Origin of the sequence: Aeromonas sp. FDAARGOS 1417 (assembly GCF_019046985.1) — a bacterium.
GTDB lineage: Bacteria > Pseudomonadota > Gammaproteobacteria > Enterobacterales > Aeromonadaceae > Aeromonas > Aeromonas veronii.
On the sequence record NZ_CP077221.1, the window covers coordinates 3,644,204 to 3,755,254 of the forward strand.

At 58.8% G+C, this 111,051-nt stretch carries 115 protein-coding genes (2 of these 115 only partly in view); 77 read left to right on the top strand and 38 right to left on the bottom strand.

Features of this window, described 5'->3' with window-relative positions; translation table 11 throughout:
- The 3 genes from I6L47_RS16815 to I6L47_RS16825 form a co-directional block, all read right to left on the bottom strand.
- On the bottom strand, positions 1-821 hold the 5' portion of the coding sequence (locus tag I6L47_RS16815; protein ID WP_216947926.1) for a LysR family transcriptional regulator. 112 nt of this gene lie to the left of the window's left edge; 821 of the gene's 933 nt are visible here — the first part of the coding sequence; the start codon lies at positions 819-821; its stop codon lies off the left edge, out of view.
- A 162-nt stretch (positions 822-983) separates the two neighbouring features.
- Positions 984-2,180 (bottom strand): amino acid aminotransferase, encoded by a 1,197-nt coding sequence (locus I6L47_RS16820; protein ID WP_216947927.1) that lies wholly within the window; start codon positions 2,178-2,180, stop codon positions 984-986.
- Positions 2,181-2,307: 127 nt separating this feature from the next.
- Positions 2,308-2,583, bottom strand: coding sequence for a metal/formaldehyde-sensitive transcriptional repressor (locus I6L47_RS16825; RefSeq protein ID WP_216947928.1), 276 nt, complete (start codon positions 2,581-2,583; stop codon positions 2,308-2,310).
- A gap of 71 nt (positions 2,584-2,654) precedes the next feature.
- Between I6L47_RS16825 and dmeF the strand changes: the two genes are divergently transcribed.
- Positions 2,655-3,620 carry a CDF family Co(II)/Ni(II) efflux transporter DmeF gene (gene dmeF, locus I6L47_RS16830; protein ID WP_216947929.1) on the top strand — a complete coding sequence of 322 codons (966 nt, stop codon included), beginning with the start codon at positions 2,655-2,657 and terminating at the stop codon, positions 3,618-3,620.
- Between the two features lie 47 nt (positions 3,621-3,667).
- Here dmeF and I6L47_RS16835 read toward each other — a convergent pair whose 3' ends face one another.
- A complete protein-coding gene (locus tag I6L47_RS16835) occupies positions 3,668-4,081 on the bottom strand; it encodes a hypothetical protein (RefSeq protein WP_069528976.1) in 414 nt (137 codons plus the stop codon).
- A 262-nt stretch (positions 4,082-4,343) separates the two neighbouring features.
- Between I6L47_RS16835 and pulA the strand changes: the two genes are divergently transcribed.
- Complete coding sequence (pulA, locus tag I6L47_RS16840) at positions 4,344-8,408, top strand: pullulanase-type alpha-1,6-glucosidase (RefSeq protein ID WP_216947930.1); 4,065 nt, start codon at positions 4,344-4,346, stop codon at positions 8,406-8,408.
- Between the two features lie 195 nt (positions 8,409-8,603).
- On the opposite strand, the gene I6L47_RS16845 is transcribed toward pulA, so the two are convergent.
- Positions 8,604-11,069 carry a zinc/cadmium/mercury/lead-transporting ATPase gene (locus tag I6L47_RS16845; RefSeq protein WP_216947931.1) on the bottom strand — a complete coding sequence of 822 codons (2,466 nt, stop codon included), beginning with the start codon at positions 11,067-11,069 and terminating at the stop codon, positions 8,604-8,606.
- Positions 11,070-11,253: 184 nt separating this feature from the next.
- Here I6L47_RS16845 and tpx point away from each other — a divergent pair, with 184 nt between their 5' ends.
- Positions 11,254-11,754 carry a thiol peroxidase gene (gene tpx / locus I6L47_RS16850; RefSeq protein WP_021230929.1) on the top strand — a complete coding sequence of 167 codons (501 nt, stop codon included), beginning with the start codon at positions 11,254-11,256 and terminating at the stop codon, positions 11,752-11,754.
- A 58-nt stretch (positions 11,755-11,812) separates the two neighbouring features.
- On the opposite strand, the gene I6L47_RS16855 is transcribed toward tpx, so the two are convergent.
- The gene (locus tag I6L47_RS16855; RefSeq protein WP_216947932.1) at positions 11,813-12,640 is read right to left on the bottom strand and encodes a transporter substrate-binding domain-containing protein; all 828 of its coding nucleotides are present in this window, start codon (positions 12,638-12,640) and stop codon (positions 11,813-11,815) included.
- 143 nt (positions 12,641-12,783) lie between these two features.
- Here I6L47_RS16855 and I6L47_RS16860 point away from each other — a divergent pair, with 143 nt between their 5' ends.
- Positions 12,784-14,004, top strand: a complete 1,221-nt coding sequence (locus tag I6L47_RS16860; RefSeq protein ID WP_216947933.1) for a DEAD/DEAH box helicase — start codon at positions 12,784-12,786, stop codon at positions 14,002-14,004.
- Positions 14,005-14,018: 14 nt separating this feature from the next.
- On the opposite strand, the gene I6L47_RS16865 is transcribed toward I6L47_RS16860, so the two are convergent.
- The 3 genes from I6L47_RS16865 to I6L47_RS16875 form a co-directional block, all read right to left on the bottom strand.
- A complete protein-coding gene (locus I6L47_RS16865) occupies positions 14,019-14,792 on the bottom strand; it encodes a hypothetical protein (RefSeq protein WP_216947934.1) in 774 nt (257 codons plus the stop codon).
- A complete protein-coding gene (locus tag I6L47_RS16870) occupies positions 14,789-16,105 on the bottom strand; it encodes a sphingomyelin phosphodiesterase (protein ID WP_216947935.1) in 1,317 nt (438 codons plus the stop codon). Before I6L47_RS16870 ends, I6L47_RS16865 begins: the two co-directional genes overlap by 4 nt.
- 198 nt (positions 16,106-16,303) lie before the next feature.
- A complete protein-coding gene (locus I6L47_RS16875) occupies positions 16,304-17,134 on the bottom strand; it encodes a CPBP family intramembrane glutamic endopeptidase (protein WP_216947936.1) in 831 nt (276 codons plus the stop codon).
- Positions 17,135-17,254: 120 nt separating this feature from the next.
- Between I6L47_RS16875 and I6L47_RS16880 the strand changes: the two genes are divergently transcribed.
- Positions 17,255-17,992 (top strand): ABC transporter substrate-binding protein, encoded by a 738-nt coding sequence (locus tag I6L47_RS16880; protein WP_113740083.1) that lies wholly within the window; start codon positions 17,255-17,257, stop codon positions 17,990-17,992.
- Positions 17,993-18,059: 67 nt separating this feature from the next.
- Here I6L47_RS16880 and I6L47_RS16885 read toward each other — a convergent pair whose 3' ends face one another.
- Both I6L47_RS16885 and I6L47_RS16890 read right to left on the bottom strand, forming a co-directional pair.
- Complete coding sequence (locus tag I6L47_RS16885; protein WP_005348860.1) at positions 18,060-18,356, bottom strand: hypothetical protein; 297 nt, start codon at positions 18,354-18,356, stop codon at positions 18,060-18,062.
- 66 nt (positions 18,357-18,422) lie between these two features.
- Positions 18,423-18,797 (bottom strand): YacL family protein, encoded by a 375-nt coding sequence (locus I6L47_RS16890; RefSeq protein WP_031227767.1) that lies wholly within the window; start codon positions 18,795-18,797, stop codon positions 18,423-18,425.
- A gap of 209 nt (positions 18,798-19,006) precedes the next feature.
- Here I6L47_RS16890 and I6L47_RS16895 point away from each other — a divergent pair, with 209 nt between their 5' ends.
- The 7 genes from I6L47_RS16895 (at position 19,007) to I6L47_RS16925 (ending at position 26,434) form a co-directional block, all read left to right on the top strand.
- On the top strand, positions 19,007-20,122 hold the full coding sequence (locus tag I6L47_RS16895; protein WP_216947937.1) for a sugar diacid recognition domain-containing protein: 1,116 nt from the start codon (positions 19,007-19,009) through the stop codon (positions 20,120-20,122).
- 118 nt (positions 20,123-20,240) lie between these two features.
- Positions 20,241-21,503 carry a GntP family permease gene (locus I6L47_RS16900; protein ID WP_005340326.1) on the top strand — a complete coding sequence of 421 codons (1,263 nt, stop codon included), beginning with the start codon at positions 20,241-20,243 and terminating at the stop codon, positions 21,501-21,503.
- A gap of 9 nt (positions 21,504-21,512) precedes the next feature.
- Positions 21,513-22,646 (top strand): glycerate kinase, encoded by a 1,134-nt coding sequence (locus tag I6L47_RS16905; RefSeq protein WP_216947938.1) that lies wholly within the window; start codon positions 21,513-21,515, stop codon positions 22,644-22,646.
- Between the two features lie 232 nt (positions 22,647-22,878).
- Entirely contained in the window at positions 22,879-23,442 is a 564-nt protein-coding gene (locus I6L47_RS16910; RefSeq protein ID WP_042084306.1) for an NnrU family protein, read from the top strand.
- A 58-nt stretch (positions 23,443-23,500) separates the two neighbouring features.
- A complete protein-coding gene (locus I6L47_RS16915) occupies positions 23,501-24,037 on the top strand; it encodes a glutathione peroxidase (RefSeq protein WP_005348870.1) in 537 nt (178 codons plus the stop codon).
- Positions 24,038-24,119: 82 nt separating this feature from the next.
- Positions 24,120-25,055 carry a LysR family transcriptional regulator gene (locus tag I6L47_RS16920; RefSeq protein ID WP_005340335.1) on the top strand — a complete coding sequence of 312 codons (936 nt, stop codon included), beginning with the start codon at positions 24,120-24,122 and terminating at the stop codon, positions 25,053-25,055.
- Positions 25,056-25,237: 182 nt separating this feature from the next.
- Positions 25,238-26,434 (top strand): NupC/NupG family nucleoside CNT transporter, encoded by a 1,197-nt coding sequence (locus I6L47_RS16925; protein WP_005348874.1) that lies wholly within the window; start codon positions 25,238-25,240, stop codon positions 26,432-26,434.
- A gap of 101 nt (positions 26,435-26,535) precedes the next feature.
- Here I6L47_RS16925 and I6L47_RS16930 read toward each other — a convergent pair whose 3' ends face one another.
- The 5 genes from I6L47_RS16930 to I6L47_RS16950 all read right to left on the bottom strand — a co-directional run bounded on the left by I6L47_RS16930 (position 26,536) and on the right by I6L47_RS16950 (position 29,531).
- Entirely contained in the window at positions 26,536-26,955 is a 420-nt protein-coding gene (locus I6L47_RS16930; protein ID WP_005340339.1) for a DUF4426 domain-containing protein, read from the bottom strand.
- Between the two features lie 43 nt (positions 26,956-26,998).
- Positions 26,999-27,301 carry a DUF167 family protein YggU gene (gene yggU / locus I6L47_RS16935; protein WP_216947939.1) on the bottom strand — a complete coding sequence of 101 codons (303 nt, stop codon included), beginning with the start codon at positions 27,299-27,301 and terminating at the stop codon, positions 26,999-27,001.
- On the bottom strand, positions 27,301-27,852 hold the full coding sequence (locus tag I6L47_RS16940; RefSeq protein WP_216947940.1) for a YggT family protein: 552 nt from the start codon (positions 27,850-27,852) through the stop codon (positions 27,301-27,303). Before I6L47_RS16940 ends, yggU begins: the two co-directional genes overlap by 1 nt.
- A gap of 11 nt (positions 27,853-27,863) precedes the next feature.
- Positions 27,864-28,688 (bottom strand): pyrroline-5-carboxylate reductase, encoded by an 825-nt coding sequence (gene proC, locus I6L47_RS16945; protein ID WP_216947941.1) that lies wholly within the window; start codon positions 28,686-28,688, stop codon positions 27,864-27,866.
- A 141-nt stretch (positions 28,689-28,829) separates the two neighbouring features.
- Positions 28,830-29,531: a YggS family pyridoxal phosphate-dependent enzyme gene (locus I6L47_RS16950; RefSeq protein ID WP_013724131.1), complete on the bottom strand. Its 702-nt coding sequence runs from the start codon at positions 29,529-29,531 to the stop codon at positions 28,830-28,832.
- A gap of 39 nt (positions 29,532-29,570) precedes the next feature.
- On the opposite strand from I6L47_RS16950, the gene tapT reads away from it, so the two are divergent.
- The 4 genes from tapT to I6L47_RS16970 all read left to right on the top strand — a co-directional run bounded on the left by tapT (position 29,571) and on the right by I6L47_RS16970 (position 33,184).
- On the top strand, positions 29,571-30,605 hold the full coding sequence (gene tapT, locus I6L47_RS16955) for a type IVa pilus ATPase TapT (protein WP_005340354.1): 1,035 nt from the start codon (positions 29,571-29,573) through the stop codon (positions 30,603-30,605).
- Between the two features lie 28 nt (positions 30,606-30,633).
- On the top strand, positions 30,634-31,743 hold the full coding sequence (gene tapU / locus I6L47_RS16960) for a type IVa pilus ATPase TapU (RefSeq protein WP_005340356.1): 1,110 nt from the start codon (positions 30,634-30,636) through the stop codon (positions 31,741-31,743).
- A 47-nt stretch (positions 31,744-31,790) separates the two neighbouring features.
- On the top strand, positions 31,791-32,564 hold the full coding sequence (gene yaaA, locus I6L47_RS16965; protein ID WP_216947942.1) for a peroxide stress protein YaaA: 774 nt from the start codon (positions 31,791-31,793) through the stop codon (positions 32,562-32,564).
- Positions 32,565-32,758: 194 nt separating this feature from the next.
- Entirely contained in the window at positions 32,759-33,184 is a 426-nt protein-coding gene (locus I6L47_RS16970) for a hypothetical protein (protein WP_005340360.1), read from the top strand.
- 354 nt (positions 33,185-33,538) lie between these two features.
- Here the strand turns inward: I6L47_RS16970 and I6L47_RS16975 are convergent, their stop codons facing one another.
- Both I6L47_RS16975 and arfB read right to left on the bottom strand, forming a co-directional pair.
- On the bottom strand, positions 33,539-34,030 hold the full coding sequence (locus tag I6L47_RS16975; RefSeq protein ID WP_216947943.1) for a methylated-DNA--[protein]-cysteine S-methyltransferase: 492 nt from the start codon (positions 34,028-34,030) through the stop codon (positions 33,539-33,541).
- Between the two features lie 30 nt (positions 34,031-34,060).
- Positions 34,061-34,477, bottom strand: a complete 417-nt coding sequence (gene arfB / locus I6L47_RS16980) for an alternative ribosome rescue aminoacyl-tRNA hydrolase ArfB (protein ID WP_111901080.1) — start codon at positions 34,475-34,477, stop codon at positions 34,061-34,063.
- A 201-nt stretch (positions 34,478-34,678) separates the two neighbouring features.
- On the opposite strand from arfB, the gene glnK reads away from it, so the two are divergent.
- The 5 genes from glnK to I6L47_RS17005 all read left to right on the top strand — a co-directional run bounded on the left by glnK (position 34,679) and on the right by I6L47_RS17005 (position 40,073).
- The gene (gene glnK, locus I6L47_RS16985; RefSeq protein WP_005341406.1) at positions 34,679-35,017 is read left to right on the top strand and encodes a P-II family nitrogen regulator; all 339 of its coding nucleotides are present in this window, start codon (positions 34,679-34,681) and stop codon (positions 35,015-35,017) included.
- Between the two features lie 257 nt (positions 35,018-35,274).
- On the top strand, positions 35,275-36,282 hold the full coding sequence (locus I6L47_RS16990; RefSeq protein WP_005357960.1) for a Fe(3+) ABC transporter substrate-binding protein: 1,008 nt from the start codon (positions 35,275-35,277) through the stop codon (positions 36,280-36,282).
- Positions 36,283-36,321: 39 nt separating this feature from the next.
- The gene (locus I6L47_RS16995) at positions 36,322-37,947 is read left to right on the top strand and encodes an iron ABC transporter permease (RefSeq protein WP_216947944.1); all 1,626 of its coding nucleotides are present in this window, start codon (positions 36,322-36,324) and stop codon (positions 37,945-37,947) included.
- Between the two features lie 82 nt (positions 37,948-38,029).
- Positions 38,030-39,064 (top strand): ABC transporter ATP-binding protein, encoded by a 1,035-nt coding sequence (locus I6L47_RS17000; RefSeq protein ID WP_216947945.1) that lies wholly within the window; start codon positions 38,030-38,032, stop codon positions 39,062-39,064.
- A 103-nt stretch (positions 39,065-39,167) separates the two neighbouring features.
- The gene (locus I6L47_RS17005; RefSeq protein WP_136502300.1) at positions 39,168-40,073 is read left to right on the top strand and encodes a Dyp-type peroxidase; all 906 of its coding nucleotides are present in this window, start codon (positions 39,168-39,170) and stop codon (positions 40,071-40,073) included.
- Between the two features lie 90 nt (positions 40,074-40,163).
- Here I6L47_RS17005 and argR read toward each other — a convergent pair whose 3' ends face one another.
- Entirely contained in the window at positions 40,164-40,634 is a 471-nt protein-coding gene (argR, locus tag I6L47_RS17010) for a transcriptional regulator ArgR (RefSeq protein WP_005340378.1), read from the bottom strand.
- Between the two features lie 201 nt (positions 40,635-40,835).
- On the opposite strand from argR, the gene I6L47_RS17015 reads away from it, so the two are divergent.
- The 6 genes from I6L47_RS17015 to I6L47_RS17040 all read left to right on the top strand — a co-directional run bounded on the left by I6L47_RS17015 (position 40,836) and on the right by I6L47_RS17040 (position 45,795).
- Positions 40,836-41,576, top strand: coding sequence for an ATP-binding cassette domain-containing protein (locus tag I6L47_RS17015; protein ID WP_005348895.1), 741 nt, complete (start codon positions 40,836-40,838; stop codon positions 41,574-41,576).
- A gap of 24 nt (positions 41,577-41,600) precedes the next feature.
- Entirely contained in the window at positions 41,601-42,338 is a 738-nt protein-coding gene (locus tag I6L47_RS17020; protein WP_019445594.1) for a transporter substrate-binding domain-containing protein, read from the top strand.
- 3 nt (positions 42,339-42,341) lie between these two features.
- Entirely contained in the window at positions 42,342-42,992 is a 651-nt protein-coding gene (gene artQ, locus I6L47_RS17025) for an arginine ABC transporter permease ArtQ (protein ID WP_043826111.1), read from the top strand.
- Between the two features lie 3 nt (positions 42,993-42,995).
- Positions 42,996-43,658: an arginine ABC transporter permease ArtM gene (gene artM, locus I6L47_RS17030; protein ID WP_216947946.1), complete on the top strand. Its 663-nt coding sequence runs from the start codon at positions 42,996-42,998 to the stop codon at positions 43,656-43,658.
- A gap of 221 nt (positions 43,659-43,879) precedes the next feature.
- A complete protein-coding gene (gene mdh / locus I6L47_RS17035; RefSeq protein ID WP_069554449.1) occupies positions 43,880-44,815 on the top strand; it encodes a malate dehydrogenase in 936 nt (311 codons plus the stop codon).
- Between the two features lie 395 nt (positions 44,816-45,210).
- Positions 45,211-45,795 (top strand): tetratricopeptide repeat protein, encoded by a 585-nt coding sequence (locus I6L47_RS17040; RefSeq protein WP_139733097.1) that lies wholly within the window; start codon positions 45,211-45,213, stop codon positions 45,793-45,795.
- 99 nt (positions 45,796-45,894) lie between these two features.
- On the opposite strand, the gene hmpA is transcribed toward I6L47_RS17040, so the two are convergent.
- Entirely contained in the window at positions 45,895-47,088 is a 1,194-nt protein-coding gene (gene hmpA / locus I6L47_RS17045; RefSeq protein WP_216947947.1) for an NO-inducible flavohemoprotein, read from the bottom strand.
- 111 nt (positions 47,089-47,199) lie between these two features.
- Here hmpA and I6L47_RS17050 point away from each other — a divergent pair, with 111 nt between their 5' ends.
- A complete protein-coding gene (locus I6L47_RS17050) occupies positions 47,200-47,670 on the top strand; it encodes an Rrf2 family transcriptional regulator (RefSeq protein ID WP_005340388.1) in 471 nt (156 codons plus the stop codon).
- 40 nt (positions 47,671-47,710) lie between these two features.
- Here the strand turns inward: I6L47_RS17050 and I6L47_RS17055 are convergent, their stop codons facing one another.
- Complete coding sequence (locus tag I6L47_RS17055; protein WP_058058355.1) at positions 47,711-48,991, bottom strand: HlyC/CorC family transporter; 1,281 nt, start codon at positions 48,989-48,991, stop codon at positions 47,711-47,713.
- Between the two features lie 42 nt (positions 48,992-49,033).
- Positions 49,034-49,822 (bottom strand): inner membrane protein YpjD, encoded by a 789-nt coding sequence (ccsA, locus tag I6L47_RS17060; RefSeq protein ID WP_216947948.1) that lies wholly within the window; start codon positions 49,820-49,822, stop codon positions 49,034-49,036.
- Between the two features lie 202 nt (positions 49,823-50,024).
- On the opposite strand from ccsA, the gene ffh reads away from it, so the two are divergent.
- From ffh to rplS, 5 genes are all read left to right on the top strand, one after another.
- The gene (gene ffh / locus I6L47_RS17065; RefSeq protein ID WP_005357987.1) at positions 50,025-51,401 is read left to right on the top strand and encodes a signal recognition particle protein; all 1,377 of its coding nucleotides are present in this window, start codon (positions 50,025-50,027) and stop codon (positions 51,399-51,401) included.
- A gap of 177 nt (positions 51,402-51,578) precedes the next feature.
- Entirely contained in the window at positions 51,579-51,827 is a 249-nt protein-coding gene (rpsP, locus tag I6L47_RS17070; protein ID WP_005340392.1) for a 30S ribosomal protein S16, read from the top strand.
- Between the two features lie 24 nt (positions 51,828-51,851).
- Positions 51,852-52,373 carry a ribosome maturation factor RimM gene (gene rimM, locus I6L47_RS17075; protein ID WP_005340394.1) on the top strand — a complete coding sequence of 174 codons (522 nt, stop codon included), beginning with the start codon at positions 51,852-51,854 and terminating at the stop codon, positions 52,371-52,373.
- Positions 52,374-52,407: 34 nt separating this feature from the next.
- Positions 52,408-53,157 carry a tRNA (guanosine(37)-N1)-methyltransferase TrmD gene (gene trmD, locus I6L47_RS17080; protein WP_005340400.1) on the top strand — a complete coding sequence of 250 codons (750 nt, stop codon included), beginning with the start codon at positions 52,408-52,410 and terminating at the stop codon, positions 53,155-53,157.
- A gap of 32 nt (positions 53,158-53,189) precedes the next feature.
- Positions 53,190-53,537: a 50S ribosomal protein L19 gene (gene rplS, locus I6L47_RS17085; protein WP_005313505.1), complete on the top strand. Its 348-nt coding sequence runs from the start codon at positions 53,190-53,192 to the stop codon at positions 53,535-53,537.
- A 98-nt stretch (positions 53,538-53,635) separates the two neighbouring features.
- Here the strand turns inward: rplS and I6L47_RS17090 are convergent, their stop codons facing one another.
- Positions 53,636-53,959 (bottom strand): isoamylase early set domain-containing protein, encoded by a 324-nt coding sequence (locus I6L47_RS17090; RefSeq protein ID WP_005348910.1) that lies wholly within the window; start codon positions 53,957-53,959, stop codon positions 53,636-53,638.
- 80 nt (positions 53,960-54,039) lie between these two features.
- Positions 54,040-54,714: a DNA mismatch repair endonuclease MutH gene (mutH, locus tag I6L47_RS17095; protein WP_042084339.1), complete on the bottom strand. Its 675-nt coding sequence runs from the start codon at positions 54,712-54,714 to the stop codon at positions 54,040-54,042.
- A gap of 733 nt (positions 54,715-55,447) precedes the next feature.
- Here mutH and rppH point away from each other — a divergent pair.
- The 8 genes from rppH to I6L47_RS17135 all read left to right on the top strand — a co-directional run bounded on the left by rppH (position 55,448) and on the right by I6L47_RS17135 (position 63,046).
- Complete coding sequence (gene rppH, locus I6L47_RS17100; RefSeq protein WP_005340421.1) at positions 55,448-55,975, top strand: RNA pyrophosphohydrolase; 528 nt, start codon at positions 55,448-55,450, stop codon at positions 55,973-55,975.
- A gap of 14 nt (positions 55,976-55,989) precedes the next feature.
- Positions 55,990-58,269, top strand: a complete 2,280-nt coding sequence (gene ptsP, locus I6L47_RS17105; RefSeq protein WP_201906436.1) for a phosphoenolpyruvate--protein phosphotransferase — start codon at positions 55,990-55,992, stop codon at positions 58,267-58,269.
- Between the two features lie 67 nt (positions 58,270-58,336).
- Positions 58,337-59,161: a prolipoprotein diacylglyceryl transferase gene (lgt, locus tag I6L47_RS17110; protein ID WP_157161487.1), complete on the top strand. Its 825-nt coding sequence runs from the start codon at positions 58,337-58,339 to the stop codon at positions 59,159-59,161.
- Positions 59,161-59,955 carry a thymidylate synthase gene (gene thyA / locus I6L47_RS17115; RefSeq protein ID WP_019445582.1) on the top strand — a complete coding sequence of 265 codons (795 nt, stop codon included), beginning with the start codon at positions 59,161-59,163 and terminating at the stop codon, positions 59,953-59,955. Before lgt ends, thyA begins: the two co-directional genes overlap by 1 nt.
- A 223-nt stretch (positions 59,956-60,178) precedes the next feature.
- Positions 60,179-61,369 (top strand): Na+/H+ antiporter NhaA, encoded by a 1,191-nt coding sequence (nhaA, locus tag I6L47_RS17120; RefSeq protein ID WP_005348917.1) that lies wholly within the window; start codon positions 60,179-60,181, stop codon positions 61,367-61,369.
- On the top strand, positions 61,366-61,773 hold the full coding sequence (locus I6L47_RS17125; RefSeq protein WP_005348920.1) for a hypothetical protein: 408 nt from the start codon (positions 61,366-61,368) through the stop codon (positions 61,771-61,773). Before nhaA ends, I6L47_RS17125 begins: the two co-directional genes overlap by 4 nt.
- On the top strand, positions 61,760-62,692 hold the full coding sequence (gene nhaR, locus I6L47_RS17130) for a transcriptional activator NhaR (protein ID WP_005340434.1): 933 nt from the start codon (positions 61,760-61,762) through the stop codon (positions 62,690-62,692). Before I6L47_RS17125 ends, nhaR begins: the two co-directional genes overlap by 14 nt.
- Positions 62,693-62,743: 51 nt before the next feature.
- A complete protein-coding gene (locus I6L47_RS17135) occupies positions 62,744-63,046 on the top strand; it encodes a metalloregulator ArsR/SmtB family transcription factor (RefSeq protein WP_013724128.1) in 303 nt (100 codons plus the stop codon).
- A 49-nt stretch (positions 63,047-63,095) separates the two neighbouring features.
- Here I6L47_RS17135 and rpsT read toward each other — a convergent pair whose 3' ends face one another.
- Positions 63,096-63,359 (bottom strand): 30S ribosomal protein S20, encoded by a 264-nt coding sequence (rpsT, locus tag I6L47_RS17140; protein ID WP_005308808.1) that lies wholly within the window; start codon positions 63,357-63,359, stop codon positions 63,096-63,098.
- Between the two features lie 191 nt (positions 63,360-63,550).
- Between rpsT and murJ the strand changes: the two genes are divergently transcribed.
- From murJ to tapY2, 12 genes are all read left to right on the top strand, one after another.
- On the top strand, positions 63,551-65,113 hold the full coding sequence (murJ, locus tag I6L47_RS17145; protein WP_216947949.1) for a murein biosynthesis integral membrane protein MurJ: 1,563 nt from the start codon (positions 63,551-63,553) through the stop codon (positions 65,111-65,113).
- Positions 65,114-65,267: 154 nt separating this feature from the next.
- Positions 65,268-66,242, top strand: a complete 975-nt coding sequence (ribF, locus tag I6L47_RS17150; protein WP_216949377.1) for a bifunctional riboflavin kinase/FAD synthetase — start codon at positions 65,268-65,270, stop codon at positions 66,240-66,242.
- Positions 66,242-69,103: an isoleucine--tRNA ligase gene (gene ileS / locus I6L47_RS17155; RefSeq protein WP_216947950.1), complete on the top strand. Its 2,862-nt coding sequence runs from the start codon at positions 66,242-66,244 to the stop codon at positions 69,101-69,103. Before ribF ends, ileS begins: the two co-directional genes overlap by 1 nt.
- Positions 69,103-69,600 carry a signal peptidase II gene (lspA, locus tag I6L47_RS17160; protein ID WP_005340447.1) on the top strand — a complete coding sequence of 166 codons (498 nt, stop codon included), beginning with the start codon at positions 69,103-69,105 and terminating at the stop codon, positions 69,598-69,600. Before ileS ends, lspA begins: the two co-directional genes overlap by 1 nt.
- Positions 69,597-70,049, top strand: a complete 453-nt coding sequence (gene fkpB / locus I6L47_RS17165; protein ID WP_005341354.1) for an FKBP-type peptidyl-prolyl cis-trans isomerase — start codon at positions 69,597-69,599, stop codon at positions 70,047-70,049. The genes lspA and fkpB overlap by 4 nt, the downstream gene beginning before the upstream one ends.
- A complete protein-coding gene (ispH, locus tag I6L47_RS17170; RefSeq protein ID WP_216947951.1) occupies positions 70,049-70,984 on the top strand; it encodes a 4-hydroxy-3-methylbut-2-enyl diphosphate reductase in 936 nt (311 codons plus the stop codon). Before fkpB ends, ispH begins: the two co-directional genes overlap by 1 nt.
- A 110-nt stretch (positions 70,985-71,094) precedes the next feature.
- Entirely contained in the window at positions 71,095-71,499 is a 405-nt protein-coding gene (locus tag I6L47_RS17175) for a type IV pilin protein (RefSeq protein WP_005358030.1), read from the top strand.
- A gap of 3 nt (positions 71,500-71,502) precedes the next feature.
- Positions 71,503-72,069 carry a type IV pilus modification protein PilV gene (pilV, locus tag I6L47_RS17180; RefSeq protein ID WP_083250020.1) on the top strand — a complete coding sequence of 189 codons (567 nt, stop codon included), beginning with the start codon at positions 71,503-71,505 and terminating at the stop codon, positions 72,067-72,069.
- On the top strand, positions 72,066-73,049 hold the full coding sequence (gene tppC, locus I6L47_RS17185; protein ID WP_216947952.1) for a type IVa pilus pseudopilin TppC: 984 nt from the start codon (positions 72,066-72,068) through the stop codon (positions 73,047-73,049). Before pilV ends, tppC begins: the two co-directional genes overlap by 4 nt.
- The gene (tppD, locus tag I6L47_RS17190) at positions 73,049-73,486 is read left to right on the top strand and encodes a type IVa pilus pseudopilin TppD (protein WP_041202403.1); all 438 of its coding nucleotides are present in this window, start codon (positions 73,049-73,051) and stop codon (positions 73,484-73,486) included. Before tppC ends, tppD begins: the two co-directional genes overlap by 1 nt.
- Before the next feature lie 11 nt (positions 73,487-73,497).
- Positions 73,498-77,109 (top strand): pilus assembly protein, encoded by a 3,612-nt coding sequence (locus I6L47_RS17195; RefSeq protein WP_216947953.1) that lies wholly within the window; start codon positions 73,498-73,500, stop codon positions 77,107-77,109.
- On the top strand, positions 77,106-77,381 hold the full coding sequence (gene tapY2 / locus I6L47_RS17200; protein ID WP_064337341.1) for a type IVa secretion system protein TapY2: 276 nt from the start codon (positions 77,106-77,108) through the stop codon (positions 77,379-77,381). The genes I6L47_RS17195 and tapY2 overlap by 4 nt, the downstream gene beginning before the upstream one ends.
- Positions 77,382-77,384: 3 nt before the next feature.
- On the opposite strand, the gene I6L47_RS17205 is transcribed toward tapY2, so the two are convergent.
- Entirely contained in the window at positions 77,385-78,017 is a 633-nt protein-coding gene (locus tag I6L47_RS17205; protein ID WP_302056603.1) for a GspH/FimT family pseudopilin, read from the bottom strand.
- Positions 78,018-78,028: 11 nt separating this feature from the next.
- Between I6L47_RS17205 and I6L47_RS17210 the strand changes: the two genes are divergently transcribed.
- From I6L47_RS17210 to luxS, 4 genes are read left to right on the top strand one after another with little or no spacing between them, the layout of a single operon-like run.
- Positions 78,029-79,651: an NAD+ synthase gene (locus I6L47_RS17210; protein WP_216947954.1), complete on the top strand. Its 1,623-nt coding sequence runs from the start codon at positions 78,029-78,031 to the stop codon at positions 79,649-79,651.
- Between the two features lie 9 nt (positions 79,652-79,660).
- Positions 79,661-79,999 carry a nitrogen regulatory protein P-II gene (gene glnB / locus I6L47_RS17215; RefSeq protein ID WP_005308848.1) on the top strand — a complete coding sequence of 113 codons (339 nt, stop codon included), beginning with the start codon at positions 79,661-79,663 and terminating at the stop codon, positions 79,997-79,999.
- 59 nt (positions 80,000-80,058) lie between these two features.
- Positions 80,059-80,652: a hypothetical protein gene (locus I6L47_RS17220; RefSeq protein WP_272950157.1), complete on the top strand. Its 594-nt coding sequence runs from the start codon at positions 80,059-80,061 to the stop codon at positions 80,650-80,652.
- A gap of 18 nt (positions 80,653-80,670) precedes the next feature.
- The gene (gene luxS / locus I6L47_RS17225; protein ID WP_005340462.1) at positions 80,671-81,180 is read left to right on the top strand and encodes an S-ribosylhomocysteine lyase; all 510 of its coding nucleotides are present in this window, start codon (positions 80,671-80,673) and stop codon (positions 81,178-81,180) included.
- Between the two features lie 325 nt (positions 81,181-81,505).
- Here the strand turns inward: luxS and I6L47_RS17230 are convergent, their stop codons facing one another.
- A complete protein-coding gene (locus I6L47_RS17230; RefSeq protein ID WP_272905355.1) occupies positions 81,506-82,123 on the bottom strand; it encodes a type II secretion system protein in 618 nt (205 codons plus the stop codon).
- 41 nt (positions 82,124-82,164) lie between these two features.
- Between I6L47_RS17230 and I6L47_RS17235 the strand changes: the two genes are divergently transcribed.
- The 7 genes from I6L47_RS17235 to deoD all read left to right on the top strand — a co-directional run bounded on the left by I6L47_RS17235 (position 82,165) and on the right by deoD (position 89,386).
- Positions 82,165-82,938: a TatD family hydrolase gene (locus I6L47_RS17235; RefSeq protein ID WP_216949380.1), complete on the top strand. Its 774-nt coding sequence runs from the start codon at positions 82,165-82,167 to the stop codon at positions 82,936-82,938.
- A 222-nt stretch (positions 82,939-83,160) separates the two neighbouring features.
- Positions 83,161-84,435, top strand: a complete 1,275-nt coding sequence (locus tag I6L47_RS17240) for a NupC/NupG family nucleoside CNT transporter (RefSeq protein WP_005340466.1) — start codon at positions 83,161-83,163, stop codon at positions 84,433-84,435.
- Between the two features lie 125 nt (positions 84,436-84,560).
- The gene (locus I6L47_RS17245) at positions 84,561-84,731 is read left to right on the top strand and encodes a XapX domain-containing protein (protein ID WP_005340467.1); all 171 of its coding nucleotides are present in this window, start codon (positions 84,561-84,563) and stop codon (positions 84,729-84,731) included.
- Between the two features lie 424 nt (positions 84,732-85,155).
- Positions 85,156-85,929, top strand: coding sequence for a deoxyribose-phosphate aldolase (deoC, locus tag I6L47_RS17250; protein ID WP_179901746.1), 774 nt, complete (start codon positions 85,156-85,158; stop codon positions 85,927-85,929).
- Positions 85,930-86,038: 109 nt separating this feature from the next.
- The gene (gene deoA, locus I6L47_RS17255; RefSeq protein ID WP_216947955.1) at positions 86,039-87,370 is read left to right on the top strand and encodes a thymidine phosphorylase; all 1,332 of its coding nucleotides are present in this window, start codon (positions 86,039-86,041) and stop codon (positions 87,368-87,370) included.
- Between the two features lie 14 nt (positions 87,371-87,384).
- Positions 87,385-88,593: a phosphopentomutase gene (locus I6L47_RS17260; RefSeq protein WP_064337332.1), complete on the top strand. Its 1,209-nt coding sequence runs from the start codon at positions 87,385-87,387 to the stop codon at positions 88,591-88,593.
- Between the two features lie 76 nt (positions 88,594-88,669).
- Entirely contained in the window at positions 88,670-89,386 is a 717-nt protein-coding gene (gene deoD, locus I6L47_RS17265) for a purine-nucleoside phosphorylase (protein WP_005340471.1), read from the top strand.
- A 67-nt stretch (positions 89,387-89,453) separates the two neighbouring features.
- On the opposite strand, the gene I6L47_RS17270 is transcribed toward deoD, so the two are convergent.
- Entirely contained in the window at positions 89,454-90,074 is a 621-nt protein-coding gene (locus I6L47_RS17270) for an AhpA/YtjB family protein (protein WP_005340472.1), read from the bottom strand.
- A 119-nt stretch (positions 90,075-90,193) separates the two neighbouring features.
- Between I6L47_RS17270 and serB the strand changes: the two genes are divergently transcribed.
- Together serB and I6L47_RS17280 are read left to right on the top strand one after the other, a co-directional pair.
- Positions 90,194-91,204 carry a phosphoserine phosphatase SerB gene (gene serB / locus I6L47_RS17275; RefSeq protein ID WP_216947956.1) on the top strand — a complete coding sequence of 337 codons (1,011 nt, stop codon included), beginning with the start codon at positions 90,194-90,196 and terminating at the stop codon, positions 91,202-91,204.
- 28 nt (positions 91,205-91,232) lie between these two features.
- Positions 91,233-92,138 (top strand): alpha/beta fold hydrolase, encoded by a 906-nt coding sequence (locus I6L47_RS17280; protein WP_149153618.1) that lies wholly within the window; start codon positions 91,233-91,235, stop codon positions 92,136-92,138.
- A gap of 54 nt (positions 92,139-92,192) precedes the next feature.
- Here the strand turns inward: I6L47_RS17280 and I6L47_RS17285 are convergent, their stop codons facing one another.
- Positions 92,193-94,571: a PilZ domain-containing protein gene (locus I6L47_RS17285; RefSeq protein WP_216947957.1), complete on the bottom strand. Its 2,379-nt coding sequence runs from the start codon at positions 94,569-94,571 to the stop codon at positions 92,193-92,195.
- A 100-nt stretch (positions 94,572-94,671) separates the two neighbouring features.
- Between I6L47_RS17285 and radA the strand changes: the two genes are divergently transcribed.
- Positions 94,672-96,039, top strand: a complete 1,368-nt coding sequence (gene radA, locus I6L47_RS17290) for a DNA repair protein RadA (protein ID WP_005340481.1) — start codon at positions 94,672-94,674, stop codon at positions 96,037-96,039.
- 81 nt (positions 96,040-96,120) lie between these two features.
- Here radA and I6L47_RS17295 read toward each other — a convergent pair whose 3' ends face one another.
- Positions 96,121-96,501, bottom strand: a complete 381-nt coding sequence (locus tag I6L47_RS17295; protein ID WP_005340482.1) for a PilZ domain-containing protein — start codon at positions 96,499-96,501, stop codon at positions 96,121-96,123.
- Positions 96,502-96,601: 100 nt separating this feature from the next.
- On the bottom strand, positions 96,602-97,084 hold the full coding sequence (locus I6L47_RS17300; protein WP_005348975.1) for an Rsd/AlgQ family anti-sigma factor: 483 nt from the start codon (positions 97,082-97,084) through the stop codon (positions 96,602-96,604).
- A 337-nt stretch (positions 97,085-97,421) separates the two neighbouring features.
- On the opposite strand from I6L47_RS17300, the gene hupA reads away from it, so the two are divergent.
- Positions 97,422-97,694, top strand: a complete 273-nt coding sequence (gene hupA / locus I6L47_RS17305) for a nucleoid-associated protein HU-alpha (RefSeq protein ID WP_005340484.1) — start codon at positions 97,422-97,424, stop codon at positions 97,692-97,694.
- A 133-nt stretch (positions 97,695-97,827) separates the two neighbouring features.
- Here hupA and I6L47_RS17310 read toward each other — a convergent pair whose 3' ends face one another.
- From I6L47_RS17310 to I6L47_RS17320, 3 genes are all read right to left on the bottom strand, one after another.
- Complete coding sequence (locus I6L47_RS17310; protein ID WP_005358045.1) at positions 97,828-98,271, bottom strand: PACE efflux transporter; 444 nt, start codon at positions 98,269-98,271, stop codon at positions 97,828-97,830.
- Positions 98,272-98,434: 163 nt separating this feature from the next.
- Entirely contained in the window at positions 98,435-99,292 is an 858-nt protein-coding gene (locus tag I6L47_RS17315) for a hypothetical protein (RefSeq protein WP_216947958.1), read from the bottom strand.
- 111 nt (positions 99,293-99,403) lie between these two features.
- Positions 99,404-100,627, bottom strand: coding sequence for an Nramp family divalent metal transporter (locus tag I6L47_RS17320; protein ID WP_216947959.1), 1,224 nt, complete (start codon positions 100,625-100,627; stop codon positions 99,404-99,406).
- Positions 100,628-100,864: 237 nt separating this feature from the next.
- On the opposite strand from I6L47_RS17320, the gene rpsF reads away from it, so the two are divergent.
- The 4 genes from rpsF to I6L47_RS17340 all read left to right on the top strand — a co-directional run bounded on the left by rpsF (position 100,865) and on the right by I6L47_RS17340 (position 102,853).
- On the top strand, positions 100,865-101,251 hold the full coding sequence (gene rpsF / locus I6L47_RS17325) for a 30S ribosomal protein S6 (RefSeq protein ID WP_005308887.1): 387 nt from the start codon (positions 100,865-100,867) through the stop codon (positions 101,249-101,251).
- 30 nt (positions 101,252-101,281) lie between these two features.
- The gene (rpsR, locus tag I6L47_RS17330; RefSeq protein ID WP_005308890.1) at positions 101,282-101,512 is read left to right on the top strand and encodes a 30S ribosomal protein S18; all 231 of its coding nucleotides are present in this window, start codon (positions 101,282-101,284) and stop codon (positions 101,510-101,512) included.
- A 52-nt stretch (positions 101,513-101,564) separates the two neighbouring features.
- Positions 101,565-102,011, top strand: a complete 447-nt coding sequence (gene rplI, locus I6L47_RS17335; protein WP_005340490.1) for a 50S ribosomal protein L9 — start codon at positions 101,565-101,567, stop codon at positions 102,009-102,011.
- A 101-nt stretch (positions 102,012-102,112) separates the two neighbouring features.
- Complete coding sequence (locus I6L47_RS17340) at positions 102,113-102,853, top strand: ferredoxin--NADP reductase (protein WP_216947960.1); 741 nt, start codon at positions 102,113-102,115, stop codon at positions 102,851-102,853.
- 48 nt (positions 102,854-102,901) lie between these two features.
- On the opposite strand, the gene I6L47_RS17345 is transcribed toward I6L47_RS17340, so the two are convergent.
- On the bottom strand, positions 102,902-103,252 hold the full coding sequence (locus I6L47_RS17345; protein WP_162507950.1) for a hypothetical protein: 351 nt from the start codon (positions 103,250-103,252) through the stop codon (positions 102,902-102,904).
- A 19-nt stretch (positions 103,253-103,271) separates the two neighbouring features.
- Positions 103,272-103,568, bottom strand: a complete 297-nt coding sequence (locus I6L47_RS17350) for a hypothetical protein (protein WP_047437180.1) — start codon at positions 103,566-103,568, stop codon at positions 103,272-103,274.
- A gap of 255 nt (positions 103,569-103,823) precedes the next feature.
- Here I6L47_RS17350 and I6L47_RS17355 point away from each other — a divergent pair, with 255 nt between their 5' ends.
- Positions 103,824-104,822 carry a Preprotein translocase subunit SecY gene (locus I6L47_RS17355; protein ID WP_216947961.1) on the top strand — a complete coding sequence of 333 codons (999 nt, stop codon included), beginning with the start codon at positions 103,824-103,826 and terminating at the stop codon, positions 104,820-104,822.
- Between the two features lie 7 nt (positions 104,823-104,829).
- Here I6L47_RS17355 and fos read toward each other — a convergent pair whose 3' ends face one another.
- Together fos and I6L47_RS17365 are read right to left on the bottom strand one after the other, a co-directional pair.
- Entirely contained in the window at positions 104,830-105,231 is a 402-nt protein-coding gene (gene fos / locus I6L47_RS17360) for a fosfomycin resistance glutathione transferase (RefSeq protein WP_216947962.1), read from the bottom strand.
- A 36-nt stretch (positions 105,232-105,267) separates the two neighbouring features.
- On the bottom strand, positions 105,268-105,435 hold the full coding sequence (locus tag I6L47_RS17365; RefSeq protein WP_162516863.1) for a hypothetical protein: 168 nt from the start codon (positions 105,433-105,435) through the stop codon (positions 105,268-105,270).
- A 56-nt stretch (positions 105,436-105,491) separates the two neighbouring features.
- On the opposite strand from I6L47_RS17365, the gene I6L47_RS17370 reads away from it, so the two are divergent.
- The 4 genes from I6L47_RS17370 to gshA form a co-directional block, all read left to right on the top strand.
- Positions 105,492-106,469 carry an NADP-dependent oxidoreductase gene (locus I6L47_RS17370; RefSeq protein WP_254204761.1) on the top strand — a complete coding sequence of 326 codons (978 nt, stop codon included), beginning with the start codon at positions 105,492-105,494 and terminating at the stop codon, positions 106,467-106,469.
- A complete protein-coding gene (locus tag I6L47_RS17375) occupies positions 106,466-106,903 on the top strand; it encodes a YqaA family protein (protein ID WP_005348990.1) in 438 nt (145 codons plus the stop codon). Before I6L47_RS17370 ends, I6L47_RS17375 begins: the two co-directional genes overlap by 4 nt.
- 27 nt (positions 106,904-106,930) lie before the next feature.
- Entirely contained in the window at positions 106,931-109,744 is a 2,814-nt protein-coding gene (locus I6L47_RS17380; RefSeq protein WP_216947964.1) for a pitrilysin family protein, read from the top strand.
- 61 nt (positions 109,745-109,805) lie between these two features.
- A protein-coding gene (gene gshA, locus I6L47_RS17385; protein ID WP_216947965.1) for a glutamate--cysteine ligase crosses the window boundary here: on the top strand, positions 109,806-111,051 show its 5' portion. 353 nt of this gene lie beyond the right edge of the window; only the first 1,246 of its 1,599 coding nucleotides appear in the window; the start codon lies at positions 109,806-109,808; its stop codon lies off the right edge, out of view.

A 111,051-nucleotide genomic window follows, 5' to 3' on the forward strand; every position in this document is an offset into this window, starting at 1 on the left:
TAATCGAACGGTGCCGGACGCATCACCAGATCCGGCTGACTGGCCATGCAGGCCGCCCAGCCACCGATGGCGGTGAGGATCAGGTCGGTCTGGGGCAGCAGGGCCGCCGCGCTGGCAAAATCGGGCAGGGTGGCGCCAATCTGGCGACGCACCTGCTGCTGGGCCAGGCTCTGCTCAAAGAAGGGGTTGGCCAGCTCCTGATCCCGGATGGCGATATGGCGCCAGCTCAGATAAGCATCGAGATCCCAGGGCTTGGCTAGTGCGGGGTGGTCTTTGCGCAGCAGGCAGACCAGTTTTTCTTCCCGCAGGGTCTCCCACACCAGCCCGGGCTGGCGCGGCAATGGCTGGCTCTGGTCATGGGGCAGGATCACGAAGTCGAGTTTGCCCGCTGCCAGCGCCTCCAGCCCCTGCTCATCCTTGTTCCAGATCTCCGGCACCATGCCCGGCACCTCTTTCATCAGCTGACCCAGAATGGGGCCCACCGGCCAGGTCATCACGCTCTCGCGCAATCCCAGCCGCAAGCTGCCCTGCCACTGTTGGGGGTTGAAGGCGTTCTGGCGAGTGAGGCCGTTCAGTTCCCCCAGTAGTCGATGCAGGGTGGGAGCCAGTCGCTCGGCCATGGGGGTGAGCAACAGCTGGTTTCCCTGACGGTAGAGCAGTTGATCCCCCAGCAGATCCCGCAGTTGGTTGAGGGTCTTGCTGACGGTGGAAGGGGTGGTGCAGAGCCGCTCGGCGGTGCGGGTGACGTTCTGGTTGTCGAGCAACAGGTGCAGGGTGACCAGATGGCGACCTCCCAGCCTAGAGAGAGCGATCAGATCCATAGTGGCTCCTGAAATTGATGAAGATAAACAGGCTTGGAATCAGAAAGATTCAACGTGACCTGCTGGCATTCTCTCACAGCAGGGGGAGGGTGAGCAGACTCCTCAAGAGGTGACTGCGAACGCAACAGACAAAAAGCCCCGCCAAAGCGGGGCTTGCGCGGATTAGCCCTTGAGCACCGCAGCCATGGCGTCAGCCACATAGTCGACGTTGCGGCTGTTGAGGCCCGCCACGCACATGCGGCCGGAGCGCACCAGATAGACGGCGAACTCTTCGCGCAGGCGATCTACCTGCTCCGGGGTGAAGCCGGTGTAGCTGAACATGCCGCGCTGGTTGATGAAGTAGCTGAAATCACGGCCCGCCACCTTGGCGCTCAGCACCTCGAACAGCTTCTGGCGCATCGCCTTGATGCGGGTGCGCATCTCGGTCACTTCATCGACCCACATGGCGTGCAGCTCGGGCTGGCTCATCACCGCCGCGGTGATCTGGCCACCGTGGGTGGGAGGGCTGGAGTAGTTGCGACGCACGGTGGCCTTCATCTGGCCCAGCACTCGGCTCGCCTCTTCGGCATCTTTGCAGATGACCGACAGGCCACCACAGCGCTCGCCGTAGAAGGAGAGGTTCTTGGAGAAGGAGTTGCTGACGAAGAAGCTGACACCGGCGGCCACCATGGTGCGGATGGCGTAGGCGTCCTCTTCCAGTCCATCACCGAAGCCCTGATAGGCGATGTCCATAAAGGGGATCAGGTTCTTCTCGACCACCAGCGCAATCACCCGATCCCACTGGGCGCGGGAGAGATCCACCCCGGTCGGGTTGTGGCAGCAGGGGTGCAGCAGCACGATGCTCTTGGCCGGCAGGGTGCTCAGGCAGTCGATCATCGCATCGAACTGCACGCCGCCAGTGGCCGCATCGTAGTAGGGGTAGTCGTGCACCTTGATGCCGGCGCCCTCGAACATCGCCTTGTGGTTATCCCAGGTCGGGTTGCTGACCCACACCTCGGAGGTCGGGAAGTAGCGCTTGAGCAGATCGGCGCCGATCTTGAGCGCCCCTGAGCCGCCGATGGTCTGGATGGTGGCGATACGTCCCGCCTTGACCGCTTCATGGTCGGCACCGAACAGCAGGTGCTGCACCGCAGTGCGGTAGTTGGCGGCGCCTTCCATCGGCTGGTAGGGGCGTGGGGCCGGGGCGGCGGCGCGCTGGGCTTCGGCCTGCTGCACCGACGGCAGCAGCGGAATGCGGCCCTGCTCATCGTAATAGAGGCCAATCCCCAGGTTCACCTTCTGCTCGCGGGTGTCTTTGTGGAAGGTCTCGACTAGCGTCAGGATGGGGTCGCCAGCATAGGCATCGACGTGTTCAAACATGGGGGATCCTTGAAATTGACTGTCCAGTAAAACCGGCGGTCAGCCGGGCTGGACATCATGGCGCAAAGCTGGCGGTGGCTCAAGCCCGATGCTGGTCGAGCCTGAAGGGATGGCGCCGCGATCCTGCTTACTTCAAATAGGATCGCAGGACGCTGACCACCTGATCCAGATCCTCCAGCCGCTCGGCCGGGGTGGCATCGGGGGCGCCGAGATGCTCGCGCATATGCCCCTCCAGCACCTCCAGCATCAGGCCGTTGACGGCGCCGCGGATGGCGGCGATCTGCTGCAAAATGGCGGTGCAGTCGCTCTCCTGCTCCAGCGCGTTCTCCAGCGCACCGGCCTGTCCCTTGATGCGGCGCACCCGTGCCAGCAGCTTCTTTTTGTCGTGAATGGTGTGGGACATGACGGATCCTCTCGATCAATAAAACTATACTAGGGTATAGTATATTGCATCATCGCTCTCAGGAGAAATCCATGTCATCCCTCGCTCAATCACACTGCCATCAACCCGTCATCCACGAGGGCAATCCGCTGGCCGAACAGAAGACCCGCTGGGCCGTATTGCTGACCGTCATCATGATGGTGGCGGAGATTGGCGGCGGCTGGTTCTACAACTCCATGGCGCTGCTGGCCGATGGCTGGCACATGAGCTCCCACGCGCTGGCGCTCGGTCTCTCGGTGCTGGCATACCGCGCCGCCCGCCACTTCGCCCGCGACCACAGATTCAGCTTCGGCACCTGGAAGATCGAGGTGCTGGGTGGCTTCACCAGCGCCCTGTTGCTGGTGGGAGTGGCCGGGTTGATGTTGTTCGAGTCGGTGTTCCGGCTGCTCGATCCCAGCCCGATCCACTATCAACAGGCGATCGCTATCGCGCTGGTGGGGCTGCTGGTGAACCTCGCCTGTGCCTGGCTGCTCAAGGATGATCACAGCCACCATCACCATGGGCATGTCCACCATCATGAGCATCACGACCACGCTCATCATCATGACCATGACGATCACCACGGCCATCAGGATCTCAACCTGCGCGCCGCCTATATCCACGTGCTGGCGGATGCGGCCACTTCCGTGCTGGCGATTCTGGCGCTGACTGGGGGTATGTTGTGGGGGGCCGACTGGCTGGATCCGCTGATGGGCATAGTGGGTGCAGGGCTGGTTGCTGTATGGGCTTGGGGCCTGTTGCGCGACTCCGGTCGGGTGCTGCTGGATGCCGAGATGGATACCCCGCTGGTGGCGGAGATCCGCGAGGTCATCGCCGAGCTGCCGGGCACTGATATCCGCGATTTGCACGTCTGGCGGGTGGGGCAGCAGCAGTATGCCTGCGTGCTCTCTTTGCTGATGGTCAATCCGCTACCGGCGCAGCAGATCCGTGAGCGGCTGGCGATCCATGAAGAGCTGGTGCATGTGACCATCGAGATCGCCAGCGAACAGGATAAATAACGGGGGCCCTTGGCCCCCTTGGTTTCAGTGCCGTTGGTTCCCTGATGTCAGTGCGGCTGCCCGGTGATCTCCTCCTGGGGCTTGTGTTGCCACACAGCGCCGAGCAGCAGCTTGAGCAGCAGTCCGGGCGGGTTGTCCAGCAGCTTGCCGGACTCCAGCAGCAGCTGACCATCGGCGCGAAACCCGAGGCTGGCATCTATGGTGCCATCCTCCGAGACCACCTGGATCAGGCCATTGAGGGCGGAGCGCTCACCGGGCTGACAGCGCAGCCGCAGTTCGCGGGGTTCCCCCAGCAGGGTGAAGGCGCGGCTCAGCGGGGGCGAGTCTTCATAATCTGGCCAGTTGAAGAAGTGATACTGCTCGGCCAGGGTGCCAGCCTGCTGGCAAAACTGGTCGAACAGCTGCCCGATCGCCTGATACTCCTGATCGAGTCGTCTTGCCTGCTCTTCAATCCGTTTCATTGTTTACTCCTTGTCTATCCACTTGATCAGACATTGCTTTTCTGACCCCGTGACTGCCGTTTTCCAGATATGAGGCCAAATGGCTGCGAGGTCTGTGAGCCGGATCGAAGTTTCAGTCTGAAAACGTTATCTTGTTGAAACTGGATGGTTTTTTTGCCCTTCCGCTCACATTTGAATCGATTGCCGCTGATTAATATGGCACCGCCTGGCAATGACCGGGTGCTCGACTATCGAGACTAACTACAGCGGGAATTATAAAAATATGGATATGAAAAAGACCAAAGTGGCGCTGGTAACAGCCTCACTGCTCGCGCTTTTGTCTGGCTGTAATGACAACAGCTCTGATGCCTCCGGTGTGAACCCCGTCCCCCCTACACCGCCTACACCTGAAGTCACCGATGGGCCTGTCGCCCGTCTGCCCAAGATGGATCCCCCGAAAGAGTTGCTGGTTGCCGGGGAGAATCAGGTGGTCATTGCGCTGGTGGATACCCAGTCGGCAGCCAAAGGGGCCAAGGCACCGTTTGACAGCCACAGCCTGCACCTTTGGAATAACGACGCCTGCCAGGCAACGGCTGATAGTGGCCTGAATACCGGGTGGGATGACAAGAGCAAGACTCCTGCCACTGCCGACAGCTTTGGTCCGGCCTGGGTTGTTCCGCTCAAAAATGTGGAAGGGTGCATCAACTTTATCGCTCGCAACGGCGATCTGGCCAACCTGACCGGCAGCGATATGAAGGTGAGCTTCAGTGAGCACCCGGATCGCACCGTGGCCATCGTCGCGGGCAAGAAAGATCTGTTTGGCAGCCGTGCCGACGCCTTTACCGCCGCCTTTGGCGTAGCGGGTGCCAGCGCTCATCTTATCGATGGCAATACCCTGATTTGGCAAGGGGGCAAAGACAAGCCCCACGTTCGCCTCTATTACAGCGACTCGGGCACCATCAAGGCCAATGCCGATGGGGTGTTCAATTTCCCCTATATCAGCTTGACCGCGACCGGCCTGACTGCCGAGCAGCAGGCCAAATATCCGCATCTCAAGGATGCCGCCGCCTTTGCCCTGCCGGCCGGTAAAGATCTCAAGCCCCTGCTCAAGGGTGAGCTGGTGGCTATCGGCACCGATGCTGACGGTATCCTGCAGGGGGCGACCCTGGTGCAGAGCGCCGGCGCCCTCGATGCGCTTTATGCTCCCGAGGCGACCAAGCTGAGCTATGGTGCCGTGGTGGAGGGTAACCGGGTGATCTTCCGCCTCTGGGCGCCGACCGCCAAGTCGGTCAAGCTGGCCCTCTACAACGCCAGCCACCAGAAGAGTGGTGAAGTGGCCATGACCTTCGACAGCGCCAGCGGCAGCTGGAGTTACGAAGGGGGCAGCGAGCTGATCGGCCAGTTCTACCGCTACGACATGGAGGTTTACCATCCGCTGAGCCGCAAGGTTGAGCACTACGAGGTGACCGATCCCTACTCCTTGAGTCTGGCGATGAACTCCGAGTTCAGTCAGGTAGTGGATCTCGACGATCCGGCCCTGAAACCGGAAGGATGGGACAGCCTCAAGGCGCCACACAGCCAGCAGAACCCCGCCGACATCACCATCTATGAGGCCCATATTCGCGACCTGACCGGTAACGATGCCTCCACCGATGAAGAGAAGCGCGGCAAGTTTGTCGGTCTGACCCAGCCCGACTCTGTACCGGTCAACCATCTGAAAGCGCTGGCCAAAAGCGGCGTCAGCCACCTGCACCTGCTGCCGGTGTTCGATATCGCCACCGTCAACGAGGATCCGGCCAAGGTAGCCAATCTCGGCGATGACTTCAGCAAGCTCTGTCAGGTCAATCCGGATGTGAAAACATCCAAATTTGGCGGCTATTGCGGTGGCGGTCAGACCGTGGGAGATGTGCTGGCCGACCTGCAAGGGGGCGACAGCAAGGATAATCCGCAGGTGCAGGAGCTTTCCGGTTACCTGCGCGGCGTCGACTCCTTCAACTGGGGTTATGATCCCTACCACTACACCACGCCGGAAGGCTCCTACGCCACCAATGCCGAGGGCACCAAACGTATTCTGGAGTTCCGCGAGATGGTCAAGGCCATCAAGCAGAACATCGGCATGAACGTGGTGATGGACGTGGTCTACAACCACACCAACGAATCCGGGCTCGGCCCCAAGTCGGTGCTCGACAAGATAGTGCCCTGGTACTATCAGCGCCTCAATCCGGAGACCGGCTCGGTGGAGAACTCCACTTGCTGCTCCAACACGGCGCCGGAACACGCCATGTTCGCCAAGCTGATGGATGACTCTCTGGTCACCTGGGCGCGCGACTACAAGATCGACGCCTTCCGCTTCGACCTGATGGGCCACCATCCGAAAGATCAGATGGTGCAGGCGCTGGCCGCGGTGAAGAAGGTCAATCCCGAGATGTACTTCTACGGCGAGGGGTGGAACTTCGGCGAAGTGCAGGATGACAAGCGCTTCGTGCAGGCGACCCAGAAGCATCTGGGCGGTACCGGTATCGGCTCCTTCTCGGACCGCTTGCGCGATGCGGTGCGCGGCGGCAGTCCGTTCGACGGCGGCGATACCATTCGCAAGACCCAGGGCTTTGGCAACGGTGCTTTCGTCGATCCTAACGAAATGAGCAAGGTGGATCTGGCTACTGCCTTGCACCAGTCCGATCTGGTGCGGCTCGGCATGGCGGGCAACCTCAAGGAGTTCGTGCTGACCGACAAGGATGGCATGCCGAAGAAGGGGGCCGAGATCGACTACAACGGTCAGAGCGCCGGTTATGCCCAGGATCCGGTGGAAGTGCAGAACTATGTCGACAAGCACGACAACCAGACCCTGTTCGACAACCTGATCTACAAGGCGCCTGCCGGAGCCGATCTGGTGAGGATGCAGGGGGTCTCGCTGGCGACTGCCATGCTGGGTCAGGGCATTCCCTTCACCCACGCCGGTGTCGAGCTGCTGCGTTCCAAATCCATGGAGCGGGACAGCTATGACTCGGGCGACTGGTACAACAAGGTCGACTACACCCTGGGCGACAACAACTTCGACAAGGGGTTGCCGCGCAAGGACAAGGATGGCGACAACTATCCGCTGATCGAGCAGGTGCTCGGCAAGCATGCCAAGCCGGGCTCGGCCGAGATGGCGCAGATGGTGAGCTTCTATCAGGAGCTGGCGGAGCTGCGCAACTCCTCCCGTCTGCTGCGTCTGGGCAGCGGTGCCGAGGTGATCAAGCGGGTTGATTTTCGCAATACCGGCCCGGATCAGGTGCCCGGCCTTATCGTCATGACGGTGGATGATGGCGTCAGTGCCGGGGCGGATCTGGATCCGGCCATTGACGGCCTGGTGGTGATGATCAACGCCAGCAACCAGAGCCAGAGCATCGGCGACTTCCGTGACGGCAACGATCAGCCGATCGATCTGAGCGGTATGGTGCTAAGCAGCAAGCATCGCGCAGTCGACAGCATCGCCAGCGGCGCCGCCTATGATAATGGCCAGCTGATGCTGGGGGCCTGGTCTGCCGCCGTGTTCGTCAAGCCGCAGAATGGCGCCCAGGGCGCGGGCCTGCCGGTCAGCAAGAAGACCGACCTGAGCACCCTGCCACCGTTTGGCAACACCGATGTTTATCTGAAGGGGTTCCTCAATGAGTGGGGCAACACCAACCAGATGACCTTCAGCGGCAACTTTATGTACGAGTTCACTACCGAGGTGAGCACCGACAAGCTGGGTACCACCAACGTCAAGATCGCTGACGCCAGCTGGGGGCCGGTCAACTACGGCAGTTGCAACGCCGGTGACAAGCTGGTGGTCGGCACTCCGCTGACCCTTTGCAAGGGGGGAGAAACCGGCAATATCGGTGTCGATCTGGCCAAGGCAGGCAGCTACAAGTTTGTCTTCACCGCCATGAACAAGGACAAACCGACCCTGAGCGTCAGCTTCACCGAGCCGGTGCAGAGCTGCAAGGTGCTGGAGACTGTGGCGGGCAATCCGCTCGGCTACAACCTGTTCGTCAAGGGTGAGCTCTCCGGCTGGGGAGCCCAACCTCAGTACCAGCTGAGCTACAAGGGGATGGACGGCGATCTCGCCATCTATCAGGCGGCGTTCAACTATGCCGGCAGCACCGAGTTCAAGGTCGCCAACGAGGACTGGAGCAAGGAGTACCTGCTCAACGGTGGCGGTGCGGTGAACGCTGAAACCGGCTATTCGTTCGCCTTCTCCAAGGGGGGCAGTGCCAATAACAGCATCACCTTACCGCAGGGGCTGTGGAGTGTGCTGGTGAAGGTTGACCCGGCTGGCGTCAAGGCGGGCACAGCCGTCATTCAGGAGTGCAGCGTCAAGTAAGCAAGCCATTGAGTCCGGGGGATGGCTCGGCGCCCCCGGGTTGAATTCCACCTCGCCAAGGGTGGGATAACTCCGAGAGAGTAAGCAAAGCGCGACTGCCGACCGGCAGGCGCGCTTTTTCTTTTACGGGGTGCCGTGAGAGGAATGAGAGGAAAAAGAAAAGCCGTCCCGGTTGGGGGACGGCTTTTGGCTGGCTTAACGCTTGCGCAGCAGCCGCAGGGCGTTGGCGGTCACCAGCGCGGTGGCGCCGGTATCGGCCAGCACCGCAATCCACAGTCCTGTGATGCCGAGCAGGCTGGTGACCAGGAAGATGGCCTTCAGTCCCAGTGCCAGCGCGATATTCTGGTGAATATTGGCCAGTGCCGACCGTGACAACCGGATCATCGCGGCAATACCGCCGAGCTGGTTGTGGGTCAGCGCCGCATCGGCGGTCTCCAGCGCCACATCGGTGCCGCCCCCCATGGCGATGCCGATACTAGCCCGCTTCATGGCGGGGGCATCGTTGATGCCATCGCCGATCATCGCGACTTTCTGCGAGCTGGCGAGCTTGGCAATTTCATCGACCTTGCCCTCCGGCAACAGGCCGGCACGCCAGCCCATGCCCAGCTCGGTGGCGATCGCCTCGGCGGCACGGGGGTTATCCCCGGTCAGCATGATGCTGTTGAGCCCGAGCCGGTTGAGCTCTTGCAGTGCGGCTGCCGCCTCCGGCCGGATCTGATCCCGCAGCGCCAGCAGGGCGACCGGCAGCGCCTTGTCGCCGCTGCTCTGGCAGAGCACCACGACGGTCTTGCCCTGCTGCTCCAGCGAAGCAATCCGGGTTTGCTGTTCCATATTCAGGGCCGCCACCCGGCTCGGTGCCAGCAGTTGCCACAGTTCACCGTTGATGCGTCCCTCAACGCCCATGCCCGGCAGGGCGCGCAGGTCGCGGGCCTCCGCCAGTGTCAGCCCCTGTTCGGTCGCGTTGGCGACCACGGCGCGGGCCAGCGGGTGGTGGGAGCCCTGCTCGATGGCAGCCGCCAGTGCCAGCAACTCGGTCTCCGGTTGGCCATTGAGGCTCCCCAGCTCGGTCAGCTGCGGCTTGCCCAGCGTCAGGGTGCCGGTCTTGTCAAAGGCGACTGTATCGATATGGGCCAGTCGCTCCAGTGCGGCACCCCCCTTGATCAGCGCCCCCTGACGGGTTGCGGCGGCCAGCGCCGAGGTGACCGCTGCCGGGGTGGAGATGACCAGCGCACAGGGGCAGCCGATGAGCAGCAGCGCCAGCCCGCGATAGATCCACTCGTCCCAGCTCTGGCCGAAGGCGAGCGGTGGAATAATGACGACCAGCAGGGCGACCAGCATCATGGCCGGGGTATACCAGCGGCTGAAGCGGTCGATAAAGCGTTCGATGGGCGCGCGCTGGCTTTCGGCCTCCTCGATGAGGTGCAGAATGCGGTCGATGGCGTTGTTGCCGGGTTCGGACACCACCTCAAGGCGCAGCACCCGATCGGCAGCCAGACTGCCGGCCGGCACCTTGTCCCCCTGGCGACGCTCCACCGGAATGGATTCACCGGTCAGGGCGCTCTCGTCAAACGCACCGAGTTCATCGAGCAGGCGGGCGTCGGCAGGCAAGCGGGCACCCGGAGCGATTTCGATAATGTCGCCGGGACGTAGCTCATCGGCGCCGACCTCTTCGCGCACCTCGCCCTCGGCAGTGGTACGGATGCGCAGCGCCTTGTCAGGCACCAGCGCCATCAGCGCGGTCACTCCGGCCCGGGCGCGTCCGGCGGCGTAGGCCTCCAGATGCTCACCCAGCATAAAGAGCAGCAGCACCATGGCCGCTTCGGCGGTTTCACCGAGGAACAGGGCCCCCACGGCGGCGACCGTCATCAGGGTCTCGATGGCGAAGGGGGAGCCGCTTTTGGTCAGCGCCCACGCCTTGCGGGAGATGGGCCACAGGCCCCACAGGGTCGCCAGAGTAAAGAGCGGCTGACCGAGCTCTTTCGGCAGCAGGGCTGCGACCAGCATCAGGCCGGCCAGTGACAGGGGCTGCCAATATTTGCCCAAAAAGTTACCGAATAGATTGCCTTGCAGGGGCTGTTGTGAAGCTTGCTTGCGGCCAGCTGCCTGCTTGTCAGCACTTTCCCCCTTGAGCTGGAAACCGGCGGCCAGCACGGCGGCGGTGACGGGATCGGGGGAGAGGCCTGGGGCCAGATCCACCACCAGCTTCTCGGTGGCAAACAACACGCGCGCCTGTTGCACGCCGCTCACCCGGCTGACGGCGGTCTCGATCTTGCGGGCGCAGCTGGGGCAATCCATCCCCAACACCTGCCAGCTGTGGCGACTGTTGCCTTGCGCAGGCGCAACCAGCGGGTCGGCAGGTGGCATATCGTGCTCATGCTCATGCTCATGCTCATGCTTATGCTTATGATCGTGAGCTGGCGATAAGGGGGCGCTGCAGCACGCTTGATCGTGACAGCTTCCTCGGGGAGGCTCTTCATCCCCGGGGGATTCATTGCCGTCACGGGATGCGTGCTCATGAGGCGTCGGGGTTGAACAGCAACTGACGGGCGTGGTGTTGTCGCAGCAGTGGCTATCGTGGTGATGCTCACTCTGGCCGGGGGCCGCCTTGCTGACGGCCTTGATGGAGGCGGCGTGCTGATGATTGCAGCAGGATTTGCTCATGATGAGTCCCTCTTGATGGATCCCGCCCCTGCGAGATCCCTGATTACCGAGAAGGAGTCTAAACCTTGGTGTTAAGTCCAAGGTCAACCCCTTTATATCCCTTGTCTTCGCGGGTGTTTGTCTGGTCCCGCCGCCCCTATACTGATCACTCGGATTTTTACTACACCAATAAAGGACATAACACATGAGCAACTCAGTCACTCTGCAAGGCAACCCGGTTTCCGTCGCTGGTCACTTCCCGGTCGCCGGTGAGCAAGCCAAGCCCTTCTCCCTGGTGGCCAAGGATCTCTCCGACGTGACCCTGGCAAGCTTTGCCGGTCAGCGCAAAATCCTGAACATCTTCCCGAGCGTCGATACCCCGACCTGCGCGACCTCTGTGCGCAAGTTCAACGAGCAGGCCAGCGCGCTGGATAACACAGTTGTACTGTGCATCTCCGCCGATCTGCCGTTCGCCCAGTCCCGCTTCTGCGGCGCCGAAGGTCTGGACAAGGTAGTAACCCTCTCTACCCTGCGCGGTGCGGCCTTCATGGAAGATTACGGCGTGGCCTTCTCTTCCGGTCCGCTGGTCGGTCTGACCGCTCGCGCCATCGTGGTGCTGGATGGTGACAACAAGGTGCTGCACAGCGAGCTGGTCGCCGAAGTGGCCGACGAGCCGAACTACGCTGCGGCGCTGGCCGTGCTGTAAGGCCGCAAGCCATAAAAAATCCCGCTTCGGCGGGATTTTTTATGCGGGAATTGTCCGTTCAGGGCGTAGCTGGCGGGGTGGTTGCCGGTTCAGCCTTGGCGGGTGGAGAGGGTTGCCACTCCACATAGGGGCGGTGGATCTTCTCGTAGATCTCGGCCAGTTTGCCGGTGGCAGCCAGCTGATCGATGGCTTGCCGGAGAAATTCGTCCATCTCATCACCAGCTGTCCCTTTCTGGATGATGAAGACATCCTCGAAATCACCGAAAAATTCTCGCCTGATATTGGTCAGCCCCACCTGCTTGAGCATCAGGTCGGCCTCCTCTTGTGCCCAGACAAAGGCGTCGATACGGCCGCGTGAGAGCTTGCGCAGTGACTGCTCGATACTCATCGAACGCTGCACCGGGAAGGGCATATAGTCGGGAACGGCTTCAATCAGCAGATCCCGTTTGGTGGGCACTATGCCGTAGGCCATATCCGTGGTGACCGGATAGGCGGTATTGCTGTAAATCACATGGGCAACTTTGCCAAAACTGCGGGTGCTGAAGCGATAAGCCAGCATATCGATATCCTTGAGGTTGCGGATGGCGGGCAGCCCCAGATCAGCCTTGCCGGAGATCACCCCAGCCATGGCACGGGCGATGGGGTAGATGGTGATCTTGATGGTTACATCGGGGTAGAGGTCATCGATGGCGTGCACCAGGTCGACAAAGGGGCCTGTCTTGTCGGCATTGATCAGCCCCGGCAGCTCGCCAAGGTGGGCATTGAGGATGCGCACCGGCTTCGGCGGCTCGGGGGCGGCGTCGTTCTCCGGAGTTTGCGACAGGCCGAGAGTCGCGCTGCCGAGCAGGGTGACCACGAGCAGCAGAAGGGGGATGTGTCTGGTCATGGCGTGTCTCTCTTGGTGATGGGTCAGCTAAAGTGTAGTCAGCCCGTCGCCAGCCCCCTCGGCCAGGCCATCATGGATAGGGTTTTACTTCTCGGCCCCCGCTCACTAGACTTCGCCTCCCACTTCTTTATTGACGTAGCGCCATGACCTTTAGCGAACTTGCCCTTCATCCCGACTTGCTTGCCTCTTTGCCCGTCACCTTGCAGACGCCGACCCGCATCCAGCAGCTGGCCATTCCGGCGGCGCTGGCGGGGCAGGATCTGCTGGCGCTGGCCCAGACCGGCAGCGGCAAGACCCTGGCGTTTGGCTTGCCGCTGCTGCAACGGCTGGATCCTGCCTCCAGTCAGGTGCAGGGTCTGGTGCTTGTGCCGACCCGCGAGCTGGCGATTCAGGTCACTGCCGCGCTAAAAGAGGGTGCCGAGGCGCTGGGGCTGCGCATCGTGACGTTGTGTGGGGGCGTTGCGCAGGAGTGGCAACAGGCCGAACTGGCGCTGGGGCCACAGCTGCTGGTCGCCACGCCGGGGCGGTTGAGGGATCTGCTGACCCAACAGGTGCTGGGGCTGGATGGTTTGCAACTCTTGGTGCTGGATGAGGCGGATCGCCTGCTGGAGATGGGCTTTGCTCCCGACATCAAGGCGCTGCTCGGCTTTATTCCGGCGGATCGCCAGACCCTGCTCTTCTCCGCCACCTTGCCTGCCGAGCTGGAGACGCTGGCCAACGGCCTGCTGCGCGATCCTAACCGTATCGAGGCAAACCCCCTCAACAGCGTGGTGAACGAGATCGAAGAGCGGCTCTATCTGGTCAACAAGAGCAGCAAGGTCCCGGCGCTCATCAGCCTGCTCAAGGAGCAGGCGTGGCCGCAGGTGCTGGTCTTTATCAGTGCGCGGGATGATGCCGACGGGGTTGCCAGAAAGCTGGCCAAGGCGGGCATTGCGGTGGCCGCCCTTCATGGCGAGAAGGAGCAGGCGGTGCGCGAGCAGGCGCTCGGCGATTTCAAAGAGGGCAAAATTCGGGTGCTGGTGGCCACCGACCTGATGGCGCGCGGCATCCATGTGGAGGCGCTGCCGGTAGTGATCAATCTGGACTTGCCCGCCAGCGCCCCTGTTTACGTACATCGCATCGGTCGTACCGCCCGGGCTGGCCGAGAGGGGCTGGCCATCTCGCTGGTTTGTCATGGCGAGAGTGACATGCTGCAAGCTATCCGCACCCTGACCGGCCGCGAACTGCCGTTGGGCGATCTGGCTGGATTCCCGGTTACCGACCAGCCTGCCAGCGGGGAGGGCAAGCGCCCCCCTCGTGACAAGCAGGCCAATCGCCGTACTCAGGCCAAGCGCAGCGTCAAGCAGTTCAAGGGCAAGCGCTGACCTCTGGGTTTGCCTTACTCCCGCGCGAAGAAGTCACGACGCCACTGGCTCAATACCTCCTCCTTGTGCTGTTGCCACAGCGCAGGATCCATCTGCTGTTGGCTGATTGCCAGTTGCTGCTCCAGCTCGGCCAGCTCTCGCTGGTAGCGGCTGCGTTGATCGAGCTGCTGCTGGCGCGCCTCGGCAAACGCCAGCGTGGCTTCGACTTTCTCTGCGGGTAGGAAGTGATGGGCCAGGGTGGCCAGCTCCTCATCTCCCCACAGCTGACGGGCTTGCTGCAGGCGGGCATCCGGGTTGAACAGCTCGCCTGCCAGATCCGGATGATCCGCTGCCCACTGATCCTGCAAGCGGGTGAGGGCGGTCATTCGCTCGGCCAGCGGCAACTGCTCGTTCTCTTGTGCCAACTGATCCAGCGCCAGGGCATAGCGCCCCTGTAACCGGGTCAGGCTCTCCCCCTCACTCAGCCACCCGGCCTCTGTTGCTTCCAGATTGCTCACACGCTGCGCCAGCGGCAACTCGCTGTCGCTGATCTCGCTGGCAAGCTGGTTGATCAGTTCATCCGGCATCGCCTGCCAGCTGCTGGACACTTCTTTGCTTTTGTCATCCATCCCCTCAGCGTTTGGCATGCGGGGAGGCGGGCTCCCCGGTTCTGTTGGTAACTGCATATCGGCCGGAGAGGGCGTCGCCGACTGTTCTGGTGATATCGGGGACGGCTCTTCCTGCCAGCCCAGATTCACCAGCAAAAGGGTCAGGATAGCCAGCGCCAGTATCCCGTAACGGCGAGTCATCGGCTGATCTCTCCCTTGACCGGGAAGTGGTCTGAGAGGTTGCTGGCGGGCCAGAGGCTGCCATCGCTGCTGCGCGGGATCCAGACCGTGTTGAGGTTGTGGCTGGCGTTGCCGTACTCCCGACTCACTACCAGATAGTCCAGATACTCGACGTTGGCGCCACCGGAGAGTGGGCCACCGGCATAGGGGTTGATCCTGGGATCGAAGGTGGCTTCGGTATAGCCGCCATAGGCGGGTTCATGGGCGTTCAGATTGGCCAGCATATTGGCGTAGTCATCGGCAAACTTGCGTTTGTTGACGTTGAAGTCACCGCCGTAGATGACGGTGTCGCTGGCGGGGATCTTGAGGCTGGCTGCCAGAGAGCGGATCTGACCGAACTGGATCTGCCGCAGCTTGCGCGCTTCGTCGGTGTCAAAGCTGGCGGTGTGGGTGGCGAACAGGTGCCACGCCTTGCCCCCCTTGATCACCTCGGCGTACATCACCCCCTTGTCGGCGAAGCAGTCGGTGCCGGTGCATTGGGGATAGACCAGCTGGGCCTCCCGCACTATGGGATAGCGGCTGACGATCACCACGCCGCCGTCATGAATGTTGACCCCGGGCTTGTCGAGTACTTTGGTCTGGTAGGGGTACTCTTTCGCCAGCGCCTGTAAAAAGCCCTCGCGGCGGCCATCGAATACCTCTTGCAGCAGCAGGGCGTCATAACCCTTGAGATAATCAGGCAGCAAGGTCAACCGCTCGCCGATGCTGGAGGCGATCACAGGCAGCGCCCAGACGTTGTAGCTGGCCACCTTGAGCCTGTGTTCTGCCGGTTCCGGTTGCTCCTGTTTTTGGGGGGGCGTGATCATATAGTGCAGATCGTCGTAGCGGCCGGTGAACTTGGCGGCAAAGGCCAGCTCTTGTGGCCCTGCAACGCGATGGATCGCCCGATCGTTTTGCCAGCCAGATGCGCCGGTTGGCGTTTCGCCACCGTGCTGCAAGGTGGTGTTCCACCAGGTTCCCTCCATCAGCTGGTTGAGCCGATAGACGTCGCCACCCGCTGTGGTCACGCGGGTTTCGAACAGATAGCTCTTGCCCGCCTTGACCCCCTCATAGCGATTGAAGCTGAGTACCATGGCGCTCTCCCACGGGCCCAGCTCGGTACGGTGCTGGCTCCACTGACTGCCGGGTTGCAACTGGCCGCTGCCGCTTTGGCGGATGTCGATCTGAAGCGGTTCAGGACTGTTGTTGGTGAGATAGACATCGGTATCGGCCAGTGCCAGTTGCGGGAACTGGCTGACCAGCAGCAGGGCGGCATAACTGAGGGTTTTCTGCATCACAGGATCCTTTTGGTTGCAGGGCAATGGAAAGTGACTGTTATGGCGAATGCAGAGGTCAGTTTGTTTACATTTTGGTTACAAGTAAATTAATTGGTTTTGTTTGGAGCTTTGTGGAGGTGTAAAGCGAGCGAGGCAGCACGCTTAAAGAGAGAGGGAAGAGCGAGGGAAGGCGCCCGTGTCAGGCGCCTTCAGGAGTTAGCGGTGGGCCAGCGGGTAGGTGAAGAGCGCCAGATGGGCGAAGTTGAAGGCGAAGTGGATCAGGATGGCCACGGAGAGTCGCCCGCTGAGCTGGAATGCCAGGCCGTAGCAGCAGCCTGCCAGGGTCGCAAACAGCGCCAGCAGTGGGCCACCGGGCAGGTGGATGGCTCCGAACAGTAGCGCGGCCACGACGATGCCAATCCAGGGGCGGTAACGTTCGGTCAGCCCCTGCTGGATCGCGCCGCGAAACAGCGCCTCTTCCGCCACGCAGGTGAACAGCAGATTGTTGAGTGCAAACAGCCACCACCAGTGGGGCAGACCCACTTCCGGTTTCAGTGCCCCCAACTGCCAGGCGATGACCAGCAGGGAACCCAGCGGCAGCAGCAACAGGGCCAAAGAGCGCCAGCGGATTGCGCCCCCCTTGCCCAGCAGCATCGGGCAGGCCAGCAGCAAGCCAAAGAGCAGCAGCGGCTTGTCGAGGTTCAGATACATGTTGAACGGCACGCTGGCGGGGCCTGCCAGCGCCTGATCCAGCACCTTGAGATTGTTGAAGCCGGGGATCAGGTGCAGGGTCAGTGCAATCGCCCAGAGGAACAGCACCACTCTGGCCGCCATCGCCCGGCGGGCGGGGAGGGTTGGCGTACGCCACGCCAGCAGTAATCCTGCGACCGAGACCAGCAGGGCGGGTAGCGTCATTCGCTCAAGCCACAGTGCCAGCAGCAGGGAGAGTCCCAGCAGAGCAAAGGCGGGAAGACGCTGGCGGAAGAGGGCAAGCAGCACGGCCAGCGCCAGCGCGCCCCAGATAAATGAGTCGGGGAGGGGTAACATTGGATCTCCTTGATCGAGGCAGGCGGCAACCTTAACAAGTGGGCGTCAGCAGGACAACCGCGCAGGAGGTGGTCGGATCCCTTCTCTATACTCATCAACAGGGTAAAGGGAGAGCAGCTGATGAAGCACTGTCTGTGGTTGTTGTGTTGTTGGTGTGTCTGGTTGCAGGCCGCACCCTTGCTGCTGGTGACCGGTGAGTTCACCCCCTATACCGGCAAGGCACTGCCTGAAGGCGGCGAGAGCACCCGGCTGGTGACGACCCTGCTGCAAGAGGCCGGGTATCGGGAGATCCAGGTCGACTACCTGCCCTGGCCCCGCGGCTATCAGTTGACCCGTAATGGGTTGGTTGCGGCCACCTTCCCCTACGCCTGGACTGCCGAGCGGGCCAAGCTCTTCCACTACAGCGCTCCCATTCATATTGATCGCCTCTCCTGGTTTACCTATCGGGGGAGCGAGGCCATTCAGGCTGGCCGCTGGCAAGGGTTGCGTGTCTGTATTCCGCTGGGGTGGAGTACCAGCCATGCTGACGGGGTGATCAAGCGTTTCGGGCTGGATCTGCAGCGCCCCAAGACCCTGGCACAGTGTCTGCAACTGCTGGATCGCAAACGGATCGATCTGCTGCCGATGAACGAGACGGTGACCCGGGATGCCAGCCGTCAGCTGTTTGGCGACCCCTGCCATTTGCAGGCATTGCCCCACTTTCGTCAGAGCGACACCTTTTACCTGATCATTTCACGGCAGTACCCGGAGGCCGCCAGCCTGCTTGAGCGTTTCAATCATGCCCTAGCTGCCGCCCGTGCCGATGGTCGCTATGACCAACTGGTCTCCCGAGCCGGAAAGGGGATCGATTGCCGTTGAGAGTACCTGGGCGGAAAACAAAAAGCCGGAGCAGTGGCTCCGGCTTTCTTTATGCCTTCAGGGGCGATTAGCGGCCTGATTCGGCGATCACGCGAGCGATAATATCGGCGCGCTTGCCGGCTTCCAGTTCGCCCAGGGCGATCAGGCCAGCCTTGAAGATGACGTTCTTCGGCAGGCTGACGTCGTCCAGCGTGGCGATCGCTTCAACGTGCATGCCGTTCAGACGGCTGGCATCGCGCGGGCTCAGGTTGACCTGAGTGTTCATCACCTGCTTGCCTTTCTTCTTGGCTGGTGCAGCCGCTTTCTTGGTGGATTCCTGTTCTTCGTCTTCCGGCAGTTCGTCATCAAAATCGTAAATAGACATAGTCAATCCTGTTGAGTTAGGCAAAAGGGCACGTTTGCCCGACATAGTAATCCGACATTGGGTCAATCAGCCCATATCCTCGTTACGGATAAAGGCGCGCCAGGAGCCGAGCACCTGGGCAAAATCTTCCAGCCCGCACATGGCCAGCTGTTCATCATCGTAGTAGGCGAGATCGTCAAGATCCTCACCCAGCTCGATATTGAGGGCGTTGGCTTTCACCTCCGCCTCTTCATGGGTCAGCAGCAGGGAGTAGTCACCGCCGTTGAGCCGGTATTCGACTCGGGTGCGGTTGGAGAGCTGATCAATGATGGAGAAGAGCTCGTCGAGCTTCTCCTCATCCTTGCCAACCTCGTCGATCAGCCACTGACCGATGGCTTCATGGCCCATGGAGAACCGGGCGCGATAGCCACCAAACGGGTCGCGGCGAAATTCATAATCCATAGCACAGTCCAGATCGGAGGGATGGGCCATCACGGGCAGGCGGGTGCAAGCACGCAATTCCTGCTCCATGGCGGGGCACACATCGGGTAAAGTGGCCTATTCTAGCGATCCCCCTCTCGCTTGTCTTGATGATGTGGCATCTTTGCGCCCATGTGCCCTGAATCGGCCCGAGGTTGCGCCGCCAGATCAGCCCCTTGTCCGGAGATGTTATGCAACTAAACGATAACCTTGCCCGCCAGATCGTCGCGCGCGCGATGAAAATCCTGTCGTTCTCGGTCAACGTGATGGACGAACACGGCCTCATCATTGCGTCCGGCAATCCGGAGCGGATCCATCAGCGCCACGAAGGGGCCGTGCTTGCATTGACCGAAAACCGGGTGGTGGAGATCAGCGAAGCGACTGCCTTGCAGCTCAAAGGGGTGCGACCCGGCATCAATTTACCCATCTCCTATCAGGGGGAGCTGATCGGGGTGATCGGTATCTCTGGCGATCCGGAGGAAGTTCGTGCTTACGCCGAGCTGGTGCGAATGACGGCAGAGCTGATCCTGGAGCAGGCGGCGCTCACCGAGCAGTTGCAGTGGGACAAGCGCCACAAGGAGGAGCTGGTGTTGCAGCTCATTCGTGGTGAGGGGCGAGTCGATCAATTGCAGCAGGCGGCCCGTTTTCTCGGGCTGGAGTTGGCCCAGCCTAGGGTGGTGGCCGTGCTTGCGCTGGAGGAGGCGGATCCGGCGCGTCTGCGAGAGCTGGTTCATCAGCTGGAAAATCCGGAGCGGGACAATCTGGTCGCCATCAACGGGCTCGACGAGATAGTGGTGCTCAAACCGGCGCAATTGAGTGATGGCGTCTGGCAATCGGCGCAGGAGCGCAGCCGGATCAAGCAGTTGTTGGCCCGCATTCCCCACTTCAAGGTGCATATCGCGGTGGGCGATTACTTCGCCGGGATCGACGGGCTGGCGCGCTCTTACCAGACGGCGCGCGATACCCTGCGCCGTGGCATGCGGCAGGCGCCGCGCAAACAGGTCTACTTCTTTGAGGACTACCGTTTGCCGGTGCTGCTGGGCAGTCTGGCGGACTCCTGGCAGGCGGATCAGCTGCGCACACCGCTGCAAAAACTGGCCCGGGAAGATTGCAAGGGGGCGCTGCAGAAGACCCTGCGCCACTATTTCTTGCAGGATTGTGATCTGCATCGCTGTGCCGAAGCCCTGTTCATTCACCCCAATACCCTGCGCTATCGGCTGGGGCGGATAGAGCAGATAACCGGGTTGAATTTCAACAAGTTAGACGACAAATTTTTGCTCTATCTCGGCCTTAATCTCGACTTGTGATTGTGAGATTTGACAAAAAACTACGTTTACATGACGCAATTTTTGGTTTGTAAGCCAAAGCATTCTGATTACAGATCTCCATAATGGCGGCCATTCACTCCCATTGAAGGTGTCCGTCATGATCCCGGTTACAGCCCTTGGCGCCATCGCGGCGCTCTCCATCGCTATCATCCTCATTTTGAAGAAGGTGCCGCCCGCTTACGGCATGATCGTGGGAGCTTTGGCCGGTGGCCTGATTGGCGGTGCCGATCTGACCCAGACCGTCGCCCTGATGATCGGCGGTGCCCAGGGGATCACCACTGCGGTGATGCGGATCCTGGCAGCCGGTGTGCTGGCGGGCGTACTGATCGAATCGGGCGCGGCTACCACTATCGCCGAGACCATCGTCAAGAAACTTGGTGAAACCCGCGCCCTGCTGGCGCTGGCGCTGGCAACCCTGATCCTGACTGCGGTCGGCGTGTTCGTGGATGTGGCCGTCATCACGGTGGCGCCCATCGCGCTGGCCATCGCCCGCCGTGCCGATCTCTCCAAGGCGGCCATCCTGCTGGCGATGATCGGCGGCGGCAAGGCGGGTAACGTCATGTCCCCCAACCCCAACGCCATTGCTGCGGCTGATGCCTTCCATCTGCCCCTCACCTCTGTGATGGCGGCGGGCATCATTCCGGGCCTGTTCGGTCTGGTGATGGCCTACTGGCTCGCCAAGCGGCTGAACAACAAGGGCAGCAAGGTTGCTGCTGATGAAGTGGTGAGCTTTGCCGGTGCCAAGTTGCCAGGCTTTGCCGCCGCCATCAGCGCGCCGCTGGTCGCCATCCTGCTGCTGGCTCTGCGTCCTGTTGCCGGTATCGTGGTGGATCCGCTGATTGCGCTGCCCCTCGGTGGTCTGGTCGGCGCCCTGATGATGGGTAAATTCAGCAAGGTGAACCAGTTTGCGGTCTCCGGCCTCGCTCGTATGGCGCCGGTCGCCATCATGCTGTTGGGTACCGGTACCCTGGCGGGCATCATCGCCAACTCCGGCCTGAAAGATGTGCTGATCAGCGGCCTGACCGCCTCCGGTCTGCCTTCTTACCTGCTGGCGCCTATCTCTGGTGCCCTGATGTCGCTGGCAACCGCCTCGACTACCGCCGGTACCGTGGTGGCCTCCAACGTATTCAGCTCCACCCTGATTGAACTGGGGATCAGCAGTCTGGCCGGAGCAGCCATGATCCATGCCGGTGCCACCGTGTTTGACCACATGCCCCACGGCTCTTTCTTCCATGCCACCGGTGGCAGCGTCCACATGGGGGTGGGTGAGCGCCTGAAACTTATCCCTTACGAAACTGCAGTCGGTCTGACCATTGCCACTGTCTCCACCCTGATGTTTGGCGTGTTTGGCCTCGCCTAAGGAATTGATATGAAAATTGTTATTGCCCCCGATTCATTCAAGGAGAGCCTGAGCGCCATGGCGGTGGCTGATGCCATCGAGGCTGGTTTCAAACAGGTGTTGCCAAACGCCACTTACGTCAAATTGCCGATGGCCGATGGCGGTGAGGGCACGGTGCAATCGCTGGTGGATGCCACCGGTGGCCGCATCCTGCCGGTCGAAGTGACCGCGCCCCTAGGTAACAAGGTGCAGGGCTTCGTCGGTCTGCTGGGTGATGGCGAGCGCGCCGTCATCGAGATGGCCGCCGCCTCCGGCATCCATCTGGTGGCGCCCGAGCAGCGCAATCCGCTGCTCACATCCAGCTTCGGCACCGGCGAGCTGATCCTGGCCGCACTGGAGATGGGGGTGAAGCACCTCATCCTCGGTATCGGCGGCAGCGCCACCAATGACGGCGGTGCCGGTATGATCCAGGCGCTCGGTGGCAAGTTGCTCAAATCCGATGGTTCAGCCATCGAGCTGGGTGGCGCAGGTCTCAGTGAGCTCGCGACCATCGATCTGAGCGGTCTGGATCCGCGCCTGAGCGAGCTGATTATCGAGGTAGCGTGCGATGTGAACAACCCGCTGTGCGGCCCGAAAGGCGCCTCCGCGGTGTTTGGCCCGCAGAAGGGGGCGACTCCCGAGATGGTGGCGCAGCTCGATGCCAACCTTTCCCGTTATGCCGACTGCATCGAACAGGCGCTCGGCAAACAGGTGAAGGATATTCCGGGGGCGGGCGCCGCCGGTGGCATGGGCGCCGCGCTGGTTGGCCTGCTTGGCGCCGAGCTCAAGCCCGGCATCCAGATCGTGATTGAAGCGCTGAAACTGGCCGAGGAAGTGGCCGATGCGGATCTGGTCATCACCGGCGAAGGGCGCATCGACAGCCAGACCATCCATGGCAAGACGCCAATCGGTGTCGCACGTTGCGCCAAGCAGTTCGGCAAGCCGGTGATCGGTATCTCCGGTTGCCTGACCGACGATTGTGGCGTGGTACACGAGCACGGGCTGGATGCGGTATTCGCCGTGGTCAACCGCGCCATGTCTCTGCCGGAGGCGCTGGAGAGCGCCAGCACCAATATTCAACTCACTGCGCGCAACGTAGCGGCGCTCTATCAGCTCAAGGGCTGATCCGGTTTGGCCGATGCGCCCCATCGGCCACTCAATATCCCCGTTTGGGGCATCTCCTATCCCGCGAGATGTCTGACGGCCCAGGCACTTATTTGCCGATCCATCGTGATCGGCCCTTTTCTTTCTGCTCCTTTGTCTTGCCACACTTTTGACTCCATGGGTAAGCGCGGTTTTGATAGGCGCAAATCTCCCTTTACGGCATAGTGGTCGTACCAAGTACAAGGAGAGACTCATGTTCCTGCTGACCCTGGGGGTTGCGCTGTTTACCCTGATCCATCTCTACCCCTGTTTTGCGGTGGCCCATCGGGCGCGACTGAGAGAACGGCTGGGTGAGAATCGCTACAAGGGGCTCTTCTCCCTGCTGGTGTTTGTCGCCATTGCCTGCATCATCGCCGGTTGGCGCTCGGCCAGCTCGCTGCCGCTCTACTTCCTGCCGGAGTGGGGGCCGATGACCATGACGGTGATGATGCCCTTTGCTCTGATCCTCTTCTTCTCCGGCCAGGGGCCCAACCATCTGCGCCGCTGGCTGGTGCATCCCCAACTGCTCGGTACCCTGCTCTGGGCGGTGGCCCATCTGCTGGTCAACAGCGAGGCGCGCTCTCTGGTGTTGTTTGGCGGCATCGGGCTCTGGGCGCTGGTGAGCATGGTCTGGATTTCGGTGCGGGACTGGCAGCGATATCCCCGTCCGGCGGCCAACTGGACGGGTACCGGCATCAGCGTCGGGGCGGGCTTGGCTGCCACCGCGCTGTTGGTGTTCTGGGGCCACGGCTGGCTGACCGGCATTCCCCTGCATTGAGAGTGAACTGCGGCTCTGGTAACCGCGTATGATGGACAAAACAAAAGGAGTCTTGGCGATGAAATGGTTCACTCTGTTGCTGTTATTGGGGGCCAGCGCGGCCTCTGCGGCGTGCCCAGATTATTTCAATGTGGAGATGCGGGAGCTCAACAATGCCCAGCGCCACAACCTCTGTCAGCTGACCGAGGGCAAGGTGGTGCTGGTGGTCAATACCGCCTCCTATTGCGGCTACAGCGGCCAGTTCCGCGATCTGGAGAAGCTCTACCAGAGTTACAAGGATAAGGGTCTGATTATTCTGGGCTTCCCCTCCAACGACTTCTGGCAGGAGGCGGGCAACGAGACCAAGACCGCCGAGGTGTGTCGCCGCGACTATGGCGTCACCTTCCCGATGTTCAATCGAGTGGCGGTGCGGGGCTCTGATGCAGTGCCACTGTTCAAGGGGCTGGCGGCGGCCGCTGATGGGGATGAGCCGAACTGGAACTTCCACAAGTATCTGGTGGGGCGCGATGGCAAGCTGATCGCCAGCTACGGCGCCAACCAGAATCCGGCTGACGACCCCCTCAAACTGCAGATCACCCGGGCGCTGGGGCTCTGACCCTACCCCTTGGCGGGCGGCTCTGGAATAATGGGCTCCCGCCACTCAATCCGGTTATCCTGTGCTGCAACGTCTTCCTCAAATGGTGATCTTCGATGCGCTGGTGCGCGAGCAGGGGATCTCTGCCGCCGCCCGTCGTCTCGGGGTCTCCAAATCTCATATCAGCAAGCAGCTGGCGCTGCTGGAGACCACCCTCGGTGCCCAGCTGGTCCAGCGCACTACCCGCCGCTTCGTCCTGACCGAGCTGGGTCAGGAGTACGCCCGTCACTGTCATGCGCTGGTGGCGGTGGCGCAGGAGGCGGACTCTATGATCGCCGAGCGGCGTGGCAAGGTGAGCGGCGTGCTCCATCTCGGGGTGGGCCAATCTTTTGGCCGTCTGCACGTCATTCCCCATCTCAAGGCGTTTCAGGATCGCTATCCCGAGCTGGAGCTGGAGGTCTCGCTGTTCGACCACAGAACCAATCTGGTGGATGAGGGGCTGGATCTCTGGCTCACCACCTATGAGGATAAGCCGGAAGGACTGGTGGGACAGCGGCTGGCCGACATTGGCTTCGTGGTGGCGGCTTCGCCGGATTACCTGCTTAGCCACGGCACGCCACTTCATCCCAAGGATCTGGCCCAGCACAACTGCATCACTTACCAGAGTCGGGAGCGGCGCTATCACCAGTGGTCGTTTCGCCAGGGCAAGGAGCGCCAGACGGTGCAGGTGGCGGGCAACTATCGGGTGGATATGGCGGAGGCGGTGCGGGATGCGGCACTGGCCGGGCTCGGTATCGCCTATATTGCCAACTACTTGCTGGACAAGGAGTTACAGAGCGGCAAGCTGATCCCTGTGCTGCCAGGGTGGCGACCGAACCAACAGATGGCGGTACACGCCGTTTATGCCCGGCGCGAACATCTGGATCCCAAGATCCGTCTCTTCATCGATTTCCTCAAGGCCCGCTTTGGCCCCGAACCCTATTGGGAGCAGCGACTGGCCCCCTGGCTCGGGGGTAAATTGTCCGGCGGTGAGGAATGATTGTTTCCATACAAGAACTCTTGATTTCTTTTGATACTAAAATCGAACCAAATCAGCCAGTTGGCGCAACCGATATCGTGCAAACGTTTTTTCTAACAGAGCTGTAACCAAGCGGACTTGCAGTGACGGGGTGAGAGGCGCAGAATCCGCGCCCATCTTTTGCCCCACCTGATGGAGTCCCTATGATTGCCCTGCTCGGCATCTTGAGTATCCTGGCGCTTGCCGTCATCTGCTCTGATAATCGTCGTCGTATCCCGCTGCGAACAGTTGGCCTTGCCCTCTGCCTGCAAATCATGTTTGCCGGTCTGGTGCTCTGGCTGCCTGCCGGTCAGCATGTGCTGAACGGGGTCAGCGAGAGCGTAAGCAGCGTGATCGGTTATGGTCAGGAGGGGATCGCTTTCCTGTTCGGTGATCTGGCCAAGTTCAAGCTGGGCTTCATCTTTGCCTTCAACGTATTGCCGGTCATAATCTTCTTCTCCGCGGTGATCGCCATCCTCTACCACATCGGCATCATGCCTCGGGTGATCGCCCTGCTGGGTGGTGGCTTGCAGAAATTGCTGGGCACCGGCCGCGCCGAGAGCCTCTCCGCGACCGCCAACATCTTCGTTGGCATGGTGGAAGCGCCGCTGGTGGTCAAACCCTACCTCTCCAAGATGTCCGATTCCCAGTTCTTCGCTGTGATGAGCTGTGGTCTCGCCTCCGTCGCCGGTGGCACCCTGGTGGGCTATGCCAGCCTCGGGGTTGAGCTGAAATACCTGATCGCTGCCGCCTTCATGTCGGCCCCTGCCGGTCTGGCGATGGCCAAAATCCTGGTGCCGCCGGGAGCTGAAGAGGTCGATCACCATCAGGATGTGGAGATCCCCCGCGCCACCAACGTGATCGAAGCGGCGGCCGATGGCGCCATGTCTGGCCTCAATATTGCGGTGGCGGTCGGTGCGACCCTGCTGGCCTTCGTTGGCGTGATCGCCATGCTCAATGGTCTGCTGGGTTGGGCTGGCGGTCTGGTGGGGCTGGATCTGAGCTTCCAAATCATTCTGGGCTGGCTGTTTGCCCCCGTCTCCTGGCTGATCGGTGTGCCCTGGGATCAGGCGCAAGCCGCTGGCGCCCTGATCGGTACCAAGATCGTGGTCAACGAGTTCGTCGCCTTTATCGGTCTGGTGCAGGATCAGACCCTGAGCGAGTCGAGCAAGGCCATCGTGACTTTCGCCCTGTGTGGCTTTGCCAACATCTCCTCCATGGCGATCCTGATCGGCGGTCTGGGCTCCATGGTGCCGGAGCGCAAATCCTTCATCGCCCGTTACGGCATGCGCGCCATTCTCTCCGGCGTGCTGGCGAACCTGATGAGCGCCTGTCTGGCCGGTCTGTTCCTCGCCCTGTAACTGCTGCGGTACGGAATAGATGTAACAAGGGCGCCCTGATGGCGCCCTTGTCATATGGATAAAATGAAGCCCCGGCCTTGGTCGGGGCTTCTTGTTGCTGCTCAGTCTACGTAGAAGGTCTGCTGGAAGCTGAGGTTCTGTTGCTGCCCACCGCCCATGATCTTCAGGGTGAACTGATAGGTATCTTCGTTGCGGTAGGGGAGGGTCGCCAGATAGTAGATGGCATCGCCCTCTTTTACCTCCTGAAAGTTCAGGGTGCGGATGGTACCGGTCAGGTTCTTGGCCTCACCGGTGATCCCCACGGCTTGCGCCACTTTCTGCTTGTCCTGTACCGCGATATTGATTATGGCGTTATAGCGGCTGCGCTCCAGTCCATACGCCTTGGCGACCTCGGGGGTGAGGAAGCTGGAGTTGAAGGCGTTGTAGTGCACCAGCCAGGGCCCCAGCTCCTTCATCTGTTCTGCCTTGAGCGGCAGGGTCATCAGCAGTGCTAGTAGGCCACTCATCCAGGCTGTTTTCATCTGTCATCCCTCTCATATCTACGGTTGGCGCAGGCCGATTCATTCAGCCTTGCGTGTCATTCAGCAGTGCACTCACTTCTTGCGGCAACTGTTTGGGGCTGTCGATGGAGACGGTTTTGTGTCGCCCCAGCTCGCCCCGCACTATGGTGATCTGTCCCTTGGCCACCTTGAACTGCTTGGCCAGAAACTTGATCAGATGGCTGTTGGCCTGGCCATCAACCGGCGGCGCCGTGATGGCCACTTTCAGCTCTTCGCCATGCAATCCGATGATCTGATCCCGACTCGCCTTGGGCTGGATCACCAGATGCAGTACCAGTTCATCCCCTTGTTGCAGGACGGCTGGCATCAAATCATCCACCACAGCTGGCCGAACAGGTCACCCAGCAGGTAGTTGATGGCTTGCAGGCCGATAAAGGCGATCAGCACCGAGAGATCCAGTCCGCCCAGTGCCGGCAGTACGCGGCGGATAGGGGCGAGGAACGGCTCGGTCAGCTGATGCATCACGTATTCGATAGGGTTGCGGCCCTGGCTGACCCAGCTCAGGATGGCGCGGATCAGCAGTACCCAGAAGATCATCGAGCCCGCTTTCTTCAGCACGGTCAGCGCGGCAAACAGGCTGATGCTGAGCCAGTCCGCCAGCAGTACGTTCATGCTCTTGAGCAGGGCCAGCTTGAGGAAGGCGACAGCCAGCGCCAGCACCACGGAAGCGAGATCGATGCCGCCAAAGCCAGGGATAACGCGGCGCAGCGGGATCACCAGCGGATTGGTCAGCTTGACCACCATCTGGCTCATCGGGTTGTAGAAGTCGGCGCGGGCCCACTGCAGCCAGACGCGCAGCAGGATAACCATCAGGTAGAGATCGAAAACGGTGTTAATCAGAAAGTAAGCAGTGTTCATCTGGGCTCCTGTTAGAAGAGGGTTTCCATTTCGGTGGCGCGAGCAACGGCCGCCTGCATGGCTTGCGCAGTCAGCGGCATCAGCCCCTGTTGCTGGAATGTCTTGATGGCTTCGGCTGTGGTGCCGCCCTTGCTGGTGACCTGCTCACGCAGGGTCTGCAGCGCCAGCTCCGGGTTTTGCTCCACCATGGCGGCTGCGCCCAGCGCGGTCTGCTGCACCAGCAGGCGTGCCTGATCGGGCGAGAAACCCATCGCCTCCGCCTCTTCGGCGATCGCCTGCATAAAGAGGAAGAAGTAGGCCGGAGCACTGCCCGCTGAGGCGATGACGCCGTTGATGCCAGACTCCTGCTCCACCCAGAGGGTCTTGCCAACCGCCTGCATCATCTGCTCGGCAAAGTCGCGATCCGCGGCGGCAATATGCTCGGGCGCATAGAGGCCGGTCATGCCCAGACCCAGCAGGGCCGGGGTATTGGGCATGGTGCGGATGATGCGGTCATGGCCACCGGCCATCTCGCCAAGGCGCGCCACCTTGATGCCAGCCGCGATGGAGATGAGCAGCTTGCCCTCAAGGGAGCCCAGCTCTTCAACCAGTGCTGCCAGCATGCCGGCCATCAGCTGCGGTTTGACCGCCAGCACGATCACCTCTGCGTCGCGGGCCGCCTCGGCATTACTCTGGGTGATGCGAATGCCATGTTCGCTCGCCAGCGCCTCCAGCTTGGGCAGACTGGGGTTGGCTGCAGTGATCTGCCCAGCAGGATAACCCGCCTTGACCAGTCCGGCGATGATGCTGCGGCTCATATTGCCCGCGCCGATAAAGGCCAGCGTTCTATGCTGCATCAGATGCTCCTGTTGCACATGGGGTCGCGGCGGGGTGGGTGCTGCCTGCACCACCTGACGCCAGAATTCGGTGTTCCATCAAACGCTCCTGTTGATGAAGTCGGGCAAGAGGCGGACGTATGGGTTATCCGCTGGCCTTGCCTATGAGTAGTCACGGGCGCCGAAGATGGCGGTGCCGACCCGCACCATGGTGCTGCCGTGGGCTATCGCCAGTTCAAGATCCTCGGTCATGCCCATCGAGAGGGTATCCACCGTGGGGTATTGTCGCGCAAGCTCGGTGAACAGAGTCTGCATACGGGTCATTTGGGCGGCCAGTACGCTCTCGTCACTGGTGTGTTCGGGAATGGCCATCAGCCCCCGCAGCACCAGTCGCTCACTGTGGGAGACCAGCTCGGCAAGGCGGAAAATCTCTTGTTCCGACGTTCCGGATTTGCTGCTCTCTCCGCTAATATTGATTTGCAGACAAACATTTAGCGGTGCCATTGTAGTTGGGCGCTGGTTGTTGAGGCGGTCGATCAGCTTGTCCCGATCCACGCTCTGCACCCAGTCAAACCGTTCGGCGACCAGTTTGGATTTGTTCGATTGCAAAGGGCCGATAAAGTGCCACTCTATGTCGCTATATTCCGGCTGCTGGCGCAAGGTATCGATCTTGGCCGCTGCTTCCTGGGCGTAGGATTCGCCAAAGCAGCGCTGACCTGCGGCATGGGCGGCCATGATGGCCTCGACAGGTTTGGTCTTGCTCACGGCCAGCAGGCGGATCTGCTGCAGGTTGCGGCTCGCTCGTTCGGCGGCCTGGGCAATACGTTCTTTTACCTGAAACAGGTGCTGGGCAATCTGGTTCATATTTCGTTAGTGATCTTGTGATGGGAGAATGACAAGTCTATGGATATCACAGAGTTATTGGCTTTCAGTGTAAAGCATAAAGCCTCGGATCTACACCTCTCGGCCGGGGTTCCCCCGATGATCAGGGTTGATGGTGAGGTTCGCAAGATCAATTTGCCCGCCCTGGAACACCGGGAAGTGCATGCCCTCATTTACGACATCATGAACGACCATCAGCGCAAGGAGCTGGAGGAGAACTTCGAGGTCGACTTCTCGTTCGAGGTACCCAATCTGGCCCGTTTCCGGGTTAACGCCTTCCAGCAGGCGCGCGGCTCGGGCGCGGTATTTCGTACCATCCCCAGCACGGTGCTGAGCCTCGAGGATCTCGATGCGCCGGAGATCTTCCGCAAGATTGCCGAGTTCCCGCGGGGTCTGGTACTGGTGACCGGCCCGACCGGTTCCGGTAAGTCGACCACCCTGGCGGCCATGGTCAACTACATCAACGAGAACTTCCATCACCACATTCTCACCATCGAAGACCCCATCGAATTCGTCCACGAGAACAAGCGCTGTCTGGTGAACCAGCGGGAAGTGCACCGTGATACCAAGAGCTTCAGCAACGCCCTGCGCTCGGCACTGCGGGAAGACCCGGACATCATTCTGGTGGGCGAGATGCGCGACCTTGAGACCATTCGTCTGGCCATGACCGCCGCCGAAACCGGCCATCTGGTGTTTGGCACCCTGCACACCTCGTCGGCGGCCAAGACCATCGACCGTATCATCGACGTCTTCCCCGGCGCGGAGAAGGACATGGTGCGCTCCATGCTCTCCGAATCCCTGCGGGCGGTCATCTCCCAGACCCTGCTCAAGCGCATTGGCGGCGGTCGGGTGGCGGCCCACGAGATCATGATGGGCATTCCGGCGGTGCGTAACCTCATCCGGGAGGACAAGATCGCCCAGCTCTACTCGGTGATCCAGACCGGGATGACCCACGGCATGCAGACCATGGATCAGAGCCTCAAGCAGCTGGTGAGCCGCGGTGTGGTGGCATCCCTCGATGCCAAGGCCAAGGCCGTCGATCCCAACAGCATTTAAGAGACTCGCACCCAGGGAGGGATAGATGATGAATCTGGATGATCTGCTGAGCGAGCTGGTCGAGCGAAAGGGATCGGATCTGTTTGTGACGGTGGGTTCGCCGCCCACCCTCAAGGTGAATGGCCATCTGGTGTCGCTGGGGGGGGAAGCGCTCGACAAGAAGGGGGCGCTGACGTTGGTCAGGGATACCCTCAGCAGCGATCACTTCGAGCGTTATATCCGCACCAAGGAGGCCAACTACGCGATCTATCGCGAAGCGCTTGGCCGTTTTCGGGTCAGCGCCTTCTGGCAGCAGGAGCTGCCCGGCATGGTGGTGCGGCGTATCGAGACCCGCATTCCTACCTTTGAAGATCTGCAGCTACCCAAGATCCTGCAAGAGGTGGCGATGGCCAAGCGGGGACTGGTGCTGTTTGTCGGCGCTACCGGGGCGGGCAAATCGACCACCCAGGCGGCGATGATCGGCTATCGCAACCAGCATGCCGATGGTCACATTCTGACGGTGGAAGATCCGGTGGAGTTCGTCCATCAGCATGGTCGCAGTCTGGTGACCCAGCGAGAGGTGGGGATCGACACCGAGTCGTTCGATGTGGCGCTAAAAAGCTCGCTGCGTCAGGCGCCGGACGTGATCCTGATCGGCGAGATCCGAAGTCAGGAGACCATGGAATTTGCCCTGCAGTTCGCCGAGACGGGACACCTTTGTCTCGCCACTTTGCATGCCAACAATGCCAACCAGGCGCTGGATCGCATCCTCCATCTGGTGCCGCAAGACAAACACCGCCAATTCCTGTTCGATCTCTCTTTCAACCTCAAGGCCATCGTCGCCCAGCAGCTGGTGCCGAGTATGGATGGCAAGCGGCGCTGCGCCGCGTTCGAGATCCTGCTCAATACCCCGCTCATCACCGACATTATCCGCAAGGGAGAGATGCATCGCCTCAAGGAGGTGATGACCAAATCCACCGAGCTGGGTATGCAGACCTTCGATCAGGCGCTTTTCAGCCTGTTCTGCGCCGGCCAGATTGGCTACAGTGAGGCACTCGCCCACGCCGACTCGGCCAACGACCTGCGACTGCTGATCAAGCTCTCCGGTCGCGAGCGGCTCGGTACCGGCACGCTGGACAATGTGACGCTGGATGAATGAATCATGGGGCCGCTCTGCCGTTCGGCCCCTCGCCATAAAGGAACGTTATGCTGATTGTGGTTTCCCCGGCCAAGACGCTGGATTACGAGTCACCGCTGGTGACACCCCGTTTCACCCAACCCGAGCTGCTGGATCACTCCGCCGAACTGATTAGCCGGGCCCGCCAACTGAGCCCTGACCAGATCGCCACTCTGATGAAGATCAGCGACAAGCTGGCTGGTCTAAACGCCGCCCGTTTTGCCGAGTGGCAGCCAGACTTTACCCCCGCCAACGCCCGTCAGGCGCTGCTGGCCTTCAAGGGGGATGTCTACACCGGTTTGGCGGTGGAGGATTTTAGCGAGGCCGATTTTGACTTCGCTCAGGCACACCTGCGGATGCTCTCAGGCCTCTACGGCGTGTTGCGTCCCCTCGACCTGATGATGCCCTATCGACTGGAGATGGGGACCAAGCTCGACAATAGCCGCGGCAAGGATCTTTACCAGTTCTGGGGGGAGGTGATCACTCACCATCTCAACGACGCGCTGGCAGCGCAGGGGGATGAGGTGTTGATCAATCTGGCTTCCGACGAGTATTTCAAGTCGGTACGCCCCAAGATCCTGAAAGGGCGGATTGTCACACCGGTGTTCAAGGATGAGAAGAACGGCCAGTTCAAGATCATCAGCTTCTACGCCAAGAAGGCGCGCGGCATGATGGCTCGCCACATCATCAAGCACCGTCTGACCGAGGTGGAGCAGCTGACCGGTTTCAACGCCGAGGGCTACTACTTCGTACCGGAAGAGTCGGACGCCAATACCCTGATGTTTAAACGCGCCGAAAATTAATTACAAAAAGAGGGAACCAATCTTTCGACCCGCGGGTCTGAATATGTGAATCCTCTGTTGTAAGCACTTTTTATTCGCCGACGTTTGATACGTCGGCTTTTTTATTGCCGTTTTTATTGTCCATCGATTGCCTTCGCCGGGACTATGTGGTTCAGATAGACTCAAGACAGGGAGCGAGTCGTCGCGAGGTGAATATGGAACAGAAAAATGCCATTCGGCAGGTTGCCGTCCCTTGGGCTCCGTCCCGCCAGCTCCCACCCGGTCTGGTTGTGGCCGAGCTGCATCAGGATCTCTGGAGCGACTCCCTGACCATCATGCTGGGGCGGGCACGCAGCATCGATCTGCCCCCGCAAATCCTCTGCCGGGTCTATTTTCGCCATATCTACGCCCTGCGGGTTATCGAAGATTGCGATCTGGCCGAGGGGAAGGATAGTCACGCTATCGAAGAGCAGATCCAGCTCATCACCCCATCCCGTTTTGCCAGTTGGTTCCATCAGGAGTCGGATGGTCTGCATCTGGATGAAGATCTGCAGCACTATCGCATCTCGACCTGGGATTATTGCGCCGATGTGCTGACCTCCTCGGCGCCGGAGCTGCAGTTCCTGCCCCAGAGCGAGTAGCCAGCTGTTACGTCAGAGGCGAAGGATGATCCTTCGCCTCTTGGTTTTGGGCGGGTGCAGATTTTGTGGCGTTCAGGCCATTCAGCTTGGGTGGTGGCCTGAACGCCACAAAAAAAGCGCCTCAGAGGAGGCGCGGGGAAAAAGACAGATTGGAAGCGTCACATGGGTGCTACTTGAATCAGCGAATGAGCCGTGCCATTCAAGTATGGAGCCATCATGCCAAGCTCAATCTGAAGTAGTTCTGAGGCGATTCTTCATTTTCTGTTCATCTTGTCAGCAAAGCGTGGTCACTGACTGAAAGCCTTTTCATTCTGATCACGATATTGTCCCGCCCTCTCCAAGGCGCTCATCGTCTCATGGGGCCAGCTCGAATGTTGTGCCTGTCTGTTCCAGAGCCAGCAACCAGCGCTTGATGGGAATGCCGCCAGCATAGCCGGTCAGATCGCCGCTGCGTCCGATCACCCGATGGCAGGGTACTATGATGCTCAGCGGATTGCGGCCATTGGCAGCGCCTACCGCCCGCACAGCCTTGGGATTGCCGATAGCCTGGGCAATCTCGAGATAGCTGACGGTCTCGCCATAGGGGATATCGCACAAAGCGTTCCACACCGATTGTTGAAACGGGGTGCCCTTCGCTGCCATGGGCAGATCGAACTGCTGCAATTTTCCGGCGAAATAGGCGTTGAACTGGGCAAGATAGGGCGCCAGCGCCTTGTCATCCCGTTGCCAGTCAGTTTGCGGCATGACGGGGCGCTCCCCGTGCATGAACTCCACGTGGCGCAGGCCATCCTGATCGATGGCGACCAGCAGGGGGCCGCGGGCGCTGTCGCAAAAACTGTATCTCATCGGCTGACATCCTTTGGAGGCTGGGGGGGCTCAGTCCAGCACCGGCTTGCCGCGGGCGGACTTGATATCACCCTTGCGCTTTTTGGCATCGACCCGTTTGCGTTGGGAGCTGCGGGTCGGCTTGGTGGCATGGCGGGCCTTGGGGCGCCAGGCTGCTTTCTTCAGCAACTCCACCAGACGGCTCATCGCCTCCTTGCGGTTCATATCCTGACTGCGGTGGCTCTCGACCCGGATCAGGATAAAACCGTCATGCACCCGGCTGTCGCTCAGCTTGTCGAGCCCCTCCTTGTAGAGGGGCGTCAGGCTGGGAGAGTTGCGGTAATCGAAGCGCAACCAGACGGCGGAGTCGGTCTTGTTGACGTGCTGTCCACCGTTGCCCTGTGCCCGCATGGTCTGAAATTGCAGCTCATGCCAGGGAATCGCGACGCTGTTGGAGATAACTAACATGCTGTTTTGCTCTTGTTTGGTGCATACCTGCTGACCGCTGCAGCATGGTGCCTCATTATGGGGCGTGCTGGCCGGTTATGGGGATGTGCCTGACGAATGGCGCAGGCATTAAACTCTATCTATATGAAATAAAACAATAAAAATACTTGGCATAAGAATTGAAACCCGATTCATGACACACCATGGATTGGGAGCAACCAGATGAAGCTGATTAGTGCGATTATCAAACCGTTCAAGTTGGACGATGTCCGTGAGGCTATTGCCAACCTGGGGGTGGAAGGGCTGACCGTGTCCGAGGTCAAGGGATTTGGCCGCCAGAAGGGACACACCGAATTATACCGGGGAGCCGAGTATCAGGTCGACTTCCTGCCCAAGGTGAAGCTGGAGATTGCTACCGCCGATGATAACGTGGAAGGGGTGATCGAGGCGATCTGCAAGGCAGCCTATACCGGCAAGATCGGCGACGGCAAGATTTTTGTCTACGACTTGCTGCAAGCGGTGCGCATCCGCACCGGCGAGAGTGACGACGAGGCGCTGTGATGAACCGCATCCGTGACGTACAGATCTGTTGACCTCCCGACCTCGGGCATCCCGATGGAGTGAGCGCTTATTGAAGCCTTATCAACATAACGTTTTGCTCAGAAGAGGCCGAATGGGATTCCATCCGGCCCTTTTCATTTATGGGCGATTAAATATGTGATGTGGCGACGGCGAGCTTTCTTGATCCGCTTATAAGATGTATGCAGAATGCAAACGGAAATCGTTATCACTCTGTATAGCTAATCAAGGAATGGATGATGAAAATGAAGATGTTGGCACTGGCTTTCTCTGCGTTGGCAGCTCAGTCGGCATTGGCGGCCGGGGAAGTGAATGTCTACTCCAACCGGCAGGATGAGCTGATCAAGCCCATCATCCAGCAGTTCGAGAAGGAATCTGGCATCAAGGTGAACGTGGTGTTCGCCAAAGAGGGATTGAACGAGCGTCTGGAGCGGGAAGGCAAGCTCTCTCCGGCCGACCTGATGCTGACCGTCGATATCAGCCGTCTGACCGATCTGGTGGACAAGGGGCTGGTGCAGCCGGTAGACAGCAAGATCCTGCAGGAGAATATCCCCGCCATCTATCGTGATCCGGAGAATCGCTGGTTCGCCCTGACCACCCGGGTTCGCGCCATCTACTCCAGCAAGGAGCGCCTCGGCAAGCTCGACACCATCAGCTACGAAGATCTGGCCAAACCGGAATTCAAAGGGAAAATCTGCACCCGCAGCGGCAAGCATGAGTACAATGTGGCGCTGGTCTCCTCCATGATTGCCCATCACGGCATGGCCGAGACCAAAACCTGGCTGGAAGGGGTCAAGGCCAACCTGGCGCGCAAGCCGCAGGGCAACGACCGGGATCAGGTCAAGGCGATCAAGGATGGTATCTGTGACGTGTCACTCGGCAACAGCTACTATCTGGGCGCCATGTTGAAAGATCCGGCGCAGAAGTCCTGGGCGGATGCGGTCTATATCAACTTCCCGAACCAGGCTGACCGCGGTGCCCACGTCAACGTGAGCGGCGTGGCCATGACCAAATATGCCAAGAACAAGGCCGAGGCCCAGAAGCTGATGGAGTTTCTGGCTGGTGACACCGCCCAGCACATGTATGCGGACGTGAACGCCGAATATCCGGTCAAGGCCGGGGTCGAGCCTTCCGCCATGGTCAAGTCTTGGGGCAGTTTCAAGTCTGACGCACTACCGGTCAGCGATTACGCCAAGCACCGCAAGGACGCCTTGCAGTTGCTGGATGAAGTGAAGTTCGACTTGTAATCAGATGGGGCCAACGGCCCCATCAACATCTGTGGTCTCATGAAAAATTTTGGATGGATGACCGGCAGCTGGGCCATCGCCCTGCTGCTGGGTTTACCGGTGATTGCTCTGCTTTTCTCTGCCTTCTCGGCTGAGGGGGAGCTGTTTCGCCACCTCGCCGATACCGTGTTGCTCGATTATCTCGGCAATACCCTGGGGCTGGTGGTCGGCGTAGTATTGCTCAGCCTGCTGTTTGGCGTACCCACCGCCTGGCTGGTGGCCATGTGTCAGGTGCCGGGGCGCCGTGCCCTGCAATGGGCCTTGATGCTGCCAATGGCCATGCCCTCCTATATCGTCGCCTACGTCTATACCGACCTGCTCGACTACTCGGGCCCGTTACAAGCCGGGTTGCGAGCGCTCTTTGGCTGGAACAGTCCTGCCGATTACTGGTTTCCGGCCATTCGCTCCCTTGGCGGCGCCGCCTGGGTGCTGGCGCTGGTGCTGTTCCCCTATGTCTATCTGCTGACCCGCGCCTCTTTTCTCGAGCAGTCAGTCAGCCTGATCCACTCCAGCCGCCTGCTCGGCTGTACCCCGTGGCAGAGCTTTCGTCGTCTCAGTCTGCCGCTGGCGCGCCCCGCCATCATGGTGGCGGTATCGTTGGTGGCCATGGAGACGCTGGCCGATTTCGCCACCGTCCACTTCTTTGCCATCAACACCCTGACCACGGCGGTCTACGACACCTGGCTTGGCTATGGCAGTCTGGCCACCGCGGCCAAACTCTCCTGCCTGATGCTGCTGGCTGTGGTGCTGCTGATCGCGCTGGAGCGCCGCTCGCGCAGTCGACAGCAGGTGTTCCAGAAGTCCATGGGCCATGAGCAGCCGCTGCGCTATCCGCTCAAGGGGATGAGTCGCGCTCTGGCCGCTTTTTGGTGCTGGGGGCTGGTGCTGGCCGGTTTCGGCCTGCCGTTCGTCATCCTGCTCGATTACGGGGTGCGCTACTTCGAGTTGTCTTGGACGCCGGAGTTCGTCCGCTTCGCCGGCAACAGTCTGCTCATCTCGGCGTTGACCGCCCTGCTGGCGATGGGCATCGCCCTGCTGCTCGGCTTCTTCCGCCGCCTCGATGGCGGGATAAAGAGTCTGCTGCCCCTGCGCATCGCCGCCATGGGCTACGCCATGCCGGGGACCGTGCTGGCTATCGGGGTGCTGGTGCCGCTCACCGCCCTCGATTTTGCCATCAACGATCTGGCCGAGTGGCTCGGGCGTCAGGGCCCGGGCTTGCTGCTGACTGGCACCATCATCGCCATCGTGTTCGGTTATCTGGTGCGCTTCGTGGCCATCGCCATCGGCTCGGTGGAGAGCAGCATGGGCAAGATCTCCCCCAGTCTCGACATGGCAGCCCGCTCTCTTGGGCAAGGGGATGGCGCCATGCTGCGGCGGGTCCATCTGCCGCTGGTGCGCCGGGGTCTGTTTGCCGGTGCCATGCTGGTATTCATCGAATCCATGAAGGAGCTGCCCGCCGCCCTGCTGCTGCGGCCGTTCAACTTCGATACTCTGGCGACCCACGTCTATCAGTTTGTCTCGGACGAGATGCTGGAGCGCGGCGCGCTGGGGGCCATCGTTATCGTGCTGGTGGGACTGTTGCCGCTGATCTGGGTCAACCGCAGTCTGGACAGTCCGGGTCACTGAGTCGCCACGTCGGTCAATGAAATTGCATGCGGTGTGCTGAACCGAAAGGCAGCGCGCCGCCAGAAACGAGAGGAAGTCAGCCTTGTCCTGTTTGCAGGTTGAAAATGTCAGCTGCCGTTACAACGGCCGCAATGTGCTGGAACAGCTCTCCCTGACGGTGGCAGACAATGAGATCGTCTGCCTGCTGGGAGCCAGTGGCTGCGGCAAAACCACGTTGCTCAAGGCCATCGCCGGGCTGCTGCCGTTGGCAGAGGGCTCTATTCGCCTCGGCGATACCCTGCTCGACGGGCCGGGTGCCAGCGTGCCGCCCGAGGCGCGCAACATCGGCATGATCTTTCAGGATTACGCCCTCTTTCCCCACCTGACGGTGGCCGACAACGTCGGTTTCGGGCTGACCAAACTCGACCGCAGTGCCCGCCAGCAGCAGGTGGACGAGGCGCTGGCGCTGGTCAATCTGCAGGGGCTGGGGGATCGTTATCCGCACCAGCTCTCCGGTGGTCAGCAGCAGCGGGTGGCCATCGCCCGGGCGCTGGTGTGCAAGCCGCGGCTGATGCTGCTGGATGAGCCCTTCTCCAACATTGATACCCAGGTGCGGATGAAGTTGATCCTCGAGATCCGCGCCCTGCTCAAGCAGCAGGGGATCGGCGCCATCTTCGTCAGCCACAGCAAGGAGGAGGCGTTCGCCTTCGCCGATCGGCTGGCGCTGTTTCGCGCCGGTCACATCGAGCAGGTGGGGCAGCCTGAGCAGCTCTATCGCCGCCCGCAAAACCGCTTCGTGGCGGAGTTTCTCGGCGGGGTCAACTATCTGGCTGCCGAGGTGGTGGACAGCCACTGTGTACAGACGGCGCTCGGGGTCATTTGTGGCAGCGAGCCTCATGGCCGGGCGGTGGGCGAGCAGTTGCAGCTGATGCTCCGCCCCCAGCAACTGCTGCTGGAGAGCGCCGCAGATGGGGAGCTCAAGGTGGTGGAGCAGCAGTTCCTCGGCCACCACTGTCGGGTGCTGTTCGAGTGTGGCGATCTGCAGCTGGAGGCGAGCATTGGCGAGCCCCTTGATGGGATGCGGGCACGGATCAAGGTTGCCCCCCATGGGCTGGTGTTGTTTGACCCTTTGCCCTGAACGCGTGATATCGTCGTGAAATCAAAGAACTGGATCCACTCTGGTTTATAATCGCGCAACGCAAATAGCCCGTAACGCTAACGCCTACTCAGGGGAGAGATATATGAAAGCCCAAGCCGGGATCTGCGCAGAGCCGAATCTGCACGCCCTCTATCTGATGTTCAATCGTACCGGCGATGCCGCCGAACTGGTCGGCCGTCTGGCCAAACTGCCCGCCTTGTGGCAGGCGGTCGCCGCCGATTTCCCCGATGCCGGTTTCAGCGGTCTGGTTGCCGTTGGCGCCGATGCCTGGGATGGTCTCTACCCTGCCGCCCGTCCGCCCCAGTTCCGCAGCTTTATGGCGCAATCCGCCAACGGTCAGGAAGCCCCCAACACCCCGTTTGATCTCTTTATTCAGCTGCGTGCCGATCGGGTGGATGTGCTGCACCACGCCGGTCACCGCGTGATGGCGCTGCTGGCCGGGCTGGTCGAGCTGGCCGAAGAGGTGCGCGGTTTCCGCAACCTGGATTTCCGTGACCTGACCGGTTTCGTTGATGGCACCGAGAACCCGCAGGATGAACACCGTGCCGAAGTGGCGCTGCTGGCCGATGGCGAGTTTGCCGGTGGCTCCTACATTCATGTCCAGCGCTGGGTCCACGCCATGAGCGACTGGGAGAAGCTGGCGCAAAAAGAGCAGGAAGACATTATCGGTCGCACCAAGCCCGACAACATCGAGTATGAGTCTGCCGCCAAGCCGTTGACCGCCCACATCAAGCGGGTCAACCTCAAGACCCCGAAAGGGGAGTCCATGGAGATCCTGCGCCAGAGCATGCCCTGGGGCACCATGACCGAGCAGGGGCTCTACTTCATCTCCTGCTGCCGCACTCCGCAGCACTTCAACGCCATGCTGGCCAGCATGTACAAGGGGGAGGGTAGCCACTTCGACCACCTGCTGCGCTTCACCAAGGCAGTTACCGGCGCGGCTTTCTTCGCCCCATCGGAGGGTTTTCTGATGGCGCAGGGCAAATAAGCCCGCCTGACGAAGCTACCGAAAACAAAAATCCCGGCCTTGGCCGGGATTTTTCGTTCTGGCGTGACCGCTATGACGCGGTAGCGGCCATTACGGCGTCTGTTCGAACAGCTCGAGGGCGGAGAGGTAGAGCTCTTCGATATCGGTGTCGCTGGTCGGGGTGATGAAGATGGTGTCATCACCGGCGATGGTGCCGAGGATCCCCTCTGCCTTGCCGAGGGAGTCGAGCAGGCGGGCGATCAGCTGGGCAGCGCCCGGGCTGGTGTGGATCACCACCAGTGCGCCGTTGTGATCGACGTCCAGCACCAGATTCTTGAGCGGGCTGGAGGTGGTGGGCACGCCCAGTTCCACCGGCAGGCAGTAGACCATCTCCATCTTGGCGTTGCGAGTGCGAACGGCGCCGAAGCGGCTCAGCATGCGCGATACCTTGGACTGGTTGATGTTCTCGAAGCCCAGCTCTTGCAGGGCGGTGACGATTTCTGCCTGGGAGCCAAAGCGCTCTTCTTTCAGCAAGGCTTTAAAGGCCTTGGCCAGTTTTTCTTGCTTGTCGTTATGTTTCATCTTGGTCTCACGAATGAGGAGGTGTGGCGGCCTGTGCGATACAGGCGGCAGATACGAACAGCGGGGCCATTTTGCATTCATATGCCGTTTTTTGCAAGGAAGCGGCGCTTGTTCTGCATATTGATTCAAAAATGGCTTGCATCAACCTTTATTAGGGATAGAATCGGGATGAAATTTTGAAAACTTATTCAATTGGGCTGTATGGGTATTGAATTAATAGGTATCGAGAAGTCCTGGCACAAGGTGCCGGTTCTGCAACAGGTCAGCTTTCGGACATCCCCCGGTGAAACCTTGGTGTTGCTGGGCCCGAGCGGTGCTGGCAAGAGTTCCCTGCTACGGATGATGAATCTGCTGGATACCCCGGATGCGGGTGTTCTGCGGATTGGTGAAAGTGAATTTTCTTTCCCGAGCTCCCTCTCTGCTGCCGAATTCAACCGCCAGTCCCAACTGCTGCGTCGCAAGGTGGGCATGGTGTTCCAGCAGTACAATCTCTGGCCACATCTCACTGTGATGGAGAATCTGATTGAAGCGCCGGTCAAGGTGCTTGGCATGAGCAAGGAGGCCGCCATCGAGAAGGGGGCCTATCTGCTGGCCCAGCTGCAACTGGCCGACAAGCGCGATGCCTGGCCTGCCCGTCTCTCTGGCGGTCAGCAGCAGCGGGTGGCCATTGCCCGTACTCTGATGATGGACCCGGAAGTGCTGCTGTTTGACGAGCCGACTGCCGCCCTCGATCCCGAGATCACCAAGGAGGTGGCCGAGATCATCCGCAACCTGAGCCAGACCGGCATTACCCAGGTGGTGGTGACCCACGAGGTCGACTTTGCCCGCAAGGTGGCCAGTCAGGTGATTTATCTGGAGAAGGGGCGGATCATCGAATCCGGCACCGCTGCCATTTTCCAATCCCCGCAAACCAGCCGGTTTGCCGAATTCTTGATGCATTGATATTGAATCGATAAGGAAGCTGTCATGAAAAAGAGTCTGTTGTTGGTTGCTGCCATGGGCCTGTTGAGTACCTCCGTCATGGCCAAAGAGATCAAGTTCGCCACCGAGGCCACCTACGCGCCGTTCGAATACCTGGATGACAAGAACGAGTTTCAGGGTTTTGACATCGATCTGGCCCGAGCCATCTGCGAGCAGGCCAAGCTGGAGTGCAGCTTCCACAACCAGGCCTTTGACAGCCTGATCCCCAGCCTCAAATTCCGTCGCTATGATGCCGCCATTGCCGCCATGGACGTGACCCCGGAGCGCTCCGCGCAGGTCGACTTCTCTGACATCTACTACGAGAACTCGGCAGTATTCGTCGCCAAGAAAGGTGCCTTCAAGGGGCCAGAAGAGATGGTCGACAAGACAGTCGGCGTGCAGAACGGCACCTCTCACCAGTCATATCTGGTGGATAACTGGGTGAGCAAGGGCCTGCTGACCGTGCCGTACGCCAGCTACCAGAGCGCCTTCCTCGACATGATGAATGGTCGTACCGACGGTGTGTTTGCTGATACCGCCGTTGCTGCCGACTGGCTGAAGCAGCACAAGGAGTATGCGGTGGTGGGGGCGCCGGTGACCGATGCCAAGTACTTCGGTACCGGCTTTGGCATCGCGGTCGCCAAGGGCAATCAGGAGCTGCTGACCCAGCTGAACAAGGGGCTGGCCGAGATCAAGGCCAACGGCACCTATCAGAAAATCTTCGACAAATACTTCGCGCAGTAAGCCATGTTGAGCCTGTTGTTGGATGCAGCCTGGATGACCCTCGGGCTGGCCTTGGCATCACTGGTCGGGGGCATGGTATTGGCACTGGCGTTCAGTGCCGCCGAGCTCAGCAAGCAGCGTGCATTGGTGTGGCCAGTGGCCACCCTGACCACGCTGATCCGTGGCCTGCCCGAGTTGCTGGTGGTGCTGTTCATCTACTTCGGTTCGACCCAGGTGCTGTTCCTCATCACAGGCGAGTATGTGGAGTTCAGTCCGTTCGCCTGTGGCGTGCTGGCGCTCTCCCTGCTGTTCGCCAGCTATGCGACCCAGACCCTGCGGGCGGCGCTCAATGCGGTGCCTTCAGGTCAACGGCTGGCGGCTCTGGCGCTGGGTTTGAGCAAGAGCCACATCTTCTTTCGCATCGTGTTGCCGCAGGCGTGGCGGCACGCCCTGCCGGGCCTCGGCAACCAGTGGCTGGTGTTGCTGAAAGATACCGCGCTGGTGTCGCTTATCGGGGTCAACGAGATGATGCGTCAGGCCCAGATGGCCTCGGCCAGTACCTATGAGCCTTTCACCTGGTATGCCGCCGCCGCCCTCATCTATCTGGCCATCAGTCTGGTGAGTGAATATGGCCTCGGGCTGGCTGCCCGCTACACCCGCCGCTACGGAGGCTAACCGATGCAAGAGTATCTCGTTACGTTGCTGGGCGGTCTGGTCACCACGCTGGAGCTGACCCTGTTCAGCCTGCTGCTGGGGATTGTGCTGGCGGCCCTGATGACCTGGGTGCTGGAGCTGCGCCTGCCGGTGGTGACCCAGCTGGTGCAGCTGTGGGTGCTGCTCTTTACCGGTACGCCGCTGCTCATTCAGATCTTCCTGATTTACTACGGGCCGGGTCAGTTCGAGTGGCTGAAAGCCAGCCCGCTCTGGCCGCTGCTCAAGCAGCCCTGGTTCTGCGCCGTACTGGCGCTGGGTCTCAACACGGCGGCCTATTCCACCCGGTTGTTCAAGGGGGCGCTCGATGCCATCCCGGCTGGTGAGGTGGAGGCGTGTCGTGCGCTTGGTTTTAACGGTCGCCAGACCCTCTGGATGAAGGTGCGCCATGCCGCCCGTCATCTGGTGCCTGCCTACTCCAACGAGGTGATCCTGGTGCTCAAGGGGAGCTCCCTCGCCAGTACCATCACCATCATGGACATTATGGGGCTGGCGCAGGGGTTGAACGCCCAGACCTACGATACCCTGGCGGTGTTCGGGGTGGCTGGCGGGCTTTATCTGGCGATGAACGGATTGTTAACAATTGGTTTTCGCTGGTGTGAAAAACGGGCGTTGGCATTCCAATCCTGAGACCTTCAAATCTACCTCTTTATGGTAGGGGGAAGCGCAGAAAAACTGTGCTTCTCCTCCAACTTTTTGTATTTCCCTCCAATTTTTGCTCCCGCATGTTTCGTGGCTCACAGAACCCGTGACTGCAACTGTTATCAGATTGTTTTTTATGGGGGGATCCATTAAGGTTGGGCGCACAACAACAAACAACCTTAAACCTACGCTTAAACATGGAGTTGATCATGAAAGTTGCCGTTCTGGGTGCCGCTGGTGGCATCGGTCAAGCCCTCGCTCTGCTGTTGAAAAACCGTCTGCCGGCTGGCTCCGAGCTGAGCCTGTATGACATCGCCCCGGTCACCCCGGGTGTGGCCGTTGACCTCAGTCATATTCCTACCGACGTTGCCATCAAGGGCTTCTGCGGTGAAGATCCGACTCCTGCGCTGGTCGGGGCCGATGTGGTGCTGATCTCCGCCGGTGTGGCACGCAAGCCGGGGATGGATCGCTCCGACCTGTTCAATATCAACGCCGGTATCGTCAAGAATCTGGTCGAGAAGTGCGCGGCCACTTGCCCGAAAGCACTGATCGGCATCATCACCAACCCGGTCAACACCACTGTGGCTATCGCCGCCGAAGTGCTGAAGAAAGCCGGTGTCTATGACAAGCGTCGTCTGTTCGGTGTCACCACTCTGGACGTGATCCGCGCCGAGACCTTTGTTGCTGCCGCCAAAGGGTTGAACATCGACAAGGTACGCGTCAACGTGATCGGTGGTCACAGTGGCGTGACCATTCTGCCGCTGCTCTCCCAGATTGAAGGCGCCTCCTTCACTGCTGAAGAAGTGGCAGCCATGACCAAGCGCATCCAGAATGCCGGTACCGAAGTGGTGGAAGCCAAGGCCGGTGGCGGCTCTGCGACCCTCTCCATGGGTCAGGCGGCTTGCCGCTTCGGTCTGTCGCTCATCAAGGGTCTGCAGGGCGAAGCCAATGTCATCGAGTGCGCCTACGTGGAAGGTAACGGCGAGCACGCCACCTTCTTCGCGCAGCCGGTACTGCTGGGCAAGAACGGCGTCGAAACCGTACTGGATTACGGCAAGCTGAGCGCCTTCGAACAGGAAGCGATGGAAGGCATGCTGGCTACCCTGAAAGCCGATATCCAGCTGGGTGTCGATTTCGTCAAGTAAGCGGGTCAACCGTGCCAACAAGGGAGCTTCGGCTCCCTTTTGTATTGATGAGATCCGCCCGGCAGGCTAAGGGGATGGGGCTTGGTGCCGATAACAGAGTGCAGCAGGAGATCCTTATGATGAAACCCCTTACCCTTCTCGTTCTTGTCGGTGCATTCACCACGCCCCTCTATGGTGCCGAGGCGGTATCGGCTGCCGTATCGAGCGATGCGCCTGCAGCAAGTGCATCGGCACCGACCGCAAGCAGTGCTGCGGTGGTAACGGCCCCTGTCTCTGCGGCTACGCCAGCGCCCTCTGAGGCTGTCCCCGTCTTGCTTCCGGCCGAGCCGGTCACACCCGTTGCCAGTAGTGGCGAGGGGGCCGCACCGCTGCCAAAACCGGCTGAACCTGCCGCTGTGGTGGCGCCTCCCGTGCCACTGGCCGCTGGCGAGTTGCAGGCGGTGCCGCTCTATCGTCAGGACGAGCTGCTCAACTGGATTGAGCAGGGGCGCCACCTCACTCAGGTGAAGCAGGATCGCTGTCAGCTGACTCAGGATATCGAAGCGCGCGCCTCGGTGATGAAGATCCCGGCCTATCAATTCCTCTGGGGGGATATGCTGGCGTGGGGGGTCTGTACCAAGTCCAATGCCGAGCTCGGGGTGCAATATATGTGGGAGGCGGCCAATCAGGGGTTGGCGCCGGCGCTGGAGCAGCTGGGTCGCTACTACTGGAAAGGAACTTTGGTGCAGAAGGATTTGGTGCGAGCCGAAACTCTGATGCGCGAGGCGGCCAGCCTCGGTTTTCTGCGGGCTCGCATCGAGTGGGTCGAGATGCTGTTGCAGGGGATGGGTAGTCCGCTCGATTATGAGGACGCCTATCGCTGGCTCCATGGCTCCGTCATCGGTGACAAGGCGCTGCACCAGAAGGCGGCGAGTCTGCTCAACCGTCTTGGCAACCGGATGCCTGCCAACGTGGTGGCCCGCGCCAAGGCGATGCACTGATCCAAAAAAATGACCCACAGATCTGCACCTGTGGGTCCGGTTCCAGCCGCCGTGCCATGACAGGCCGGAACCTCCCTCTGTTATATGGCTGCCCGCGCCTTAGAGATCTTGATGGGGGCCAAAAACTTCGTAATGGAGCTGCCCGGCTGGTACTCCAGCTGCCAGCAGCTGCCGCTTGATCTCCTGCATGAAGCCGACGGGGCCACAGAAGTAGTAGTGGGCCTCTGGCGTGATGCGCTCCTTCACGGCAGTCAGATCTATGGTGCCGGCCTGGTCGTAATCTTCACCCTGTACATCGCTGGCCTCCGGCTCCCGATACCAGACCCGGCTCAGCAAGTTGGGATGCTGGCGGGATTTTTGCTGAATATCCTCCCGGAAGGCGTGTACAGCGCCCTGTTCGCAGGCGTGCAGCCAGGTGATCTCGGCCTGATGAGCACTTTCCAGCAGCTGGTTGAGCATGCTCATCATCGGCGTCACGCCGACACCGGCTGAGAGCAGTACCACCGGGGTCTGGCTGTCGGCTTTCAGGTAGAAATCGCCGGTAGGGGGCATCACCTCGATCTTGTCACCCGCCTGCAGGTGATCGTGCAGCAGGTTGGAGACCTGACCCTGCGGCTCACGCTTGACGCTGATGCGGTAATCCTGCCCGTTGGGGGCATCGGAGAGGGAGTACTGGCGGATTTCCTGATATTCCAGCTTGGGGTGAACCAGCTTGATGCTGAGGTATTGGCCCGGTTTGAAGGTCAATACCGGCTTGCCATCTTCCGGCGCCAGCAGGAAGGAGGTGATGAGGGCGCTCTCGGCCCGCTTCTCCTTGATGATGAAGGTGCGGGTTCCTTGCCAGCCGCCATCCTGGCTTGCCTTCTCCTGATAGATCTCTCGCTCGCGGCCGATGAAGATGTCTGCCAGCACGCCATACGCCTTGCCCCATGCCTCCAGCACCTCGTCGGTGACCGCACTTCCGCCCAATTCTTTGAGCGTGGCCAAGAGATGACTACCTACAATGTGATATTGTTCCGGCTGGATCAGGAATCCGGTATGTTTGTGCGCAATCCGCTCGACCGCACCGGCGAGCGCCCCCAGATTGTCGATATTCTTTGCATACGCGGCGACTGCATTGAACAGGGCCAGCGGCTGGCCGCCACTGCGTTGGTGGGCCAGGTTGAAGATATCTTTCAGCTCCGGGTTATGGCTGAACATCCGCTGGTAGAAGTGCTGGGTGAGGGCAGGGCCTGCCGATTCGAGCAGCGGAATGGTGCTTTTGATGACGGCAACGGTGGTTTGATCTAGCATAGGGGCCTCGTTCTAATTGAACATATAAAATGTCATTTAATAAGTGGCATCCTAGATGTTTATTTGATTTGAATCAATACTCCACTTTTCGCATCGCGCTAATCAGGTTTTATGAGACTAACCAGTTATACAGATTTTGGATTGAGAGCCCTGCTCTATCTTGCCACCCTGCCGGAAGGGGAGTTGTCGAGCGTTGCCAAGGTATCGGCCCTGTATGGCGTTTCCCGCAACCACATGGTGAAGGTGGTCAATCAGCTGGTGAAGCTGGGCTATCTGCAATCTCAGCGTGGCAAGAATGGCGGTATTCGCATGGCTTGCGATCCCGCCACCATCAATATCGGGCAGGTAATCAGGGCGCTGGAAGGCAATCTGGACGGCATTGACTGCGGCTCGCCCGCTTGTCACATCGTCTCTGTCTGTCTGCTCAAGAGTGCGCTGAAAGAGGCGATGGATGCGTTTCTGGCGGTGATGGACAGCTATACGCTGCAAGACCTGCTGGCCAACCGCGACGAGTTGCAACGGGTGTTTGGCGAGTTGATCCCGACGCTGGTGCTGGAGCCGGATGATGAAGATGAACAGTGACGATGAGCAATAGAAAAGGGCTGCCATTGGCAGCCCTTTTTCAATCTTGCGAATCCGACTCCGCTCGGTACGATGCAGGCATGATCCGCGCCATCTTCACCATGTTGTTCTCTACATCGAGGATCTCGATAGGATAACCGGCCAGCCGGATCCCGATGTTGGGCTGGGGGATCTCTTCCAGATATTCGAGGATCAGACCGTTGAGGGTACGCGGGCCGTCGATGGGCAGGTGCCAGTTCATCTCCTTGTTCAGCTCACGAATATTGGCTGAGCCTTCGACCAGATAAGAACCATCTGACTGAGGGTGGATCTCGTCGCTCGGCGCAGGCGTCATGGAGGTGGTAAAGTCGCCCACGATCTCTTCCAGAATATCGTCCAGGGTGATCAACCCCTGAATGTCGCCGTATTCGTCGACGATCAGGCCAATTCGCTCCTTGTTGCGCTGGAATTTGGCCAGCTGCACGTTGAGCGGCGTTCCTTCCGGAATGAAGTAGATCTCGTCCACTTCACGCAACAGGCTCGATTTATTGAACTGGTCCCTGGCTACCAGTCTAAGGGCATCGCGTGCGTGTAAAAAGCCGACAACGTCGTCGATATTGTCGCGATAGAGCAGGATCTTGGTGTGAGCGCAGTGGGCCAGCTGGCGCTGGATGCTCTTCCAGTCATCGTTGATGTCGATGGCGTAGATATCGCTGCGCGGCACCATGATGTCCTCGACCAGCATCTTGTCGAGATCCAGAATGCTCAGCAGCATCTCTTGATGACGCTGGGGGATCAGGTTACCCGCCTCATTGACGATGGTGCGCAGTTCCTCGGTGTTGAGGGAGTCATCCTTGTTAGGATTGATCTTCAGCATCTTGAGCAGGCCGCTGGTGATGCCGTTGATCAGCCAGACCAGCGGCGAGAGCGGCACCATCAGACCCTTGAGGATCCAGGAGGCGGGATAGGCGATCTTCTCCGGAAACATGGCGGCCAGGGTCTTGGGGGTCACCTCACCGAATACCAGTACCACCAGGGTCAGGCCGAAGGTGGCGATGGCGACCCCGAGATCACCAAACAGCCGGATACAGACGATGGTGGCGATGGCGGAGGCGAGAATATTGACCAGATTGTTGCCGATCAGGATCAGCCCCAGCAGGCGATCGGGGCGGGCGAGCAGTTGCTCGACGCGACGTGCGGCTTTGTGTTTGGTCTGTGCCAGATGCCGCAGTTTGTAGCGGTTGATGGACATCAGGCCGGTTTCGGAACTGGAGAAAAAGGCGGAAAGAAGGATCAAGATAACGAGAACAATCAGTAATGTACTCGTTGAGATGCTGTCCAAAAAGGGCTCCTGTTGGATGGTATGGCTAAAAGAGTATAGGTGTCAGCTCAACAGCACTTCTTTGACGAAGCGACTGCCAAAGTAGGCAAGAGTCAGGATGAAGCTGCCGATCAGACTGAGTGTGATGACTTTACGGCCGCGCCAGCCATAGGTGTGATGACCCCACAGCAGCAACACGTAAACACACCATGCCAGGATGGAGAGTACTGCCTTGTGAGACTTGCCCTGGGCGAACATATCTTCGAGGAAGAAGAGGCCGGAGGCGATGGAGAGTGTCAGCAGCAGCACCCCAGCAGAGATCAACTGAAACAGTCGTTTCTCCACCGTCATCAGTGGCGGCATGGTTGGCAGATTACTGATTTTTCTCGATTTAAGCTGCTTGTCCAAACAGGCGAGCTGCAGCGCAAACAGACAGGCGATCATCAATACCGAGTAGGCCATCAGGGCGAGGCCGATGTGCAGCAACAGCTGGGGATGGGCCTCCAGATGGGTTATGTAGCGACCCGGGATCAAGGCGCTGGCAGCCAGCAACAGGGCCGAGAAGCTGTAGACCACCGGCAGCAGGATCCAGCCGTTGAAGCGGCGGGTCACGCAGGTCATGAAGCAACTGATGATGAGGCTGACCAGCGAGGCAACGTTGAGCATGCTCAGGTTCTGGCCGTAACCCTGCAATACCTCTGAACCGAGGGCACTGGCGTGGGCGATCAGGGCCAATCCGATACAGGCAAACAGGGAGCGCTGTCCCACCGGCTTGGCGCTCAGTAACAGATGCAGGGAGGCGATGATGGCCAGCAGATAAAACGCCAGGGCCAGAACAGAGATTACGATCATAACCAGGTCGTTGTTGCACAAGCTTTTGAGGGTAAGAGGGGCAGTATACCTTGCACGAGAAGTGCTCGCCAGTTGTGCAACGGCCGATCTGCCCATATATAGGGAGAAGGTCCCTGCTGCTGCGGTGCGGTGAATAATCGTCCTCGCGCCCGCTCTGGGTTATAATGCCCCCAATTTATTACGCCAAGAACCGGAATCCGTCATGTTTGAGAATTTGACTGAACGACTCTCGCGCACCTTGCGCAATGTCAGTGGCCGTGGTCGCCTGACCGAAGACAATATCAAGGAAACCCTGCGCGAAGTCCGCATGGCGCTGCTCGAGGCGGATGTCGCCCTGCCGGTCGTGCGTGATTTCGTGGCGCGTGTCAAAGAGCGCGCAGTCGGGCAGGAAGTGGCCAAATCCCTGAGCCCGGGCCAGGCATTCATCAAGATTGTGCACGGTGAACTGGTCACCGTAATGGGGGAGGCCAACGAACAGCTCAACCTGGCTGCCCAGCCGCCTGCGATCATCCTGATGGCCGGTCTGCAGGGGGCCGGTAAGACAACCACGGTTGGCAAACTGGCCAAGCTGCTCAAAGAGCGCAGCAAGAAGAAGGTGCTGGTGGTCAGTGCTGACGTTTATCGTCCAGCAGCGATCAAGCAGCTGGAAACCCTGGCCAATGACATCGGCGTCGACTTCTTCCCGAGCGATGCCAGCCAGAAGCCGGTCGATATCGCCACCGCCGCCATCGATCAGGCGCGCAAGAAATTCTATGACGTGGTGATCGTCGATACTGCCGGTCGTCTGCACGTTGATAGCGAGATGATGGCCGAGATCCAGGATCTGCATGCCACCATCAAGCCGGTCGAGACCCTGTTCGTGGTGGATGCCATGACCGGTCAGGATGCTGCCAACACCGCCAAGGCGTTCAACGAAGCGCTGCCGCTTACCGGTGTGATCCTCACCAAGGCGGATGGTGACGCCCGTGGTGGTGCCGCCCTGTCGGTGCGCCATATCACCGGCAAGCCGGTCAAGTTTATCGGTATGGGTGAGAAGACCGATGCGCTGGAGCCGTTCCACCCGGATCGTCTCGCCTCCCGCATCCTCGGCATGGGCGATGTGCTCTCTCTTATCGAAGAGGTCGAGCGCAACGTCGATAAAGAGAAAGCGGCCAAGCTGGCCAGCAAGGTCAAGAGCGGCAAGGGTTTCGATCTGGAGGATTTCCGCGAGCAGTTGGCCCAGATGCGCAACATGGGCGGCATGATGGGGATGCTCGACAAGCTGCCCGGCATGTCCGGTCTGCCGGATAACGTGAAAGATCAGATGGATGACAAGCTCACCGTGCGGATGGAAGCCATCATCAGCTCCATGACGCCGAAGGAGCGCGCCCACCCCGATCTCATCAAGGGTTCCCGCAAACGCCGTATCGCCGCAGGCTCCGGTATGCAGGTGCAGGACGTGAACAAGCTGCTCAAGCAGTTCACCGAGATGCAGCGCATGATGAAGAAAATGTCCGGTAAAGGCGGCATGCGCAAGATGATGAGCCAGATGAAGAACATGATGCCCCCCGGTTTCGGTGGCGGTCGCGGCCCGTTCTGATCCGGCCTGCGTGTTGATGGGGGTCTGCTGCGGCAGGCCCCTTTTCATTGCCGCTCTGCGCAAAAAATGGCTGGCTTGGTTGCAATTATTACGAATCCAAGTAGAATTACGCGGCTTATTTTAAGCTAGGGTCCGCGTGTTTGCGGGCCTTGTTCATTAGATGTTAATGAGGACGATATGGTAACCATTCGTTTACAACGTGGTGGCGCGAAAAAGCGTCCGTTCTACCAGGTAGTAGTTTCTGACAGCCGTTGCGCCCGTGACGGTCGCTTCATCGAGCGCGTTGGTTTCTTCAACCCGGTTGCTGCTGGTCAAGCTGAAAAGCTGAACCTGGACCTGGCTCGTATCGAGCATTGGGTTGCTACTGGTGCCGCTGTTTCTGACCGCGTTGCCAAGCTGATCAAAGACGCTAAAAAAGCTGCTTAATCAGCCCAACGGTAAGGAGTTAAGGTGGAAAAACCTGTAGTTCTGGGCACCCTGGGTACCGTTTATGGCATCAAGGGCTGGCTTAAAGTGAACTCCTTCACCGATGTTGCCGAAGCGATTTTCGATTACAACCCCTGGCTGATTAATCAGAACGGGGCGTGGCGTGAAATTCGGGTTTCATCCTGGAAACGTCACAACAAGGGTCTGATTTGCAAACTCGATGGTATCGATGTGCGCGAAGATGCCCTGGCATTGACCAATGTCGAGATTGGCGTACCCGCCGATCTGTTGCCTGCGTTGCCTGAAGGTGAGTTCTACTGGCGTGACCTGATTGGTTGCTCCGTGGTGACCACCAAGGGATACGACCTGGGCAAGGTGACCGAATTGATGGAAACCGGCTCCAACGATGTGTTGGTGGTTGAGGCCAATGTAAAAGATGCCTTTGGTGCAAAGGAGCGGTTGATTCCGTTCCTGGAAGAGCAGGTGATCAAGAATATTGATCTGACTGCTCGAACAATCGAAGTTGATTGGGATCCTGGTTTCTAGTTTCCCGCGCTAACACGGGTGCCGGAGGTTTCTTATGTGGATTGGGGTTATTAGCCTCTTCCCTGAAATGTTCCGAGCCATTACCGAGCACGGGGTAACGGGTCGGGCCGTCAAGAGTGGCCTGCTGCAGATTGAGTGCTGGAACCCCCGGGAGTTTACCCACGATAAACACCGTACGGTCGATGATCGTCCTTATGGTGGTGGGCCCGGCATGTTAATGATGGTTCAGCCGCTGCGTGACGCGATTCATGCAGCCAAGCAAGCGGCGGGAGACGGGGCGAAAGTCATCTATCTCTCTCCTCAGGGACGCAAGCTGACTCAAGCGGGCGTAACCGAGTTGGCGACGAATCAAAAACTGATTCTGGTAGCCGGTCGATACGAAGGTATCGATGAACGCGTGATACAAACCGAAGTCGACGAAGAGTGGTCTATCGGGGATTACGTGTTAAGTGGTGGCGAGTTGCCTGCCATGACCCTGATCGATGCGGTTTCGCGTCTGGTCCCCGGGGTTTTGGGCGATCAGGCCAGTGCCGAGCAAGACTCCTTTACGGATGGCTTGCTGGATCATCCCCACTATACTCGGCCGGAGGTGTTGGATGGATTGGCGGTGCCCGAGGCGCTGACAAGCGGCAATCACGAAGTGATTCGACGCTGGCGTCTTAAGCAGTCGCTCGGACGAACCTGGCAAAGAAGGCCGGAACTTATTAACAACCTAGCTCTGACTGACGAGCAAGAATCACTTCTTGCCGAGTATGTCCGCGAAGTGCGTGACAGCGTTAAGTAGAGTTTTCAGTTTATCCTAGGTAAGGAAAGACAATGAGCAAGATTATTCAGCAGCTTGAACAAGAGCAACTGCGTACCGACATCCCGGCTTTTGCCCAGGGCGACACTGTACGTGTTCAAGTTCGTGTTAAAGAAGGTGGTAAAGAGCGTCTGCAGGCTTTCGAAGGCATCGTTATTGCCAAGCGTAACCGCGGTCTGCACTCTGCTTTCACCGTTCGCAAGATCTCCAACGGCGAAGGTGTTGAGCGTGTATTCCAGACTCACTCTCCGCTGATCCACAGTGTAGAACTGAAGCGTCGTGGTGATGTTCGCCGCGCCAAACTGTACTACCTGCGCAACCTGTCCGGCAAAGCTGCTCGTATCAAAGAGAAGCTCAACTAATTCGATTCGAATTAGTGTCGGTATGTCGGCAAATAGCTCGACAGGTAGTGAAAAGGCTCGCCAATGGCGAGCCTTTTTTGTATCCGTCTATTGAGCCGTTACTGGATGACCCGAACTACCGAGTTGTCTCGCCCGAAGGGGCCTGGCACATAGTCATCCGCTGCCCAGTCATTCTCGTAGAGGGTTTCCCCTGCCGGTGTGATGAGCTGGTAGCAATATTCAAAGTACCCCGGGCCGTCGGTCGGCAGATTGAGGGTGGCTTTGAACTCGCCGCTCTTCATGCGTTTCAGCTCGACCGGTTGCCACTGGGTGAACTCGCCGATCAGCATCACCTGTTCCGCCCCTGCAGCCGCCTCTTTCTCTACTGCAAAGGTCACCTTGACCTCGGGCTTGGACTTCAAAAACTGTTTGATCAGTGGCATGACGCCTCCTTGTCTGTGAGTTAAAAATGGCTCCTGTCTATTTTTATACCACCATATGACAAAGATGTTGATAAGGCAGATCAAGTCGGCAAGGCAAAATAGCGTTGCAGCAAACTGTGGGTAAAGTCGATCTTGAGATAGAAGCCGCGGGGCAGGGTCATGATGGGTTGACCATCGCGGCCGATGGCGCGAGTCAGCGCCTTGTTGTTGGCCGCCTTGGGCCGCAGTTGCATCACCTGGCCGTGGCGTGCGCTGATCTGCTCCACTTCTCCCAGCACTATCATGTCCATCAGCTCCTCCCAGTCCTGACGCAGTAGCCGATCTTCCTCTTCATTCGGGCTCCACATCAGCGGCATGCCGACCCGCCGCTCGCCAACCGGGATCTCCCGACTGCCTTCCACCGGGATCCAGAGGACCCGGGAGAGTTTGTTTCGCACATTAGACTCCTCCCAGCGCTGGCCGCTGACGCCGATCAGCGGGGCGACGCAGACGAAGGTGGTCTCCAGCGGTTTGCCCTGAGGATCCACGGGGATCGTCTTGAGCTCGATCCCCAGCTCTGGGAAGTCCTGCTCCGGCTTGCTCCCGGCGCTGGCCCCCAGTTGCAGCTCGATCAACTGACCGACCCACCCCTTGTCACGGCGCAGGTCTTTGGGCACCGCAACACCAGCCTCGGCGGCCAGCTGTGCCAGCGTGAAGCCGGCCATGGCATAGGCGCGGCTCAATAACTCCTGCTCGGATTGGGGATTGCTTGGCATAGTTGGCTCCATCTTGCTCGCCATATTCTAACAGGGGAGGATCCCGAGAAGGATCGCTGTTTTTATAACCGATCCTGAGTGGATAAGATCAAATGCAGAGAATTTGGGGGCTATCAGTTCATCATTATGATTTTAAAGGATTTTGTCTGTTTTATCGAGCAGTAAGCCAGGTCTGCTTTGACCTCGAAATAGTTGTCCAAGGGTTTGTGCATGATGTTACACACAGTTATCCACAGAAATCTTGGATAAGTGGATGAAAGTGGTTGGAGTCGCTGATATGTTACAAAAAATTGTGAATGCCACCCCATTTTTACAGGGTAAACGGGGTAGATATTGTGCCACTCCTGTGGATAATTTCGCCGCGATGGATCTTTGAGCAGTTGAACTTGTTCACAATCCGGATCATGGATCTGGCTCTTGGGGGGGCATGGATCTAGATCCAGTTGTTTTGTCTCAAGCTTATAAAAAGTAATGATTTTTTATATTTAATGTCGCGTGGTGATACGGAGAGGCACTTTTCGCGTACAGTTAAAAAGTACTGTATATACCCGTTTGCTAACAGCTTTATGCACAGCCTGGGTGGGCAACTTGAGGGCGCGGATCCTTGGATTTGTTTATAAGTATGTTTGAAATCGAAAGTTATTCATGAAACAGGGGATTCACTCCTTGTTTGCTGCCACGGAGTGAATGTGGAACAATCTCCTTATAGATTCAGCCTTTATAAGGTGATCACGTGATTGATGGCGACGGATTTCGTCCCAATGTCGGTATCGTGATCTGTAACCGTGAAGGACAAGTGTTGTGGGCTAAACGCTATGGGCAGCACTCCTGGCAGTTTCCGCAGGGGGGGGTTGATGATGGTGAAACGCCAGAGCAGGCCATGTATCGAGAGCTGTATGAGGAGATTGGCCTCAAGCCCGAAGATGTGACCATCATGGCCACCAGTCGTAACTGGCTAAAGTACCGTTTACCCAAACGTCTTGTCCGCTGGGACAGTTCACCGGTCTGTATTGGCCAAAAACAAAAATGGTTCCTGTTACAGCTGAATTCGGGCAAGGAGTCGCGGATCCAGTTCGGCTGTCATGGCCATCCCGAATTTGACGACTGGCGTTGGGTCAGCTTCTGGTACCCGGTGCGTCAGGTCGTCTCGTTCAAGCGGGAGGTTTATCGCCGGGTCATGAAAGAGTTTGCCCCGCTGGCGATGCCAGTGCCGGCAGTGCAGGTCAACAAGAAGGATGGGCGGCGCAACCGCGCCCGTTAAGGAGCACAGATTAGTTGTTAACGGAACTGAGACGTATCGTCGAGAGCATGGCCGAGGCCAATACCCTCGAGCAGGCCTTGCAAGCATTGGTGAGCCAGACCCGGCACGCCATGGCAGTGGACTGCTGCTCCGTCTATGTCTCGGAACCCGAGGTGCGCCGCTATCGCCTGGCGGCTACCGACGGCTTGGCCCCGTCCGCAGTCGGCAAGGTGACCCTGCCCTACGAGCAGGGCATCGTCGGTCTGGTGGGTCAGCGGGAAGAGCTGATCAACCTGGCTGATGCCCCCGCGCATCCCAGTTTCAAATTCCTGCCCGATGTGGCCGAAGAGGCGTTCCGCTCCTTCCTCGGCGCCCCCATCATGCATCAGCGTCAGGTGGTCGGCATTCTGGTGGTGCAGCAGAAGGAGAGTCGCCGCTTCGATGAGGGGGAAGAGTCCTTCATGGTCACCCTGGCGGCCCAGCTGGCGGCGCGGATTGCCCAGGCGCAGGCCAAGGGGTGGTTGCAGAAGACCGACTGGAGCAAGCCGCTGCGCGGTATTGCCGGTGCCAGCGGCATCGCTATGGCCAAGGCCTGGGTGTGGCGGCCCCGCAAGGCGCTCTCGTCCATTACCCCGCGCAAGGATGAAGACCATGCCAGCCAGCTGGCACGGCTGGAGCTGGCGGTTGAGGAGGTTCGTCACGATCTGGAGAGTCTGGCGCTGCGTTTTCGCGAGAGCTACAGCCAGGATTCGGTGGCGATCTTCGATATCTACCTGCATCTGCTGAACGATCCCGGCTACATCAAGCCGATTCGCAACAAGGTGAGCAAGGAGCACTGGACTGCGGTCTCTGCGGTCAAGCTGATTAGCGATCGCTTGATCGAGCAGTTCAGGGGGATGAAGGATCCCTACCTGCAGGAGCGCTCCACCGACGTGAAGGATATTGCCCAGCGGCTGATCAGCCGACTGGTGCAGAATGAACCGGAACATATCTCCATCGGCGAGCCGGTGGTGCTGGTTGCCGACGAGGTGACAGCCACCATTCTGGCGGAAGTGCCCCGCGAGTATCTGACCGGGGTGGTCTCGCTCAAGGGGGGAACCAACTCCCATGCGGCCATTCTGGCCCGCGCCATGGGGGTGGCCGCCATCATGGGGGTAGATCTGCCCCTTGGTGACATCGGTGGTCGCATGCTGGTGGTCGATGGTTACAGCGGCGATCTCTTCATCGAGCCCAATCAGGTGATCCTGACCGAGTATCGTCAGCTGCTGAGCGAAGAGCGGGCGCTCGATACCCTGGTGCGCAGCGTCGACAACCTGCCATCCGAGACGGCCGACGGCACCAAGGTCTCCCTGTTGCTCAACGCCGGTCTCAGCGCCGATACCGAGATCTCCCTCAACCAGCTGGCGGACGGGGTCGGGCTCTATCGCACCGAGATCCCCTTTATGCTGCAGGAGAGCTTCCCCTCCGAGTGGGAGCAGACTGCCCGCTATCGCGGCATTCTGGAGACCTACCGCAACCGGCCGGTCTGCATGCGGACGCTGGATGTGGGCGGCGACAAGCCGTTGCCCTATTTTCCCATCGTCGAGGAAAACCCCTTCCTTGGCTGGCGGGGGATCCGGATTACGCTGGATCACCCCGAACTGTTTCTGGTGCAGCTCAAGGCGATGCTGCGGGCTAGTGAAGGGCTCGACAATCTGGCCATCATGCTGCCGATGATCAGCAGCGTCAGCGAAATCAAGGCCTCCCGTCGTCTGCTGGATCAGGCGTGGCGAGAGGTGTCGGAAGAGGCGGCAAGCCGCGATGCGGTGATTCGCTACCCCAGCCTTGGGGTGATGATCGAGGTGCCCTCAGCCCTCTTTATCTTGCCGGAGATGGCGCCGCTCATCGATTTCTGGTCGGTGGGCAGTAACGACCTGACCCAGTACCTGCTGGCGGTAGATCGCAACAATTCCCGGGTTGCCAACATCTATGATGCCTTCCATCCTGCGGTGATCCGCGCCCTGCAACAGCTGGTTGATGCTTCCCACCGTTACCAGAAGCCGGTGTCGGTGTGTGGCGAGTTGGCCGGTGATCCGGTCGGTGTATTGCTGCTGCTTGCCATGGGCTATCGTCGCTTCAGTATGAACACCCACAACATCGCCCGGATCAAGTACGTGCTGCGTCAATCCACCCTGAGCGAGTTGACCGAACTGATGGCCGATGGCCTCAAACATGACAACCCCCACGTACTGCGCGGCCTGTTTGCCCGCTATCTGGAGGAGCATGGTTTGGGCGGTTTGCTGCGAGCCGGTCATAAATCGAAACAGAGTGATTGATAATCATGCCTTGTCCCTGCTGACGAATGATCGGAAAATGCGGCTTTTATTTTGACTGGGGCCGCATATGCAGCACGATGGATATTGGGTTTTCTCGCAGATTGATCCCGTAGCATTCAGTTTGGGACCACTATCGGTACGCTGGTATGGTCTCATGTACCTGTTCGGTTTCGCATTTGCCATGTGGCTTGCCGGCCGTCGCGCCGATGCACCGAACAGCGGCTGGACCCGCAACGAGGTATCGGATCTGCTGTTCTACGGTTTCCTCGGGGTGATCCTCGGTGGCCGTGTCGGCTACGTGCTGTTCTACAACTTCGATCTTTTCCTTGCGGATCCCACCTACCTGTTCAAGATCTGGACCGGCGGTATGTCGTTCCACGGTGGGCTGATCGGGGTGATCACCGCGATGATCTGGTTTGCCCACAAGACCAAGCGCCACTTCTTCACCGTGGCCGACTTTGTGGCACCACTCATTCCGTTCGGTCTCGGCGTTGGCCGGATCGGCAACTTCCTCAACGGTGAGCTGTGGGGCCGGGTCACCGATGTGCCTTGGGCCATCATCTTCCCGGAGGCCGGCCCCGAGCCGCGTCATCCCTCCCAGCTCTACCAGTTCGCACTGGAAGGGGTGGTGCTGTTCATCATCCTCAACCTGTTCTGGCGCAAGAATCCGCCGCGCGGCGCCATCTCCGGCATGTTCCTGCTGTTCTACGGCCTGTTCCGCTTCATGGTGGAGTTTGTGCGCCAGCCGGACAGCCAGCTCGGTCTCTACTTCCAGGAGATCAGCATGGGCCAGATCCTCTCCACCCCGATGATTATCGCCGGTGCCCTGATGATCTGGGCCGCCTATAAGCGTCCGCAGTTGTTCGGTAATGCCGTGAAGGAGGCGAAATAATGCGAGCTTATCTCGACCTGATGCAGAAAATCCTCGATGAGGGGACCGTCAAGTCAGACCGTACCGGCACCGGTACTGTCTCCCTGTTCGGCCATCAGATGCGCTTCAATCTGGCGGAAGGTTTCCCGCTGGTGACCACCAAGAAGTGCCACCTGCGCTCCATCATTCACGAGCTGCTCTGGTTCCTCAATGGCGATACCAATACCGCCTATCTGAAGGAAAACGGCGTCAGCATCTGGGATGAGTGGGCTGACGAGAATGGCGATCTGGGGCCGGTTTACGGCGCGCAGTGGCGCTCCTGGCCTGCCGCTGACGGCTCTGTCATCGACCAGATCCAGAAGGCGGTAGATGACATCAAGCACAACCCTGATTCGCGCCGCATCATCGTATCCGCCTGGAACGTGGGCGAGCTGGACAAGATGGCGCTGGCTCCCTGCCACGCCTTCTTCCAGTTCTATGTGGCGGACGGCAAGCTATCCTGCCAGCTCTACCAGCGCAGCTGTGATGTGTTCCTCGGCCTGCCGTTCAACATCGCCAGCTACGCCCTGCTGACCCACATGATGGCCCAGCAGTGCGATTTGGAAGTGGGTGACTTCGTCTGGACTGGCGGTGATGTGCATCTCTACTCCAATCACATGGAGCAGACTGCGCTGCAGCTATCCCGCGAGCCGCGCCCGCTGCCGACCCTGGTGATCAAGCGCAAACCTGACTCCATCTTCGACTACAAGTTCGAGGATTTCGAGATCGAGGGTTATGACCCCCACCCCGGCATCAAGGCGCCCGTCGCCATCTGATAGCAAGGCGCCTCAGGGCGCCTTTTTTATGCAGTTAAATAATTGAAAATTCATTTTATTGATTAATAAGACGGTAGCCAGAGACGAGGAAAAACCTGCTTATAGCAGGTATGTTCTATTTTGCCTTCGGTTTTTTCGTTGTATTTAGCAGCAAGAAACGATTTTCCATTGGTTGTTGCAGGAGATAGACTCAAACCAAAGCAATACGGTGGAAAATTTAACCATGAGTGACGTAATCAAAAAGTTCCTGAAGCTGGAGGCCGCCTCCGGAATTATTCTGATCATGGCTGCCATGCTGGCAATGATTTTAGCCAATACCGCGCTGGCTGGCGGGTATCAGGCGTTTCTCGACACGCCGGTGCAGGTACGCATCGCGGCTCTCGACATCAACAAGCCGCTGCTGCTCTGGATCAACGATGGCTTTATGGCGATCTTCTTCCTGCTGGTTGGTCTGGAAGTGAAGCGTGAAATGCTGGAAGGGGCGCTCTCGACCCGGGTTCAGGCGACCTTCCCGGCTATTGCGGCGGTGGGCGGCATGCTGGCTCCGGCCTTGATCTACGCCTTTTTCAACTATTCGGATGAAGTGGCGCGCGCTGGCTGGGCAATTCCGGCTGCGACCGATATTGCCTTTGCCCTCGGGGTGATGGCGCTGCTCGGCAAGCGGGTACCGGTGAGCCTCAAGGTATTCCTGTTGGCGCTGGCCATCATGGATGACCTCGGCGTCATCATCATCATCGCGCTCTTCTATACCCAGCAGTTGTCGCTGGAGGCGCTGGCCATCGGTATTCTGGCAACCCTCACTCTGCTTTGGATGAATCGCCGTGGTGAGGACAGGATCAGCCTCTACATGCTGGTTGGTCTGGTGCTCTGGGTTGCGGTGCTCAAGTCTGGTGTCCATGCGACTCTGGCGGGTGTGGTGGTGGGCTTTATGGTTCCGCTTAACGGCAAGCGTTACGCATCGCCGCTCAAGTATCTGGAGCATCAGCTGCACCCCTGGAGTGCCTATCTGATCCTGCCGCTGTTTGCCTTTGCCAACGCAGGGGTATCGCTGGAGGGGATTGGTCTCTCCTCCCTGCTGAGTCCGGTGCCTATGGGGATCATGCTGGGGCTGTTTATTGGCAAGCCGCTCGGGGTGTTCACCATCAGCTGGCTGTCGGTCAAGCTGGGCATCGCCCAGTTGCCGCCCGGGGTCAACTTCAAGCAGATTTTTGCGGTCAGCATCCTCTGTGGCATCGGGTTCACCATGTCGATGTTTATCGCGTCTCTCGCCTTCGAGCACGGTGGGCTGGATTACGGCAGCTACTCTCGCCTCGGGATCCTGGTGGGCTCCACCATGGCGGCGGTAGTCGGCTATCTGGCCTTGCGCATGGCCCTTCCCAAGGGTGAAGGGGAACAGAGTACGGAGGGACTATGAAGCTGCATACAGGGTTGTTGATGCTGTTGTTGAGCCCCGCGGCCTGGGCCGGCGGGCTGGAGGATTGCAAGCAGGACGCCACTTCGGCGAACTGCTCTGCCTATCTGAACGGGGTGGTAGACAGCGCCCTGCTGCTGGGGGACAAGCAGGCCAAGGCGCGCTTTGGCGAGACCTTCTCCGAGCGGGCGCTAAGCAGCCGGGCTGGCGAGATGGTAAAGCGTTCCAACAAGCGTTATTGTGCTGACCGGATGCCTGACAAGGCGCGCCTCAAGGCCAGTCTGATGGAGCAGTTTGGCGCGAACAAGGTTGACTCGGTTAGCGACATGTATGACATTCTGGCGGTTGAACTCAGCTGCTACCGGAGTCCGCGTCAAGCGGGAACCCCATCGGATGTCACACCTTAACTACAACCATCTCTACTATTTCTGGATGACTCAGAAGAAGGGCTCCGTTACCCAAGCTGCGGAAGCCCTTTTTTTGACCCCGCAGACGGTCACCGGCCAGATCAAGCTGCTGGAACAGCGCCTCGGCGGCAAGCTGCTCAAACGCAAGGGGCGTTCCCTTGAGGCGACCGAGCTGGGCCAGCTGGTGTTTCGTTATGCTGACAAGATGTTCAGCCTCTCCTACGAGATGCTCGATATCGTCAACTACCGCAAGGAGAGCCAAATCCTGTTTGACGTCGGCATCGCCGATGCCCTCTCCAAGCGCCTTGCCAGCCGCGTGCTGCTCTCTGTCATCCCCAATGATGGTTCCATCCATCTGCGCTGTTTCGAATCAACCCACGAACTGCTGCTGGAGCAGCTGAGCGAGCACAAGCTCGATATGATCCTCTCCGACTGTCCGGTAGACTCCAGCCAGCATGCGGGGCTGCTCTCCAAACGGCTGGGCGGTTGTGGCGTCAGCTTCTTCTGCAAGGCGCCATTGCCCGAAAAGCCCTTTCCCGCCTGTCTGGAAGAGCGCAAGCTGCTGATCCCCGGTCGCCGTACCGCCATGGGGCGTCAGCTGACCCAGTGGTTCGAGCAGCAAGGTGTCTCCCCCAGCATTCTTGGCGAGTTTGATGATGCCGCCTTGATGAAGGCGTTTGGCTTCTTCAATCAGGGCATCTTCATGGCCCCGACTATCTATCGGGAGGAGATCCTTGAGGGGGAGGGGGTGATGCTAATCGGGGAAACCCAGGATCTGATGGAGGAGTATTACGTCATCTTCGCCGAACGGATGATCCAGCATCCGGCGGTGAAGCGGGTCTGCGAGAGCGATTTTACCTTTCTCTTTTCCGGCCAGGAGAACTTCTCCGCTATCCAGCCGGCCACCCTGTCGTTTTAAAACGACCCGTCACCACGTATCATCGGCGATGAGTGGTAGAGGAGAGATGTGATGCAACTTGAAGAGATGGAAGCCAATGCGAGTAAAGCAGTGGCCTTGCTCAAGGCGCTAGCCAACGAACGGCGGCTGTTTATTCTGTGCCAGTTGCTGGAGCGCGAACTGTCGGTGGGGGAGCTCAACGAGCGATTGGGATTGAGTCAGTCGGCCTTGTCACAGCATCTTGCGCTGCTGCGGCGGGATGAGCTGGTGACGACGCGTAAAGAGGCCCAGACGGTCTACTATTCGCTGCGCAGCCATGAGGTGCGTGAAATGATCAGTTTGCTGCATCGACTTTATTGCAGCGCAGATAAATAAAAAACCGGCACTAAGGCCGGTTTTTTCAGCTTTGATCAGCAGACGCTGATTAAGCCATAGCTTTGATCTGGGCAGACAGGCGGCTCTTGTGACGAGCAGCTTTGTTCTTGTGGATCAGGCCTTTGGTCGCCATACGATCCATGATCGGCTGAGCAACAGCGAAAGCGGCAGTCGCGGCAGCTTTGTCGCCAGAGGCGATAGCAGCAATGACTTTCTTCAGGTAGGTACGGGTCATGGAACGACGGCTGGCGTTGTGCTGACGGCGTTTTTCTGACTGAAGAGCGCGCTTCTTAGCAGATTTGATGTTAGCCAAGGTAAAACTCCTAAAACTGTCTTAGCGAGTGTATTGAAAAGGCCCGGAAATATGCCCTTCCAACCACATATTGTCAAATGATTTGTGCAAATAAACACCGCCTCCCGGTGGTGTGTCAGTAGGGAGACGGTTAAACTGTCGGCCGATTCTAGCAGCATTCTTTTCATTCTGACAGTTCCAGAGGCCTCGTCTTGAGTAAGAAATTGATCAAATCCGGCATGATAGTGTCCGGAATGACGCTGGCATCCCGCGTAATGGGCTTGGTTCGCGATGTGGTCATCGCAAATCTGCTCGGTGCCGGGGTGGCCGCCGACGTCTTCTTTTTTGCCAATCGCATTCCCAACTTTCTGCGTCGTCTGTTCGCCGAAGGTGCCTTCAACCAGGCCTTTGTTCCCGTGATGACGGAGTACAAGAAAAATGGCGACGAGGGGGAAGTGCGTGAATTGCTGGCGGCGGTGGCGGGCACGCTGGGGGGGATAGTGACTGTGGTCACCCTGCTCGGTGTGCTGGGGTCGGGTGTGCTGACCGCGCTGTTTGGCTGGGGCTGGTTCTGGGACTGGCTGCATGGCGGCCCTGCGGCCGAGAAGTTCGAGCTCGCCAGTCTGATGCTCAAAATTACCTTCCCCTACCTCTGGTTCATCACCTTTACCGCCATGGCGGGGGCTATCCTCAACACCTTCGGCCGCTTTGCGGTCTCGTCGTTCACGCCGGTGTTTCTCAACATCACCATGATTGCGGCGGCCTGGTGGATTGCACCGCTGATGGACAAACCTGAGATCTCGCTGGCGATTGGTGTCTTTTTGGGTGGTTTGGTGCAGTTTCTGTTCCAGTACCCCTTTTTGCGCCAAATCAACATGCTGGTATGGCCCAAGTGGGGATGGAATCACCCGGGGGTGGTGAAGATCCGCACCCTGATGCTCCCGGCCCTGTTCGGGGTCTCGGTCAGCCAGATCAACCTGCTGGTCAACACCATGCTGGCTTCCTTCCTGGCGACTGGTGCCATCAGCTATCTCTACTACTCGGATCGCCTGCTGGAGTTCCCCCTCGGGCTGTTTGCGGTAGCCATCAGTACCGTGATCCTGCCTGCGCTGGCGAAAAAGCATGTGGATGCCGATCCGGCCGACTTCTCCCGCACCATGGATTGGGGGGTGCGGATGGTGATGCTGCTCGGCCTGCCCGCCATGATAGGCATTGCGGTCATGCGCGAGCCCATTTTGCGAGTGCTGTTCATGCGCGGCGAATTTGGCCTGCATGAAGTGGCCATGTCGAGCGCCAGCCTGCTGGCCTCCACTACCGGTCTGCTCTCCCTGATGCTGATCAAGGTGCTGGCGCCCGGTTACTACGCCCGTCAGGACACCAAAACGCCGGTGCGGATCGGGGTGATGTCGATGATTGCCAACATGGTCTGCAACCTCATCTTCATCTACCCGCTCGGTTACGTGGGGCTGGCGCTCTCGACCGCCTGCTCGGGCACTCTGAATGCGGCTTTGCTGTTCAAGGGGTTGTACCAGCAGAGCGTCTATCGTCCCTCCCGCCATACCGGCGTGTTCTGCCTCAAGCTGCTGGTCGCCAGCGTGCTGATGGGGGGCGTGCTCGCCTACCTGTCGCCGGATCTGGCCCAGTGGGGCGCATGGAGCATGGGCAAGGCCAGTTTGCAGCTGACCATGCTGCTGTCGCTGGGGGCTGCGGTCTATGCCGTGGTGTTGCTGCTGCTGGGCATTCGGCCGCGTCACCTTAAATCGGGGCAGCAGTAGCCGTGATCCTGCTGCGCCATGGGGGTAGTGCCTCATGGCGCAGCAGGGGGCGTGATTGGGCCCGGATAGTTGAAATCAGGCTATGAGGGCTGACCCTGCCTGCTGCCTGATATATAATCCGCCGATTTCCATGGCAGCAACGCACAAGGCACTGATGGAGCTTATTCGCGGCATTCACAATCTCAAGCCCCGTCACCGGGGATGTGTATTAACCATTGGCAACTTTGATGGGGTTCATCAGGGTCACCATGCGGTATTGGCACGTCTCAAGGAGAAAGCGGCCCAGCTGGGATTGCCCGCCTGCGTCATGCTGTTTGAGCCGCAGCCGCTGGAGCTGTTTGCCGGCACAGCTGCGCCCGCCCGGCTGAGTCGGTTGCGGGAGAAGTATGAAGCGCTGCAGGGGCTGCATATCGACCGCATGCTCTGTGTGCGCTTCAGCCACCGCTTTGCCGAGCAGGCGGCCTCGACATTCATCGAGCAGTTGCTGGTGGAGAAGCTCGGAGTGCGCTATCTGGTGGTCGGCGACGATTTTCGCTTCGGCAAGGGGCGGGAAGGGGACTTCCACCTGCTGGAGGAGGCGGGTCATCGCTTCGGCTTCGAGGTGATCAGCACCCAGAGCTTCCAGCTCGAACGGCAGCGGGTCAGCAGCACCCTGGTGCGTGAAGCCCTTAAAGCGGGCCGGATGGCGGAAGTGGAGCTGATGCTTGGCCGTCCCTACACCATCAGCGGCCGGGTGGCTCACGGCGACAAGCTGGGGCGCACCATAGGTTTTCCCACCGCCAATCTGGCCCTCAAGCGTCAGGTGATCCCGGTCGGTGGCGTGTTTGCGGTGGAAGTGATATGTTCCGGCAAGACCTTCCCCGGTGTAGCCAATGTGGGTGTACGGCCGACCTTGAGCGGTACACAAGCCAGATTGGAAGTACATCTATTTGATTTTTCTGGTGATCTATATGGTCGGCAGGTCAAGGTGCTGCTTCGCCACAAGCTGCGCGAAGAGCAGAAGTTTGCCTCTTTCACTGCCTTGAAAGAGCAGATCGAACGAGATGCCCTGGCGGCCCGAGCCTGGTTCGGGCTGCCACAATTCAATTTACCCAGCACTCTTTTAGAAAAGAAGGGAACCCAGGACTGATGAGCGACTATAAACACACCCTGAATCTTCCGGAAACCGAGTTTCCGATGCGTGGCGATCTGGCCAAGCGCGAACCCAACATGCTGAAACGTTGGTACGATCAGGATCTCTACGGCGCTATTCGCCGCGCCAAAGCGGGCAAGCCTTCTTTCATTCTGCATGATGGCCCCCCCTATGCGAACGGCAACATTCACATCGGTCACTCGGTCAACAAGATCCTCAAAGACATCATCATCAAGTCCAAGGGCCTCTCCGGTTTCGATTCCCCCTATGTGCCGGGTTGGGATTGCCACGGTCTGCCTATCGAACTGAAAGTGGAAGGCATGGTCGGCAAGCCGGGCGAGAAGGTTTCCGCTGCCGAATTCCGTGCCGAGTGCCGCAAATACGCCAAGACCCAGATCGAAGCGCAGAAGACCGACTTCATCCGTCTGGGTGTGCTGGGTGACTGGGAACACCCCTACCTGACCATGGATTTTGGCACCGAAGCCAACATCATCCGCTCCATGGCCAAGATCGTTGAAAACGGCCACTTGCACAAAGGCTCCAAGCCGGTGCACTGGTGTACCGATTGCGGCTCCGCGCTGGCTGAAGCCGAGGTTGAGTACTACGACAAAAACTCCCCCTCCATCGATGTGCGCTTCAAGGCCGTTGATGAGGCGACCGTTGCCGCCAAGTTTGACTGCGCCGAAGGCCACACCGGCAAGGGCCCGATCTCTGCGGTGATCTGGACCACCACTCCGTGGACCCTGCCAGCCAACCGCGCCATCGCCATGCACGCCGATCTGGATTACGCACTGGTGCAGGTTGAAGGTGAGCATCCCGAGCGTCTGATCCTGGCCGCCGAGCTGGTCAAGGATGTGATGGAGCGCGCCGGTATCGAGAAGTTCCACAATCTGGGTTACGCCAAGGGCGCCGCGCTTGAGCTGCTGCGCTTCAACCACCCCTTCTACAGCTTCGACGTGCCGGTGGTACTGGGTGATCACGTTACCCTGGATGCCGGTACCGGTGCCGTTCACACCGCACCTGGCCACGGTCAGGAAGACTTCGTGGTCGGTCAGAAGTACGGTCTGGAAGTGGCCAACCCGGTTGGCAGCAACGGTGTTTACCTGCCGGATACCGAACTGTTTGCCGGTCAGCATGTGTTCAAGGCCAACGCCTCCGTGATCGAAGTGCTGACCGAGCTCGGCGCCCTGCTGCATCACAAGGTGTTCAACCACTCCTATCCGCACTGCTGGCGTCACAAGACCCCGATCATCTTCCGTGCTACTCCACAGTGGTTCATCAGCATGGAGCAAAAGGGTCTGCGCAAGCGCGCGCTGGAAGAGATCGAGCGCATCGAGAAGGATGGCATTGCCCAGCAAGGCCAGAGCGGCTGGGTACCGGCCTGGGGCAAGAACCGCATTCAGGCGATGGTCGAGAACCGTCCTGACTGGTGTATCTCCCGTCAGCGCACCTGGGGTGTGCCCATCTCCCTGTTCGTCCACAAAGAGACCCAGGAACTGCACCCGGAATCCGTGCGCCTGATGCACGAGGTCGCCAAGCGGGTCGAGCAGTCCGGCATCCAGGCCTGGTGGGATCTGGACAAGGCGGAGCTGCTGGGTGCCGATGCCGACATGTACGACAAGGTGCCTGACACTCTGGACGTCTGGTTTGACTCCGGTTCTACCCACGCCTCCGTGGTCGATGCCCGTCCCGAGTTCAACGGCAAGCCGGCCGACATGTATCTGGAAGGTTCTGACCAGCACCGTGGCTGGTTCATGTCGTCGCTCATGATCGGTGTGGCCATGAAAGACAAGGCTCCCTATAACCAGGTGCTGACTCACGGCTTCACTGTGGATGGTCAGGGTCGCAAGATGTCCAAGTCCATCGGCAACGTGGTGAGCCCGCAGGACGTAATGAACAAGCTGGGTGCCGACATCCTGCGTCTGTGGGTAGCGAGCACTGACTACACCGGCGAGATGACCGTCTCCGACGAGATCCTCAAGCGTTCTGCCGATGCTTATCGTCGTATTCGCAACACTGCCCGCTTCCTGCTGGCCAACCTGAACGGCTTCAATCCGGCGACCGACATGGTGGCGCCCGCCGACATGGTAGTGGTGGATCGCTGGGCCGTGGGTCGTGCCAAAGCGGTACAGGCCGAGATCATGGCGGCATTCGACGAGTACAACTTCCACGGCGTAACCCAGAAGCTGATGCAGTTCTGCTCCATCGAGATGGGCTCCTTCTATCTGGATGTCATCAAGGATCGTCAGTACACCGCCAAGGCTGACAGCCTGGCCCGTCGCTCTTGCCAGACAGCCCTTTATCACATCGCCGAGGCCATGGTGCGCTGGATGGCGCCGATCATGAGCTTCACCGCTGATGAAATCTGGGCCCTGCTGCCGGGTGAGCGCGGCGAGTTCGTCTTCACCGAAGAGTGGTACGACGGCCTGTTCGGGCTGGAAGCGGGTGAAACCCTCAACGACGAGTTCTGGGCCGAGATCCTCACCGTGCGCGGTGAAGTGAACAAGGCGCTGGAAGTGGCCCGTGGCGAGAAGCGTATCGGTGGTTCCCTGCAGGCCGAACTGACCCTGTTCGCCAAGCCGGAGCTGGCTGCACGCCTGAATGCCCTGGCCGATGAGCTGCGTTTCGTGCTGCTCACCTCCAAAGCCAAGGTTGTTGAGGCTGACACTGCGCCGGAAGGCTCTGTGGCGACCGAGCGTGATGACCTGTGGCTGAGCGTGGCCCAGTCTGCTGCCGCCAAGTGCGACCGCTGCTGGCACCATGTAGAAGATGTGGGCACCATCGCGGGTCACGAAGAGATCTGTGGTCGCTGCGTGACCAACGTTGAGGGTGACGGCGAAACGCGTCAATTTGCCTGATGAACATGACTCAACATAAAAGCGGCCTGCGTTGGCTGTGGCTGGCAGTGCTGGCCTTTGTTCTGGACCAGGCGAGCAAGCTCGCCGTGGTCAAACTGCTGCCATTTGGCTACCCGGGGGTGGAGATCACCCCCTTCTTCAATCTGGTTCACGTCTACAACAAGGGCGCCGCATTCAGCTTTCTGGCTGATCAGGGGGGCTGGCAGCGCTGGTTCTTCGCGGTGCTGGCTTTTGCCATCTGTGGATTGCTGATCCACTGGCTGCGCAAGCAGTCGGTGACCCAGCGTTGGAGCGGTATCGCCTATTCACTCATCATCGGCGGCGCCCTTGGCAACGTCTTTGATCGACTGGTGTTGGGCCATGTGGTCGATTTCCTCGACTTCTACTGGCAGCGTGCGCACTGGCCGGCATTCAATCTGGCCGACAGCTTTATCTTTATCGGGGCCGCCATGATTGTGCTGGACGGTTTCCGTGGTGAGAAAAAGGAGCAGGCATGAGCCAGCAGATCACCGCTAACAGCAGCGTGCTGTTCCACTTCTCCATCAAGCTGGAAGATGGCTCAGTTGCCGACAGCACGGCGCTGCACGGCAAACCTGCCCGCCTGCGGATGGGCGATGGTAGCCTGACCCCCACCTTCGAGCAGTGTCTGCTGGGGCTGAGCGAAGGGGAGAGCAAGAGTTTTACTCTGGCGCCGGAAGAGGCCTTTGGTCTCTCCAATCCCGACAACATCTACCATCTCGACCGTGCCAAATTTGGCGCCGATGTGGAGCCAAAAGTCGGCACCATCATCCTGTTCGATCAGCCCAATGGCAGCGAGCTGCCGGGCATTATCCGGGCGGTAGCCGGGATGTCGGTCACGGTCGATTTCAACCACCCGCTGGCTGGTCATACCGTCACCTTCGAGGTGGAGATCCTGGGCGTTGATGATGAGGAGAAGGTGCATTAATGGATATTCTGCTCGCTAACCCTCGCGGTTTTTGCGCCGGTGTAGATCGCGCCATCAGCATTGTCGAGAGTGCGCTGGAGAAGTTCGGTGCCCCCATCTATGTCCGCCACGAAGTGGTGCATAACCGCTATGTGGTGAACAAGCTGAAAGAGGCGGGCGCTGTCTTCGTCGAGGAGCTGGACGAGGTGCCGGATGACAGCATCGTCATCTTCTCTGCTCACGGCGTGGCCAAAACAGTGCGCGAGATGGCCAAGTCCCGCGCCCTCAAGGTATTTGATGCCACCTGTCCGCTGGTGACCAAAGTTCACATGGAAGTCCATCGCGCCAGTCGCAAGGGCTCCGAAGCCGTGCTTATCGGTCATGCTGGCCACCCCGAGGTGATCGGGACCATGGGGCAATACGAGAATCGCGAAGGTGGCATGTATCTGGTGGAGACACCGGAAGATGTGGCCAAGCTCAAGGTGAAGAATCCGGATGACCTCTGCTTCGTCACCCAGACCACCCTGAGCGTGGATGAGACCTCTGACGTGATCGATGCGCTGCGCCAGTACTTCCCCAAGATCCAGGGGCCGCGTAAGGACGATATCTGCTACGCCACCCAGAACCGTCAGGATGCGGTGCGGGAGATGGCGGGGCTGGTGGACGCCATGCTGGTGGTGGGGTCTCGCAACTCCTCCAACTCCAACCGTCTGCGCGAGCTGGCCGAGAAGGTGGGCGCCAGAGCCTATCTTATCGACGATGCGTCGATGATCGAGGCGAGCTGGCTGGAAGGGGTGAAGGCGATCGGCGTCACTGCAGGTGCATCCGCCCCCGAGGTGCTGGTGCAAAACGTGATTGCCCGCCTGCGGGAGCTGGGAGGCAAGGTGGTTGCCGAGCATCCTGGCCGTGAAGAGAACGTAGTCTTTGAGGTTCCTCCCGAACTTAGAATAATTTGAGTGCAGCCAGGAAGGCTTAAGAATAAAGTGTGTTGATAATGACGCCGGGTTTGTTCATGGGACAGGCTCGGCGTTAAACTTATGAAGCAGTCTGTCACCAAGGATGGGATATGATTGGATACTTTCGTGGCTTTTCTCTTATTGAGTTGATGATTGTCATCGCCATCGTGGCGATTCTTGGCACCATCGCTTATCCCGCCTATCAGCAATATGTGCTGACCAGTCATCGTGTCGAAGCCAAGAGCATGCTGTTGAATGCGGCCAATCGGCAAGAAACCTATTTTATGGATTTCAATCAGTATGCATCCTCTGCTGCTGCTCTTGGTATCAGTAGTGCATCTGAGAATGGCCTGTATCAATTATCCATTGCCGTATCAGGTAACACCTACACCTTGTCAGCAAGTGCTGGCGCGGCGACGGCCCAAGCCAAAGATACCGATTGCACAGTGTTTTCCATTAATCAGTTGGGTGTCAAAAGTGCTTCCGGTGCAGCTAGCAATAGCTGTTGGGAATAGCCCATGGTCATTCATGTTTCACCACATCAGAGAGGATTCAGCCTGCTGGAGGTGATGATAGCGGCAGTAGTGTTGTCATTTGGCTTGCTGGGACTGGTTGCTATGCAGGCTCAGTCTAAGTTTTCCGGATATGAAGCCCGACAGCGCACAATAGCCAGCTGGTTGGCTAACGATATGGTTGAGAGGCTCAGAGTCAACCGTGGAGCCTGGGAGTCGCAAGCTAACAATACCTGGATTGTCAGCGCAGGCACTTCATCATTGCCATCCTGCGCTAATGAAAATGGCACTATGAGCAGCTGTAGCGATGCTCAGTTACGGGATCTCGATCTCTATTATTGGCGACAGTCATTAATGGGAAGTGCTGCTTCGGGGGCCGGAGCAACATTACAAAATCCCACCGGCTGCATTATCAAGGGAGCCAGCAATGCATTGACGGTCTCAATTTTTTGGGCTGGACGTGAATCATCTCATGATGGGGCAAATGGCGTTGCATCAGCGATTACGACGGCATGTGGAATTGCAGGTGTTGATTTAACGAGGCGTCAGTTTGTTCTGATGACGACGCTATGAAACATCATGGGTTTACGCTGGTTGAATGGCTCATCGCAATGGTGATTGGTGTTTTTCTGCTCGGTGGGGTGATGAGTATTTTTGTGGCCTCACGCGCTACCACCAATGAGTCCTTCGATCAGAGTGAGCTGCTCGAAAATGGTCGAATTGCCATGCGTCTCATCACTCAGGATTTACGCTGGGCCGGGTTTTGGGGGGATTTCACGGGGGGGGCTCTGATTGCGGGTGATGAGCTCACTTTGTCTGCTGATGCTACCGTGACAAATGACTGTCTGGATGAGAGAAATGAAGGGAGTCTACCCTCCAACCTTTTTCCAGTACGCCCGCTGTGGGTTACTCATATCAGTGCTGCAGGCACCATGAGTGGTTTTGCCTGTATCTCATCTTCTACTCGCGTTGCCGGCTCGGATGTTATCAGTATCAAGCGCCTGATTGGCAATCCGGTGACAGGAGGACTAGATGCCAATCGTTTCTATATGGCCACCAATACTCAACAGGCTCATTTATTCAGAGGTAATGAGACTGCGCCTTCCGAGGTGGCCATGCCGATGCGTCAGATTTGGGAGTACCAGCATCATGTCTATTACCTCTCGCCTAATGGTCGTGGTGGTTTTGAACTGCGCAAGCGTATCCTCACTGCTGATGGCGGTTCTTGGTTGATATCTGGGGCTTTGGTTGATGGTATTGAACGCATGGTGCTGTTGTTTGGGGTCGATACCAGCAATGTGCCGGATGGTCGTGTAGACAAGTTTTCCGCCATAGATGCAGTCACCTCGCAAGAGTGGGGGGAGGGGCGGGTCATCGCAGTCCGTGTTTTTTTGCTTGTGCGCTCGCTGCAGGCATCCAGTCGCTATACCAACAACAATGTCTATCAACTGGGAGATATCAGCGTGGCTGGCAATGGGGATGGGTTTCGACGCTTGTTGCTGGAAAGTACTGTAGTACTGCGTAATCCCATGGTGATGGCGGGAGGTGGGTAGTGAAGCATTCACGTGGCGTGGCATTGATCGTGGCGCTGGTGATTCTGGCCCCTTTGACTTTGATTGCCGTGGTGTTGATGCAATCTGGGGGCATGGATTTACGTGCTAGTGGAGCGGCGGCAGCGTTACAGCAAGTCGAACACAGAGTAGAGGGCATCATAGGTGGCGCCATGCAGCAAGCAGGGCTTGCTACCCAGATTGCTCAGATGCCTTCTGTTTCGACGGCAACGTCAACAGTGAGTGGCTCTATGGGTAACGCCACCATGCAATATAGAAGTGAAACAGTGTGCAAGCGCCGATTTGACGCGACCAGCAAGAACGTCATACCAGCCTGCCGTTATGTAGAGCTAGAGGCAAGCCAAACGTACGGAAAACAGGGGCGTCCTATGACGTGGACGGTTGGAGTCGAACAGCCATTGTTAAAGACGGCTGAATAGGAGCGACAGCGATGTTACATCATGGAAAACTGTGGCTGATGGCCCTGTGTGCACTTAGTGTGCCAGCTGTCGCCAGCGATGCTTACTCGGATGATACCGAACTGTTCATCTATGACTTCTCGAAAGCGGGAGATTATCGGCCCAAGGTGCTGATCATTTTCGACAACTCTGGCAGTATGGCCGAAACCATGGAGCTGGAGCGGGAAAAGTATAATCCTGCCACTGTCTATCCAGCGCTGAACCGGGATCCTGATACCAGTAACTCGCGTAATTATATCTATTATTCGACCGATGGTTCTGTGCCCGCCATCAATAGTTCTCGGCGTTTTCGCGACAGCATCAATGCTTGCGCCTCATCAAAGCCCCCCCTAAGCACGGTCGGTTATTTTCAGTCCCAAGTCTGGACGTATGTCTATTCAAGTTATCGTAATGGATTACCTCGTCAGGGGGATTGGGAGACTATCTCTGGCAAGTACGAAGATGACATCACCATTGTCGACTGCAAGCAGGATATTCAGAACCGCAATCCTGCCAATCCTTTCAACGGAACGCTGGTGGTGGGGGCGGTCGGCGATGGTTACCCGGTCGACAAAACCAGCAACACTCGCGGCGAGTGGTATTACACAGCTAATGCGAATAATGCCACATCGGGTAGCAATACCAGTGTAACTCTCTACACTGCCAACTATATCCGCTGGTATTACGGGCCGACGGGTTATGCCGTTGAATCGCGCTTGCGTATCGCCAAGGATGCGGTCAAGTCGGTGATCTCCTCCACTCCTGGGGTTGATTTCGGCTTGGCCATCTTCAATACCAACAATAGTACCAGCACCAATGGTGGCAGAGTGGTACGCCGCATCCTCAGTAACGACGATATTGTCGGCACCATTACTGCAGAACAGGACTTGCTCAATACTGTGGAAGACCTGTCGGCTACGACCAATACGCCATTATGTGAAACCCTCTATGAAGCCTACCGTTTCTACGGAGGGCAATCCGTGCTCTATGGCAAGCAAGGTGGTACGCGGGACAAGCTTGCTGAAGATCCGGAAGGTACTTACACCTCGCCTTATGACAAATGTTCAAATAATGGCTATGTCATCTATGTCACTGATGGTGCTCCGACCAGCGATACGGCTGCTGATAGTGCAGTAAAAGCGTTGACGGATTCGCTAAGCCCAGATGAACGGGCTGCCTACGGCTCAACAGTGGGATATGGTTCCGGAACTTCCAAGAGCTATCTGGCAGCGATGGCTGGCTACATGAAGAACAAGGATGTAAATACTTCATCGCCCGGCAAGCAGACTGTTACCACGTTTACCGTGGGATTTGGTGATGACGCGATCTCTGGGGCGGGCAATCTGCTGGCAGAAACGGCGAGACGTGGAGGCGGTCAATATTACCCTGCGGTCAGTGCTGAAGCGCTCACTCAGGCGTTGCGATCTTCCCTGTTAGCCATTTTGCGGATAAACACCTCTCTGGTGTCGCCAGCTATCACCACTAACAACTTTGACCGGACTCGCAGCCTCAATAATATCTATTACGCCATGTTCGAGCCTGATACCGGGCCGCGCTGGAAGGGTAACCTGAAGAAGCTGGTTTTGTCTGGTGATGGGTATGTGGCAGATGTTAACGGTTTGCCCGCCATCAAGGTAGATGGTTCCATTCTGGATCAGGCTCAGACCTATTGGTCATCGGAACGGGATGGGAATCTGGTTGCCAAGGGCGGCGTGCAGTCCATGTTGGCAGAGAAGACCAATCGCAATCTTTATGTGATCAATACGGTTGCATCGCCCAAGCGATTGGACGCTTTTAACAAAGCCAATTTGGTGTCGATCGCAGGCTCTGCCGACAATTTGGCCAGCTACATGCGGTTAGCCAGTGCCACCGAGCTTGACGGACAGATCGACTGGACAAAAGGTGTCGATGTGGACGATGAAGATTATGATGCCAGTACCACTATTCGGCCATACATAGTGGGAGACCCCCTGCACTCTCGTCCATTGGTGGTCAATTATGGTTGCTCCATTGCTTCAGGCCAGAGCACCTGTACTCCTGACTTGCGGATCCTGATGGGAACCAATGCTGGTTTCCTGCATATGTTCAAAGATCTCGGTAGTACGGTTGATGAAAGCTGGGCCATGATCCCCTATGAACTGTTGCCCAGGCAAGAAGCTCTACGTCTCAATGCCGAGTCTGGCGATCATATCTACGGTGTTGATGCTTCACCGGTTGCGTTGATCAAGGATGCCAATAGGAATGGTGTTATCAAGGCATCAGAGGGAGACTTTGTCTGGCTGCTTTTCGGTTTGCGAGGGGGTGGTAGTAGCTACTATGCACTCGATATTACCAACCCAGATGCCCCCAGCTTGAAATGGACGATCAATAGTCAGACTGCGGGCTTCTCATTACTGGGGGAAACCTGGTCAGTACCGGAGGTGGCTTATATTCCTTGGGATGCTCCTCCGAGCAACAAGCGATTGGTGATGGTTTTTTCCGGTGGTTACGATGCCAATAAGAGTAAAGTCGGGATAGGTAGCTCTGACAGCAAGGGTATGGGCGTCTACATGGTCGATGCCGATAGTGGTGCTCTTGTGTTCAGCGCAACACCTGGAGCTGGCTCCAGTACCAACAAGCAGGTGACTGCGATGGTTGATAGCATGCCGGGGTCAGTTTCCACTCTAGACAGTGATGGTGATGGGAAAACTGACCGAATTTATGCTGGTGATACAGGCGGCAATATCTGGCGCCTGGATATGCCTTCAACCAGTACTAGCTCCTGGAGTATTTTCAAGTTTGCCAGTCTTGGGTCTGATGATGTACAGGCTAATGACCGCCGCTTTTTCACTCAGCCTGTATTGGTACGTACTATAAACAAGCAAGTGACCAAGACGGTAATTAGTGGCGAAGATTATTTCTCGTTCAAAGATAGGCCATTCGATGCGGTGCTGATTGGTTCTGGTGATCGAAACCGCCCATCGTCCGAGTCTACCGTGCAAAACGCCTATTTTATGTTGCGTGACTACGGGGTAGTTACCAAGAGTTATAACACTGCTGCTCCAGCCCCTATCACGATGACGGACTTGTATGACGTATCGGTTGATCCTCTGGCTGGTGTCACGGACACCAATGACCTGCTTAGTTTGAGAGCTGCCATTACCAGTAAATTGGGTTGGAAATATTGGCTAGCCGAGTCAGGAGAGAAGTCGATGGGGTCTGGTGTTGTGCTGCAAGGCAAGCTCTATTTTACCTCTTTTTTACCACAGGTTCAGTCATTCGAGGAGTGTACGATCCAGTCGATAGGCGCGATGCGGCAGTATATGGTCGACATGCATTACGGTACCTCTTTCAAATATGTGGTGGATCAGGATGGTAATGAAATCCCGGAACGCTATGTGGAAGTAAATAACAAGGTGGCCGATGATCTGGTGATCCATGCTGGTGATGATTCAAAGATCCGGATTATTGGTGGTGCCCCGGGTGAAGAGGTGATTCTCAAAGACGAAGGAGAAGGGGTTCCTGAGCGCTGTACCGGCGAGGGGGAGTGTTCGGAAGGGGCGGAGGAGGCTGAAATGGATATGACGCCCAAGAAAATATACCTGTATGAGGATGAGCCACAATGAAAATGATCCTCTGGCTGATGGCGTTGTCAAATGCGGCCAATGTCTATGCTGTCGTGGATAGAAAATGCTATGTCGAGTTGGCAAATGATACCTATGTCGTTATTCAGGGGACGATAAAGGATAGCCAGAGTGCTGAAATCGTCTTTCAAAAGAAAGGGTTTGAACTGAATGGGCAACTCCTGATGGTGAAGAGAGTTATCGAGTGTCAGTCAACCGAACAGCCATTCAATCTTGAGGCTGCGCAACGGCAAGAGAAACTGCAGCCAAGATAGTGGTCAAGGGCAAATGCTGGTGGTTTCGGATTTACTGCTGCGACCTGATGCTGCGATTACAACATCAACTCTGGGTTCTTCGCTGATGCAGACCCTTACGGTCATATTGGTACCTAGGCTGGTTCCATCAGCGGCAAACAAGACTCGGGGTCTGGTTGAACTGATGGTGGCATCTAGAGTAAAAGCTGGTGTGCGTGTGAGTTCTACTTCCCCTTCGTCCAGCTCGGCATTACCGTCATCATCGATGAAAACCAATAATTGAACCGGATCCTGTTCAACGCACTCGTTATTGTTGTTTATTAGGCATGCGGTGACGGTTTGCTGGTCACTGATAGCTTGGGTGCGCGCAAAGCGCAGGAGCTTAATCAACCGCTCGCTTTCATAGTTAGCCGTGCTGTCTTTAAGCAGAGAGCCCAAAGAAGGAATACCAATCCCCAACAGAATGACGCCCAGCGCAATGGCTATCATCAACTCCATCAGGGTAAATCCGGCGTTTTTCATATCTGCTGAGGCCTGTCGTTCCGTGACTATGTACAGCTTATCCTTCCCGCTGGTTGCTGTCACACGGTTACGCCTGTCTTGAACTGGCAGATTGCCCCCCTTTTCTTTATCATTCCCCATCATTTTCGAATACAAGATGCATCGCCATGGCAAAAGCCCTCTCTCTGATGCTTGCCCAGTTGAATCTGACGGTAGGCGCCATCGAAGATAACACTGACAAAGTGCTCGCTGCGGCGGCTCAGGCCGAACAGCAAGGCGCTGATCTGCTGGTCTGTTCCGAGCTGGCCCTGACCGGCTATCCACCGGAAGATCTGCTGCTGCGTGCCGATCTGATGATCCGGGTTGAGGCCGCGCTGGCTCGTGTTGCCGAATGGCAGGGCAACTGTGCCATTTTGGTGGGGCATCCCTGGCGTGAAGGGGAGGCGCTCTACAACGCGGCGTCACTCTATGAGCAGGGCAAGCTGATTGCCCGTTACTTCAAGCAGGACTTGCCCAACTACGGCGTGTTTGATGAGAAGCGCTACTTCACCGCGGCAACCGAGACCTGCGTGGTGCCGTTCCGTGGTCACCAGCTGGGGCTGCTCATCTGTGAAGATCTGTGGCAGCCGGGGCCGGCGCTGGCCGCCAAGGCGGCGGGTGCCGAGCTGCTGCTCACCATCAATGCGTCGCCCTACGATCAGGAGAAACCCTGGATCCGCCGCGAGCTGATGGCCGAGCGCTGCGATCAGACCGGTCTGCCGCTGGTCTACCTCAATCAGGTGTGCGGTCAGGATGAGCTGATTTTCGACGGCTGCTCCAAGGTGTTCAGCAGCCAGGGTGAGTTGACTCACAAGCTGGCCCCGTTTGCCGAAGAGCTGGCGCTGGTACGTTTTGCTGATGGCCAGCCGGTGAAGGAGCGGGAACCCGCTGCGCCGCTCGAGCCGTTGGCCGAGACCTATCAGGCGCTGGTGCTGGCAGTGCGCGACTACGTTACCAAGAACGGTTTCCACGGCGCTGTGCTGGGTCTCTCCGGTGGCATCGACTCGGCGCTGACGTTGGCCATCGCGGCCGATGCCATCGGGGCCGACAAGGTGCAGGCGGTGATGATGCCGTTCCGCTACACAGCACAGATGAGTGTGGAAGATGCCAAGGAGCAGGCCGAGCGGATGGGGGTTGAGTTCAACATCATCTCCATCGAGCCGATGTTCGAAGGATTTATGACCCAGCTGGCGCCGTTGTTTGAAGGTACCGCTCGCGATACGACCGAAGAGAACCTGCAGGCCCGCTGCCGCGGCGTGCTGCTGATGGCGCTCTCCAACAAGCGTCGTCGCATCGTGCTGACCACTGGCAACAAGAGCGAAATGGCTGTGGGTTATGCCACCCTGTACGGTGACATGGCCGGTGGCTTCGACGTGCTGAAAGATGTGCCCAAGACGCTGGTATTCAAGTTGTGCGAATATCGCAACTCGGTTGACTATGTGATCCCGCAGCGGGTTATCGACCGTCCTCCTTCAGCGGAGCTGGCGCCGGATCAGGTGGATCAGGACAGCCTGCCGCCATACGAAATCCTCGATGCCATCCTCAAGCGTTATGTGGAAGAGGATGCGTCCGTGGCCGACATGGTGGCCGAAGGGTTCGAGGAAGCGGTGGTGCGCAAGGTGATCCGGCTGGTGGATCTCAACGAATACAAGCGCCGTCAGGCGGCGGTCGGGCCCCGCATTACGGCTCGCAACTTTGGTAAGGATCGCCGTTACCCCATTACATCCGGGTTCGGCAAACAGAACTGGTAAGGAGTCACCATGAAGAAGATTGAAGCCATCATCAAACCGTTCAAGCTGGACGATGTGCGCGAGGCCCTGGCCGAGATCGGCATCAACGGCATGACCGTATCCGAAGTCAAAGGCTTCGGCCGCCAGAAGGGCCATACCGAGCTCTATCGCGGCGCCGAATATATGGTCGACTTCCTGCCGAAAGTGAAGGTGGAGCTGGTGGTGCAGGACGAGGATCTCGATGCCTGTCTGGAAGCGATCCAGAACACCGCTCGTACTGGCAAGATTGGTGATGGCAAGATCTTCGTCTGTGAGGTGGAGCGTGTTATTCGTATCCGTACCGGCGAAGAGAACGAAGACGCGATCTGACCTTGGCTATCTCTTTACCTGACCAGAGGCGTGAAGTGTGGCCTCATTTGATGGGGTGGATGCGCTTCCTGGTGGTCGCAAGCCTATTGGCGGGCCTGACTGCTTGCAGTACCCGTCCACCGGCTCAGCCGGAGAATCTGTGCCAGATCTTTCGCGAGAAGCCTGACTGGCACAAGGCCGCGCTCAAGATGAACGAGAAGTGGGGGACGCCGATCCATGTGGTGATGGCCATGATGTATCAGGAGTCCTCTTACGTACATGATGCCCAGCCGCCGATGCAGTATTTCCTCTTCATCCCGACCGGGCGGGCCAGTTCGGCTTATGGTTATGCTCAGGTCAAAGATGAAACCTGGGCGGATTACCAGCGAGAAACCGGCAACAGCTGGAGTGACCGCGATGATTTTGCCGACGCCATCGATTTTATGGGTTGGTACACTAACAAAGCCCAGCGGCTCAATGGCACCTCCAAGTGGGATGCCTATGGCCAGTACCTCAACTATCACGAAGGGTGGGGTGGCTACCGGCGTGGCAGCTATCGCAGCAAGGGGTGGTTGATGAAGACCTCTCGCAAGGTGGAAGCTCGCGCCCAGCGCTACGGCGCCCAGTACCGTCAATGCAAGGATCAGCTCTCCCGTGGGGGCTGGTTCTGGTAACCAAATCAGGAGTCAGAAATGCCGTTATTGGACAGTTTTACCGTTGACCACACCCGTATGGAAGCGCCAGCGGTGCGTGTGGCCAAGACCATGCAGACCCCGAACAAGGACACTATTACCGTGTTCGACCTGCGTTTCTGTGTGCCGAATCAGGAGATCCTCTCCGAGCGCGGTATCCATACGCTGGAGCACCTGTTCGCCGGTTTTATGCGTGATCACCTGAACGGCAACGGCGTGGAGATCATCGACATCTCCCCCATGGGTTGCCGTACCGGCTTCTACATGAGCCTGATCGGCGCGCCGGACGAAGCCCGTGTTGGAGCCGCCTGGCAGGCAGCCATGAGCGACGTGCTGACCGTGCAGGATCAGGCCAAGATCCCCGAGCTGAACGAGTATCAGTGCGGTACCTACAGCATGCACTCGCTGGAAGAGGCGCACGCCATCGCCCGTCATGTGCTGGAGCGCGGTATCGGCGTCAACCACAACGACGAGCTGGCCCTGCCGGAAGAGAAACTGAAGAGCCTTTGAGGCGGATGAGCTATCGCTCATCGTGTAACCTCTTCAGGGAATGTTAAAAGAGCCGGTCAGCCATGCTGACCGGCTCTTTTTTATCTCGCCAGACTGCAATAGTGGGGATGGCTTGCTCACCTTGCCGACTCTGATTAGGATGGTTTTTGAACCGAATCCGTTGGCGGAGGTGTGACGATGAAAGGGATATTGCTGCGTTGGCTAGCCTGTTACGACGCGTGGTGCGAGGAGTTGGGGCTCACTCAGGAGAACCGGCGCTGCTGCACGCCGGTTCGTTATGATGATGATTCAACTAAAGAGCGAGCTTGCGCAGAAGAGGCTGAGCTCAATCAAAATTGCGGGTCACGGCACCGGTAACGCTGTTGTACTCGAAGCCGAGGCCGTTTCGATAATCCGGGTTGGTCTGGAAGCGGTTGATGGAGTCGCGCAGGATATAGCGGCAGTTATTGTGGCTTAGTCCATTTTCAGCTTGGTTGGGGATGTCAATTATTTGCGAGTAATAATCTGCTTTATCCTCTAATTGCTTTGAGACTGTCTGGTCTGTATCGAGGATAGCTTTGAATAGTAGTTCGCAGTCGTTATCGCTGCTGACGGATATCTGATTGCTAGTGCCTCCGGGGAAAATGACATCAGTTTCTTGTATGTTGTACTCTTCTTCTGTTCCCACAGGCCAGCCGTAGTGGTTGATATCCAAATCTTTATTGCCCATCCCACTGAAGTTATACAGTGCGAGGTTTTGACCCTGCACTTTCACCGCCCATCCAGCATGAGCCAGCTGAACTGCACTGGCAAAGCTGCCTGCGGTCGCCGAGACAGTGCTTTTCAGGGCATCATCCTTGATATTGATAAAGCGGGGCAGGGCGGTGACGGCCAGGATCCCCAGCACTATGATCACCAGCACCAGTTCAATCAGGGTAAAGCCGTTGTTTCTGTTGTTCATCATGTTCAATGACCCATTAAATACCGCAAACAGGTGTGAGTGATATGCAGCTGATAGATACCCATTGCCATCTCGACTTTCCGGTGTTCGACCAGGACAGGGAGGCGCTGCTGGCCCGTTGTCGGGCATTAGGGGTGACGGAGTATATCATTCCTGCCATCGCAGAGGATAACTGGACTCGTGTGATGGCACTGGCAGAGCAACATGACGGCCTCTTTTATGGTCTGGGCATTCATCCCTGGTATGCCGGTGAACAGCGGGAGGGGGTGATGGAGCGGTTGCGAACGCTGGTGATGAGCCAACCTGCCAGGCTGGTGGCCATTGGTGAGTGCGGGCTTGACCTCCGTTCTCACGTGCCGCAGGAGGGGCAGCTTGCGCTGTTTGAGGCTCAGGTCCGGCTGGCTGCTGATGCCGGGCTTCCCCTGATGATCCACTCGGTGCGTGCCAATGACACTGTGGCCAAGCTGTTGCGCCATTTCAAGCCGCCTCGTGGCGGGGTGATCCATGCTTTCAGCGGTTCGTTGCAGCAGGCGGAGGCTTTCTGGCAACTGGGCTTTCGACTCGGGGTGGGCGGGGTGATCAGTTTTGAACGGGCGAACAAGACGCGAGAGGTATTTCGGGCTATGCCGCTCGAGGCTCTGGTGCTGGAAACCGATTCGCCCGATATGCCGTTACAAGGTGAGCAAGGCTCCCGGAATACCCCGGAAGCGCTGCCAAAAATAGCAGAAATATTGATGACATTGCGGGAGGAATCATCGGTGGATGTTACCAAGGTGTTATTTGAAACTGCCCGACATATTTTCCATCACGACCAATAGCCATGAAACAAATCCGCAACACCTGATTTAGTTGTCAGGAAAAAAAATGAGCGTAAAAATCGTTTGCTGTCTAATTTTGTGACACTTGGACATTTTGATAACGATAAAATGTGACCAGCATTCTATTTTATCGGACTTTAATTAGTATAATGCGCTCCCCTTGATTAGTTGGGTTTAATAACAACTCGCTAACAAGCCAGGTGCTACTAGAGGAAGATAATAATGAATTTGTTCATGGGTCTGGTAGGGATGGCGACGCTCGTCCTTATCGCGGTGCTGTTCTCCAGCAATCGCAAGGCAATCAACGTCCGTACCGTTGTCGGTGCGTTCGCAATTCAAGCCGGTCTGGGGGCGTTTGTTCTCTATGTTCCGGTTGGTCGCGATATCCTGGTCGGCGTGTCCGACGCGGTATCCAGCGTGATCAGCTACGGCCAGAACGGGATCGACTTCCTGTTTGGCGGTCTGGTCAGCAACAAGATGTTTGAAGTGTTCGGTGGCGGCGGCTTTGTCTTTGCCTTCCGTGTTCTGCCGGTCATCATCTTCTTCTCTTCCCTGATTGCAGTGCTCTACTACCTGGGCATCATGCAGATGGTCATCAAGTTGCTGGGCGGCGGTCTGCAGAAAGTACTGGGTACTTCCCGCACCGAATCCCTGTCTGCAACTGCCAACATCTTCGTAGGTCAGACCGAAGCACCGCTGGTGGTTCGTCCCTACATCGCCAAGATGACTGACTCCGAGCTGTTCGCCGTCATGTGTGGTGGTCTGGCTTCCGTTGCCGGTTCCGTACTGGCCGGTTACGCCTCCATGGGCGTGAAGATGGAGTACCTGATTGCTGCCTCCTTCATGGCTGCACCGGGTGGTCTGCTGTTCGCCAAGCTGCTGGTTCCCGAGACCGAGACCCCGAACTACGACGAAAGCTCTGCCGATGCCGAGCTGGATGACAAGCCTGCCAACGTCATTGACGCTGCTGCTGCTGGCGCTTCTGCCGGTATGCAACTGGCCCTGAACGTCGGCGCCATGCTGCTGGCCTTCATCGGTCTGATTGCCATGATCAACGGCATCTTCTCCGGTGTGGGTGGCTGGTTCGGTTATCCGCAACTCTCTCTGGAACTGCTGCTGGGCTGGATCTTCTCCCCGCTGGCCTTCCTGATCGGTGTGCCCTGGAATGAAGCCGTGGTTGCCGGTTCCTTCATCGGTCAGAAACTGGTAGTGAACGAGTTCGTGGCTTACCTGAACTTCGCTCCGTACCTGAAAGACGAAGTGCTGATCAACGGTGTGGCCATGTCCGATCACACCAAGGCGATCATCTCCTTCGCGCTGTGTGGTTTTGCCAACCTCTCCTCTGTTGCCATCCTGCTGGGTGGTCTGGGGTCCATGGCGCCGAACCGCCGCGGCACCATTGCACGCTTTGGTCTGAAAGCCGTACTGGCTGGCTCTCTGTCCAACCTGATGTCTGCCACTATCGCAGGCTTCTTCCTGGCACTGTCCGGCATGTAATCGCCGCCTGACTGACAGGGTATAAACACGAACGCCACGGCATCTGCCGTGGCGTTCGCGTATGGAGCGGTGACAACCGTTTTCCTATCTAAACTAATAATAAAATGAGTCAAATCGGAGGTTATATGAATGAAGTGCTACTGGCGATGGTGGCCGGCTTTATAGTTGGTTTGTTGTTTTCTTTCCTCAAATTGCCGATCCCGGCGCCTCCTGTTTTGTCCGGGGTAATGGGGATCGTCGGGGTCTATCTGGGGGGATTGGCCTACTCCTGGATCCTGACTCGTTTCTTTTCGTAAGGCTTTTTTAGACCTGGATTTGCCAGATGTGAGGTACCTCTGAAATTGGCAAATCCGGCTTGCAAACAGGGGGTATCTCGGCTGAAATAGGCGTTGCCAGCAGGGTGCTGGCAATGACTAATACTCGATGAAATCGGGTGTTGGCGGTCAAATGGAATTGATTGGGAAGTCGGGTCAGATGTTGTCGGCCTTTCTCAAGTCTTCATGGAACCAAGTCCGCACTTTTGTAAGAAAGTGACAGGGCTCTTGCCTTATTTACAGTCGCAGTGCCTGCAGGGTGTTTTGAATAGCATCCCGATAGTGCCGGTGCCTTCGCACTGTAATTCCATTCCCGTATAGCTGGGGATTACTGCCTGTGCATCCATCGCTGGATGGTATGGTGGTGCCCGGTTATCTGGATTAAATCGAGACTTTGGAGAACAGAATGACTGATCTGAAAGTGGCCGCTCAGCGCGCCCTGAACCTGATGGACCTGACCACCTTGAACGATGACGACACCGATCAGAAGGTGATCGACCTGTGCCATAAGGCCAAGTCACCGGCTGGCCTGACCGCCGCCGTCTGCATCTATCCCCGTTTTATTCCTATCGCTCGCAAGACCCTGCGTGAGATCGGCGCAGCCGACGTACGCATTGCGACCGTGACCAACTTCCCGCACGGCAACGACGACATCGAGATCGCCGTGGCCGAGACCCGTGCCGCTGTCGCCTACGGTGCCGACGAAGTGGACGTGGTGTTCCCGTACCGCGCCTTCATGGCTGGTAATGAACAGATTGGTTTTGATCTGGTCAAAGCCTGTAAAGAGGCCTGCGGTGCCAACGTGCTGCTGAAAGTGATCATCGAAACCGGCGAGCTGAAAGAAGAGGCGCTGATCCGTCGCGCTTCCGAGATCTGTATCGATGCCGGTGCCGACTTCATCAAGACCTCCACCGGCAAGGTGCCGGTCAATGCGACCCCGATCGCTGCCCGCATCATGATGGAAGTGATCAAGGCCAAGAATCCGAAAGTCGGCTTCAAGCCTGCCGGTGGCGTGAAAGATGCCGCCGTTGCCGGTCAGTATCTGGCCATGGCCGAAGAGATCCTCGGCAACGACTGGGTATCTGCCCGTACCTTCCGCTTTGGTGCATCCAGCCTGCTGGCCAGTCTGCTGGCCACTCTGGGGCATGGCGACAAGCCGGCCAACACCAGCGGTTACTAATAGGTTGATGAGAGGGCGGACGGCTGTCCGCCCTGTTAGCCCCCACCATGCGGTGTGCGGGCAAGGATTCAGGCTTGTGTAACGCCAGCAATGGCGGAGGGAATGAAAGATGTTTTTGCCTCAAGAAATTATTCGCAAGAAGCGCAACGGTGAAGCGCTCAGTACCCAAGAAATTCAATTCTTCGTTCAGGGCATTACCAGCAACACCATCGGCGAAGGGCAGATTGCTGCGCTGGCGATGGCGGTCTACTTCAAAGACATGACCATGGATGAGCGGGTTGCCCTGACCTGCGCCATGCGCGACTCCGGCATGGTATTGACCTGGGATCACCTCAATCTGGGTGGCCCGATTGTCGACAAGCACTCCACCGGCGGGGTGGGTGACGTTGTCTCCCTGATGCTTGGCCCGATGGTCGCTGCCTGCGGCGGTTTCGTGCCGATGATCTCCGGCCGTGGCCTGGGCCACACCGGCGGCACCCTCGACAAGCTGGATGCCATTCCCGGCTACCAGACCTCGGTCGACAACGACCGTTTCCTGAAAGTGGTGAAAGAGGCGGGTGTCGCCATCATCGGCCAGACCGGCGATCTCGCCCCCGCTGACAAGCGTATCTATGCAGTACGGGACATCACCGCCACCGTCGAATCTGTCGCCATGATCACCGGCTCCATCCTCTCCAAGAAGCTCGCCTCCGGGCTAGAAGCGCTGGTGATGGATGTGAAAGTGGGTTCCGGCGCCTTTATGCCGACCTTCGAAGCGTCTGAAGAGCTGGCCAAGAGCATTGTGGCCGTGGCCAACGGAGCTGGTTGCCGCACCTCTGCGCTCTTGACCGATATGAACCAGGTGCTGGCCTCCAGCGCCGGTAACGCGGTGGAAGTGCGTGAAGCGGTGCGCTACCTGACCGGTGAATATCGCAACCCGCGGATCCACGAAGTGACCATGGCGCTGTGCGCCGAGATGCTGATCTCCGCCGGTCTTGCCAGCGACGAGCGCGATGCCCGCGCCAAGCTGCAGGCGGTGCTGGATAACGGCAAGGCGGCCGAGATCTTCGGTCGCATGGTGACAGGTCTCGGTGGCCCGGCCGATTTTATGGAGCGTTATGACGCTTACCTGCCCAAGGCTGCCATAGTGCGCCCGGTCTTCGCGGCCAACAGCGGTTTTGTGACCGCCATGGATACCCGCGAACTGGGTCTGGCTGTGGTCGCCATGGGCGGTGGTCGGCGCGCTGCCGGTGACAAACTTGATTATGCGGTCGGTCTGACCGACTTTATCCGCCTGGGTCAAAACGTCGATGCTGACAAGCCGATCGCGATGATCCACGCTCAGACTGAAGAGCAATATGCTCAAGCTGCCAGCATGGTGCAGGCGGCTGTCCGGATTGGTGGCGAGCGGCCGGAGGCACTGCCTGAAGTGTACCGCCGTATCACCCTGGCCGATTTGTAACAAGGGGAAGACCCATGAAACGTACCTTTATTCTGATGATGGACTCTTTCGGTATTGGCGCTGCTGCCGATGCCGACAAGTTCGGAGATGTGGGCGCCAACACCCTTGGCCATATCGCCAAGGCGTGTGCGGCAGGTGAAATTGAAGGCCGCGGTGCCCTCAATCTGCCCAACCTCAACAAGCTGGGTCTGGGCCACGCCTGCGAGCAGGCCTCCGGCTACTTCCCGGAAGGGCTGAAGAAAGATATCGAGGTGGTCGGTGCCTACGGCTTTGCTCAGGAGCTCTCCTCCGGCAAGGACACCCCGTCCGGTCACTGGGAGATCGCCGGCGTGCCCGTGCTGTTCGAGTGGGGCTACTTCAAGGATCACCACAACAGCTTCCCGCAGGAGCTGCTGGACGCCATCGTCGAGAAGGCAGGTCTGCCAGGTTATCTCGGCAACTGCCACGCTTCCGGTACCCAGGTGCTGGATGATCTGGGCGAAGAGCACATGAAGACCGGCAAACCGATCCTCTACACCTCTGCCGACTCCGTGTTCCAGATTGCCTGCCACGAAGAGACCTACGGCCTCGAGAAGCTCTATGAGCTGTGCCACATAGTGCGCGAGCTGCTGGAGCCCTACAACATCGGCCGCGTGATTGCGCGTCCGTTTGTGGGCACTGGCAAGGGCAACTTCAAGCGTACCGGTAACCGTCACGACTACTCAGTGCTGCCGCCGGCGCCGACTGTGCTGGATTACATGAAGGAAGCGGGCGGTCAGGTGGTCTCCATCGGCAAGATTGCCGACATCTATGCCCAACAGGGCATCACCAAGCAGGTGAAAGGGACCGGTCTGACCGAGCTGTGGGATCGCACGCTGGAAGAGGTGAAAGCGGCCGGTGACAACACCATCGTCTTCACCAACTTCGTCGACTTCGACTCCTCCTACGGCCACCGTCGTGACGTTGCCGGTTATGCCGGTGCGCTGGAGTATTTCGATTCCCGCCTGCCGGAGCTGTTTGATCTGCTGCAAGATGGCGACGTGGTGGTGCTGACTGCCGACCACGGCTGTGACCCGACCTGGGGTGGCACCGACCACACCCGCGAATACATTCCGGTGCTGTTCTTCGGCAAGCCGGTCAAGGCTGGCTCCGTTGGGCGTCGCGAGACCTTTGCCGATATCGGCCAGAGCATCGCGGCTTACCACGGCCTGCCTAAACTGGCGTACGGTACCAGCTTCCTGTAATTTACCCGCCCGCCACTTCGGCGGCGGGCAATTTATAAAACAATAAAACTCAACCTAGTGTGAAGGAATCAAGAGAATGGCAACTCCTCATATCAATGCGAAAGATGGCGCCTTTGCTGATACCGTGCTGATGCCGGGCGACCCCCTGCGCGCCAAGTACATCGCTGAAACTTTCCTGGAGAACGTCGAGCAGATCTGCGACGTGCGCAACATGTTCGGTTTCACCGGTACCTACAAGGGCCGTCGTATCTCCGTGATGGGTCACGGCATGGGTATTCCGTCCTGCTCCATCTACGCAAAAGAGCTGATCACCGATTACGGTGTGAAGACCCTGATCCGCGTGGGCTCCTGTGGCGCTGTGCGTGAAGACGTGAAACTGCGTGACGTGGTGATCGGTATGGGTGCCTGCACCGATTCCAAAGTAAACCGTCTGCGCTTCAAGGATCACGACTTCGCTGCCATCGCCGACTTCGACCTGGTTGCCAATGCGGTACAGGCCGCCAAGAACAAGGGCGTTGCCGTGCGCGTCGGTAACATCTTCTCCGCCGACCTGTTCTACACTCCGGACCCCTCCATGTTCGACGTCATGGAAAAATACGGCATCCTGGGTGTCGAGATGGAAGCAGCCGGTATCTACGGCGTGGCTGCAGAGTACGGTGCCAAGGCGCTGACCATCTGCACCGTCTCCGACCATATCCGTACCGGTGAGCAGACCACCTCTGAAGAGCGTCAGCTGACCTTCAACGACATGATCGAGATCGCACTGGATTCCGTCCTGCTGGGCGACAAGTAATTCCCTTGCGAATAAGAAACGGCGGCCTTCTGGCCGCCGTTTTTGTATCTGCTCTCTGGTTGCGCCATCAGTTTTCCGGAGGCGGCGAAGGGGGCGTACTCTTTTTCTTGTGCTTGCGCACCCGCATGTAGTTGCGGCGCACGCCGTAGGAGATGAGCACCCCGGCCAGCAGGGCAACCAGCAACATCAGCCGCTGTTTCTCCTGCACCACCTTGAGCCGGGTGTCCTTGTCTGCCAGCATCTGCTGCTCTTCCAGGGTGATGCGCAGGAAGCCGATGGTCTGCTCGCCATCCCGGATCTCCTGTACGAACTGGATCCGCCCTTTGCCCTGCTCCGGCAGTGACTTGTTATCGCTGCCGATGGGCAGCAGGCTCTCCAGCGGCACCGCCTGCTCAGACTGGGCGAGGGGAATGCCGCGTCCGTCGTAGAGGGTGGCATCGAGGATCTCCGGCTCCGCCGCCAGATCCCGCGCCAGCCGCTCCAGCTCGCTGCTCTTCTCCTCCTTGATCCAGCGCTTCATGTCGCGGGCGGCATAGGCGACCAGCGCCTGTGCCCGGTTGCGCGCTTCGCTGTGCAGCGAGGCCTGGCTTTCACCCTGCATATGAATGAGCACACCGAGCACCCAGCATCCGAGCAGGATACCGGCACCCAGACTGAGAACACGTTTGATGGGAAGATGACGCTGCAAGCGTGAGACCTCTGGTAACAAGGAGTGGCGGGATCTTGGCGCTTGCCTGTACAAAAAGCAATACGCTACTCTGGGCCAGCATTGTTAACCCTCTGATCACCAAGGAAGGCGTATCCCTTATGTTGTTGTCCCGGCTCCCCCCTCTGTTATCCGATTGGCCCGCGTTGTTGTCCGGCTCACCCTGTTGGCAGCTCCACGCAGATGCGTTGCAACCGACAGAGACTCCGCAGGCTGGCGGCTGGTTGGTGCTGTTTGGCAAGGGGCTGGGCGCCTCCCATCTGGCGTGTCTGTCACCTTTGTTGGCTGCACAGGGGTTGGCGGCCACCCTCTATCCTCCCACCGAGGTGGCGGGCGTGCCGTTGTTGCTGCTTGGCTGCGATCGCTTCTCTTCCGAGCTGGTGGCCGAGCTCAAGAGCGGTGAGTGGGAGATCGATCTCTGCCATCTGCCCGCGCTACCGACCCTGAACGAGCCCGGCCTGCTGGTGATGGACATGGACTCCACCGCGATCCGCATCGAGTGTATCGACGAGATTGCCCGGCTTGCCGGGGTTGGCGAGCAGGTAGCTGCAGTGACGGCCGCAGCCATGCAGGGCAAGCTGGAGTTTTCCGACAGCCTGCGCAATCGGGTGGCCCTGCTGGCAGGGGCGCCGGTCACCATTCTCGACGAGGTGGCGGCATGGATGCCCTGGATGCCGGGATTGCAGCTGATGGTCGATACCCTCAAAGGGGCGGGTTGGAAGGTGGCCATCGCCTCCGGCGGTTTTACCCGTTTTGCTGGCCAGTTGCAGCGCGAGCTGGGGCTTGATGCCATCTTCGCCAACGAACTGGCGGTGGAGGGGGGCCAGCTGAGCGGCAAGGTGAGCGGGCGCATCGTCGACGCCAGCGTCAAGGCCGAGGTGTTGCAGCAGCTGGCTCAGGAGTACGGCATTGCTGCCGCCCAGACCGTGGCCATCGGCGATGGTGCCAACGATCTCAAAATGATGGGGGTCGCGGGCCTTGGCATTGCCATTCACGCCAAGCCGCTGGTGCGGGCGCAGGCGGCGGCCACCCTCAATCATCACGATTTGGAGGGGGTGATCTGCCTGTTGGCGGCGCGGGCCTGTAGCGAGCAACGCTGGGACAAGCGCTGACAGTGTTTCAAGGAGGAAACCAATAAAAATGGAATTGTTGCAGCAGTCTCTGTTTATCCCCTGTGGTGGCCATCAATTGCATGTGCGCCACATCAAACCCCGGGTCGCCGTGCATGGAGAGCCGATCCTGATGGTGCATGGCGCCATCGAGAACGGGCGGATCTTCTATACCGAATCGGGCAAGGGGCTGGCCTGCTTTCTGGCCCGTCACGGCTATCAGGTCTATGTGGCTGATTTGCGGGGGCGGGGGCTCAGCACTCCGGCTATAGCCGAGCAGGCAGAGCACGGTCAGCATGAGCTGATCACCGAGGATCTGCCCGCCCTGCAGCGCTGGATTGCAGAGCGCCATCATGGTTTCAAGGTGCACTGGGTGGCCCACTCCTGGGGTGGTGTCATCATGGCCTCGACCCTGGTGCGCTTCCCCGAGCTGGCGGATCAGGTGGCCAGCCTGCTGTTTTTTGGCACCAAGCGCGGTGTGTCGGTGCACAATCCCGAGCGCTGGCTGAAGGTGGATCTGATCTGGAATCGGCTGGCCCCCTGGCTGGCTCGCCGCCGTGGTTTTCTGGCGGCTCGCAATCTGAAGATCGGTGCTGACGACGAGCCGCTGCGCTATCTGCAGGAGACCATCCCCTGGGTCAAGTGCGGCCCCTGGCAGGATCCTCACGACGGTTTTGCCTATGACGAGGCGGCGGCACGGGTCAACTGGCCACCGCTCTGGATGATCTCGGCCAAAGCGGACAAGGTGCTGGGTCACCCGACCGATGTGCGCCGCTTCAGCGACGAGATGGGTTCGGCAACTCGTCACACCCGATTGGGGCGGGACAACGGCAACCGCCTCGATTATGACCACATCAATATGCTGACCGCCCCGCAGGCGCAGGAGGATCACTTCCCCCAGATCCTCGACTGGCTGCTCAACCCGCACGCGGCATGACAAAAAACAGGGCGCCTCGAGCGCCCTGTTTCATTTTTGTCTGTTTCCGGATCATCAGTTCAGCGGCGGCGTGATGCCAAAGCGGAACAGGGTGGCCTGGGTGGTATCGGTCAGTTCGCCTACCCCCACCACGCTCCAGAGCTCCTCTTCCAGCTTGCGTGCCTTGTGGATGGCGAACTTGGCGATGTAGTCCAGCTCGTTGGCGATGAAGTTGGTGTCGGGCCGTCCGGTACGGGAGATACCGACCAGCACCGAGTAGAACTCCCCCTGTTGCTGCGCCAGCTCGATGAACTGACGCTTCTCTTTGACGTTGGCAAAGCTGCTGGCCAGCCGGCTGCTGAAGATGGGCAGGCCGGCCTTGGTCTGGATGCTGGCGATATAGACCTCGTCCTCTCTCGGTTTGTCCTCCCGCTCGATGGCACGCAACGGGTTCATCAGCAGCTCCTTGAGCAGCTCCCCCTGAAACAGCGGGTAGAGGTTCTCCTGCTCCGGCAGCTCGGCACAGGCTTGCAGCAGCCGCTGCAGACTGCGCAGTTGCAGAGACTTGCCGATGGAGGCCGGTTTGGGCGCGCCTTTCAGCTTGTTGACGTAGACCGGCGAGTTGAACAGGTGGTGGGTGTAGATGTTGCGCAGTGCCCGCGCCAGCCCGCGATAGCGGCGCTGCTCCTGCGCCGCCTTGAGCTTGTTCTGGTTGCTCTCGATCAGCAGGCTGAAGAATTGGCGGCCGGTATGGCGATCCGAATCCCCTTCGATGCAGAGGTGCAGCACGGTGCGGGTCATGTTGAGACTGACCAGCCGGTAGGAGAGGCGCTGCAGATCCATGCTCTTGGAGAGCTCCTGCAAGCGGGGCAGGGCGATGGTCACCACATCGTTCTTCTCGCCGATAAAAGCATCTTCCAGCTCTATTTGCAGGCCGTGTGTCGAGATGTCGCGGGTCCAGCCGATCCAGGATTTGCCGTTGTGATGGATGGCGACCGCCGTCTTGTGGATGTAGCGCGACTCCTTGCGCAGCTGAACATAGTGCAGGGTCTCGATCTCGAACGGGGCAACCCCCTGCTCGTGACCAAAGCGTTGCAGCTCGTTGGCGTTGTTGCTGACCCCTTCCTGATGGAACTCTTCCCGCTGTGACTCCAGCCCGATCTCCTGCAGCAGGCCGCAATAGCCGATCTGTTTGAGCCGCTCGAGCAGCAGGATGTCTTGCAACTGCGGGTTGTCCTGCCCTTGCAGTTGCCCCACATCCGCCTCGACCAGATCGCATGCCTCCAGCGTGAACTTGTAGACACGCCAGCTGGGGCGGCGCGAGCCCACCTGGAAGAAGAGGGCGGTGAGGCCACTCTGGCGCAGCTCCTCGGCGGTGGCGGAGAAGAAGTAGATGTGGCTGCGCACCGTGTGGGTAAAGCAGTAGATGATGGTCTCGGTGGTGGTGCCGGGGGCCGGGCAGAGCCTTTTCATCCGCTCTGCGCTGAAAAGCCCCGCGAGGGCATCGCGGTTTTTCTCATCGCGCCAATACTCCAGCAGGTGCTGGTTGTTTTCCGTACGCAGGGCTATCTCGAGATTAGGGCTGTCGCCTGTGCCGAAGAAGAGCGGCATACCGGTCATCCGTGGCAGGTAGAACTGCTCATACCCCTTGATGATGGCGGCGGAGAGCAGATAGTCGACGCTGACCCGATAGCGGATCTTGTTGGCATCGATAAAGTCGCTGAGGAAGGCATCAAAGGCTGGCTGTTCGCCGGAGCGCACCAGTCGCAGCCAGTATTTCCCCTCTTTGCTCTCTTCGCCAAGGATCTGATAGCCGACCGGCTGGTGCAGCACCGGATTAGGGGTGTCCCGCTCCAGTCCGGTAAAGAAGACCTCCACCTGGGCGCCGGTGTGATAGTTCGGCAGATAGGGAACCGAGACCCGCATGCCACCCAGCGAGAGATCTGAACTCTTGGCGAACAGCTTCTCTCCGTCCTGAAACTTGATCAGCACCGGTGAGCTGAAGTGCATCCGCTCCTGACGGCGGCCGTAGTAGCTGGCAAAGGCAATGGTGTTGACATCATATTGCCGGAAGGGGCTGGCCGGTGGAGACAGCTGACCATCCACGCGGGCGTTGTGGTGCTGTTTTTGCCACTGTTGCAGCGCCTCGTAGACACCGAGGGTATAGATATCGCGGTAGAGATAGCACTGGGACTGGAACAGGGCAATCGCATCGGCGGGCATGAAGTGAGTGATGCCGTCGAACTCATGCACCAGGCACTCATCCTCCAGCTCATCGCGCATGTCGATGACCCTGCGGCAGGGGGAGCACTTGCGCTTGAGCTCCATCTTGATCAGAAAACGGCTGTTGCTGTTTTCCTCCTGAGTCATGCGGTTGAAGATCTCCTCGAAATCTTTCTCCCGCAGCAAGGGGACGAGTTGTTCAATCAGATGTTGCTGGTGTTCTGAATCCATTTGTTCCTGCCACGGAAAGTCACTTTTCCGATTCTGGGTTTGATCTGTCGGTCGCAAACAAGTATATCAAGCAGGAATTCATCCTGTCCCCGAGTTATCAATGGCCAAAAATAAAACTGCTTATGTTTGTTCCGAATGTGGTGCCGACTTCACACGCTGGCAAGGTCAATGCAGCGAGTGCAAGGAGTGGAATACCATCACCGAGGTGCGCCTCGGTTCGGTGAGCCCCGCTGGCAAGAGTGCCCGTTACACCGGTTATGCTGGCGCGGTCGGCAGTCAGGTACAGACACTGGCAGAGATTGCCACCACCGAAATTCCCCGTTTTACCTCAGGTTTCAAGGAGCTGGATCGGGTGCTTGGTGGCGGTGTGGTGCCCGGCTCGGCCATTCTGATCGGCGGCAACCCGGGGGCGGGCAAGTCCACCCTGCTGCTGCAGACCATGTGTGGTCTCGCAGAGCGGATGAAAACCCTCTATGTCACTGGTGAGGAGTCGCTGCAGCAGGTGGCGATGCGGGCCAACCGCCTTGGGCTGCCCACCGACAAGCTGCGGATGCTCTCCGAGACCAGCGTCGAGCAGATCTGTTTGATTGCCCAGCAGGAGCAGCCGCAGATCATGGTGATTGACTCCATTCAGGTGATGCATGTGGCGGATGTGCAATCGTCCCCCGGTTCTGTCTCTCAGGTGCGCGAAGCGGCAGCGCTGCTGACCCGCTATGCCAAACAGAACCATGTGGCCATCTTTATGGTGGGTCATGTGACCAAGGATGGCAGTCTGGCGGGTCCCAAGGTGCTGGAGCACTGCATCGACTGTTCTGTGTTGCTAGATGGCGGCCATGACTCCCGTTTTCGTACCCTGCGCTCTCACAAGAACCGCTTCGGTGCGGTCAACGAGCTGGGGGTCTTTGCCATGACCGAACAGGGAATGCGCGAGGTGAGCAATCCCTCCGCCATCTTCCTCAGTCGGGGGCAGGAGCAGGCGCCCGGTTCCATCGTCATGGTTATCTGGGAGGGTACCCGACCGCTGCTGGTGGAGTTGCAGGCGCTGGTGGACTACTCCCAGCTCTCCAACCCGCGCCGGGTGGCGGTGGGGATGGATCACAACCGGCTCGCCATGTTGCTGGCGGTGCTGCACCGTCACGGCGGGCTGCAGATGGCGGATCAGGATGTCTTCATCAACGTGGTCGGCGGGGTCAAGGTCGAGGAGACCAGTGCGGACTTGGCGCTGCTGCTGGCGATGGTCTCCAGCTTCCGGGACCAAGCGCTGCCCAAGGATCTGGTGGTGTTCGGCGAAGTGGGCCTTTCCGGTGAAATTCGCCCTGTGCCGTCCGGCCAGGAGCGTTTGCAGGAGGCGGCCAAACACGGTTTCCGCCGTGCCATCGTGCCGCATGCCAATGCCCCCAAGCACCCCATCGAAGGGATGGAGGTAGTGCCGGTCAAGAAGCTGTCCGAGGCTCTCGAGGCGCTGTAATCCCTCAGCATTGCAATCGAGACAACCGCACAACGAAAAAAGAGCGCCTCGGCGCTCTTTTTTATGGGCTGGCACCTGCCATTAGGGCTGGCTGTGTTCCAGATGCTCGCTCAGCAGTTGTTCCAGCTCGCGGTGGAGCAGCTCTTCGTCGCCGACGTTAAGCTCGATCATCCGCTTGAGATGGGTGGCACTGTCGATATCGATGTGGTGGCAGTAGAAACCCAGCTTCTTGCTGGCTTCGTGGGTCAGCTCGACCTGCATTTTGATCTCGATATCGCTACCGCTCAGGATAAAGCTGAGCTGGTACTCCTTGTTGTCACGGCTCTCCCAGTCGTCGGGGCGGATCAGCAGGGCCCCCTGCAAGGAGACGTCGACAAGCTGGGTCTGCCACTTCTGTTCCCCCTGGGTGAGTTCTGCCATGGTCAAGTAGAGGATCCGTGCAAAACGGCGGCGCTCAGACATGCTCATCTCCTGTATGCAATAAGTGTGGACGCTAGGGTCATTGCTCTGAGTGTAATCCACCTTGGTTGCCAGTATCTTGAACTTGCTCCGAAAATGGCATTCAGGCTTGCTGGGTACTCAAGGATTCCACCACATGAAGCGCCTTGACCAGGCGATCTTCCTGTTTGAACCGCTCTTCCAGAACCGGACCCAACTCGTTGAGATCATCATCCAGTAGCAGCAATTGGGCCTCGTCGGCATCACTGTATTTGTCGTTGAACTCGAGGGCGAATTCCGTGCTGTTACGAATATGGGGATAGATGCGCTTGGCCAGCTCCAGTGTTTCGCCGCTGGCTTGCTCGAAGGCGGTGACGACGTGGTGGTAGATCTCGAAATGGCCTGCACTGACATAGTCGACCAGCCGGTCGCAAAACTGATGCAGCTCTTCTGTTTTGGGCAGGCTGCGTTGCTTGGTCCGCGCCGGAGTGAGGCCTGCCAGCTGCATGTATCCAACCAGCAACGCTTGCCTTGCATCCAGCCAGTCGTCGATAGCCTTATGCTTGCCTGCCAGCGCCTGCTTGGTCTGTTCCAGTTTCGTCAACATAATCCCTATCCCTCCGTGGGGCAAAGGCTGGCCGATTGTTCGGTATTCCGAGCCGTTTGAGCAGTGACACAAACTATAACTAGGGAAAATCTGGGCAAGCGTCAATAGCCATGGGGGGATAATGTTAAGTGGCGAAGAAATAGTCAGCGGATTGTGTCTGCGTGCTAGCAGGTTTCAGGCCTGCTCACGGTTTTTCGCGTGTGGAATGTGACTATTTCCGCAGATCTTGATGAAAACCCCAGCGTTTGACGCGTTCGGCTCGATAAAGGCTTTGCCTGTGCGTTTTTTTTTGCATAGAGTGACCCAGCGCTAAATGCCCGATCATAAAGGAAATGTTATGAACAAAGCTCAACTTGTCGATGCGATTGCCGCCAAAGCAGATCTGAGCAAAGCTCAGGCCAAAGTGGCTCTGGAAGAGATCATCAATGGTATTACCCAGAGCTTGAAAGAAGGCGATGCTGTGCAACTGGTCGGTTTTGGCACCTTCAAGGTCACCCACCGCGCAGGCCGCACCGGTCGTAACCCGCAAACTGGTAAAGAGATCCAGATTGCTGCTGCCAACGTGCCTTCATTCGTGGCTGGCAAGGCTCTGAAAGACGCCGTCAAGTAAGTCCGAAAGTCTGTTTTGTCCAATGCCAGTCAGCTTGCTGACTGGCATTGTTTTTATGGGATTCTCCCATCCTTCCTATTAGTCCTTCCTGACTTTTCCTTCTGTCGGCCACTTTCGGTTTGCGGCTGAGGCCTTATGCCGTCTGCGGGTTGGATGGCAGCGGCCAGATCCGCTCATAGGCCCAGGTAAAGACCATGATGTAGACGAGGTAGAAGGCGACGAAGCCGAGATCCAGCATCAGGGCGTCCCACACTCCCAAATCGAGCCAGAACATGACGCAGGGGAGGGAGAGCATCATAAAGCTCGCCTCATAGCCAAACGCGTGCAGGAAGCGGTCCAGTGGTCGCTTGTTGGTGCGCCCGCACAGTTTGAGCAACCCCTTGTCGAACAACAGGTTCCAGCCGTAGGTCCAGGCAGTGGCGACGATGGAGAAGAAGATGGCCAGCGAACCGACCTCGGCGACGCCCTGACCGAACAGCTGGCTGATCAGCGGTGCGACCAGTGCCAGCCCGATGCCTTCGTAGAGAACCAGATAACGAAGTCGATCCGGGGTGGTGCGTAGTTGGGTACTACTCATGGGTGATGTGCCTCCTGTGGGAGGCGCATTCTAATCAGGGAGTGGTTAAAAGAGAAGCATCGGCCCGTCATGACGGGCGTTGAGGGGCATGATGATGCGCCCTCTTTGCGATACTTCTCTATTGCCAACTTGGGCGTTAGCCCTGAGTGGTCAAGTCTGCGACTCAGGCGCCGGTTGGCGTGACCCGTGTCAGCATGGCAAAGCCCTCTTCCACTTGTGTGAGCTGTACCTTGACCTCCCCCAACTCGGCGAGCGAGGCAACATGAGTGCCACCACAGGGAATGGTCACCTCCTGGCCTTCCAGCATGCAGTGCCAGTAACGGGAATCGATGATCGCCTCGCCAGCGCGGCTGCGGCGGATCTCGCTCCCGGCTGCGATCCAGTCGGCCAGCTGCTGGTTTACCTTCTCTTCAATCAGCGCCAGATCTGCCAGCAGCGATTCGCTGTTGACCCCTTTCTTGCGCAAGCTCTTGCCTATGCGGTATTGCTCCCGCGAACCGCAAGGCTCGACCCGCGAGCTTTGAATAGCCAGGCGGTCGAAGTCGGGCTGGCCCAGTGCATCGCGCTCGCTTACCTCCTTGCGCCAGTAGGGAGTTAGTACTCGATTGAGCGCCAGCGCGGCCAGATGGCAGCCACTATGGCCCAGACTCAACGCGTGGCGGGCAGCGCTATCCACTTGCAATTCGACCTGGCTGCCAACGGCCAGCGCGTGGTCTCCGGTCAGCGGATGTACCACCACGAAACTCCACCCCTCTGCGCCCCGCTTGACCGGAATGGCTGTATCGACGAACAGCTCGCCATCCGGGCTGATGGCCCCCATCCGGCAAGGGCCAATGGCGGCTTCGCCCCCTTCCCAGCGAGCATGGCCCACGTCCCCCGGCTGATCGGGCCAGAGGTGACTCTGGGGATGAAAGGGGGTGAGGTCGGTGACCAGCAGTGTGGTGTCACCGCGCTGGCAGCAGACCACGCTGACCTGCTCCTGATGATGGCCCAGTACGAAGCTGGCTCGGGTGTGTTCCATGGCAAGGCTCCCGCAACGATAAATGAGAAGAGAAAGCGGCAGCATACGCCAAAGTGCGAAGAGGCTCATTAACCAGTGTTAATGAGCCTCTCTTCTCGGTTTTACGGTTCACTAGATCATGGCGACCAGCAGATAGGCGTTGAGCCCGATCACCAGCGCAACGATAAGGCGGCCGATGGCTTGTGTGACCGGATGGTTGCGATGTTGCCCCATCAGTGCCCGATCGCCGGTCAGCATCAACAGCGGGATCAGGGCCAGCGCGATGCCAAAGCTCAGGATCACCTGACTCAACACCAGAATTTCGGTGGTGTTGAGCCCCATGGCGATCACCACGAAGGCGGGAGCCATGGTGATGGCGCGACGCAGCCAGAGCGGGATGGTAAAGCGGACAAAGCCCTGCATCACCACTTGCCCGGCCAACGTGCCCACCACGGTAGAGCTGATGCCGGAGGCGACCAGCGAGAGGCCAAACAGGGTCGCGGCAGCCTGACCCAGCAGTGGAGTGAGGGTCTGGTAGGCGGACTCCAGCTCCGCTACCTGCTGGTGGCCCGAGCTGTGGAACGCGGCGGCCGCCATCGCCATCATCGCCAGATTGACGAAGCCGGCGATAGTCATGGCAATCGCCACATCGACCCGGGTGGTGTGCAGCCGCTGGCTGACCGAGCCCTGATCCTGAGTGTGTTGGGTCAGTGCCGAGTGCAGATAGATAACGTGGGGCATCACGGTGGCACCGAGCACACCGGCGGCCAGATAGACGGCATCGCTGTTGGGCAGACCGGGGAAGAGGGAGCCCTCCAGCAGGCTGGGCAGATGGGGGCGGGAGAAGATCAGCTCGACGATGTAGGCCGCCGCGACAAACAGCAACAGGCCACCGACCACGAACTCCAGCGGTTTCTGGCCACGGGACTGCAACATCAGGATCCCCCAGGTCACCACGGCGGTGATACAGGCCCCTTCAAGCAAGGTCACGCCAAGCAGCAGCTTGAAGCCGACTGCGGCGCCGATAAATTCGGCGAGATCGGTGGCCATGGCGATGATCTCTGCCTGTACCCAGTAGGCCCAGACCGCCGGTTTTGGCAGTCGGTCGCGGATGTGTTCCGCCAGATTCTTGCCGGTGACGATACCGAGTTTGGCCGAGAGGGTTTGCACCAGCATGGCCATCAGGTTGGCCCATACCACCACCCAGAGCAACTGGTAGCCAAAGGTAGAGCCCGCCTGAATATTGGTGGCGAAGTTGCCCGGGTCGATATAGCCGATGGCGGCGATAAAGGCAGGCCCGAGCAGGGTCAGTTTGAATTTGCGGGCTGGAATCGTAGTCGTCAGTGCGGGTTGCATGGCATCACCCTCCATAAGGATATGGAGAAAGAATAGATCTAAGTGATAATCATTATCAATTGTTGTTTCTGATGATTTCCATCGGGAAAAACATTTAAGGCAGTCAGTTGCAGTGAGGGATGTGATTTCGTACAATACGCCGCCCTAGAAAAGCAGCGACTAAACACCTTTATGTTCCTTGCCTCCGAGGTCTGGCTGCACCTGGGCGGAGGCTGAATTAATCCGTAAGGAGCTAAAATGCGTCATTACGAAATCGTCTTCATGGTTCATCCGGACCAGAGCGAGCAAGTTCCCGGCATGATCGAGCGTTACACCGGCGCCATCACCACCTCCGGTGGTACCATTCATCGCCTGGAAGATTGGGGCCGTCGTCAGCTGGCTTACCCGATCGACAAACTGCACAAAGCCCACTACGTTCTGATGAACGTAGAAGCAGAGCAAGCCGTTATCGATGAGCTGGAAACCAACTTCCGCTTCAACGATGCCGTTATCCGCAACATGATCATGCGCACCAAGCACGCCGTGACTGAAGTTTCTCCGATGGCCAAGGCCAAAGAAGAGCGCTTCACCCGTCGTGACGACGAGCGCCGCGAAGAAGCTACTGAAGCTGCTTCCGAAGAGTAATTCTGGATCACTGACTAGAGGATAAAGGCCATGGCACGTTATTTCCGTCGTCGTAAGTTCTGCCGCTTCACCGCCGAGAACGTTACCGAGATCGACTACAAAGATATCGTTACTCTGAAAAACTACATCACTGAATCTGGCAAGATCGTACCGAGCCGTATCACCGGTACCCGCGCCAAGTATCAGCGTCAGCTGGCACGCGCCATCAAGCGTGCTCGTTACCTGGCTCTGCTGCCGTACACCGATCTGCACAACAAGTAAGAATCGGCCCGGCACTTAAGCCTAACTCAACGAAATTTATAGAGGAAAGGTAATGCAAGTTATCCTGCTCGACAAAATCGCCAAACTGGGCGGTCTGGGTGACCAAGTTTCCGTGAAATCTGGTTATGCCCGTAACTACCTGATCCCGCAAGGCAAAGCTGTTATGGCCACCAAGGCCAACATCGAAGCTTTCGGTGCTCGTCGCGCTGAGCTGGAAGCCAAACTGGCTGCCAACAAAGCTGCTGCTGAAGAGCGTGCTGCCAAGCTGGCCGAACTGGCTACCGTGGTTATCGCTTCCAAGTCTGGCGACGAAGGCAAGCTGTTCGGTTCCATCGGTACCCGTGACGTGGCTGAAGCCATCACTGCTGCCGGCGTAGCCGTTGCCAAGAGCGAAGTCCGTATGGGCAACGTTCTGCGTAACACCGGTGACTACGAAGTTGCTGTTCAGCTGCACGCTGACGTTAAAGCAACCGTACAGATCCAGGTTGTTGCCCTGTAATAGCGATTCGCTTTTGCAGAGAAAACCCGCGCTTTTGCGCGGGTTTTTTATTTTCCGGCCCGGGGGTAGAGTGAAGGTCTGTTCCACTGGAGGAGATCCTTATGGCTTGGGTAGAAGGCCGCGTCATCGAACGCATCGAATGGACACCCACTTTGTTCTCCCTGCGGGTAGCGGCCGAGCTGGCTCCCTACAAGGCAGGCCAATTCACCAAGCTGGCCCTCGAGCAGGGTGATCGCCGCATTCAGCGCGCCTACTCCTTCGTCAATCCCCCCTCTGCGCCATACCACGAGTTCTATCTGGTCGAGATCCCGAGCGGTGAGCTGACTCCCTCGCTCGGCTCGCTGCAAGCAGGCGATACCCTGCTGGTGCAATCCCAGGCGACCGGCTTTCTGACGCTGGATGAGGTGCCCGCCGGGCGCGATCTCTGGCTGCTCTCGACTGGCACTGCCATCGGCCCCTTCCTCTCCATGCTGGCCGATGGTGAGGCGTTCAACCGTTTCGAGCATCTGGTGCTGGTGCATGGGGTACGTAAAGGCGAGGAGCTGAGCTATCAGGATTTGATCGCCAGCTTTGCCGAGCAATATGGCGAGCGCTTTCGCTATGTCCCCTTTGTCAGCCGCGAGCCCTGGCCCGATGCAATGGCAGGGCGGATCCCGGCGGCGATTGCCAATGGTCAGTTGCAGGCTAGAGTGGGGTTGGAGTTCTCACCCGAGCTTAGCCAAGTGCTTATCTGCGGTAATCCGGAGATGGTGAAAGAGACCCAGCAGACCTTGCTGGCGCTGGGGTTGGCCAAGAATCTGAGGCGTGCGCCGGGCAATATCAGTGCGGAGAATTATTGGTAAACAATCAGCACAGGGGCGCCAGGCCCCTGCTGCATCAGGAGAGGGCGTTCAGTTCTTCTTGCCGTTACCCTTGTTTTTATCCTTCTGTTTGTCGTGACCTTGCCCGGGGTTATTGCCGCTGTGGATGCTGCGGTTGTAGTGATCCCGGTACTTGCCATCCATCTTGTCGCAATTGAGTTTGATCCTGCTGTCGCCAATGCCAAGATCCAGGCAGTTGTCCTGCCACCAGTCGTACTCTTTGTCATCCCAGTCGAGATTGATCTTGATGTCATCACCGGAGATCTTGATGCCATCGCTGTTTTTGCTTGGCGGCGCCGCAACCGCGATGCCATGCGCCATCAGCAGGGAGAGCAGCAGGGCGCCACGCTGGATAACGGGGTTGTGTTTGGCTTGGGTCATCGCAAGGGGACTCCTGTCGTTATTGGCTACTCTGCGAGTTGGCAGGGATCTGGTTGGTTTGCGGTGGCTGGTTGCGGTTCTCTTCATCTTCCAGATTGAATTTGACCGCCCTGCAGTCGGCCGGGGCGGTTTCGCCGACCCCCAAGTCGAGGCAGTCGTTCTGGGTCCAGCCGAACTGCTTGTCATCCCAGTCCAGGTTGAATTTAAGCTCATCTACGGAGAATTCGGAGCCACTGCTCTCTTGATATTGCTGGGTCGCTGCGGCGCTGCCGGTAACCAGAAGAAGGGAGAGTAGCAAAGTGGTCTTACTGTTCATGATGGCCTCGGATAATTGCAACGGTGGATGAGTGTACAGACCGGAGCTGAACCCGGGCGGAACTGTTCCCCATCTCACCACATGATCAAGTCAGGGAGGGATTGTATCGCTTTTCTGCTGCCGATTTGTCCGTTTTGGTCGCACTCTGGGCAGCTGGTTGCCAATCTGAAGGAATTCAGTCATTTGCCCTTCTCTGGGCGAGTCTGGCGACTATAATCGGCAGCCAACTTTTCCTGCACAGCACACCCCTTCATCATGACCACACAGGACTCCTCCACATTGCGCTACCCCAAGGGGTGGTTTGCTCTGACGACGGTATACAGTTTCACCGGGTTGGCCATTCTGGCTTCCATTATCTTTTCCCTGTTGCTGTTCCTCTCCATCGATGACAACCCGCTGATGAAGTGGCTGTTCGGCGGCTTGGCCATCATCTTCGAATTGGGCAAGTTTTACGTCTGGTACGAGTACGGCGAACGCAAGGCGCGGCGGGATTTGAGTGGCGCTTTCTGGTCGCTGCTGTTTTACAGCGTGCTGGCGGCCATCTCCATCGGCGGCAGTATTGGTGGCATCAACAGCGCCACCAACACGGTACTGAGCCAGCAGGCGCGCCATGAGCGGGAGCTGGCCCGTTTCGACGAGCAGATCGCCAGCATCGAGCGGCAGATCCAGCTCAACGAGGAGGCGGCCCGCAAATACATCGAGCTGGAGCGTATCTCTAGCGGCGTCTCCTCGTTGCAGCACGCCAACACCAAGCTGCGTTTGCAGCAGGATGAGCTGCGTCAGCAGCGCGATGCCAAGCCGGTCAACGAACAATCCTCCATGTTGGGGCTGATGAGCAGTCTGGCGGACGGGGTGGGGATGAGCATCAGTCAGGTGCAGTTCCTGCTGGTCTGCTTCCTCTCGGTGCTGCTCGACGTGTTCGGCGCCTTCTTCGTCAGCCTGATCGGCGAGGAGAACCGCTTTCGCCGGATGTGGCGCTGGCAGCAGGAGCAAGCTCGCAGAGAGGCGCAGGAGGCGTTGGCGATGGCAGCCCAGCCAGAGCCCATCATGCCCCCCGAGCCCGCCCCCGAAGTGCTGGCGCAGGTGCGCGGTGCGCTGGTGAGCGGTGAGCTCAAGTGTAGCAAGCGCTCGGTGGCACAGGCGCTGTCACTCTCGCTGGAGGAAGTGGATCGGGTGTTCCACCATCTGCTGTCGCAAGGGGTGCTGGGGCAGGGGAGCAATCGCCATTATCATCTGCGTACTGACAGCGATTGAACCCGTTTTATTCGAACCAGACTAGGCCATCATAAGGACGTGTCTTGAGTGAATCGAGGCGACTGGCAAGGTTGCCAACATGGATCTCTAGTTGATCGCCGTCCGGGTCTTTTAGATAGAATGAGTCCCCTTCGCTGCTATTTGTCTTCCACTCTTCGATGCCCGCCTGGCGCAGACGGGCACAGAACTCTGAGAAGTGTTCCGCAGCGATACTTAGGGCGACATGGCTATAGTCTTCGGCGGGCTTAGCGGGGTCACAGGAAAGGCAGAGCCACAGCTCCCCCAGAGTTAAATAGGCTCCGCGAGCCCATCGCACCTGGGGACGAAAACCGAGTAAATCAACGTAAAACGTAAAGCTCTTTTCAAGATCTCCTGTTGCCAAGGTCAAATGATTCAATCCGCTCAGCATTGTTGCTCCCTTTATCCGATATCACACGCGTAACCATTAGTTGGTCAGCACCATCATCAGGCTGAGGAAGGCGGCCAGTCCGCCACCGATGCCGATGATCCAGTAAAACCCCTTGGCCCCCTGTTTGAGCGGGATGCGGAAGTAGAGCAGAAACGCCCACCACCCCAGTGCCAGCAACAGAGGAATAAGAAACATTCGAGCCATGGTGTCCTCGCTGTTATTCTGTTGACCCTTGATCAATCAACAGGATGGATTGTGCAATGACGCAACTACAGATTACCGCATTCGGTGACCCCTCGGTACTCAAGCTCAACCCTTCCCTCGATAAGGTGCCAGCCGATGGCGAAGTGCGGGTGCGCATCTGTTTTGCGGGGGTCAACCCCATCGATGCCAAAACCCGGGCCGGTCTTGGCTGGGCGGCGGCCCAGAACAAGGACAAGCTGCCCTGGACGCCGGGTTATGACATCTCCGGCGTGGTGGAGAAGATAGGCCCCGGTGTGACCTCGCTGATCGAGGGGGATCGGGTGTGCGGCATGGTCGGTTTTCCCCTCGCTGCCGGTGGCTACGGGGAGTCTGTGGTGGCAAGCGAGAGTGAGCTGGTCAAGCTCGACGGGGTGAGCCTGCAGCAGGGGGCGGCGCTGCCGCTGACCGGTCTCACCGCCTGGCAGGGGCTGTTTGAGCACGGCGGCCTCCAGAGCGGTCAGCAGGTATTGATCCTCGCCGGTGCCGGTGGTGTCGGCCATCTGGCGGTGCAGTTTGCCAGCGCCTATGGCGCCGAGGTGGTGGCTACCGCCAGCCCCGACAACCATGGCTTCCTGCATGCTCTGGGGGCGCGCTGGATGGTGGATTACCACGACGCGAACTGGCCAGCACGGGTGGTGACAGAGGCCGGCCAGGTCGATCTGGTGCTGGATCTGGTAGGCGGCGAGAGCGGCAAGGCGGCGTTGGCCTGTGTCAAGCCGGGTGGCTGTCTGGTGACGGTGCCCACCATTACCGCCCAGCAGATCAAGGATGCAGGGGCTGCGGCGGGTATCGAGGTGGTCGGCATGCTGGTTCACCCTGACCAGAAGCAGCTGGGTCAGATGTTGATGCTGCTGCGTCAGGGGGAGGTGAAGGTCACCCTCGCCGGTGAGTTCCCCCTTGCCGAGGGGGCGCTGGCCCATCAGGCCATCGAAGGGGGCCATGTGCGCGGCAAGCTGCTGCTGCGCATGCCCGCCGCCGACGGTTATCCCGGATGAGCGAGATGATGGAGATGGGGCTGGGGTGGCTCTTTTTAAGCGCATTCACCTCAGCCACCCTGCTGCCCGGCAGCTCCGAAGTGCTGCTGGGGGCCATGGCGGCCAAGGGGGAGTGGAGCATGGCGAGCCTGCTGCTGTGGGCGACGCTGGGCAATACCCTCGGCTCCATGACCACTTGGTGGCTCGGCTGGCTCGCCACCTTCAAGAAAAAACCGGAAGATTTTCAAGGCCGTGGGGAACAAAAAGCCTTAGGCTGGCTCAAACAACATGGTCACTGGTGTCTGCTGCTTGCCTGGACGCCGGTGGTCGGTGATGGTCTCTGTCTGTTGGCCGGTTGGCTGCGCCTCTCCTTCTGGCGCTCTCTCATTCTGATCGGGCTCGGCAAATTGTTCCGTTATGCCCTGGTTTTTCTGCTGGCCAGTCACATTTTCTAGCCTGTTTTTGTCACTCACGAGGTTACCGTGAACAAAGTCATACCTTTAACGATACTGCTGGGCTTCACCCTGCCGGTGCTGGCGGCACCGACCCTGATTGCCGAACAGGGCAAGGAGGAGGGCAAGCTCGCCATCCCCTACCAGATGTACAAGCTGGACAACGGCCTGACCGTGATCCTGGCCCCTGACCGCTCTGATCCGCTGGTGCACCTCGATGTGACCTATCACGTCGGTTCATCCCGCGAGACGGTCGGCAAGTCCGGTTTCGCCCACTTCTTTGAGCACATGATGTTCCAGGGCTCGAAACACGTCGGTGATCAGGAGCATATGCGGATCATCAACGAGGCCGGTGGCGACATGAACGGCACCACCAACAAGGATCGCACCAACTACTACGAGACCGTGCCTGCCAACCAGCTGGAAAAAGTGCTCTGGCTGGAGGCAGATCGGATGGGCTTCCTGCTCGATGCGGTGAGCCAGAAGAAGTTCGAGATCCAGCGCGCCACCGTCAAGAACGAGCGGGCCCAGCGGGTCGACAACCAGCCGTACGGGCTGGTGAGCGAGAAGGTGGGGGAGGCGCTCTATCCGCGCACTCACCCCTACTCCTGGCAGCCTATCGGTTACGTGGAAGATCTCGACCGGGTCGATGTGAACGACCTCAAGCAGTTCTTCCTGCGCTGGTATGGCCCCAACAACGCCACCCTGACGCTGGGCGGCGACTTTGACAGCAAGCAGGCTCTCGAGTGGATCGAGAAGTACTTCGGCTCCATCCCGCGCGGCCCGGACGTGGCAGAGCCGACGCCAAAGCCGGTGACCCTGCCCGAGACTCGCTATGTGACGCTGCAGGACAAGGTACACCTGCCGCTGCTCTATATCAGCTACCCCACCGTCTCCCTTGGTGACCCGCAGGAGCCTGCGCTCGACATGTTTGCCGACGTGCTGGGCGGCTCCGCCAGCTCCATGCTCTACCAGTCGCTGGTGAAAACCGGCAAGGCGATCGATGTGGGGGCGTCCCACTACTGCGAAGAGCTGGCCTGTACTCTGACCGTCTACGCCTATCCCAATCCATCGCAGGATGGCAGCCTCAAGACCCTCAAGGGGGAGGTGGACAAGGTGATTGGCGAGTTTGCCCAGCGCGGCCTCAAGCCGGAAGATCTGGAGAAGGCGATCGCCAAGTACCGCGCCTCAGCCATCTGGGGTCTGGATAGCGTATCCGGCAAGGTGAGCCAGCTCGCCATGGGTCAGGTGTTTGCCCAGGATCCCAACTATGTGTTCAAGACTCTCGATGCCATCGGCAAGGTGACACCGGAGCAGGTGAAGGCCGCCTACGACAAGTTCATCGCCAGCAAGCCGGCGGTGGTGCTGAGCGTGGTGCCCAAGGGCAAGACCGAGTGGCAGGTTGCCACCCCGAACTTTACCCCCGCCAAGCGCGAGCTGCCGGATTACAGCAAGCATGACGAAGCGCTGGCCGAACGACCGGTAAAAGACAATTTCGATCGCAGCGTGCAGCCCAAAGCGAGCGAGGCGGTGAGCGTCAAGGTACCCGCCATCTGGCACGGCAAGCTCGACAAGAACATCGAGATCATTGGCACCAAGAGTGACGAGATCCCCGCGGTCTCCATCATGATCGCCCTGCCGGGCGGCATTCGTGCCGAAGATAAGGGGCAACTGGGGCTGGCCAATCTGACCGCCGCCATGATGGGACAGGGCACGGTGCGCCTGACCGAGGCTCAGCTGAGCGACGAGCTGCAAAAGCTGGGCTCAAGCATTGATGTCTCCTGCGCCCAGTACAACAACCTCATCACCGTCAGCTCGCTGGCGGACAAGCTGCCCCAGACGCTGGCGCTGGTGCGCGAGGTGCTGGAGCGTCCGGGCATGCGGGAGGCGGACTTCGAGCGGGTTAAGGCGCAGCTGCTGCAAGGGATGCAACAGGCCCAGCAACAGCCCGAGTGGCTGGCCGGGCAGGCGTTCCGCGAGCTGGTCTACGGCAAGCAAAACCGCCTCGGTCAACCTACCGACGGGGTTGCGGCCGATGTGGCCAAGCTGACCCTGGCGGACGTGAAGCACTTCTATCAGGCCTACTACAACCCCACCAACGCCAAAGTGGTGGTGGTCGGTGATGTGGGCCAGAAGCAGATCGAGGAGCAACTTGGCTTCCTGACCGAGTGGAAGGGGGCCACGCCGACTCTGGGGGATCTCAAGCTCAAGGGTGAGCAGGCCAAGCCGGGCATATATCTGGTCGACAAGCCGGGGGCACCCCAGTCGGTGATCCGCATCGGTCGTCGCGCCATGCCGTTCGATACCACGGGGGATTACTTCACCGCCGGGCTGATGAACTTCAATCTGGGTGGCAACTTCAACAGCCGCATCAACCTCAACCTGCGGGAAGACAAGGGCTACACCTACGGCGCCAGCTCGGGTTTCTCCGCCAACCGCGAGGTGGGCACCTTCGCCACCGGCGCCAATGTGCGGGCCGATGCGACTGTGGATGCCATCCGCCAGTTCCTAAAGGAGATGGACAACTACCGCAAGAGCGGCCCGACCCCGGTCGAGCTGGCCTATATGCGCAGCGCGGTCTCCCAGCAGGATGCCCTCTCTTACGAGACCTTGGGCCAGAAGGCGGGCTTCCTGCTGCAGATGGTGATGTATGACCTGAAACCGGACTATGTGCAGGCCCAGAACAACCTGATCAAAACGGTGTCGCCCGAGGCGCTGAAGGCCAGTGCTGCCCGTTGGCTCAATCCGGCCGACATGGTGATCGTGGTGGTGGGAGACAAGCAAAAGCTTGAAAAACCCCTGAAGGAGCTTCATCTTCCCATCTATCCGCTGCAGTTGCCGTAACTGACGCTTTATAAAAATCAAGAGCCGCCCCGGATGGGGCGGCCTCACATGAGCCGTGAATATGACTACAACAAGCTTGTCGCTCACCGAGTTGCTGAATGCGTTGGGATCACCGGAGCGCCTCACCGCGCTCAAGGGGATCCGGCGCGGGATCGAACGTGAATGCCTGCGCATCACGCCGGATGGCCGACTCGCCCAGAGTGACCATCCCCGGGCGCTGGGCTCGGCCCTGACCCATCCCAATATCACCACCGACTACTCGGAGAGCCTGCTGGAGTTCATCACCCCGGCCACCGACTCCATCGACAGCTTGATGGAACAGCTCGGCGACATCCATCACCATGTGATTCAGCATCTGGGTGACGAGCGGATTTGGCCGCTCTCCATGCCCTGCTTCGTCGGCGGGGAAGAGAGCATCCGACTGGCTCAGTACGGCAGCTCCAACATCGGCAAGATGAAGACCCTCTACCGTCAGGGCTTGAAGAACCGCTACGGCAGCCTGATGCAGGTGATCGCCGGGGTGCACTTCAACTTCTCCATGCCCGACAGCTTCTGGAGCGAGTGGCAGGATCTGGTGTGCGAAGGGTGCTGCAGCCAGCGCTTTATCTCCGACAAGTACATGGGGCTTATTCGCAACGTCTACCGCTTCGGCTGGCTGGTGCCCTATCTGTTTGGCGCCTCCCCGGCCATCTGCGAATCCTTCCTCAAGGGGCGCAAGAGCAACCTGCCGTTCGAGAAGACCGGCAAGGGCACCCTCTATCTGCCTTACGCCACCGCGCTGCGTCTCTCTGATCTCGGTTACACCAACAGCGCCCAGGCTGGGCTCAAGATCAGCCACGACAATCTGCCTGCCTATGTCAGCAGCCTGCGCCGCGCCATCAACACCCACAATCCTGACTTTGCCAAGATCGGGGTCAAGGTGGATGGGGAGTATCGTCAGCTCAACGACAACGTGTTGCAGCTGGAGAACGAGCTCTACGCCCCGATCCGCCCCAAGCGCACCCCGCGCAGCGGCGAGAAGCCCTCGGATGCGCTGGATCAGCGCGGCATCGAATACATCGAGCTGCGTACTGTAGACGTTAACCCCTTCACCCCGCTCGGCATCGATGCCGACCAGATCCGCTTCTTCGATCTGTTCCTGGTCTGGTGCCTGCTGCGCCCCTCTCCGGTGCTGAGTGACGAGGAGATTGCCCGCAACCGCCGCAACCAGAACAAGGTGGTGCTGGAAGGGCGTCGTCCCGGCCTGACGCTGGAAGATGAGCAGGGCAATGCCATTGGCCTCAAAGAGTACGGCCTCAAACTGTTTG

What these genes read in the sequence shown, in the direction of transcription:
- I6L47_RS17320 (WP_216947959.1), bottom strand. Translation starts at nt 100,627, where the DNA reads ATGCAACCCGCACTGACGACTACGATTCCAGCCCGCAAATTCAAACTG.
- I6L47_RS16915 (WP_005348870.1), top strand. Translation starts at nt 23,501, where the DNA reads ATGAAATGGTTCACTCTGTTGCTGTTATTGGGGGCCAGCGCGGCCTCT.
- I6L47_RS17370 (WP_254204761.1), top strand. Translation starts at nt 105,492, where the DNA reads ATGACGCAACTACAGATTACCGCATTCGGTGACCCCTCGGTACTCAAG.
- I6L47_RS17350 (WP_047437180.1), bottom strand. Translation starts at nt 103,568, where the DNA reads ATGAACAGTAAGACCACTTTGCTACTCTCCCTTCTTCTGGTTACCGGC.
- I6L47_RS17355 (WP_216947961.1), top strand. Translation starts at nt 103,824, where the DNA reads ATGACCACACAGGACTCCTCCACATTGCGCTACCCCAAGGGGTGGTTT.
- yaaA (WP_216947942.1), top strand. Translation starts at nt 31,791, where the DNA reads ATGCTGATTGTGGTTTCCCCGGCCAAGACGCTGGATTACGAGTCACCG.
- tapY2 (WP_064337341.1), top strand. Translation starts at nt 77,106, where the DNA reads ATGAAAATGATCCTCTGGCTGATGGCGTTGTCAAATGCGGCCAATGTC.
- rplI (WP_005340490.1), top strand. Translation starts at nt 101,565, where the DNA reads ATGCAAGTTATCCTGCTCGACAAAATCGCCAAACTGGGCGGTCTGGGT.
- I6L47_RS16890 (WP_031227767.1), bottom strand. Translation starts at nt 18,797, where the DNA reads ATGGATTATGAATTTCGCCGCGACCCGTTTGGTGGCTATCGCGCCCGG.
- trmD (WP_005340400.1), top strand. Translation starts at nt 52,408, where the DNA reads ATGTGGATTGGGGTTATTAGCCTCTTCCCTGAAATGTTCCGAGCCATT.
- proC (WP_216947941.1), bottom strand. Translation starts at nt 28,688, where the DNA reads ATGCAGCATAGAACGCTGGCCTTTATCGGCGCGGGCAATATGAGCCGC.
- I6L47_RS17260 (WP_064337332.1), top strand. Translation starts at nt 87,385, where the DNA reads ATGAAACGTACCTTTATTCTGATGATGGACTCTTTCGGTATTGGCGCT.
- I6L47_RS17310 (WP_005358045.1), bottom strand. Translation starts at nt 98,271, where the DNA reads ATGAGTAGTACCCAACTACGCACCACCCCGGATCGACTTCGTTATCTG.
- pilV (WP_083250020.1), top strand. Translation starts at nt 71,503, where the DNA reads ATGGTCATTCATGTTTCACCACATCAGAGAGGATTCAGCCTGCTGGAG.
- I6L47_RS16925 (WP_005348874.1), top strand. Translation starts at nt 25,238, where the DNA reads ATGATTGCCCTGCTCGGCATCTTGAGTATCCTGGCGCTTGCCGTCATC.
- tapU (WP_005340356.1), top strand. Translation starts at nt 30,634, where the DNA reads ATGAATCTGGATGATCTGCTGAGCGAGCTGGTCGAGCGAAAGGGATCG.
- I6L47_RS17020 (WP_019445594.1), top strand. Translation starts at nt 41,601, where the DNA reads ATGAAAAAGAGTCTGTTGTTGGTTGCTGCCATGGGCCTGTTGAGTACC.
- artM (WP_216947946.1), top strand. Translation starts at nt 42,996, where the DNA reads ATGCAAGAGTATCTCGTTACGTTGCTGGGCGGTCTGGTCACCACGCTG.
- I6L47_RS16905 (WP_216947938.1), top strand. Translation starts at nt 21,513, where the DNA reads ATGAAAATTGTTATTGCCCCCGATTCATTCAAGGAGAGCCTGAGCGCC.
- hmpA (WP_216947947.1), bottom strand. Translation starts at nt 47,088, where the DNA reads ATGCTAGATCAAACCACCGTTGCCGTCATCAAAAGCACCATTCCGCTG.
- I6L47_RS16855 (WP_216947932.1), bottom strand. Translation starts at nt 12,640, where the DNA reads ATGACCAGACACATCCCCCTTCTGCTGCTCGTGGTCACCCTGCTCGGC.
- I6L47_RS16845 (WP_216947931.1), bottom strand. Translation starts at nt 11,069, where the DNA reads ATGAGCAAATCCTGCTGCAATCATCAGCACGCCGCCTCCATCAAGGCC.
- nhaA (WP_005348917.1), top strand. Translation starts at nt 60,179, where the DNA reads ATGAGTGACGTAATCAAAAAGTTCCTGAAGCTGGAGGCCGCCTCCGGA.
- nhaR (WP_005340434.1), top strand. Translation starts at nt 61,760, where the DNA reads ATGTCACACCTTAACTACAACCATCTCTACTATTTCTGGATGACTCAG.
- luxS (WP_005340462.1), top strand. Translation starts at nt 80,671, where the DNA reads ATGCCGTTATTGGACAGTTTTACCGTTGACCACACCCGTATGGAAGCG.
- serB (WP_216947956.1), top strand. Translation starts at nt 90,194, where the DNA reads ATGTTGTTGTCCCGGCTCCCCCCTCTGTTATCCGATTGGCCCGCGTTG.
- I6L47_RS16975 (WP_216947943.1), bottom strand. Translation starts at nt 34,030, where the DNA reads ATGAGATACAGTTTTTGCGACAGCGCCCGCGGCCCCCTGCTGGTCGCC.
- I6L47_RS16970 (WP_005340360.1), top strand. Translation starts at nt 32,759, where the DNA reads ATGGAACAGAAAAATGCCATTCGGCAGGTTGCCGTCCCTTGGGCTCCG.
- I6L47_RS16835 (WP_069528976.1), bottom strand. Translation starts at nt 4,081, where the DNA reads ATGAAACGGATTGAAGAGCAGGCAAGACGACTCGATCAGGAGTATCAG.
- argR (WP_005340378.1), bottom strand. Translation starts at nt 40,634, where the DNA reads ATGAAACATAACGACAAGCAAGAAAAACTGGCCAAGGCCTTTAAAGCC.
- yggU (WP_216947939.1), bottom strand. Translation starts at nt 27,301, where the DNA reads ATGCCAGCCGTCCTGCAACAAGGGGATGAACTGGTACTGCATCTGGTG.
- I6L47_RS16870 (WP_216947935.1), bottom strand. Translation starts at nt 16,105, where the DNA reads ATGCAGAAAACCCTCAGTTATGCCGCCCTGCTGCTGGTCAGCCAGTTC.
- I6L47_RS17340 (WP_216947960.1), top strand. Translation starts at nt 102,113, where the DNA reads ATGGCTTGGGTAGAAGGCCGCGTCATCGAACGCATCGAATGGACACCC.
- I6L47_RS17300 (WP_005348975.1), bottom strand. Translation starts at nt 97,084, where the DNA reads ATGTTGACGAAACTGGAACAGACCAAGCAGGCGCTGGCAGGCAAGCAT.
- I6L47_RS17235 (WP_216949380.1), top strand. Translation starts at nt 82,165, where the DNA reads ATGCAGCTGATAGATACCCATTGCCATCTCGACTTTCCGGTGTTCGAC.
- ispH (WP_216947951.1), top strand. Translation starts at nt 70,049, where the DNA reads ATGGATATTCTGCTCGCTAACCCTCGCGGTTTTTGCGCCGGTGTAGAT.
- arfB (WP_111901080.1), bottom strand. Translation starts at nt 34,477, where the DNA reads ATGTTAGTTATCTCCAACAGCGTCGCGATTCCCTGGCATGAGCTGCAA.
- I6L47_RS16910 (WP_042084306.1), top strand. Translation starts at nt 22,879, where the DNA reads ATGTTCCTGCTGACCCTGGGGGTTGCGCTGTTTACCCTGATCCATCTC.
- I6L47_RS16940 (WP_216947940.1), bottom strand. Translation starts at nt 27,852, where the DNA reads ATGAACACTGCTTACTTTCTGATTAACACCGTTTTCGATCTCTACCTG.
- rpsP (WP_005340392.1), top strand. Translation starts at nt 51,579, where the DNA reads ATGGTAACCATTCGTTTACAACGTGGTGGCGCGAAAAAGCGTCCGTTC.
- thyA (WP_019445582.1), top strand. Translation starts at nt 59,161, where the DNA reads ATGCGAGCTTATCTCGACCTGATGCAGAAAATCCTCGATGAGGGGACC.
- I6L47_RS16865 (WP_216947934.1), bottom strand. Translation starts at nt 14,792, where the DNA reads ATGACTCGCCGTTACGGGATACTGGCGCTGGCTATCCTGACCCTTTTG.
- I6L47_RS17220 (WP_272950157.1), top strand. Translation starts at nt 80,059, where the DNA reads ATGCGCTTCCTGGTGGTCGCAAGCCTATTGGCGGGCCTGACTGCTTGC.
- deoA (WP_216947955.1), top strand. Translation starts at nt 86,039, where the DNA reads ATGTTTTTGCCTCAAGAAATTATTCGCAAGAAGCGCAACGGTGAAGCG.
- I6L47_RS17175 (WP_005358030.1), top strand. Translation starts at nt 71,095, where the DNA reads ATGATTGGATACTTTCGTGGCTTTTCTCTTATTGAGTTGATGATTGTC.
- lspA (WP_005340447.1), top strand. Translation starts at nt 69,103, where the DNA reads ATGAACATGACTCAACATAAAAGCGGCCTGCGTTGGCTGTGGCTGGCA.
- I6L47_RS17210 (WP_216947954.1), top strand. Translation starts at nt 78,029, where the DNA reads ATGGCAAAAGCCCTCTCTCTGATGCTTGCCCAGTTGAATCTGACGGTA.
- glnB (WP_005308848.1), top strand. Translation starts at nt 79,661, where the DNA reads ATGAAGAAGATTGAAGCCATCATCAAACCGTTCAAGCTGGACGATGTG.
- mutH (WP_042084339.1), bottom strand. Translation starts at nt 54,714, where the DNA reads ATGCCAAGCAATCCCCAATCCGAGCAGGAGTTATTGAGCCGCGCCTAT.
- ccsA (WP_216947948.1), bottom strand. Translation starts at nt 49,822, where the DNA reads ATGATCGTAATCTCTGTTCTGGCCCTGGCGTTTTATCTGCTGGCCATC.
- radA (WP_005340481.1), top strand. Translation starts at nt 94,672, where the DNA reads ATGGCCAAAAATAAAACTGCTTATGTTTGTTCCGAATGTGGTGCCGAC.
- I6L47_RS16950 (WP_013724131.1), bottom strand. Translation starts at nt 29,531, where the DNA reads ATGAACCAGATTGCCCAGCACCTGTTTCAGGTAAAAGAACGTATTGCC.
- deoC (WP_179901746.1), top strand. Translation starts at nt 85,156, where the DNA reads ATGACTGATCTGAAAGTGGCCGCTCAGCGCGCCCTGAACCTGATGGAC.
- fos (WP_216947962.1), bottom strand. Translation starts at nt 105,231, where the DNA reads ATGCTGAGCGGATTGAATCATTTGACCTTGGCAACAGGAGATCTTGAA.
- fkpB (WP_005341354.1), top strand. Translation starts at nt 69,597, where the DNA reads ATGAGCCAGCAGATCACCGCTAACAGCAGCGTGCTGTTCCACTTCTCC.
- hupA (WP_005340484.1), top strand. Translation starts at nt 97,422, where the DNA reads ATGAACAAAGCTCAACTTGTCGATGCGATTGCCGCCAAAGCAGATCTG.
- I6L47_RS17015 (WP_005348895.1), top strand. Translation starts at nt 40,836, where the DNA reads ATGGGTATTGAATTAATAGGTATCGAGAAGTCCTGGCACAAGGTGCCG.
- ffh (WP_005357987.1), top strand. Translation starts at nt 50,025, where the DNA reads ATGTTTGAGAATTTGACTGAACGACTCTCGCGCACCTTGCGCAATGTC.
- I6L47_RS16920 (WP_005340335.1), top strand. Translation starts at nt 24,120, where the DNA reads ATGGTGATCTTCGATGCGCTGGTGCGCGAGCAGGGGATCTCTGCCGCC.
- I6L47_RS17125 (WP_005348920.1), top strand. Translation starts at nt 61,366, where the DNA reads ATGAAGCTGCATACAGGGTTGTTGATGCTGTTGTTGAGCCCCGCGGCC.
- I6L47_RS16860 (WP_216947933.1), top strand. Translation starts at nt 12,784, where the DNA reads ATGACCTTTAGCGAACTTGCCCTTCATCCCGACTTGCTTGCCTCTTTG.
- I6L47_RS17375 (WP_005348990.1), top strand. Translation starts at nt 106,466, where the DNA reads ATGAGCGAGATGATGGAGATGGGGCTGGGGTGGCTCTTTTTAAGCGCA.
- pulA (WP_216947930.1), top strand. Translation starts at nt 4,344, where the DNA reads ATGGATATGAAAAAGACCAAAGTGGCGCTGGTAACAGCCTCACTGCTC.
- I6L47_RS17315 (WP_216947958.1), bottom strand. Translation starts at nt 99,292, where the DNA reads ATGGAACACACCCGAGCCAGCTTCGTACTGGGCCATCATCAGGAGCAG.
- I6L47_RS17365 (WP_162516863.1), bottom strand. Translation starts at nt 105,435, where the DNA reads ATGGCTCGAATGTTTCTTATTCCTCTGTTGCTGGCACTGGGGTGGTGG.
- rpsF (WP_005308887.1), top strand. Translation starts at nt 100,865, where the DNA reads ATGCGTCATTACGAAATCGTCTTCATGGTTCATCCGGACCAGAGCGAG.
- I6L47_RS16880 (WP_113740083.1), top strand. Translation starts at nt 17,255, where the DNA reads ATGAAGCACTGTCTGTGGTTGTTGTGTTGTTGGTGTGTCTGGTTGCAG.
- I6L47_RS16995 (WP_216947944.1), top strand. Translation starts at nt 36,322, where the DNA reads ATGAAAAATTTTGGATGGATGACCGGCAGCTGGGCCATCGCCCTGCTG.
- I6L47_RS17285 (WP_216947957.1), bottom strand. Translation starts at nt 94,571, where the DNA reads ATGGATTCAGAACACCAGCAACATCTGATTGAACAACTCGTCCCCTTG.
- dmeF (WP_216947929.1), top strand. Translation starts at nt 2,655, where the DNA reads ATGTCATCCCTCGCTCAATCACACTGCCATCAACCCGTCATCCACGAG.
- I6L47_RS16990 (WP_005357960.1), top strand. Translation starts at nt 35,275, where the DNA reads ATGAAAATGAAGATGTTGGCACTGGCTTTCTCTGCGTTGGCAGCTCAG.
- rpsR (WP_005308890.1), top strand. Translation starts at nt 101,282, where the DNA reads ATGGCACGTTATTTCCGTCGTCGTAAGTTCTGCCGCTTCACCGCCGAG.
- I6L47_RS16875 (WP_216947936.1), bottom strand. Translation starts at nt 17,134, where the DNA reads ATGTTACCCCTCCCCGACTCATTTATCTGGGGCGCGCTGGCGCTGGCC.
- I6L47_RS16825 (WP_216947928.1), bottom strand. Translation starts at nt 2,583, where the DNA reads ATGTCCCACACCATTCACGACAAAAAGAAGCTGCTGGCACGGGTGCGC.
- I6L47_RS16900 (WP_005340326.1), top strand. Translation starts at nt 20,241, where the DNA reads ATGATCCCGGTTACAGCCCTTGGCGCCATCGCGGCGCTCTCCATCGCT.
- artQ (WP_043826111.1), top strand. Translation starts at nt 42,342, where the DNA reads ATGTTGAGCCTGTTGTTGGATGCAGCCTGGATGACCCTCGGGCTGGCC.
- I6L47_RS17280 (WP_149153618.1), top strand. Translation starts at nt 91,233, where the DNA reads ATGGAATTGTTGCAGCAGTCTCTGTTTATCCCCTGTGGTGGCCATCAA.
- ileS (WP_216947950.1), top strand. Translation starts at nt 66,242, where the DNA reads ATGAGCGACTATAAACACACCCTGAATCTTCCGGAAACCGAGTTTCCG.
- I6L47_RS17090 (WP_005348910.1), bottom strand. Translation starts at nt 53,959, where the DNA reads ATGCCACTGATCAAACAGTTTTTGAAGTCCAAGCCCGAGGTCAAGGTG.
- I6L47_RS17345 (WP_162507950.1), bottom strand. Translation starts at nt 103,252, where the DNA reads ATGACCCAAGCCAAACACAACCCCGTTATCCAGCGTGGCGCCCTGCTG.
- glnK (WP_005341406.1), top strand. Translation starts at nt 34,679, where the DNA reads ATGAAGCTGATTAGTGCGATTATCAAACCGTTCAAGTTGGACGATGTC.
- rplS (WP_005313505.1), top strand. Translation starts at nt 53,190, where the DNA reads ATGAGCAAGATTATTCAGCAGCTTGAACAAGAGCAACTGCGTACCGAC.
- I6L47_RS16820 (WP_216947927.1), bottom strand. Translation starts at nt 2,180, where the DNA reads ATGTTTGAACACGTCGATGCCTATGCTGGCGACCCCATCCTGACGCTA.
- mdh (WP_069554449.1), top strand. Translation starts at nt 43,880, where the DNA reads ATGAAAGTTGCCGTTCTGGGTGCCGCTGGTGGCATCGGTCAAGCCCTC.
- I6L47_RS17135 (WP_013724128.1), top strand. Translation starts at nt 62,744, where the DNA reads ATGCAACTTGAAGAGATGGAAGCCAATGCGAGTAAAGCAGTGGCCTTG.
- tpx (WP_021230929.1), top strand. Translation starts at nt 11,254, where the DNA reads ATGAGCAACTCAGTCACTCTGCAAGGCAACCCGGTTTCCGTCGCTGGT.
- I6L47_RS16930 (WP_005340339.1), bottom strand. Translation starts at nt 26,955, where the DNA reads ATGAAAACAGCCTGGATGAGTGGCCTACTAGCACTGCTGATGACCCTG.
- tppC (WP_216947952.1), top strand. Translation starts at nt 72,066, where the DNA reads ATGAAACATCATGGGTTTACGCTGGTTGAATGGCTCATCGCAATGGTG.
- I6L47_RS17295 (WP_005340482.1), bottom strand. Translation starts at nt 96,501, where the DNA reads ATGTCTGAGCGCCGCCGTTTTGCACGGATCCTCTACTTGACCATGGCA.
- ribF (WP_216949377.1), top strand. Translation starts at nt 65,268, where the DNA reads ATGGAGCTTATTCGCGGCATTCACAATCTCAAGCCCCGTCACCGGGGA.
- tapT (WP_005340354.1), top strand. Translation starts at nt 29,571, where the DNA reads ATGGATATCACAGAGTTATTGGCTTTCAGTGTAAAGCATAAAGCCTCG.
- I6L47_RS17195 (WP_216947953.1), top strand. Translation starts at nt 73,498, where the DNA reads ATGTTACATCATGGAAAACTGTGGCTGATGGCCCTGTGTGCACTTAGT.
- I6L47_RS17050 (WP_005340388.1), top strand. Translation starts at nt 47,200, where the DNA reads ATGAGACTAACCAGTTATACAGATTTTGGATTGAGAGCCCTGCTCTAT.
- I6L47_RS16895 (WP_216947937.1), top strand. Translation starts at nt 19,007, where the DNA reads ATGCAACTAAACGATAACCTTGCCCGCCAGATCGTCGCGCGCGCGATG.
- I6L47_RS17245 (WP_005340467.1), top strand. Translation starts at nt 84,561, where the DNA reads ATGAATGAAGTGCTACTGGCGATGGTGGCCGGCTTTATAGTTGGTTTG.
- deoD (WP_005340471.1), top strand. Translation starts at nt 88,670, where the DNA reads ATGGCAACTCCTCATATCAATGCGAAAGATGGCGCCTTTGCTGATACC.
- I6L47_RS17240 (WP_005340466.1), top strand. Translation starts at nt 83,161, where the DNA reads ATGAATTTGTTCATGGGTCTGGTAGGGATGGCGACGCTCGTCCTTATC.
- I6L47_RS17230 (WP_272905355.1), bottom strand. Translation starts at nt 82,123, where the DNA reads ATGATGAACAACAGAAACAACGGCTTTACCCTGATTGAACTGGTGCTG.
- I6L47_RS17005 (WP_136502300.1), top strand. Translation starts at nt 39,168, where the DNA reads ATGAAAGCCCAAGCCGGGATCTGCGCAGAGCCGAATCTGCACGCCCTC.
- I6L47_RS16885 (WP_005348860.1), bottom strand. Translation starts at nt 18,356, where the DNA reads ATGTCTATTTACGATTTTGATGACGAACTGCCGGAAGACGAAGAACAG.
- lgt (WP_157161487.1), top strand. Translation starts at nt 58,337, where the DNA reads ATGCAGCACGATGGATATTGGGTTTTCTCGCAGATTGATCCCGTAGCA.